The 115,343-nt window shown below is 59.4% G+C and carries 101 protein-coding genes, 2 tRNA genes and 3 pseudogenes (1 of these 106 only partly in view); 51 read left to right on the top strand and 55 right to left on the bottom strand.

Annotation, left to right across the window (positions count from 1 at the left end; translation table 11 throughout):
* A protein-coding gene (locus E1K68_RS02725; RefSeq protein ID WP_212613750.1) for a methyl-accepting chemotaxis protein crosses the window boundary here: on the top strand, positions 1-1,261 show its 3' portion. The gene continues 647 nt to the left of window position 1, outside the view; only the last 1,261 of its 1,908 coding nucleotides appear in the window; the start codon falls outside the window, past its left edge; its stop codon occupies positions 1,259-1,261.
* Positions 1,262-1,374: 113 nt separating this feature from the next.
* Here the strand turns inward: E1K68_RS02725 and E1K68_RS02720 are convergent, their stop codons facing one another.
* The 21 genes and pseudogenes from E1K68_RS02720 to hutC form a co-directional block, all read right to left on the bottom strand.
* Positions 1,375-2,109, bottom strand: a complete 735-nt coding sequence (locus E1K68_RS02720; protein ID WP_003187866.1) for an amino acid ABC transporter ATP-binding protein — start codon at positions 2,107-2,109, stop codon at positions 1,375-1,377.
* Entirely contained in the window at positions 2,102-3,061 is a 960-nt protein-coding gene (locus E1K68_RS02715) for an amino acid ABC transporter permease (RefSeq protein WP_034134699.1), read from the bottom strand. The genes E1K68_RS02720 and E1K68_RS02715 overlap by 8 nt, the downstream gene beginning before the upstream one ends.
* Before the next feature lie 130 nt (positions 3,062-3,191).
* Positions 3,192-3,989, bottom strand: coding sequence for a transporter substrate-binding domain-containing protein (locus E1K68_RS02710; RefSeq protein ID WP_032893985.1), 798 nt, complete (start codon positions 3,987-3,989; stop codon positions 3,192-3,194).
* Positions 3,990-4,208: 219 nt separating this feature from the next.
* Entirely contained in the window at positions 4,209-5,009 is an 801-nt protein-coding gene (locus E1K68_RS02705; RefSeq protein WP_212613749.1) for a transporter substrate-binding domain-containing protein, read from the bottom strand.
* Positions 5,010-5,188: 179 nt separating this feature from the next.
* A pseudogene (gene mdoH, locus E1K68_RS02700) lies at positions 5,189-7,767 on the bottom strand (glucans biosynthesis glucosyltransferase MdoH); the annotation flags it as partial.
* Positions 7,760-9,496, bottom strand: a complete 1,737-nt coding sequence (locus tag E1K68_RS02695) for a glucan biosynthesis protein G (protein ID WP_003187856.1) — start codon at positions 9,494-9,496, stop codon at positions 7,760-7,762. The pseudogene mdoH and the gene E1K68_RS02695, both read right to left, overlap by 8 nt.
* A 266-nt stretch (positions 9,497-9,762) precedes the next feature.
* On the bottom strand, positions 9,763-10,200 hold the full coding sequence (gene dtd, locus E1K68_RS02690; RefSeq protein ID WP_003187854.1) for a D-aminoacyl-tRNA deacylase: 438 nt from the start codon (positions 10,198-10,200) through the stop codon (positions 9,763-9,765).
* Entirely contained in the window at positions 10,197-11,168 is a 972-nt protein-coding gene (gene pip, locus E1K68_RS02685) for a prolyl aminopeptidase (protein WP_014716544.1), read from the bottom strand. The genes dtd and pip overlap by 4 nt, the downstream gene beginning before the upstream one ends.
* A 103-nt stretch (positions 11,169-11,271) precedes the next feature.
* A pseudogene (locus E1K68_RS27665) lies at positions 11,272-11,382 on the bottom strand (alpha/beta hydrolase); the annotation flags it as partial.
* Between the two features lie 274 nt (positions 11,383-11,656).
* Complete coding sequence (gene hutG, locus E1K68_RS02680) at positions 11,657-12,457, bottom strand: N-formylglutamate deformylase (RefSeq protein ID WP_212613748.1); 801 nt, start codon at positions 12,455-12,457, stop codon at positions 11,657-11,659.
* A gap of 12 nt (positions 12,458-12,469) precedes the next feature.
* Positions 12,470-13,675 (bottom strand): imidazolonepropionase, encoded by a 1,206-nt coding sequence (gene hutI / locus E1K68_RS02675; RefSeq protein ID WP_212613747.1) that lies wholly within the window; start codon positions 13,673-13,675, stop codon positions 12,470-12,472.
* A 15-nt stretch (positions 13,676-13,690) separates the two neighbouring features.
* Complete coding sequence (locus E1K68_RS02670; protein WP_003187846.1) at positions 13,691-15,100, bottom strand: amino acid permease; 1,410 nt, start codon at positions 15,098-15,100, stop codon at positions 13,691-13,693.
* Between the two features lie 164 nt (positions 15,101-15,264).
* The gene (gene hutH, locus E1K68_RS02665; protein ID WP_087149707.1) at positions 15,265-16,803 is read right to left on the bottom strand and encodes a histidine ammonia-lyase; all 1,539 of its coding nucleotides are present in this window, start codon (positions 16,801-16,803) and stop codon (positions 15,265-15,267) included.
* A 26-nt stretch (positions 16,804-16,829) separates the two neighbouring features.
* Positions 16,830-18,338 carry a histidine ammonia-lyase gene (gene hutH / locus E1K68_RS02660; RefSeq protein ID WP_003187842.1) on the bottom strand — a complete coding sequence of 503 codons (1,509 nt, stop codon included), beginning with the start codon at positions 18,336-18,338 and terminating at the stop codon, positions 16,830-16,832.
* A gap of 152 nt (positions 18,339-18,490) precedes the next feature.
* Positions 18,491-19,315 carry a glycine betaine/L-proline ABC transporter ATP-binding protein gene (locus tag E1K68_RS02655; RefSeq protein ID WP_003187840.1) on the bottom strand — a complete coding sequence of 275 codons (825 nt, stop codon included), beginning with the start codon at positions 19,313-19,315 and terminating at the stop codon, positions 18,491-18,493.
* Entirely contained in the window at positions 19,312-20,163 is an 852-nt protein-coding gene (locus E1K68_RS02650; RefSeq protein ID WP_003187838.1) for a proline/glycine betaine ABC transporter permease, read from the bottom strand. Before E1K68_RS02650 ends, E1K68_RS02655 begins: the two co-directional genes overlap by 4 nt.
* Before the next feature lie 71 nt (positions 20,164-20,234).
* Positions 20,235-21,200, bottom strand: coding sequence for an ABC transporter substrate-binding protein (locus E1K68_RS02645; protein ID WP_120247900.1), 966 nt, complete (start codon positions 21,198-21,200; stop codon positions 20,235-20,237).
* 69 nt (positions 21,201-21,269) lie between these two features.
* A complete protein-coding gene (locus E1K68_RS02640) occupies positions 21,270-22,715 on the bottom strand; it encodes a cytosine permease (RefSeq protein WP_003187834.1) in 1,446 nt (481 codons plus the stop codon).
* A 148-nt stretch (positions 22,716-22,863) separates the two neighbouring features.
* Positions 22,864-24,534 (bottom strand): urocanate hydratase, encoded by a 1,671-nt coding sequence (gene hutU, locus E1K68_RS02635; RefSeq protein WP_003187833.1) that lies wholly within the window; start codon positions 24,532-24,534, stop codon positions 22,864-22,866.
* A 342-nt stretch (positions 24,535-24,876) separates the two neighbouring features.
* Complete coding sequence (locus E1K68_RS02630; protein WP_057709568.1) at positions 24,877-25,437, bottom strand: HutD family protein; 561 nt, start codon at positions 25,435-25,437, stop codon at positions 24,877-24,879.
* Entirely contained in the window at positions 25,434-26,213 is a 780-nt protein-coding gene (hutC, locus tag E1K68_RS02625) for a histidine utilization repressor (protein WP_153474487.1), read from the bottom strand. The genes E1K68_RS02630 and hutC overlap by 4 nt, the downstream gene beginning before the upstream one ends.
* 78 nt (positions 26,214-26,291) lie before the next feature.
* Between hutC and E1K68_RS02620 the strand changes: the two genes are divergently transcribed.
* Entirely contained in the window at positions 26,292-27,656 is a 1,365-nt protein-coding gene (locus E1K68_RS02620) for a formimidoylglutamate deiminase (protein WP_057709567.1), read from the top strand.
* A 126-nt stretch (positions 27,657-27,782) separates the two neighbouring features.
* Here the strand turns inward: E1K68_RS02620 and E1K68_RS02615 are convergent, their stop codons facing one another.
* Complete coding sequence (locus tag E1K68_RS02615; RefSeq protein ID WP_003187825.1) at positions 27,783-28,352, bottom strand: lipocalin family protein; 570 nt, start codon at positions 28,350-28,352, stop codon at positions 27,783-27,785.
* Positions 28,353-28,382: 30 nt separating this feature from the next.
* Positions 28,383-28,637 carry a hypothetical protein gene (locus tag E1K68_RS02610; protein WP_003187823.1) on the bottom strand — a complete coding sequence of 85 codons (255 nt, stop codon included), beginning with the start codon at positions 28,635-28,637 and terminating at the stop codon, positions 28,383-28,385.
* 220 nt (positions 28,638-28,857) lie between these two features.
* Here E1K68_RS02610 and E1K68_RS02605 point away from each other — a divergent pair, with 220 nt between their 5' ends.
* Positions 28,858-29,130 (top strand): type II toxin-antitoxin system Phd/YefM family antitoxin, encoded by a 273-nt coding sequence (locus E1K68_RS02605; protein ID WP_003171142.1) that lies wholly within the window; start codon positions 28,858-28,860, stop codon positions 29,128-29,130.
* Positions 29,127-29,450 carry a type II toxin-antitoxin system RelE/ParE family toxin gene (locus E1K68_RS02600; RefSeq protein WP_003187821.1) on the top strand — a complete coding sequence of 108 codons (324 nt, stop codon included), beginning with the start codon at positions 29,127-29,129 and terminating at the stop codon, positions 29,448-29,450. The genes E1K68_RS02605 and E1K68_RS02600 overlap by 4 nt, the downstream gene beginning before the upstream one ends.
* A gap of 57 nt (positions 29,451-29,507) precedes the next feature.
* On the opposite strand, the gene E1K68_RS02595 is transcribed toward E1K68_RS02600, so the two are convergent.
* Both E1K68_RS02595 and E1K68_RS02590 read right to left on the bottom strand, forming a co-directional pair.
* Positions 29,508-30,518 (bottom strand): class 1 fructose-bisphosphatase, encoded by a 1,011-nt coding sequence (locus tag E1K68_RS02595; protein ID WP_003187818.1) that lies wholly within the window; start codon positions 30,516-30,518, stop codon positions 29,508-29,510.
* Between the two features lie 233 nt (positions 30,519-30,751).
* On the bottom strand, positions 30,752-33,202 hold the full coding sequence (locus tag E1K68_RS02590; protein WP_003187817.1) for a glycogen/starch/alpha-glucan phosphorylase: 2,451 nt from the start codon (positions 33,200-33,202) through the stop codon (positions 30,752-30,754).
* Between the two features lie 237 nt (positions 33,203-33,439).
* Here E1K68_RS02590 and E1K68_RS02585 point away from each other — a divergent pair, with 237 nt between their 5' ends.
* On the top strand, positions 33,440-33,874 hold the full coding sequence (locus E1K68_RS02585) for a YkgJ family cysteine cluster protein (RefSeq protein WP_003187815.1): 435 nt from the start codon (positions 33,440-33,442) through the stop codon (positions 33,872-33,874).
* A gap of 197 nt (positions 33,875-34,071) precedes the next feature.
* Here E1K68_RS02585 and typA read toward each other — a convergent pair whose 3' ends face one another.
* Positions 34,072-35,892 (bottom strand): translational GTPase TypA, encoded by a 1,821-nt coding sequence (typA, locus tag E1K68_RS02580; protein WP_003187814.1) that lies wholly within the window; start codon positions 35,890-35,892, stop codon positions 34,072-34,074.
* 139 nt (positions 35,893-36,031) lie between these two features.
* Positions 36,032-37,486 (bottom strand): tRNA uracil 4-sulfurtransferase ThiI, encoded by a 1,455-nt coding sequence (gene thiI / locus E1K68_RS02575; protein ID WP_034134693.1) that lies wholly within the window; start codon positions 37,484-37,486, stop codon positions 36,032-36,034.
* 335 nt (positions 37,487-37,821) lie between these two features.
* Here thiI and glnA point away from each other — a divergent pair, with 335 nt between their 5' ends.
* The 4 genes from glnA to ntrC all read left to right on the top strand — a co-directional run bounded on the left by glnA (position 37,822) and on the right by ntrC (position 42,851).
* Positions 37,822-39,228 carry a type I glutamate--ammonia ligase gene (gene glnA, locus E1K68_RS02570; protein ID WP_003187811.1) on the top strand — a complete coding sequence of 469 codons (1,407 nt, stop codon included), beginning with the start codon at positions 37,822-37,824 and terminating at the stop codon, positions 39,226-39,228.
* Between the two features lie 204 nt (positions 39,229-39,432).
* Positions 39,433-39,969, top strand: a complete 537-nt coding sequence (locus E1K68_RS02565) for a chorismate mutase (RefSeq protein ID WP_003187810.1) — start codon at positions 39,433-39,435, stop codon at positions 39,967-39,969.
* A 363-nt stretch (positions 39,970-40,332) separates the two neighbouring features.
* Positions 40,333-41,418: a nitrogen regulation protein NR(II) gene (glnL, locus tag E1K68_RS02560; RefSeq protein WP_014716523.1), complete on the top strand. Its 1,086-nt coding sequence runs from the start codon at positions 40,333-40,335 to the stop codon at positions 41,416-41,418.
* Complete coding sequence (gene ntrC, locus E1K68_RS02555; RefSeq protein ID WP_003187806.1) at positions 41,415-42,851, top strand: nitrogen regulation protein NR(I); 1,437 nt, start codon at positions 41,415-41,417, stop codon at positions 42,849-42,851. Before glnL ends, ntrC begins: the two co-directional genes overlap by 4 nt.
* Before the next feature lie 445 nt (positions 42,852-43,296).
* Here ntrC and E1K68_RS02550 read toward each other — a convergent pair whose 3' ends face one another.
* Positions 43,297-43,737 (bottom strand): hypothetical protein, encoded by a 441-nt coding sequence (locus E1K68_RS02550; protein ID WP_003187800.1) that lies wholly within the window; start codon positions 43,735-43,737, stop codon positions 43,297-43,299.
* On the opposite strand from E1K68_RS02550, the gene E1K68_RS02545 reads away from it, so the two are divergent.
* Positions 43,736-44,191, top strand: a complete 456-nt coding sequence (locus tag E1K68_RS02545; RefSeq protein ID WP_003171120.1) for a tRNA (cytidine(34)-2'-O)-methyltransferase — start codon at positions 43,736-43,738, stop codon at positions 44,189-44,191. The genes E1K68_RS02550 and E1K68_RS02545 overlap by 2 nt on opposite strands.
* 172 nt (positions 44,192-44,363) lie before the next feature.
* On the opposite strand, the gene secB is transcribed toward E1K68_RS02545, so the two are convergent.
* Genes secB through E1K68_RS02530 form a run of 3 tightly spaced genes read right to left on the bottom strand, consistent with a single transcriptional unit; the run spans position 44,364 to position 45,555 of the window.
* Positions 44,364-44,843 (bottom strand): protein-export chaperone SecB, encoded by a 480-nt coding sequence (secB, locus tag E1K68_RS02540; protein WP_003187799.1) that lies wholly within the window; start codon positions 44,841-44,843, stop codon positions 44,364-44,366.
* A gap of 42 nt (positions 44,844-44,885) precedes the next feature.
* On the bottom strand, positions 44,886-45,140 hold the full coding sequence (gene grxC, locus E1K68_RS02535; RefSeq protein WP_003187797.1) for a glutaredoxin 3: 255 nt from the start codon (positions 45,138-45,140) through the stop codon (positions 44,886-44,888).
* A gap of 1 nt (position 45,141) precedes the next feature.
* Entirely contained in the window at positions 45,142-45,555 is a 414-nt protein-coding gene (locus E1K68_RS02530) for a rhodanese-like domain-containing protein (protein ID WP_003187796.1), read from the bottom strand.
* A gap of 151 nt (positions 45,556-45,706) precedes the next feature.
* On the opposite strand from E1K68_RS02530, the gene gpmI reads away from it, so the two are divergent.
* From gpmI to E1K68_RS02510, 4 genes are all read left to right on the top strand, one after another.
* Positions 45,707-47,233, top strand: coding sequence for a 2,3-bisphosphoglycerate-independent phosphoglycerate mutase (gpmI, locus tag E1K68_RS02525; protein WP_057709562.1), 1,527 nt, complete (start codon positions 45,707-45,709; stop codon positions 47,231-47,233).
* Between the two features lie 258 nt (positions 47,234-47,491).
* Positions 47,492-48,787: a murein hydrolase activator EnvC gene (locus E1K68_RS02520; protein ID WP_003187792.1), complete on the top strand. Its 1,296-nt coding sequence runs from the start codon at positions 47,492-47,494 to the stop codon at positions 48,785-48,787.
* Between the two features lie 30 nt (positions 48,788-48,817).
* Positions 48,818-50,131: a S41 family peptidase gene (locus E1K68_RS02515; RefSeq protein WP_003187790.1), complete on the top strand. Its 1,314-nt coding sequence runs from the start codon at positions 48,818-48,820 to the stop codon at positions 50,129-50,131.
* A gap of 2 nt (positions 50,132-50,133) precedes the next feature.
* Positions 50,134-50,907, top strand: coding sequence for a divergent polysaccharide deacetylase family protein (locus E1K68_RS02510; RefSeq protein ID WP_003187789.1), 774 nt, complete (start codon positions 50,134-50,136; stop codon positions 50,905-50,907).
* A gap of 137 nt (positions 50,908-51,044) precedes the next feature.
* On the opposite strand, the gene E1K68_RS02505 is transcribed toward E1K68_RS02510, so the two are convergent.
* The 7 genes from E1K68_RS02505 to E1K68_RS02475 all read right to left on the bottom strand — a co-directional run bounded on the left by E1K68_RS02505 (position 51,045) and on the right by E1K68_RS02475 (position 56,881).
* A complete protein-coding gene (locus E1K68_RS02505; RefSeq protein ID WP_169913069.1) occupies positions 51,045-51,800 on the bottom strand; it encodes an ABC transporter substrate-binding protein in 756 nt (251 codons plus the stop codon).
* A 66-nt stretch (positions 51,801-51,866) separates the two neighbouring features.
* Positions 51,867-52,637 (bottom strand): imidazole glycerol phosphate synthase subunit HisF, encoded by a 771-nt coding sequence (hisF, locus tag E1K68_RS02500; protein WP_003187786.1) that lies wholly within the window; start codon positions 52,635-52,637, stop codon positions 51,867-51,869.
* Positions 52,638-52,646: 9 nt separating this feature from the next.
* Entirely contained in the window at positions 52,647-53,384 is a 738-nt protein-coding gene (gene hisA, locus E1K68_RS02495; RefSeq protein ID WP_212613746.1) for a 1-(5-phosphoribosyl)-5-[(5-phosphoribosylamino)methylideneamino]imidazole-4-carboxamide isomerase, read from the bottom strand.
* A 39-nt stretch (positions 53,385-53,423) separates the two neighbouring features.
* Positions 53,424-53,681 carry a DUF2164 domain-containing protein gene (locus E1K68_RS02490; RefSeq protein WP_032894032.1) on the bottom strand — a complete coding sequence of 86 codons (258 nt, stop codon included), beginning with the start codon at positions 53,679-53,681 and terminating at the stop codon, positions 53,424-53,426.
* Entirely contained in the window at positions 53,682-54,320 is a 639-nt protein-coding gene (gene hisH / locus E1K68_RS02485; protein ID WP_003187782.1) for an imidazole glycerol phosphate synthase subunit HisH, read from the bottom strand. It abuts the gene before it with no gap.
* Positions 54,320-54,916 (bottom strand): imidazoleglycerol-phosphate dehydratase HisB, encoded by a 597-nt coding sequence (hisB, locus tag E1K68_RS02480; protein WP_003187781.1) that lies wholly within the window; start codon positions 54,914-54,916, stop codon positions 54,320-54,322. The genes hisH and hisB overlap by 1 nt, the downstream gene beginning before the upstream one ends.
* 303 nt (positions 54,917-55,219) lie before the next feature.
* Complete coding sequence (locus E1K68_RS02475) at positions 55,220-56,881, bottom strand: OFA family MFS transporter (RefSeq protein ID WP_003187780.1); 1,662 nt, start codon at positions 56,879-56,881, stop codon at positions 55,220-55,222.
* A gap of 326 nt (positions 56,882-57,207) precedes the next feature.
* On the opposite strand from E1K68_RS02475, the gene E1K68_RS02470 reads away from it, so the two are divergent.
* The 4 genes from E1K68_RS02470 (at position 57,208) to E1K68_RS02455 (ending at position 60,936) form a co-directional block, all read left to right on the top strand.
* A complete protein-coding gene (locus E1K68_RS02470) occupies positions 57,208-59,424 on the top strand; it encodes an AsmA family protein (RefSeq protein WP_094774382.1) in 2,217 nt (738 codons plus the stop codon).
* Positions 59,421-60,488 carry an A/G-specific adenine glycosylase gene (gene mutY, locus E1K68_RS02465; protein ID WP_192002188.1) on the top strand — a complete coding sequence of 356 codons (1,068 nt, stop codon included), beginning with the start codon at positions 59,421-59,423 and terminating at the stop codon, positions 60,486-60,488. Before E1K68_RS02470 ends, mutY begins: the two co-directional genes overlap by 4 nt.
* Positions 60,485-60,757 carry an oxidative damage protection protein gene (locus tag E1K68_RS02460; RefSeq protein ID WP_017529562.1) on the top strand — a complete coding sequence of 91 codons (273 nt, stop codon included), beginning with the start codon at positions 60,485-60,487 and terminating at the stop codon, positions 60,755-60,757. The genes mutY and E1K68_RS02460 overlap by 4 nt, the downstream gene beginning before the upstream one ends.
* Positions 60,758-60,860: 103 nt before the next feature.
* Positions 60,861-60,936: transfer RNA gene (locus tag E1K68_RS02455), tRNA-Phe, on the top strand.
* A gap of 128 nt (positions 60,937-61,064) precedes the next feature.
* Here the strand turns inward: E1K68_RS02455 and E1K68_RS02450 are convergent.
* From E1K68_RS02450 to E1K68_RS02435, 4 genes are read right to left on the bottom strand one after another with little or no spacing between them, the layout of a single operon-like run.
* Positions 61,065-62,792, bottom strand: a complete 1,728-nt coding sequence (locus E1K68_RS02450; protein WP_212613745.1) for an FAD/NAD(P)-binding protein — start codon at positions 62,790-62,792, stop codon at positions 61,065-61,067.
* Between the two features lie 56 nt (positions 62,793-62,848).
* Positions 62,849-64,507 (bottom strand): CoA-transferase, encoded by a 1,659-nt coding sequence (locus tag E1K68_RS02445; RefSeq protein WP_244858770.1) that lies wholly within the window; start codon positions 64,505-64,507, stop codon positions 62,849-62,851.
* A complete protein-coding gene (locus E1K68_RS02440) occupies positions 64,507-64,890 on the bottom strand; it encodes a cupin domain-containing protein (protein ID WP_032894038.1) in 384 nt (127 codons plus the stop codon). The genes E1K68_RS02445 and E1K68_RS02440 overlap by 1 nt, the downstream gene beginning before the upstream one ends.
* Positions 64,891-64,948: 58 nt before the next feature.
* Entirely contained in the window at positions 64,949-65,845 is an 897-nt protein-coding gene (locus E1K68_RS02435; RefSeq protein ID WP_032894039.1) for an EamA family transporter, read from the bottom strand.
* A gap of 101 nt (positions 65,846-65,946) precedes the next feature.
* Here E1K68_RS02435 and E1K68_RS02430 point away from each other — a divergent pair, with 101 nt between their 5' ends.
* Together E1K68_RS02430 and E1K68_RS02425 are read left to right on the top strand one after the other, a co-directional pair.
* On the top strand, positions 65,947-66,885 hold the full coding sequence (locus E1K68_RS02430) for a LysR family transcriptional regulator (protein ID WP_003187767.1): 939 nt from the start codon (positions 65,947-65,949) through the stop codon (positions 66,883-66,885).
* Between the two features lie 163 nt (positions 66,886-67,048).
* Positions 67,049-67,720 (top strand): hypothetical protein, encoded by a 672-nt coding sequence (locus E1K68_RS02425; protein ID WP_003187766.1) that lies wholly within the window; start codon positions 67,049-67,051, stop codon positions 67,718-67,720.
* A gap of 36 nt (positions 67,721-67,756) precedes the next feature.
* On the opposite strand, the gene E1K68_RS02420 is transcribed toward E1K68_RS02425, so the two are convergent.
* The gene (locus E1K68_RS02420) at positions 67,757-69,364 is read right to left on the bottom strand and encodes a glycosyltransferase family 39 protein (RefSeq protein ID WP_212613744.1); all 1,608 of its coding nucleotides are present in this window, start codon (positions 69,362-69,364) and stop codon (positions 67,757-67,759) included.
* Positions 69,365-69,451: 87 nt separating this feature from the next.
* Positions 69,452-70,417 (bottom strand): arsenic resistance protein, encoded by a 966-nt coding sequence (locus tag E1K68_RS02415; protein ID WP_212613743.1) that lies wholly within the window; start codon positions 70,415-70,417, stop codon positions 69,452-69,454.
* Positions 70,418-70,575: 158 nt separating this feature from the next.
* On the opposite strand from E1K68_RS02415, the gene E1K68_RS02410 reads away from it, so the two are divergent.
* On the top strand, positions 70,576-70,989 hold the full coding sequence (locus tag E1K68_RS02410; RefSeq protein ID WP_169913079.1) for a hypothetical protein: 414 nt from the start codon (positions 70,576-70,578) through the stop codon (positions 70,987-70,989).
* 136 nt (positions 70,990-71,125) lie between these two features.
* Here the strand turns inward: E1K68_RS02410 and gabP are convergent, their stop codons facing one another.
* On the bottom strand, positions 71,126-72,517 hold the full coding sequence (gene gabP / locus E1K68_RS02405; RefSeq protein ID WP_003187762.1) for a GABA permease: 1,392 nt from the start codon (positions 72,515-72,517) through the stop codon (positions 71,126-71,128).
* Between the two features lie 555 nt (positions 72,518-73,072).
* Between gabP and E1K68_RS02400 the strand changes: the two genes are divergently transcribed.
* From E1K68_RS02400 to E1K68_RS02305, 20 genes and pseudogenes are all read left to right on the top strand, one after another.
* Positions 73,073-73,846: an ABC transporter ATP-binding protein gene (locus E1K68_RS02400; protein WP_003187760.1), complete on the top strand. Its 774-nt coding sequence runs from the start codon at positions 73,073-73,075 to the stop codon at positions 73,844-73,846.
* Between the two features lie 13 nt (positions 73,847-73,859).
* A complete protein-coding gene (locus E1K68_RS02395) occupies positions 73,860-74,612 on the top strand; it encodes an ABC transporter substrate-binding protein (RefSeq protein WP_003187758.1) in 753 nt (250 codons plus the stop codon).
* A 74-nt stretch (positions 74,613-74,686) separates the two neighbouring features.
* Complete coding sequence (locus tag E1K68_RS02390; RefSeq protein ID WP_005783890.1) at positions 74,687-75,382, top strand: ABC transporter permease; 696 nt, start codon at positions 74,687-74,689, stop codon at positions 75,380-75,382.
* A 38-nt stretch (positions 75,383-75,420) separates the two neighbouring features.
* A complete protein-coding gene (locus E1K68_RS02385) occupies positions 75,421-76,110 on the top strand; it encodes an ABC transporter permease (protein ID WP_032803763.1) in 690 nt (229 codons plus the stop codon).
* Complete coding sequence (locus E1K68_RS02380) at positions 76,091-77,278, top strand: methyltransferase (RefSeq protein WP_212613742.1); 1,188 nt, start codon at positions 76,091-76,093, stop codon at positions 77,276-77,278. The genes E1K68_RS02385 and E1K68_RS02380 overlap by 20 nt, the downstream gene beginning before the upstream one ends.
* A gap of 488 nt (positions 77,279-77,766) precedes the next feature.
* A tRNA-Thr gene (locus tag E1K68_RS02375) sits at positions 77,767-77,842 on the top strand.
* Between the two features lie 149 nt (positions 77,843-77,991).
* Entirely contained in the window at positions 77,992-78,309 is a 318-nt protein-coding gene (locus tag E1K68_RS02370) for a colicin E3/pyocin S6 family cytotoxin (RefSeq protein WP_338131843.1), read from the top strand.
* Between the two features lie 9 nt (positions 78,310-78,318).
* Positions 78,319-78,630 (top strand): hypothetical protein, encoded by a 312-nt coding sequence (locus E1K68_RS02365; protein WP_003187751.1) that lies wholly within the window; start codon positions 78,319-78,321, stop codon positions 78,628-78,630.
* A gap of 17 nt (positions 78,631-78,647) precedes the next feature.
* Positions 78,648-79,556, top strand: a complete 909-nt coding sequence (locus E1K68_RS02360; RefSeq protein WP_003187750.1) for an ImmA/IrrE family metallo-endopeptidase — start codon at positions 78,648-78,650, stop codon at positions 79,554-79,556.
* Between the two features lie 59 nt (positions 79,557-79,615).
* A pseudogene (locus E1K68_RS02355) lies at positions 79,616-79,798 on the top strand (integrase); the annotation flags it as partial.
* Positions 79,799-80,097: 299 nt separating this feature from the next.
* Positions 80,098-82,470, top strand: coding sequence for a DEAD/DEAH box helicase (locus tag E1K68_RS02350; protein WP_212613741.1), 2,373 nt, complete (start codon positions 80,098-80,100; stop codon positions 82,468-82,470).
* A gap of 574 nt (positions 82,471-83,044) precedes the next feature.
* Positions 83,045-83,965, top strand: coding sequence for a LysR family transcriptional regulator (locus E1K68_RS02345; protein WP_087149706.1), 921 nt, complete (start codon positions 83,045-83,047; stop codon positions 83,963-83,965).
* 287 nt (positions 83,966-84,252) lie between these two features.
* Positions 84,253-85,278: a nucleoid-structuring protein H-NS gene (locus E1K68_RS02340; protein ID WP_003187745.1), complete on the top strand. Its 1,026-nt coding sequence runs from the start codon at positions 84,253-84,255 to the stop codon at positions 85,276-85,278.
* Positions 85,275-86,465: an isocitrate/isopropylmalate dehydrogenase family protein gene (locus tag E1K68_RS02335; protein WP_120247838.1), complete on the top strand. Its 1,191-nt coding sequence runs from the start codon at positions 85,275-85,277 to the stop codon at positions 86,463-86,465. Before E1K68_RS02340 ends, E1K68_RS02335 begins: the two co-directional genes overlap by 4 nt.
* A complete protein-coding gene (locus E1K68_RS02330; protein WP_094774390.1) occupies positions 86,449-87,162 on the top strand; it encodes an RraA family protein in 714 nt (237 codons plus the stop codon). The genes E1K68_RS02335 and E1K68_RS02330 overlap by 17 nt, the downstream gene beginning before the upstream one ends.
* A 104-nt stretch (positions 87,163-87,266) precedes the next feature.
* Positions 87,267-87,722 carry a flavin reductase family protein gene (locus E1K68_RS02325; RefSeq protein WP_223816913.1) on the top strand — a complete coding sequence of 152 codons (456 nt, stop codon included), beginning with the start codon at positions 87,267-87,269 and terminating at the stop codon, positions 87,720-87,722.
* 30 nt (positions 87,723-87,752) lie between these two features.
* Positions 87,753-88,115, top strand: a complete 363-nt coding sequence (locus tag E1K68_RS02320) for a hypothetical protein (RefSeq protein WP_003187739.1) — start codon at positions 87,753-87,755, stop codon at positions 88,113-88,115.
* A 73-nt stretch (positions 88,116-88,188) separates the two neighbouring features.
* Positions 88,189-89,160: a nitronate monooxygenase gene (locus tag E1K68_RS02315; RefSeq protein WP_003187738.1), complete on the top strand. Its 972-nt coding sequence runs from the start codon at positions 88,189-88,191 to the stop codon at positions 89,158-89,160.
* 68 nt (positions 89,161-89,228) lie between these two features.
* The gene (locus E1K68_RS02310) at positions 89,229-90,002 is read left to right on the top strand and encodes a hypothetical protein (protein ID WP_120247837.1); all 774 of its coding nucleotides are present in this window, start codon (positions 89,229-89,231) and stop codon (positions 90,000-90,002) included.
* Positions 89,999-90,868: a DUF6282 family protein gene (locus tag E1K68_RS02305; protein WP_034134675.1), complete on the top strand. Its 870-nt coding sequence runs from the start codon at positions 89,999-90,001 to the stop codon at positions 90,866-90,868. The genes E1K68_RS02310 and E1K68_RS02305 overlap by 4 nt, the downstream gene beginning before the upstream one ends.
* 43 nt (positions 90,869-90,911) lie before the next feature.
* On the opposite strand, the gene E1K68_RS02300 is transcribed toward E1K68_RS02305, so the two are convergent.
* The 4 genes from E1K68_RS02300 to E1K68_RS02285 are packed head-to-tail and all read right to left on the bottom strand — an operon-like array spanning position 90,912 to position 95,893.
* Complete coding sequence (locus E1K68_RS02300) at positions 90,912-92,102, bottom strand: LLM class flavin-dependent oxidoreductase (protein ID WP_003187734.1); 1,191 nt, start codon at positions 92,100-92,102, stop codon at positions 90,912-90,914.
* 17 nt (positions 92,103-92,119) lie between these two features.
* On the bottom strand, positions 92,120-93,358 hold the full coding sequence (locus E1K68_RS02295; RefSeq protein ID WP_240520833.1) for an MFS transporter: 1,239 nt from the start codon (positions 93,356-93,358) through the stop codon (positions 92,120-92,122).
* Positions 93,351-94,325: an LLM class oxidoreductase gene (locus tag E1K68_RS02290; protein WP_236301286.1), complete on the bottom strand. Its 975-nt coding sequence runs from the start codon at positions 94,323-94,325 to the stop codon at positions 93,351-93,353. The genes E1K68_RS02295 and E1K68_RS02290 overlap by 8 nt, the downstream gene beginning before the upstream one ends.
* Before the next feature lie 8 nt (positions 94,326-94,333).
* Complete coding sequence (locus E1K68_RS02285) at positions 94,334-95,893, bottom strand: MFS transporter (protein ID WP_034134673.1); 1,560 nt, start codon at positions 95,891-95,893, stop codon at positions 94,334-94,336.
* Positions 95,894-96,052: 159 nt separating this feature from the next.
* Between E1K68_RS02285 and E1K68_RS02280 the strand changes: the two genes are divergently transcribed.
* On the top strand, positions 96,053-96,952 hold the full coding sequence (locus E1K68_RS02280; protein ID WP_003187729.1) for a LysR substrate-binding domain-containing protein: 900 nt from the start codon (positions 96,053-96,055) through the stop codon (positions 96,950-96,952).
* Between the two features lie 113 nt (positions 96,953-97,065).
* On the opposite strand, the gene E1K68_RS02275 is transcribed toward E1K68_RS02280, so the two are convergent.
* Positions 97,066-98,382, bottom strand: a complete 1,317-nt coding sequence (locus E1K68_RS02275) for an OprD family porin (protein WP_003187728.1) — start codon at positions 98,380-98,382, stop codon at positions 97,066-97,068.
* 408 nt (positions 98,383-98,790) lie between these two features.
* Here E1K68_RS02275 and E1K68_RS02270 point away from each other — a divergent pair, with 408 nt between their 5' ends.
* Positions 98,791-100,866 (top strand): TonB-dependent siderophore receptor, encoded by a 2,076-nt coding sequence (locus tag E1K68_RS02270; protein ID WP_212613740.1) that lies wholly within the window; start codon positions 98,791-98,793, stop codon positions 100,864-100,866.
* Positions 100,867-101,184: 318 nt separating this feature from the next.
* On the opposite strand, the gene E1K68_RS02265 is transcribed toward E1K68_RS02270, so the two are convergent.
* The 3 genes from E1K68_RS02265 to E1K68_RS02255 form a co-directional block, all read right to left on the bottom strand.
* Positions 101,185-101,400 carry a hypothetical protein gene (locus E1K68_RS02265; RefSeq protein WP_014716496.1) on the bottom strand — a complete coding sequence of 72 codons (216 nt, stop codon included), beginning with the start codon at positions 101,398-101,400 and terminating at the stop codon, positions 101,185-101,187.
* Positions 101,401-101,635: 235 nt separating this feature from the next.
* On the bottom strand, positions 101,636-102,742 hold the full coding sequence (gene aguA, locus E1K68_RS02260) for an agmatine deiminase (protein ID WP_120247834.1): 1,107 nt from the start codon (positions 102,740-102,742) through the stop codon (positions 101,636-101,638).
* Between the two features lie 121 nt (positions 102,743-102,863).
* Complete coding sequence (locus tag E1K68_RS02255; protein WP_212613739.1) at positions 102,864-105,773, bottom strand: aminotransferase; 2,910 nt, start codon at positions 105,771-105,773, stop codon at positions 102,864-102,866.
* 151 nt (positions 105,774-105,924) lie between these two features.
* Here E1K68_RS02255 and rfbB point away from each other — a divergent pair, with 151 nt between their 5' ends.
* From rfbB to E1K68_RS02220, 7 genes are read left to right on the top strand one after another with little or no spacing between them, the layout of a single operon-like run.
* On the top strand, positions 105,925-107,007 hold the full coding sequence (gene rfbB / locus E1K68_RS02250) for a dTDP-glucose 4,6-dehydratase (protein ID WP_212613738.1): 1,083 nt from the start codon (positions 105,925-105,927) through the stop codon (positions 107,005-107,007).
* Positions 107,004-107,879, top strand: a complete 876-nt coding sequence (gene rfbA / locus E1K68_RS02245) for a glucose-1-phosphate thymidylyltransferase RfbA (RefSeq protein WP_034134666.1) — start codon at positions 107,004-107,006, stop codon at positions 107,877-107,879. Before rfbB ends, rfbA begins: the two co-directional genes overlap by 4 nt.
* Complete coding sequence (gene rfbC, locus E1K68_RS02240; protein WP_034134665.1) at positions 107,876-108,421, top strand: dTDP-4-dehydrorhamnose 3,5-epimerase; 546 nt, start codon at positions 107,876-107,878, stop codon at positions 108,419-108,421. Before rfbA ends, rfbC begins: the two co-directional genes overlap by 4 nt.
* The gene (gene rfbD / locus E1K68_RS02235; RefSeq protein WP_212613737.1) at positions 108,418-109,287 is read left to right on the top strand and encodes a dTDP-4-dehydrorhamnose reductase; all 870 of its coding nucleotides are present in this window, start codon (positions 108,418-108,420) and stop codon (positions 109,285-109,287) included. Before rfbC ends, rfbD begins: the two co-directional genes overlap by 4 nt.
* 34 nt (positions 109,288-109,321) lie before the next feature.
* Positions 109,322-111,130, top strand: a complete 1,809-nt coding sequence (locus tag E1K68_RS02230) for an ATP-binding protein (protein ID WP_003187712.1) — start codon at positions 109,322-109,324, stop codon at positions 111,128-111,130.
* Positions 111,127-112,512 (top strand): sigma-54 dependent transcriptional regulator, encoded by a 1,386-nt coding sequence (locus E1K68_RS02225; RefSeq protein WP_003187711.1) that lies wholly within the window; start codon positions 111,127-111,129, stop codon positions 112,510-112,512. Before E1K68_RS02230 ends, E1K68_RS02225 begins: the two co-directional genes overlap by 4 nt.
* Positions 112,513-112,538: 26 nt before the next feature.
* Positions 112,539-112,994: a thioesterase domain-containing protein gene (locus E1K68_RS02220; RefSeq protein ID WP_003187710.1), complete on the top strand. Its 456-nt coding sequence runs from the start codon at positions 112,539-112,541 to the stop codon at positions 112,992-112,994.
* 127 nt (positions 112,995-113,121) lie between these two features.
* Here the strand turns inward: E1K68_RS02220 and cysQ are convergent, their stop codons facing one another.
* Together cysQ and nudE are read right to left on the bottom strand one after the other, a co-directional pair.
* On the bottom strand, positions 113,122-113,958 hold the full coding sequence (gene cysQ, locus E1K68_RS02215) for a 3'(2'),5'-bisphosphate nucleotidase CysQ (RefSeq protein ID WP_057709548.1): 837 nt from the start codon (positions 113,956-113,958) through the stop codon (positions 113,122-113,124).
* The gene (gene nudE / locus E1K68_RS02210; protein ID WP_003187708.1) at positions 113,955-114,521 is read right to left on the bottom strand and encodes an ADP compounds hydrolase NudE; all 567 of its coding nucleotides are present in this window, start codon (positions 114,519-114,521) and stop codon (positions 113,955-113,957) included. Before nudE ends, cysQ begins: the two co-directional genes overlap by 4 nt.
* A gap of 87 nt (positions 114,522-114,608) precedes the next feature.
* On the opposite strand from nudE, the gene yrfG reads away from it, so the two are divergent.
* Entirely contained in the window at positions 114,609-115,274 is a 666-nt protein-coding gene (gene yrfG, locus E1K68_RS02205) for a GMP/IMP nucleotidase (RefSeq protein WP_003187706.1), read from the top strand.
* Positions 115,275-115,343 lie beyond the last annotated feature (69 nt).

The following is a 115,343-nucleotide window of genomic DNA, read 5'->3' as shown; positions in this document are numbered from 1 at the left end:
AGCGCTGCCAGTCGACTCGGCACTGCTCAAGACCGACCTGGCCAATTATCGAGAGCAACTGACCAAGCTCAAGGAAGCCCAGCTCAACGTGGAAACCGTGCAAAACCGCTTCGAACAGCAACTCAATAACCTGCGTGAAAGCAGTAACCTGTTGAGCCAGAGCCAGAACGCCAAGCGTAACGACGAGGCGGACCACACCCGTACATTGCTGATCAGTGTGACGGTGGCGGCCCTGGCACTCGGCGCGCTGGCCGCCTGGTGGATTGCCCGGCAGATTGCGGTGCCACTGCGGGAAATCCTCAGCGCTGCCCACCGTGTTGCCGAGGGCGACCTTAGCCATGACATGCCAGTAGACCGTCGCGACGAACTCGGCCAGTTGCAGCAAAGCATCGGGCAAATGACCCGCAACCTGCGTAGCCTGATCAGCAGTATTGGTGACAGCGCCCGGCAGATCGCCGGCGCGGCCACGCAGTTATCCACGGTCACCGAGCAGACCCGCAACGGGCTCAACGAGCAGAAAGATGAAACCGACCAAGTGGCGACGGCAATGAATGAAATGCTCGCCACTGCCCAGGAAGTGGGGCGCCACGCCGAACGCGCCTCGGTGGCAGCCAATGAAGCCGACCAGCAGGCCGGCGCTGGTGAGCAGGTGGTCACCCAGGCCGTGGAGCAGATTGGCAACCTGGCCAGTGAAATGGCGCTGTCGGGCCGTGCGATGCTCGCGCTGCAACAGGAGAGCCAGAAGATTGCCAGTGTGCTGGACGTGATCAAATCCGTGTCTCAGCAGACCAACCTGCTGGCCCTGAACGCCGCCATCGAAGCGGCGCGCGCGGGCACTGCCGGCCAAGGGTTTGCGGTGGTCGCCGACGAAGTGCGCAGCCTGGCCCAACGCACCCAGGAATCGGCGGAGGAGATCGAAGGGCTGATCCTCGGCCTGCATAACGGCACCCAACAGGTGGCGGACATCATGGACAGCAGCCGCAACCTGACCGACAACAGCGTCGCCCTGACCCGCGACGCCGGCGACGCCCTGATCGCCATTGCCCGCACGGTCTCGGTTATCCAGGAAATGAACCCGCAGATCGCCGCCGCGGCGGAACAGCAAAGCGCGGTGGCCGAGGAGATCAATCGCAGTGTGTTGAAGGTGCGGGACGTGTCGGAACAGACCGCCGCCGCCAGCGAGGAAACAGCGGCGGCGAGTGTTCAGTTGACGCGGTTGAGCCTGGATTTGCAGACGCTGGTCGCCAAATTCAAGCTCTGAAACACCACCCCTGTAGGAGCGAGCTTGCTCGCGAAAAACCCAAGGCCGCCGCGTTCATTCAGGGTGCGTGGCGTTATCGTTGACGTTTTTCGCGAGCAAGCTCGCTCCTACAGTCATAGGACCTGGCGCAGGAAGGCTTGGGCGCGGGGGTCTTTTGGCGCATTGAAGAATTCGACCGGGGCGGCGTCTTCCAGCAGTTTGCCGTGGTCGAAAAACAACACCCGGTCTGCCACTTCCCGGGCAAAGCCCATCTCGTGGGTGACGCACACCATGGTCATGCCTTCCAGGGCCAAGGTCTTCATCACGTCCAGCACTTCACCGACCATTTCCGGGTCGAGGGCCGAGGTGGGCTCGTCAAACAGCATCACCTTGGGCTCCATCGCCAGGGCCCGGGCAATGGCGACGCGCTGCTGCTGGCCGCCAGACAGGCGCGATGGAAACTCGTGGGCCTTCTGCGCGATGCCGACCTTTTCCAACAGCGCCAGGGCCTTGGCCTCGCGCTCTGGCTTGCCGCGCTTGCGCACGACCTTTTGCGCCAGGCACAGGTTTTCCAGCACGGTCATGTGGGGGAACAGGTTGAAGTGCTGGAACACCATGCCCACTTCTCGGCGGTAGGCATTCACGTCGGTCTTCGGGTCGGCCAGTTGCAGGCCGTCGATGCTCACCGAACCCGAATCGAATTCCTCCAACCCATTAAGGCAGCGCAGGAAGGTGGACTTGCCGGAGCCCGAGGGGCCGATCACCACCAGCACCTCGCCCTTGGCCACTTGAGTGGTGACATGATCCACCGCGCGCACCACTTGCCCACGGGTATCGAAGACTTTTACCAGATCGCGCACTTCAATCACTTTGGGCGAGCCTCCGCTCAAGCCGGCTGGCCATCTTCGACAGCGGCAGGTTGATCAGCAGGTACAAGCCCGCCACACAGAACAGGATTTCAAATGGCGAGAACGAGGTGGTGATCACCTCGCGGCCGCTCTTGAGCAACTCGGTAATCGCGATCACCGACACCAGGGACGTGTCCTTGACCAGGCTGATAAATTGCCCGGCCAGTGGTGGCAACACGCGCTTGAACGCCTGCGGCAATACCACATGGCGCATCGACTGGCTGGCGCTCAAGCCCAGGGAGCGTGCAGCTTCGTCCTGGCCTCGGGTGATGGACTGCACGCCGGCGCGCACGATTTCTGCCACGTAGGCACCGGTGAACAACGACAGCGCGGCGATCCCGGCGAACTCCCGGGACAGGTTGAGCACCGTGCCGATAAAGAAATAGAAAATGAAGATCTGCACCAGCAGCGGCGTACCGCGCACCAGCTCGACGTAGATCGTCGACAGGTCGCGCAAGGTGGGGTTTTTCGACAGCCGGCACAGCCCGGTCGCCAAGCCAATCGCCAAGCCCAGGATGCCGGACACTACCGACAGCCACAATGTGGTCCACAAGCCCCACATCAACGGCCCCAGTGCCCATTGCCGGGTCACGCCGACCACATCGCCTTCAGCCACATCGTCGCCGCGTGCCACTTGCAGGCTGTTATCGGCAACCGTGAGCTTTTGCTCGACCCCGGCGTCGTTGCGCAGGGTGACTTCGGCCGTATCGCCGTTGCGCACCAGTTCGACCACGGTGGAAATATCCGCGGCGCGCTGGGAGGTCTCGGCTTGATAGGCGAAGTACTGTGGGACGCGGTTCCAGCGCCACTCGTAGGACATCAACGAGGTGGCGTAATACAAGGCACCCGCCAGGCCGACCAGCACGACCACCGTCAGCAGGTGCCAGGGCCATTGGGCTTTTTTCTGTTTCATTTCACTTTCCGCATAGGTGTCGCCTGATAGGCCGCCATCGCGGGCAAGCCCGCTCCCACAGGTTGATGTGTGAATACAGTCAAATGTGGGAGCTGACTTGCCTGCGATACAGGCAACTCGGTGTCAGGCCTTATTCCATGTCCTTGAGCCACTCGGAGCTCTTGAACCACTTGTCATGGATGCGATCGTAGGTGCCGTCGTTACGGATCTGGTGCAGGAAGTTGTTGATGAAGTTGATGCTGTCGTAATCGCCTTTCTTCAAACCGAACGCCAGGGGTTCAAAGGTGAAGGGTTCGTCCAGGAACACCAGCTTGCCGTTACCGACTTTTTTCTCGGCCACCACGTTGTACGGCGCGTCGTAGACGAAGGCGTCAGCCTTGCCGTTGACCACGTCGAGCACGCCTTCCTGCTCGTTGTCGTAGCCGTGGTACTTGGCTTTGGAGATCAGCTTTTTGGCAACCATTTCACCGGTGGTGCCGAGCTTGGAGGTCAGGCGATATTTCTCGTCGTTCAGGTCTTTGTAGGACTTGATGGTGCCTTCCAGCTCCTTGCGGATCAGCAGCGTCTGGCCGACCACGATGAAGGGTTCGCTGAAGTTCAGGCGCAGGTTGCGTTCCTGGGTCAGGGTCATGCCGCTGCCAATCATGTCGAACTTGCCGGTCAGGAAGGCCGGGATGATGCCGTCGTAGCCGGTGGACACCAGCTCCAGCTTGACGCCCATGGACTTGGCCATGGCCTTGAGGATGTCGACTTCGAAACCGATGATTTCACCGCGCTTGTCGGTCATCTCGAACGGCATGTAGGTAGGGTCCATGCCGACTTTCAACGTGCCGCGCTTGACCGCCTCATCAATGGCGCCGGCCTGTGCCACGGTGGCAGCGACCAGCGCGGTGACGCCAAGCATCAGCATCGAAAGATACTTTTTCATCATCAAGACCCCTGAACGATTCTTATAAAGTGGGCGCACGAGAGGGCTGCGCCATTTCGGGGAGCGATCCTAACCCACTCGTTGTCCGCCACAAAGGTTTCACCGGTAAATGTTATCGGTGTGTGTCGGAAAACACTGACAGCGGCCCGGAGAAGCGCAGGCGCAGACGCTTCAGCGCGGCCTCTCGATCAGGGGTTGATGTGTAAGCAGTTATGACGATCAGTCGATCTCGGCGATCCAGGCCGTGTCCCTTAACCACTTGTCATGCAGGCGATCGTAGGTGCCGTCCTGGGCGATCTGGTTGAGGAAGTGGTTGATCCAATTGAGGCTGTCGTAATCACCTTTTTTCAGGCCAAACGCCAAGGGCTCAAAGGTGAAGGGTTGTTCCAGCGCCAACAACGCGCTGTTCTGCGGCCGAGTCATTGCGATCAGGTTGTAGGGGGCATCATGGATAAAAGCATCGGCCTTGCCTTCTAAAACCTGCCGCACGCCTTCTTCCGGGTTGGCCACACTGCTGAGCCGCGCAGATACGAGAAAGCGCTGTGCCGCGGCTTCGCCGGTGGTGCCTTGGGTAGCAACAACGCGGTAACTGGCGTCGTCCAGTTCTTCAATACTGGCGACCAGCCCGCCCAGGCGCGGATGCAGCAACACTGTCTGGCCCACCACGATAAACGAGTCACTGAAGTTGAGCTTGAGGTTGCGCTCTTGAGTGACCGTCATGCCGCTGCCAATCAGATCAAACTTGTTCGCCAATAGCCCTGGCAGTAAGTCTGTGTAGGGCACCGCTACCAATTCAAGTTCTACGCCCAGCGCGCGGCTCATGGCGTGGAGCAAGTCAATTTCAAAGCCGACGATGCGTCCCTGCTTATCGAGCATTTCGAACGGCACGTTATTGGGGGTGGTGCCGACTTTAAGTACGCCACGGCGCACAGCGTTGTCCAGCGCGCCCGCGTAAAGCAGGCCTGCATGTCCCCCCAGGAAAAAGCCCATCAGCAATGCAAAACAATACCTTTTGATCATGAATGCCCCCGTGGCGAGTCCAATGTGGGGGGCGATCCTAACCCAGCCGCAGGCACGGCAATACGCTTCGAACAAAGGTCTTTTGTTTCGAAATAACAAGGAGTTAGGAATAAAAAGGAAGGGGCTAAAAACGCTGTAGGACCAACGTTTGAAACACCCCCGAAGTGAGCCTTCGGGGGTGCCTGAATCAGGCCGGTTGGGCCTGGGGCGACTGTGGTTGCAGGGGCAGCAATGGCGCGTGCGGATCAGCCTTGATCGAGGCACGCCAAGCGCCGAGCCACTCGGCATGGCCTTCGCTCCACACCTGCTCATGCAGGCGAGCCAGGGCCACCGGGTCGCTGAGCAAGGCCAGGCGTTCGCTGTTGTTGAGGCCGGCCGGGCCGACTTTCAACGCGTGGCGAACCCGCTCCATGCGCAGGTACTCGATGGGCTCGGCCTCACGGTGCCGCGAGGTCGCCAAGGCGCAGGCCAGGGCGTTCTGCTGCGGGTCGACCACCGAACGCACAAAGCCGTCATTGAGGGCGTGCCAACGGTTTTCGTGGGTGTACTTCTCGGTCGACAGCAGGGCTTGCGGCGGATTGTATTCCTCAGGAATCAGGAACAGGCTCTCGTCGCGGGACTTGAGGCCCAACTTGACGCGGCTGGAAATCACCGACACCGGGATCGACAGCATCAGCGAACCGACGATAGGCACCAGCCACCACAGGAAGCTTGGGTTCAGCCACACCACCAGCAGCGCCCACAAAAAGCCCAGCACGGTTTGCGGACCGTGGCGCTTGACCGCCTCGCTCCAAGGTGTGGAGTCGTCATCACGTTGCGGCGAGTTCCAGGTAGCGGCCCAGCCGAGGAACGCGGCGAGCACGAAACGGGTGTGGAAGATCATCCGCACCGGCGCCAGCAGCATGGAGAACAACATCTCCAGCAGCATCGACAGGGTCACCTTGAACTTGCCACCGAACTCTTTGGCGCCCTTGGCCCAGATCAAGATGATGCTGAGCAGTTTAGGCAGGAACAACAGCACGATGGTGGTGGAGAAAAGCGCCACCGCCTTGTCCGGGTGCCATTGTGGCCACAGCGGGTACAACTGGCGCGGAGCCATGAAGTACTGCGGTTCCATCAGCGTGTTCACCGCCAGCAAGGCCGTGGACAGCACCAGGAAGAAGAACCACAACGGCGCCGAAAGGTAAGACATCACGCCGGTGAGGAACACCGCACGGTGCACCGGGTGCATGCCTTTAACCAGGAACAGGCGGAAGTTCATCAGGTTACCGTGGCACCAGCGACGGTCACGCTTGAGTTCATCCAGCAGGTTCGGCGGCAGTTCTTCGTAGCTGCCCGGCAGGTCGTAGGCAATCCACACGCCCCAGCCGGCACGGCGCATCAGCGCGGCTTCAACGAAGTCGTGGGAAAGAATCGCACCGGCAAACGCGCCTTTACCGGGCAACGGCGCCAGGGCGCAGTGCTCGATAAACGGCTTCATACGGATAATAGCGTTGTGACCCCAGTAGTGGGATTCACCCAACTGCCAGAAGTGCAGGCCGGCGGTAAACAGTGGGCCGTATACGCGGGTAGCGAACTGCTGCATGCGCGCATACAGGGTGTCCATGCCCGACGCACGCGGCGCGGTCTGGATAATCCCGGCATCCGGCGTGGCTTCCATCAGGCGCACCAGGCTGGTCAGGCACTCGCCGCTCATCACAGAGTCAGCGTCAAGAACGACCATGTACTTGTAGTCACCGCCCCAACGACGGCAGAAGTCGTCGAGGTTGCCGCTCTTGCGCTTAACGCGGCGGCGGCGACGGCGATAGAAGATCTTGCCGAAACCACCGGCTTCGCGGCATACGTCGAGCCAGGCTTGCTGTTCGGCGATGCAGATGTCGGCGTCGTTACTGTCGCTGAGCACGAAGAAATCGAAGCGATCCAGGTCACCGGTCGCGGCCACCGATTCGAACGTTGCACGCAAACCGGCGAATACACGCGGCACGTCTTCGTTACAGATCGGCATCACCAGGGCGGTGCGCGCATCCTTGGGAATCGGCTCGTCACCGGCACTTTTACCGGAGATACGGTATTTATCGTGACCAGTCAGCAGTTCCAGGAAGCCCATGAGCGCAGTCCAGAAACCAGCCGACACCCAGCAGAACAGAATCCCGAACATGATCAGGATGCTGGTTTGCAGTGCGTAAGGCAGTACCTGGGTAGCGGTTTGCAGCAGGGTCTGGTTGCGAATTTCGTCGAAGTCGACCAGCGACCAGCCCTGGTACGGCATGATGCCTTTCATGTACCAGCCGGCCACGATGGTCTGGCCCAGCATCAGCACCAACAGGATGTAACGACGGATCGAGCCCACGGTACGCCAGCGCGCAGCCGGCAGTACCCGCTCGTCTTTCGGTGGCTTGGGCGGGTTGGTGCGACCGGTCATCCGGCGCCAACCGCGCACCAGGATGTTGGTGCGCCAAGGCTCGGGCACCACTTTGGTCCGACGAATCGGCGGCGTGGCCTTCAGGCACACGCGACCGCTGGCATCCAGCGCCAGCATCTCGGCGTCTTGCAGCTCTTCGGCGCTGTTGAGGGTCAAGCGGCGGCCAACCGACGCTTGGGCAGCGTCGGCCGGTGCGTCGAAGGTCTTGGACGACAGACGTTCGTGCAACTCGCTGAAGGACTTGCAGCCCGCCAGCTCGGCGCGCTGCTCAGCCGTCATGGGTAGATGCGCCAGGTACTCGGACAGAGTCTCTGGCTTGACTTGAGAATTACTCATCGGCAGGCAACTGATAGCTCCAGGTTTCGGTCAGGACTTGCTCGGTCTTGATCGGCTCCGGTGTGGCTGGGGCAGCCTCAGGCTGTTTGGCTTCCTTGTCCTTGGCGTCTTTCTTGGCCTGCTTCTCATGCTGCTTGGCCAAGACTTTGTCGGCCTTGAGCACATGGTTGGAAACCGACTCAGGCTCAGGCTGCACGATATCTTGCACCAGCGCCGCACGCATTTCGGTCGGCTTGCTTGCGTCCTTGATCTTCATACGCAGGGTCAGGCGCCAGCCTTTGGTGTGTTCGTTGTAACGCACGCTGTTTTCAACCAGTTCGGCGTTATCACCCACGCTCACCTGGCTACGTACCGGAGCGTCCGGCAGCAGTTTCTTCAGGGACGGGCCCTCGAAGTCCACGAGGTAGGCCACGCTGCCATCGGGCTGACGGATCAGGTTGGATTGCTTCACGTCACCGGTGGAGCGCAGGGTCTGCTTGACCCAGGCACTGTCCGGCGAATGGAAGGCCGCGTCGTCCAATGTCCAGTGCAGGCGGTAGGCCACGTCCAGCGGCTTGCCGACTTCCGGCAGTTCGGCCGGGCTCCAGAAGGCCACGATGTTGTCGTTGGTCTCATCGGCAGTCGGGATCTCGACCAGGTCGACGGAGCCTTTGCCCCAATCGCCTTCAGGTTCGATCCAGGCGCTCGGGCGCTTGTCGTAATTGTCGTCCAGGTCTTCGTAGTGGCTGAAGTTGCGACCACGCTGCAGCAGGCCGAACCCACGCGGGTTCTCGACGCTGAAGTTGCTGACCGATAGGTGTTTAGGGTTGTTCAGTGGACGCCAGATCCACTCGCCATTGCCGGCGTGGATTGACAGGCCGCTGGAATCGTGAAGCTCGCGACGGTAGTTGAGGACCTTGGACGGCTGGTTGGCGCCGAACAGGAACATCGAGGTCAACGGCGCAACGCCCAGTTTGCTGACCTTGTCACGCAGGAACATCTGGGATTTGACGTCCACCACGGTATCGGTGCCAGGGCGCAGGATCAGGCGGTAGGCGCCAGTGGCGCGTGGCGAATCCAGCAGCGCAAAGATCACCAGATGCTTGTCACCCGGTTTTGGACGCTCGATCCAGAACTCGGTGAAACGCGGGAATTCTTCGCCAGACGGCAACGCAGTGTCGATCGCCATGCCACGGGCAGACAGGCCATACACCTGGTCTTTGCCCACGACGCGGAAATAGCTGGCGCCGAGCATGGTCATGATTTCGTCTTGCTTGTCGGCCTTGTTGATCGGGAAAAGCACACGGAAACCGGCGTAACCCAACTGTTCGGTGGCTTTAGGATCAAATTTCACATCGCCGAAATCGAAACGCGTCGGGTCGTACTTGATTTCATGCACGCTGTCGGCGGTGACTTCGTTGATTTTCACCGGGGTGTCGAAATGCATCCCCTGGTGATAGAAGGACAGCTTGAACGGGGTGTTCTGATCGGCCCACTCGGCTTTTTCATTGCGGAAACGAATCTTCTGGTAGTCAGCGAATTTCATTTCGCGGAATTCGTTCGGCAAATTGCTGCGCGGAGCTTCGTATTTCTGCCCGGCCAGCTCTTTCGCCTTGGCCGACACATCATCCAGACTGAACGCCCACAGTTGACCCGCGCCGAACAGGCAAAACAGGGCAGAGCCCGTCACCAGTGCGTTTCGTAACCGTTTGGCAGACAATTTTGGTGCATTACAGGGACTAACAATCACGAGCAACCCTCGCCGAAAACAGATCAAAAAACCAACGGCCAGCTATCTATATGCCAGGTTGGCGAGCAATGTTCCGACTCCCCAAGGGCAAAATGATTCCCCAAAGGCCATCGGACAAGGCTCTACCTAAGTCAAAAATGGACCAAACAACGCTGATCCCCGTAGCGCGCGATTATCTAGTAGCCCGCGAGACAACGCATCAGGGACAGTGAAGTATTTGTAGCGAAACCCTGCGTTTTTAGGCATTAACGTCGCTTTTCATACATTCATGTCTGTAAGAGGAAGGTCACAGGGCCATCATTGACCAAGTGCACCTGCATATCAGCGCCAAAACGCCCTGACGCCACCTTGCCATGCAATTGTTGCGCTTGTAACAACAAGTGATCAAAAAGCGCCGCTCCCAGGGCCGGTGGAGCCGCCGTGGAGAAGCTGGGCCGCAGCCCGCTCTTGGTATCCGCCGCCAAGGTGAACTGCGACACCAGCAGCAAACCGCCGCCGATGTCCTTGAGGGAGAGGTTCATCTTGCCCTCCTCGTCACTGAACACCCGATAGTTAAGCAGCTTGTGCAGCAGTTTGTCGGCGCTTTCGGGCGTATCTGAAGGCTCGACGGCGACCAGCACCAGCAAACCCTGGTCGATTGAGCCTACCACCTCACCCGCAACCTCGACCCGGGCGCCACGCACCCGCTGCAACAGGCCCTTCATGCTTCTTCAGGCGGCAGGTCGAGCAAGCGCCGGGCCATTTCGCCGGTCGCGCGTACCAGCGCGTCAGTGATACCCGGCTCGGATGCCGCATGCCCCGCCTCGCGGATCACCTGCAACTCGCTGTTGGGCCAGGCCTGGTGCAACTCCCAGGCGTTATCCAGCGTGCAGATCATATCGTAGCGGCCATGGATGATGACGCCAGGCAGATGGGCGATCTTGTGCATATCGCGAATCAGCTGGTTGGGTTCCAGGAAGGAGTTGTTGGTGAAGTAATGGCACTCGATACGTGCGATGGACAGGGCGCGCTGCGGCTCGGAAAACCGCTCCACATGTTGTGGGCTCGGGCACAGGCCCAGCATGCGGCCTTCCCAGCCCGACCAGGCTTTGGCCGCGTGCATCTGTGCGATCTGGTCATTGCCGGTCAGCCGCTTGTGATAAGCGGCGATCATGTCGTGGCGCTCCTCCACCGGGATCGGGGCCACGTAGTCCTGCCAGTAATCCGGGAATAGACGGCTCGCGCCCTCCTGGTAGAACCAGCGAATATCCTGGGGCCGGGCGAGGAAGATGCCGCGCACGATCAGGCCGAGCACACGCTCGGGATGGGTTTGCGCGTAGGCCAGGGCCAGGGTCGAGCCCCAGGAGCCGCCGAACAGCACCCACTTGTCGATGCCCAGGTGCTCGCGGATGCGTTCAAGGTCGGCGACCAGGTCCCAAGTGGTGTTGTTCTCCAGGCTCGCCCTTGGCGTGGAGCGGCCGCAGCCACGCTGGTCGAAGGTGACAATATGGTAGAGGTTCGGGTCGAAATAGCAGCGGCTCTGGGCGTCGCAACCGGAACCGGGGCCGCCATGGATGAACACGACAGGCAAGCCTTCGGGGGAGCCACTTTCATCGACATACAGGGTGTGGGTGTCATCGACAGCCAGATCGTGCCGGGCGTAGGGTTTGATCTGCGGGTACCAAGTCTGCATTGCGTGCTCCGTAGGGTGTCGGGTTCATCCCTGGGGGGACGTCTATTATTTTGCCGTCTGGCATCATAAACCCGAATTGTGCAATGAGCATGTCCTTGAGCACTTAGACCTGTGTCAGCAGTTCGCGCCTCAGATAACCGAGCAGATAGTCATACAGCCGATCCACCTCTGGCACTTGGCCGCGAGCCCGCAAACAACCGTGGGCCAGCCTTCTGCTGGATCAGGCGCTTCGGAGCGATAGCACATGCGGTTGTAGGTTTGGCGCAGGCCAGCCAGGGATGAGTCATCGCGGGTAGAAGCTTCGGTCTTGGCGACAGTGTGGGAGCTGGCTTGCCTGCGATGGCGGTGTGTCAGTTGATAAAAGTGTTGCTGAACCACCGTTATCGCAGGCAAGCCAGCTCCCACATTTGGAGCGCATTCTCATGATAGCGCGCGGTCAAGTGTGGGAGCGGGCTTGCTCGCGAAAGCTATTGCAGCAGCAGCAACAATTACCGGTAGTGCTTCTGCCCCCAAGTCAACAGCCCTTCCAGCAACTGCCTCAACACCACCTGCGTCGGCTCGGCCAGATCAGGGCGATAACGGAACGGTTCGAACTCCTCCATATAGGTGTTCTGACACAACTCCAGCTGCACCGCATGGATATCCTGCGCCGGGTTGCCGTAGTGACGGGTGATATGGCCGCCCTTGAAGCGCCCATTCAGCACATGGGTGTATTGCGGATGCTGAGCGCAGATGGCTTCCAGCTGGCTGGCCAGCTGCGGGTCGCACGCAGCGCCGTTGAAAGTACCCAAATTGAAGTCCGGCAATTTGCCGTCAAACAGGTGCGGGATCAACGAGCGGATCGAGTGCGCGTCGAACAGTAACGCATAACCGAATTCGGCCTTGAGGCGCGCCAGTTCTTCTTGCAGTTGGCGATGGTACGGCCCCCAGATTTTTTGCAAGTAGCTGGCCCGCTCTTCGTCGGAGGGCGTTTGCCCTGCACGGAACAACGGCACGCCGTCGAACAGCGTCTCTGGGTACAGGCCGGTAGTAGCGCCGGCATATAGCGGCGTGTTGTCGGAAGGCCGGTTCAGGTCGATGACAAACCGCGAGTACTCCGCTGCCAGGGTGCTGGCGCCCAGCTCTTGGGCAAAGTCATACAACAGGGGGATATGCCAGTCGGTGTCCGGCAGGCTTTGCGCCTCGGGGATCAACCCGTCCTGGACCGCAGGGGTGAGGCGCAGGCCGGCGTGGGGCATGCTGATCAGCAGCGGTACGCGGCCTTGTTTGAACGTCAGAACCTTATCCACAACAGCATCCTCTCAAACAGTGACGTCGACGCCGTGGCGCACGACGCGTTTATCCAGTTCGCCACCCAGCCAGTAGGCCAGGTCGGCGGGGCGGTCGATCTGCCAGGCGACAAAGTCCGCGACCTTGCCCACTTCCAGCGAACCATGGGTATCGCCCAGGCCCAAAGCGGTGGCCGCGTGTTGCGTGGCGCCGGCCAGGGCTTCTTCCGGGGTCATGCGAAACAGGGTGCAGGCCATGTTCAGCATCAGCCGCACCGACAGCGCCGGCGAGGTGCCGGGGTTAAGGTCGCTGGCGATGGCGATCTTCACGCCGTGCTTGCGCAGGGCGTCCATGGGCGGCAACTGGGTTTCACGCAGGAAGTAAAAAGCGCCCGGCAGCAACACGGCGACGGTGCCGGCAGCGGCCATGGCGATAGCGTCTTCTTCGGTCATGAATTCCAGGTGATCGGCCGACAACGCGTGGTAACGCGCCGCCAGGCTGGAGCCGTGCAGCGATGAGAGCTGCTCGGCGTGCAGCTTCACGGGCAAGCCAAGCTGTTGGGCAACCTTGAATACGCGCTCGACCTGTTCGGGGGAAAAGGCCAAGTATTCACAGAAGGCATCCACCGCATCCACCAGCCCTTCTGCTGCCAGCGCCGGCAGCATCTCCTTGCAGATGTGCTCAATGTAGTCGTCGGCACGGTCTTTGTACTCCGGCGGCAACGCGTGGGCGGCCAGGCACGTGGCGCGCACGCTGACCGGCAGCGCTTCACCCAGGCGCCGGGCCACGCGCAACATCTTGCGTTCGCTGGCCAGGTCCAGGCCGTAGCCGGACTTGATCTCCACCGTGGTCACGCCGTCACGCAGCAAACTACGCAGGCGCTTTTCGGCACTCAAGAACAGCTCATCTTCGCTCGCCGCACGGGTTGCGCGCACGGTGCTGGCAATGCCGCCGCCCTTGGCCGCGATCTCGGCGTAGCTGACGCCTTCAAGGCGCTGCTCGAATTCGCCGCTGCGGTTGCCACCAAACACCGTATGGGTGTGGCAATCGATCAGCCCGGGGGTGACCCACGCGCCTTGCAGGTCATGCACCTGGGTGTAATCCGCCGTCGGCGCCTGGCTGCGGGGGCCGACCCACTCGATGAGCGAGCCGGCAGTCACCATGGCGGCATCCTCGATGATCGAGTATTTACCGTTGGCCATGGTTGCGACGTGGCAGTGTTGCCAAAGCGTTTTCATCAACGCCTCCCTAAGTTATCGATGAGACAAGACCGGGTCGTAATCGACCTTGGCCGTTTGCCCGGCGGCAGGCTTGACCCACAGCCAGTAGGCGATGATCAGCAGCACGATCCACACGGCGCCCACCATCAACGCCGCCTGGGTGTCCGGGAAGTAACCGAGTACACCAAACACAAACAGCATGAACACAATGGCCGCTGCCGGCGCATAGGGCCAGAACGGCACCGGGAATTTCAGTTCGGCGACCTGCGCCTTGGTCATGGAGCGGCGCATGGCGACCTGGGTAAACAGGATCATCAGCCAGACCCACACGGTGGCGAAGGTGGCAATCGAGGCGATCAGCAGGAATACGTTTTCCGGGATCAGGTAGTTGAGCACCACGCCGCCGAGCAAGGCCGCGCCCATGACTACAACGGTCATCCACGGCACGCCTTGTTTGGACAATTGCGCGAAGCCCTTGGGCGCCTGCCCTTGTTGAGCCAGGCCGTACATCATGCGGCCGGCGCCGAAGATGTCGCTGTTGATCGCCGACACCGCCGCCGAGATCACCACGATGTTAAGGATAGTCGCCGCCGAGCCAATCCCCAGGTTGCTGAAGATCTGCACGAACGGGCTGCCCTGGCTGCCGATCTGCGGCCACGGGTAGATCGCCATCAACACGAACAGGGTCAGCACGTAGAACAGCAATATACGCAGCGGCACCGCGTTGATCGCCTTGGGGATCACGCGTTGCGGGTCCTTGGCTTCACCGGCGGTGATGCCGATGATTTCGATGCCGCCAAAGGCGAACATCACCACCGCAAACGAGGCAATTAACCCGCCGATGCCGTTAGGCATGAAGCCGCCGTGAGCCCACAGGTTGCTCAGACCGCTGGCCTGGGTTTCGCCTGCCGAGTGAATGCCGAACAGCATGATGCCAAAACCGCCGAGGATCATCGCCACGATGGCGCCGACCTTGAGCAGCGACAGCCAGAACTCCATCTCGCCAAAGACTTTGACGTTGCACAGGTTCAGGCCGCCGATCAAAAACACGATGCCAAGCACCCAGACCCAACGGGCCACTTCGGGAAACCAGAAGCCCATGTAGATGCCGAACGCGGTGACGTCGGCGAGGCAGACGATGATCATTTCAAAGGCGTAGGTCCAACCGAGGATAAACCCGGCCATCGGCCCCAGGTAGGTGCTGGCGTACTGACCGAAGGAGCCGGACACCGGGTTGTGCACAGCCATCTCGCCGAGGGCGCGCATCACCATGAAGACCGCAGCGCCGCCGATCAGGTAGGCCAGCAGCACAGCCGGGCCGGCCATCTGGATGGCGGAGGCAGAGCCATAGAACAACCCGGTGCCGATCGCGGAACCCAGGGCCATGAAGCGAATATGTCGGGCGTTGAGCCCGCGTTTCAAACCTTTTTCTGGCTGGTGCATTTCTCGTCCCTAATTATTCTTATGAGGAGAAGATCGTTCCCACGCTCGGCGTGGGAACTCCGACCTGGACGCTCCGCGTCCGCTTTAAGAGCGGTGACGCAGAGCGTCACAGGATGCATTCCCACGCGGAGCGTGGGAATGATCAGGCACAGACCGAGTCGCGGTCAGAGGCTTGGCAGCAACCTGGCCGGCACCAGCTCATTCAGGCAGCGGCTGGCGAGCAGTTCGCTGGCGGCGTTGATGTCGGGGGCGAAGAAACGGTCCTTGTCATAGAACGCCACTTTGCCGCGCAGGATGCCACGGGCTTTTTCCAGCTTGGGCGAGGTCTTCAGGCCGTCGCGCAGGTCCAGGCCCTGGCACGCCGCGAGCCATTCCACCGCGAGGATGCCCCGGGTGTTCTCGGCCATTTCCCACAGACGCTTGCCCGCAGCCGGGGCCATGGACACGTGGTCTTCCTGGTTGGCCGAGGTCGGCAAGCTGTCGACGCTGTGGGGATGGGCCAGTGCCTTGTTCTCGCTGGCGAGCGCGGCTGCGGTCACCTGGGCGATCATGAAACCGGAGTTCACCCCGCCATTGCCCACCAGAAACGGCGGCAGTTGCGACATGTGCTTGTCCATCATCAACGAGATACGGCGCTCGCTCAGGGAGCCGATTTCGGCAATGGCCAGCGCCATGTTGTCGGCCGCCATGGCCACCGGCTCGGCGTGGAAGTTGCCACCGGAAATCACGTCACCCTCGGCGGCAAAGACCAGCGGGTTATCCGACACTGCGTTGGCTTCTACCACCAGCACCTCGGCGGCCTGGCGCAATTGGGTCAGGCAGGCGCCCATGACCTGTGGCTGGCAACGCAGGGAGTACGGGTCTTGTACCTTGTCGCAGTTCTGGTGCGATTGGGACACCTGGCTGCTCTCACCGAGCAGGTCGCGATAGGCCGCTGCCGAGTCGATCTGGCCACGTTGGCCACGTGCCGCATGAATACGCGCATCGAACGGCGAGCGCGAACCCAGTACCGCTTCCACGGTGAGGCCGCCGCACGCGAGGGCACCGGCGAACAGGTCTTCGCCTTCGAACAGGCCACGCAGGGCGTAGGCCGTGGACACCTGGGTGCCGTTGAGCAGGGCCAGGCCCTCTTTGGCGGCCAGGGTCAGCGGCGTGAGGCCGGCGATTTTCAGTGCCTCGGTGGCTTCCAGCCATTCGCCCTTGTAACGCGCCTTGCCTTCGCCAAGCAGTACCAGGGACATGTGCGCCAGCGGCGCCAGGTCACCGGAGGCGCCGACCGAACCCTTGAGCGGAATGTGCGGGTACACCTCGGCATTAATCAGCGCGATCAGCGCGTCGATCACCTGGCGACGAATCCCGGAGAAGCCACGGCTCAGGCTGTTGACCTTGAGCACCATGACCAGTCGCACCAGCGCATCGCTGATCGGCTCACCGACGCCGGCGGCGTGGGACAGCACCAGGGAACGCTGGAGGTTTTCCAGGTCTTCGCTGGCGATGCGGGTCGAGGCCAACAAGCCAAAACCGGTGTTGATGCCATAGGCGGTGCGGTTCTCGGCGAGAATCTGCTCCACGCAGGCAACGCTGGCTTCGATCTGGGCCGAGGCACTGTCATCCAGGCTGAGGGTTACTGGCTGCTGGTAGATGGCACGCAGTTGGGCGAGGCTCAGTTGGCCTGGAATCAGGTTTAGCGCAGTCACATTCATACTCCTTGTGAATTGTTCTTAGGTGTTCAGTGCAAATTCGGTAATGCAGTGTTTTTAAGCAGCTGGGCAGCGGCGGCAATATCCGGCGCCAGCCAACGGTCCTGTTCATAGGCAGGGACCTCTTCGCGCAGCAGCCGCCAGGCGCGGTCGGTACCGGCGCCGAAGCGCTGGCCCTTGAGAAACTCGAAAGCCTGGGCCGCCAGCAGGTACTCGATGGCAAGAATCTGGGTGACGTTGGCCAGCACCTGGTGCAGCTTGAGCGCAGCGTTGGTGCCCATGCTCAAGTGGTCTTCCTGCAGGCCCGAGGTGACGAAGTTGTCGAGCACGGCAGGTTGCGCCAACTGGCGGTTCTGCCCGCACAAGGACGCGGCGACGTATTGCACGATCATCATTCCGGAATTGACGCCCGGGTTGCTCACCAGAAAGGCTGGCAGGCCGCTGACATGCGGGTTGACCAGACGGTCCAGTCGGCGCTCGGCCACCGAGCCGATCTCGGCCATGGCGATGGCGAGTATGTCGGCCGCCATCGCAACGGACTGCCCGTGGGGGTTGGCCTGGGACACCACACGGTAATTATCCGGCGTGCCCAGCACCAGCGGGTTGTCGGTGGCGCTGTTGAGTTCGGTTTCGATCTGGCGCGTGGCGTGTTCCACCTGGTCGCGGGCCGCGCCGTGAATCTGCGGGATCGAGCGAATGCTCAAGGCGTCCTGGGTGCGAATACCTTTGCTGCTGGCGATCACCTCACTGCCGTCGAGCAGGGCACGCAGGTTGATACCCACTTGCTGCATACCTGGGTGTGGCTTGAGGGCGATGATGGCTTCATCGAAGGCGTCGATCTGGCCGCGCTGGGCTTCGAAGCTCATGGCACCGATCACGTCGGCCCATTGCAGCAAGTGATGCGCATCAGCCAGGGCCAGGCAGCTCAGGCCGGTCATGCACGGCGTGCCATTGACCAGGCACAGGCCGTCCTTGGCGCCGAGTACCACCGGCTGCAAACCTTCAGCCTGCAAGGCGTGTTGCGCCGTGACGATCTGGCCTCGGTAGCTCACATTGCCGACGCCCAGCAGGGCCACGCCGATATGGGCCATGTGGGTCAGGTACCCCACCGAGCCTTGGGACGGCACTTGCGGGGTGATGCCATGGTTGAGCAGCGCCAGCAGTGCGTGCACCACCTGCGGATGCAGGCCGGACTTGCCGTGGCTGTAGTTGATGATCGCCGCGCAAATGATCGCGCGGGTCTGCTCATCGCTGAGCACCGGGCCGACGCCGCAGGCGTGGCTCAGCAATGTGTTGCGCGACAGTTGGCTCAGTTGCTCGGTCTTGAGCGAGACGTTGCACAGCGCGCCCAGGCCGGTGTTCACGCCATAGGCGCGCTCGCCGCTGGTGACGATGCGCTGCACGATGGCTTGGGCATTGTCGATGCGCGCCCAGGCGTGGCCCGACAGTTCGAGCACCGCGCCGTGGCGGGCGACGGCGGTGACGTCCTGCCAGCGCATGGGGGTGTCGGCGATGATGATTTTGGTTGCCTGGGACATCTTTATACCTTCTTCAATTCTTAGGCAGCATTGATCGTTCCCACGCTCTGCGTGGGTACGCCGCCTGGGACGCTCTGCGTCCCCCCAAGTGACGCGGAGCGTCACGAAATGCGTTCCCACGCGGAGCGTGGGAACGATCAACACAGCCCGGATCAGACCACCGCCGCCCGGCGCTGAACAAAGCGGTCCACATACTCATCCGCCGGCGAGTGCAGAATCTCTCGCGGGGTGCCGACCTGGATCAGCTTGCCGTCCTTGAGAATCGCAATGCGGTTGCCGATGCGCACGGCCTCGTCGAGGTCGTGGGTGATGAACACGATGGTCTTGTGCAGGGTCTTTTGCAGCTCCAGCAACTGGTCTTGCATCTCGGCGCGGATCAACGGGTCGAGGGCGCTGAAGGCTTCGTCCATCAGGATGATGTCGGTGTCGGCCGCCAAGGCGCGAGCCAAGCCCACGCGCTGGCGCATGCCGCCGGACAGCTGGTGGGGGTATTTGTTTTCGTAGCCTTTGAGGCCCACGGTTTCGATCCAGTGCAACGCACGTTCGGCGCAGACCTGCTTGGTTTCGCCACGTACTTTGAGGCCGTAGGCAACGTTGTCGAGCACGCTCTTGTGCGGCAGCAGGCCGAAGCTCTGAAACACCATGCTGATCTTGTGCCGACGGAATTGACGCAGGGCTTCCATGTCCAGTTGCAGGATGTCTTCGCCGTCCACCAGGATCGCGCCGCTGGTGGGGTCGATCAGCCGGTTGAAGTGGCGCACCAGGGTGGATTTGCCCGAACCCGACAAGCCCATGATCACGAAGATCTCACCGGTGCCGATGCTCAGGGACAGGTCATTCACACCGACCACGCAACCGGTCTCGGCCAGTACCTGGTCCTTGGTCTTGCCCTGGCCTACCATGGCCAGCGCATCCTGGGCGCGTGCGCCGAAAATCTTGAAGACGTTTTTGACTTCGATTTTGCTGACAGTCGTCATTTGCTCGCCTCATGCCGTGGGCGGCCATAAGCCTGGGTAATGCGGTCGATGACCACTGCGAGAATCACGATCGCCAGCCCGGCTTCAAGGCCGCGGCCGACGTTGAGGGTCTGGATGCCGACGAGCACGTCTTCACCCAAGCCACGGGCACCGATCATCGAGGCGATCACCACCATCGACAGCGCCATCATGGTGGTCTGGTTGATACCGGCCATGATGCTTGGCAGCGCCAGCGGCAATTGCACGCCGAACAGTTGCTGCCAGCGGTTGGCGCCGAAGGCGTTGATGGCTTCCATGACTTCGCCATCGACCTGGCGAATACCCAGGTCTGTGAGGCGAATCAGCGGCGGCGCGGCGTAGATCACCGTGGCGAAAATCGCCGGGACCTTGCCCAGGCCGAACAGCATCAGCACCGGGATCAGGTACACGAAGCTGGGCATGGTTTGCATGATGTCCAGCAACGGCATCAGCACCGAACGCAGGCGGTTACTGCGCGCCGACAGGATGCCCAAGGGGATGCCGATCAACACCGAGATCACCGTGGCCACCATCATCAATGCCAGGGTTTGCATCAGCTTGTCCCACAGGCCAACCGCGCCCACCAGGAACAGCAAGCCGACAATCACTGCGGTGGTCACCACCTTGCGGGTGGCGTGCCAGGCAATACCGCCGACGATGGCCAACATCAGCCACCAGGGCGCCGCGCGCAGCAGGCCTTCCAGGTTGACGATGGCCCACAGCAGCGTGTCGGAGATGTGCCGGAACACATCGCCGTAGTTGGTGACCAGTGCGTCCACCCAACCGTTGACCCAGTCGGCGATGGAAAAGGTAAAACTCTCAGGAAACATATCGTGCTCTCGATCCAGTGGGTTGTGGCCAGCCGCCCGGCCACCCTTGAGGGTAGCCGTGCACCCTTGACCTACAAGGCCGCGTCGATTTTCTTGGCTGCGTCTTCGCTCACCCAGGCGTGCCAGACTTCAGGATGTTCCTTGAGGAAAATTTTCGCCAGTTTCGGCGATTCGATTCGTTCTTTGGCCATGCGGCCCAGGTTCTGGTTCAGCAGGTCGATGGGCAGGTTGACCTTTTCCAGCACGGCCACCAGTTCCGGGGCTTGCTCGTGGAAAGTTTTGGAGAGGCCGACCTTGATGCTCACGCTTTTATCCACGCCGGGCTTTTCTTCCAGCTTGACCAGATCGACCTGGCCCATCAGCGGCGTCGGTGACCAGTAGTAGAACAGAATCGGTTCGCCGCGCTTGTAGCTCGACAGCACCGCCGCATCCAGCGCCGGGCCGGTGCCCGGGCGGAAGTTGGTGTAGGTGCTTTCCAGGCCGTAGCTCTTGAGCATTTCGCTGTTGTCCAGCTCGCAGGTCCAGCCGGCCGGGCAGTTGTAGAAACGGCCCTTGGACGGTTCTTCCTGGTCCTTGAACACCGAGGCGTATTTGGCCAGGTCGGCAATGCTTTTCAGGTCCGGGGCCTTGGGTTCGAGTTTGCGCTTGGCGTCGCCTTCGATCACATAGCGCGGCACGTACCAGCCTTCTACCGCGCCGACCACCGGAGCACCGACGCCGACGACTTTGCCGGCCTTCTCGGCTTTGTTCCAGACCTCGCTGCGACCTACCCACTCCTCGGCGAACACTTGGATGTCGTTGCTGCCCAGGGCGTTTTCCATGGTGATGGAATTGCCTGGCAAGCTGTCGGTTTTGCAGTCGTAGCCTTTTTCCAACACGGTTTGCAGGATGTCGGTGAGCAACATGCCGCTTTCCCAATTCAGGCCCGCGAATTTCACCGGTTTACCCGACTCGCACCAACCGGCTGCCTGGGCGCCGGCACTTGCCAGCACGCCAGCTGCGAACAGAGTAGCCAGCAAGGTCTTATTCATAGTCATTGTTGTGACGCTCCCAATCATGAAATGGATTACGGCAGTCAGTAGGCGTCCTGCCCTGTCCACGTCCCATCAGGCTTGTGCAGCCAGCTCGTTTGTTATGGGTAAAGCGCCCTGCTCTTTTGGCAGGATCAGGTGATCGGGTACCGTGCCGTGCCATTTTTTCGCACACACGTAATACAGGGCCGCCGGCAGTACCAGGCCGATGATCCAGGAGATATCCACATCCCCCAGCGCTGCCACCAGGGGGCCGGTGTAGAACTTGGTGGAGATGAACGGCAACTGCACCAGCACGCCGAATACGTAGACGCTGATGCCCAGCAGGTTCCAACGGCCGTAGCGACCGTTCGGGTCGGCCAGCGCCGGCACGTCATAACGCTCGCGGGTGATGCAGTAGTAATCCACCAGGTTGATCGCGCTCCAGGGCGTAAAGAACGCCAGCAGGAACAGGATGAACGACTTGAATGCACCGAGGAACGAATGCTGGCCAAGCAACGCGATCAGCGTGGCCGTGCCGACGATCATCAGCACAAACACCAGACGCTGCAGACGCGTGACCTCCAGACGCCCACGAAAGCCGCTGATGATGGTGGCGATGCACATGAAGCTGCCGTAGGAGTTGAGCGTCGAGATGGTGACCTTGCCGAACGCGATGCTGAAGTACAGCAACGCAGCGGTAGCCCCCGTGCCGCTCAAGCCAACGATGTACGCCACCTCGTGGCCGGCAAACTGCCCGTTGGACATGGCCGCGGCAAACACGCCGAGGACCATCGCCACTTGGGCACCGATGACCGAACCTGCGCCAGCCGCGAGGAAGGTCTTCACCGATGACGTGTGGCTCGGCAGGTAACGCGAGTAGTCCGCCACGTACGGCCCGAAGGCGATCTGCCAGGAGGCCGCGAGTGACACGGCCAGCAGGAAGCTGCTCCAGCTGAAGTGGCGGATCTGCAGGAGCGCGCCAACGTCGGTCTGGCTCATCAAGCGGCTGAACAGGTACACAAAGGCAACCACGCCAATCAGGCTGGCGACCCGGCCGATGAAGTGGATCACCCTGTAACCCAGCACCGTGACCAGCACGATGACACTGGCGAAGATCAGGATGCCGACGCTGTCGCTGACCCCGAACAACTGGCCCAGCGCCTGGCCCGACAGCACGGTACCGGTGGCGGTGAAGCCCAGGTACATCAAACACACCAGCACAATCGGAATGGCCGCGCCGTAAACGCCGAACTGCACCCGACTGGAAATCATCTGCGGCAGGCCAAGCTTGGGCCCTTGCGCCGCATGCAGCGCCATGACGCCACCGCCGATCAGTTGACCGATGAGCAGGCCGATCAACGACCAGAACACATCACCACCCAGCACCACGGCCAACGCCCCGGTGACAATCGCAGTGATCTGCAGGTTGGCACCCATCCACAGGGTGAATTGACTGAATAGACGACCATGTCTTTCCGCTTCCGGGATGTAGTCGATCGAACGTTTCTCGATCAACGGGGTGGTGTCGTTTGCAGCCATGTTGTTCAACCTCTGATGGATTGTTTTGTACGCATCTTGCTCTTCTGTGGGAGCTGGCTTGCCTGCGATAGCATCACCTCGGTCGTACTTCCAGACCGCGTCGTCTGCATCGCAGGCAAGCCAGCTCCCACAAGTACTGCGCCGGCCGTTACTTGATCATCGGCAGGTTCAGGCCCTGCTCCTTGGCGCAGTCGATAGCGATCTGGTAACCCGCATCGGCATGGCGCATCACCCCGGTCGCCGGGTCGTTGTGCAGCACGCGGGCAATCCGCTCGGCCGCTTCGTCAGTACCGTCGCAGACAATCACCATCCCCGAGTGCTGGGAGAAGCCCATGCCCACGCCACCACCGTGGTGCAGCGAGACCCAGGTGGCGCCGCTCGCGGTGTTGAGCAAGGCGTTGAGCAGTGGCCAATCGGACACAGCGTCGGAGCCGTCCTGCATGGCTTCGGTTTCGCGGTTGGGGCTGGCGACCGAGCCGGAGTCCAGGTGGTCACGGCCGATCACGACCGGCGCGGACAGCGCGCCGCTGCGCACCATTTCGTTGAACGCCAGGCCCAACTTGGCACGCTGGCCCAGGCCGACCCAGCAGATACGTGCCGGCAGGCCCTGGAAGCTGATGCGCTCGCGAGCCATGTCCAGCCAGTTGTGCAGGTGGGCGTCGTCCGGGATCAGTTCTTTGACTTTGGCGTCGGTCTTGTAGATGTCTTGCGGGTCGCCGGACAGCGCCGCCCAACGGAACGGGCCGATGCCACGGCAGAACAGTGGGCGGATGTAGGCCGGTACGAAACCTGGGAAGTCGAACGCGTTTTCCACGCCTTCTTCCTGAGCCATCTGGCGGATATTGTTGCCGTAGTCGAAGGTCGGGATGCCTTGCTTCTGGAATTCGAGCATGGCTTTGACGTGTACGGCCATCGACTGCTTGGCGGCCTTGATCACGGCGGCCGGCTCGGTCTTGGCGCGAGCGCGGTATTCGTCCCAGGTCCAGCCGGCCGGCAGGTAACCGTTGAGTGGGTCGTGGGCGCTGGTCTGGTCGGTGACCATGTCCGGGCGCACGCCACGCTTGACCAGTTCCGGCAGGATCTCTGCGGCGTTGCCCAGCAACGCGATGGAGATGGCTTTGCCTTCCTTGGTGTATTTGGCGATGCGCGCCAGGGCGTCGTCGAGGTCGGTAGCCTGCTCGTCGACGTAGCGGCTGTTCAGGCGGAAGTCGATGCTGACTTGCTGGCACTCGATGTTCAGCGAGCAGGCGCCGGCCAGGGTCGCGGCCAAAGGCTGCGCGCCGCCCATGCCGCCGAGGCCGGCGGTGAGTACCCAACGGCCGGTCAGGTCGCTGTTGTAGTGCTGGCGGCCGGCTTCGACGAAGGTTTCGTAGGTGCCTTGGACAATGCCTTGGCTGCCGATGTAGATCCAGCTGCCGGCGGTCATCTGGCCGTACATGGCCAGGCCCTTGGCATCCAGTTCGTTGAAATGCTCCCAACTGGCCCAGTGCGGCACCAGGTTGGAGTTGGCAATCAGCACGCGCGGGGCGTTGCTGTGGGTCTTGAACACGCCGACCGGCTTACCGGATTGCACCAGCAGGGTTTCGTCGTCGTTCAAGTTAGTGAGGCTCTCGACGATCTGGTCGTAGCACTCCCAGTTGCGCGCCGCACGGCCGATACCGCCGTACACCACCAGTTCCTTGGGGTTCTCGGCCACTTGCGGGTCGAGGTTGTTCATCAGCATGCGCAGCGGCGCTTCGGTCAGCCAGCTTTTGGCGGTGAGCTTGTTACCGCGGGCGGCGCGGATTTCGACGTCACGGTATTTTGTAGGCTTGGTCACAGCTAGGACTCCTCGGCGATCGATGCGCGGACACTGATGGTGCGAGGTCTTACGCACACATCTTTACTTGTATGTACAAGCATATGCAATCGAGCGGCCAACTTTTGAAATGAGCCTTGCAGATTTTTTTCCAAGGCGCGCGCAAGCCTTGATAATCAAGGCTTGGAGGCTTGATGAAATTTCTTACGGAGGCGTTTTACAGCAAAGAGGATTTGTCACGACAGCGTGGCTTTGCGTCACGCTGGGGCGTTCGGTAACAAATTGGTGCGCGGAGTGGAAACAGATTTTGTGAACAATGCAAAAAAACAAATGTGGGAGCTGGCTTGCCTGCTCCCACAGTTTTTAACCGCGTGCGGTCAGTTCGATGATGCAGCAGCGGCCAGTGACGCCGATATCCAGCAGGCCCGTGTTACCGTCCACCTGCAGGCAATCATGGTGGCCGAGCTTCTCGCCCAGCACCTTCACTTCATCCGCCACGCTGAACACCAGCACCGTCTGCGCGGTGCTGAAAAACTGCTGCACGCCATCCACCCACTGCAAGCGTGCATGGTAACGCTGTGGCGAGTAGATCAGGTTGAAGTCGCGAATCGGCCCCGTGATCAAGCGGCATGACACCTGGCTTTCGCCCTTGAACGCGAACGGCTGTAGCGGTAACAACCCACGTTGTTCCTCACCGTCCACGGTCAGCACCATGCCGGCGCCTTTGATCACGGTGATCACGCGCTGGTAACCGGCGAAGGTGGAAAACCCACCCGATTCGGCAATGTCGGCAATCGACAAACGCCAGCCAAATCCATCCAGGCCGGTGCCCGCATCGCGGGCGATTTCTTCCGTGCTACCACCGCCGTTCTTCCACGGCATGCGCACGTAGTCGGCGGCGCGCCAGACTTTCACAGTACTCATTTGCTGAAACGTCCTTCGAGGCTGTGACGGGAACCGGGGTGGATCAACCGCGCCGCAGTCACCGGCTGGCGACCCGACCAGGTGCGTCGGCGAATCAACAGGCACGGCTCGCTCGGCTCGATCTGCAACAACTTGCACTCGGCGGCATCGGCGAGGATCGCCTCAACCACATGCTCGCCCTCAGTCAACGGCGCCACCTGGTTCAAATAGGCATAAGGGGTTTGCTGGGTGAAGTCCTGTTGCAGGTATTGCGGCGCGACCAGGGCGTTGACGAATCGGTCTTCTATTTGCACAGGAATGTCGTTCTCGTAATGCACGATCAACGAGTGGAACACGCGCCCGCCTTCACGCATTTCCAAGGCAACGGCGCGCTCGGAACCGGCGGCCTCTTCGCCCAGGGTGATCACTTGGCAAGTGTGCCGATGCCCGCGGGAGGCGATTTCATCGGCGATGTTGTGCACTTCAAACAGGGCCGACTGGCTTTTGGGCTCAGCCACGAACGTACCGACGCCTTGCATGCGCACCAGCAAACCTTCGGCGGTCAGCTCGCGCAGGGCACGGTTGATGGTCATGCGGCTGAAGCCCAACTGGCTGACCAACTCGCTTTCCGACGGCACGCGGTAATGGGGCGGCCAGTTGCCGTTGAGGATCTGCTGGCTGATCATCTGTTTGACGCGGGCATACAAGGGCGCCGGACTTTCGTCCATGTGGGCAGCCAGCGAAGAGTTGGCGGGCGGAGTCGGCACAGGGAATCCTTGCGGGGGAAAAAGATGCATAGATTGCCGGAGTTTACCGAGCAGGCAAACGTCTGTATATGTATATACAAATAAACACACGACCGGGGTGCCTTGATCATGTCCGCTTTCTTTGCCGAACGCGCACTGCTGCCTAATGGATGGGCCAACGATGTACGTCTTGAAGTCAGCGCCGATGGCCTGCTGACAAAGGTTGAGCCCAATGCCAGTGCAGAAGGCGCCGAACGGCTCAGGGGCCCGGTGTTGGCGGGCATGCCGAACCTGCACTCCCATGCCTTCCAGCGCGCCATGGCAGGCTTGGCCGAAGTGGCCGGCAACCCCAATGACAGTTTCTGGACCTGGCGCGATTTGATGTACCGCATGGTCGGCAAGATCAACCCCGAGCAGTTACAGGTCATCGCCCGTCAGCTGTATATCGAAATGCTCAAGGCCGGCTACACCTCGGTGGCCGAGTTTCATTATGTGCATCACGATCTCAGCGGCCAGCCCTACGCCGACCGTACGGAGCTGTCCCGCCAGATCAGCCACGCTGCCGCCAGCAGCGGGATCGGCCTGACCTTGCTGCCGGTGCTCTACACCCACGCAGGCTTTGGTGGCCAAGCGCCGAATGAAGGCCAGCGACGATTTATCAACAGCACTGAAAACTACCTGGACCTGCAAGCCCGCTTGCAGCCCATTCTGGCGGCACAACCAGCGCAGCAACTGGGCCTGTGCTTCCATTCCCTGCGCGCCGTCACCCCCGAACAAATCCATACCGTGCTGGCCGCCAGTGACAAGGCCTGCCCGGTGCATATCCACATCGCTGAACAGCAAAAGGAAGTCGACGACTGCCTGGCCTGGAGCGGCAAGCGCCCGTTGCAGTGGCTGTATGACAATGTCGAGGTGGATGAGCGCTGGTGCCTGGTGCATGCCACCCATGCCGATGCCGATGAAGTCACCCGCATGGCCAACAGCCGAGCGATTGCCGGTTTGTGCCTGACCACCGAAGCCAACCTGGGCGATGGGATTTTTCCGGCGGTAGACTTCCTCGCCCAGGGCGGCCGCATGGGCATCGGCTCCGACAGCCATGTATCACTGAGCGTGGTGGAAGAATTGCGTTGGCTGGAATACGGCCAGCGCCTGCGTGATCAGCGGCGTAATCGGCTGTACCGCAGTGATCAACCGATGGTGGGTCGCACGCTGTTCGATGCTGCGCTGGACGGTGGTGCTCAAGCGCTGGGCCAGCCGATTGGTCAACTGCAAGTGGGCAAGCGTGCGGATTGGATTGTGCTGGACGGTAGCGATCCGTACTTGGCGACGGCCAGTGAGGATGGGATTCTCAACCGCTGGCTATTTGCCGGTGGGGATCGGCAAGTGCGCGATGTACTGGTCAATGGCAAGTGGGTGGTGCGAGATGGACGTCATGCTGGCGAAGAAGACAGCCGCCGGGCATTCACCCAGGTCCTGAAGGACTTGCTGAACTAACAGCCAATCCATAACAACTATGGGAGCTGGCTTGCCTGCGATAGCATCAACCCGGTGCAACTGATGCACCGAGGTGCCTGTATCGAAGGCAAGCCAGCTCCCACATTGGATTGAGGGTACTCAGGATTACTGAGAGGACTTTGCCATCTGCTTGTCCGATGTACGCCAGATCAGCCGCGTGGTGTCGTACCCTTGCTGTCGCGCCCTGCTCAGCAGGTCTTCGCGGGTTTCGGCACTCACCGTTGGCGTGCGCGACAGGATCCACATATAGCGACGGCTCGGGCTGCCGACGATGGCGGTCTTGTAGTCATCGCTGACATACAGCACCCAGTAGTCGCCCTTGGCAACGCCCGGCAACAGTGACGTAAACCAGTTATTGAATTCCACCCACAGCTTGTCGGTCTTGCCTGGCACCTGCGGCGTCGCCGTGCCTTTGGCCTCTTGCCACTTCCATTCAGGTGTCAGGCAGCGGTTGAACACCGACATGTCACCATCAGGCAGCAAGGTATAGCGGGCTTCGGATTGCGCACAGTTGCGCTGGAAGTACATCGGCAACCGGGCCAACTCATACCAGGTGCCCTGGTAACGCTTGAGGTTGACGTTGCTCGCCGTCTTGGGTTGCAGATCATCGCCAGAATGGCTGGCACAGCCCGCCAAAAACAGGCTGGCGCAAAGGAACAAAACAAAACGCATCATTCTTCTTCTCCCGCAGGCTCGCGCCCCGGTTTACTTCAGGCCTTGCCCGGAAAACATCAGAACTTTGTCACCGGCGTACTGCACGCTGATAAAGCTGTTTTTATCGCCCCAGGTGCAGCTGGACATGCCCAGTGCGCCGGAACAATCGGTTGGCTTGCCCAGCAACGACTCCACCTCGGCCTTGGCCATGCCGGCTGAGAGCTTTTGGTAGTTTTCTTGGGTGACCTTGCTGCAAGCGGCTAAGAGCACGCAAAAAGCCAGCAGGGCGAGACGGCGTATAGACATGGAAAAGCTCCTGGAGAGACAAAGCAGCTGGGGTATCTGCCAGAAGCTTAGAAGGGAAAAGGGGTGTCTGGTTCCCGATGGGGGGTGCTATTTATTTTTTATGTGAACTGCCCCCTGGAACCGTGTTTTCGAATGGAAAATCACGGCCTTTCATCAGTTGCTGTCTGCCAAAGACCAAATTAAGACTAAAATCAGTCCCATCTCGAACCAGGGCCAAACCATGAAATTTTCTTCGCAGATAAAGCCGATCAGCTACTTGAAAAGTCATACCGCCGAGATCGTCAAAACACTCACTGAAAGCCGCGAACCCCTGGTCATCACCCAAAATGGCGAAGCGAAGCTGGTGGTGATGGATGTGAAGAGTTTTGAGGAACAGGCAGAAACCATGGCCTTGTTAAAGCTATTGGCCTTGGGCAACCGGCAGATTGAGTTGGGGCAGTTTCAAGACATGGAGGACGTGTTCGCCGAGCTGGACAAGGACGACGCTCAATGACATTCAAGGTTGTGATTCTTCACTCGGCAAAACGCGACCTTAAAGACATCAAGTCATACCTCATCCGGCAGTTCTCGACATCGACTTGGCAGCAGTCCTACGACGCGATGAAACAGGCCATACGGCTGCTTGAGTCTCAACCCTATGCTGGCTCGATACCGCAAGAGATCGAGAAGTTGAATCTCAGCCAATATCGACAGGTTGTCTGTGGCATGAATCGGATCATCTACGAAATTCGAGACCCGATCATTTACGTCCACATCATCGCCGACACTCGGAAAAGCCTGCAGGCGTTGCTGCTGAAAAACCTTATTCAATAAAAACAAAAGCCCCGAAGCGCTAAGCGCATTTCGGGGCTTTTTTGTTACCGCAAGATTTTACTTCTTGTGATAAGCCGTTACACGCTCAACTTCTTCCTTCGAACCCAGGAACACCGCCACACGCTGGTGCAGGCCTTCTGGCTGGATGTCGAGGATGCGCTGGTGGCCGTCGGTGGACGCACCGCCTGCCTGCTCAACCAGGAACGACATCGGGTTGGCTTCGTACATCAGACGCAGCTTGCCCGGCTTGGACGGCTCGCGGCTGTCGCGTGGGTACATGAACAAGCCACCACGGGTCAGGATGCGGTGTACGTCGGCAACCATCGCGGCCACCCAGCGCATGTTGAAGTTCTTCTTCAACGGGCCTTCTTCGCCTTCCATCAGCTCGTTGACGTAGCGCTTCACCGGTTCTTCCCAGTGGCGCTGATTGGACATGTTGATGGCAAATTCCTGGGTAGAAGCAGGAATCGAAATGTCTTCGTGGGTGAGTACGAAGCTGCCCATTTCACGGTCCAGCGTGAAGCCTTTGACGCCATCGCCCAGAGTCAGCACCAGCATGGTCTGTGGGCCGTAGATCGCGTAGCCGGCAGCAACCTGCTCAGTGCCTGGCTGCAGGAAGGCCTTTTCGTTCAGGGCTTCGTTCTGGCTCAGGTATTCGTTCGGGCAACGCAATACCGAGAAGATGGTGCCGACCGGTGCGTTGATATCGATGTTGGACGAACCGTCCAGTGGGTCGAATACCAAGAGGTATGCGCCCTTCGGGTATTTGCCTGGGATCTGGTAGGCATTGTCCATTTCTTCGGACGCCATGCCGGCCAGGTGACCGCCCCATTCGTTGGCTTCGAGCAGGATTTCATTGGACAGCACGTCCAGTTTCTTCTGCACTTCGCCCTGCACGTTTTCAGTGCCCATGCTGCCCAGGACACCGCCCAGTGCGCCTTTGGAAACGGCGTGGCTGATTTCCTTGCAAGCACGCGCCACCACTTCGATAAGGAAGCGCAGATCGGCAGGCGTGTTGTTGCTGCGGGTCTGCTCGATCAAATAGCGACTCAAGGTAACGCGGGACATGGACGGCTCCGGAGAATGGGGGGCTAAAAACCCGCGCAGTTTAGCGCGAGTCGGGGCTGATTTCCTCTAATCAGAGGATTTAACGCCAATAGAGTTCACGCAACGGAGCAACGACACCTCTGTAGGAGCGAGCTTGCTCGCGAAAAACTCATACGCGCCGCGCTCATTCAGGAAGCAAGCGTTATCGTTGAGGTTCTTCGCGAGCAAGCTCGCTCCTACAGTGGCATCAGGGGTCAGTCGAGGGCTTTCCAGATCTCGGTGGCGTACTCCCTGATGGTCCGGTCAGAGCTGAACCAGCCCATGCGCGCCGTGTTGAGCACCGCCGAGCGCCACCAGGCCTTGGAGTCGTGCCAATGCGCCTCGACCCGTGCCTGGGCGTCCCAGTAGGCGTCAAAGTCGGCACACACCAGGAAGCGGTCGTAGTCGACCAGCCCATCGATCAGGCCCACATAACGCCCCGGGTCATCCGGCGAGAACACCCCGCCACGGATGGCTTGCAGCACGTCGTTCAAACGATGGGACGCGGCGATGTCCGGCCCGGCGCTGAACTCGCCGGCGTGTTTGCGAGCTTCCACCTGCTGGGCACTGAGGCCAAAGATAAACATGTGCTCGGCGCCGACACGCTCGTGCATCTCCACATTGGCGCCGTCCATGGTGCCGATGGTCAGCGCACCGTTGAGGCCGAACTTCATGTTGCTGGTGCCGGAAGCTTCGAAGCCGGCGGTGGAAATCTGCTCCGACAAATCCGCTGCCGGAATGATGCTTTCCGCCAGGCTGACGTTGTAGTTGGGCAGGAACACCACCTTGAGCAGACCGCGCACGGTCGGGTCGTTGTTGACCGTGCGGGCGATGTCGTTGGTCAGCTTGATGATCAGCTTGGCTTGGTGGTAGCTGGCCGCCGCCTTGCCGGCAAAGATCTTGACCCGAGGCACCCAGTCGATGCCCGGCTCGGCACGGATCGCCTGGTACAGCGCTACGGTGTGCAGCAGGTTGAGCAGTTGGCGCTTGTATTCGTGAATACGCTTGACCTGCACGTCGAACATCGCCGCCGGGTTGATCGCGATGCCCAGGCGCTCATGGATGATCTGCGCCAGGGCGCGCTTGCTGTGCAGGCGCTGCTCAGCAAATGCTTTGCGAAAGGCCGGTTTCTCGGCAAAGGGTTCCAACTCGATCAGGCGCTGTTCGGGCTGATCGAGAATGCCCGGGCCCAAGGCTTCCACTAGCATATCGGTCAGCTTGGGGTTGGCCTGGTACAGCCAGCGGCGGAAGGTAATGCCGTTGGTTTTGTTGTTGATGCGTTCGGGGTAGAGCTTGTGCAGTTCGGAGAACACCGTGCTGCGCATTAGCTGGGTATGCAAACCGGACACGCCGTTGACGCTATGGGAACCCAGGAACGCCAGGTTGCCCATGCGCACGCGGCGGCCGTTGTCTTCTTCGATCAGCGACACAGCGCGCAAAACATCAAAGTCGTGGATGCCTTTGGCACGCAGCGAGTCAATGTGCTGGGCGTTGATCAGGTAGATGATCTGCATGTGCCGCGGCAGCATGCGCTCCATCAAACCTACCGGCCAGGTTTCCAGCGCTTCGGGCAGCAGGGTGTGGTTGGTATACGAAAGGGTCTCGACGGTGACATCCCACGCGGCTTCCCAGGGAATGTCATGCAGGTCGACCAGCTGGCGCATCAACTCGGCCACGGCGATGGACGGGTGGGTGTCGTTGAGTTGGATGGCGGCGTGCTCGCCCAGGCTCAGTACCGAACCGTGCATGTTTTTGTGGCGACGCAACAAGTCCTGCAGGGACGCGGAAACGAAGAAATATTCCTGGCGCAGGCGCAGTTCCTGCCCTGCTTCGGTGCTGTCGGCCGGGTAAAGCACGCGGGAGATGCTTTCGGCACGGGCCACTTCGGCGACAGCGCCCAAATGGTCACCGGCGTTGAAGCGCTCCAGGTGCAGGTCTTCTACGGCGCGCGCACGCCAAAGGCGCAGGGTGTTGACGCTGGCGCCGCGCCAACCGACGACCGGCGTGTCATAGGCCACGGCGCGCACGGTTTCGTTGGGCGACCATACCTGGATCATCTTGCCGGAGGCGTCCGCCACGGTTTCGACACTGCCGCCAAAGCCAATCGGGTAAATCACCTCGGCGCGTTCGAATTCCCAAGGGTTACCGAAATCCAGCCAGCGCTCGGTCTGTTCCTGCTGCCAACCGTCGACAATCGCTTGGCGGAACAAGCCGTGTTCATAACGGATGCCATAGCCGTGGCCAGCAATGCCGAGGGTCGACATGCTTTCCATAAAGCACGCCGCCAGACGGCCCAGGCCACCATTGCCGAGCGCCGCGTCGGGCTCCAGCAGGCGGATGCGCTCCAGGTCGACGCCCAGTTCCGACAGCGCTTCGCGCGCGATCTCCAGCACACCCAGGTTGCTCAGGCTGTCATAGAGCAGACGGCCGATGAGAAATTCCAGGGACAGGTAATAAACGCGCTTCTGGCCTTTGCGATAAATACGCCGCGTGTGGTCCATCCAGTGGTCGACCATCTGGTCGCGCGCGGCCAGGGCAATGGCTTCGAACCAGTCATGGTCGAAGGCGTGATCCGGGTCCTTGCCCACCGCGTAGGTGAGTTTGGTCAAGACAGCATCGCGGAATGCGGCTACCTCTGCTTCTCGTGCAAGCGGTTCCTGAGACATCGGTGCGACCTCGGGCGAGATTGAAGGAGTTGCTAGAGCCTAGTCGGTCTGACAGACGGTAGACGTGCTGGTTCGGCAGTTTTTTAACTCATTGGCCTGTGGCTGAATTTGATGCAGGGGTCGTGCCCGATCAGGCCCTGGCCAAACCTTTGAGCTGAAACCTGCAAAATATTGTTCAAAAAACCACCAATCCCGGTATGATCGCGCGCCCGGATAACGCCCCACCTTGGAACCTTGATGAAGCCTCAACTGATCGCCGCCGCGGAACTCGACCGTCTAGAGACCTGGCAGAAATACTCCGCCCATATGTGCGGCGGCTGCGTGTCCAGCTGCTGCACGCTGCCGGTGGAGGTGAAGATCAAGGACCTGATCCGCATTGGCATCGTCGATGAGTTCGAGCGCGGCGATCCGCCGAAGAACATCGCCAAGCGTTTGCAGAAAGAAGGCATCGTCGAGCGCTACAACAACAAGTCCGAAATTTTCACCTTGCAGCGCATGAGCAACAACGACTGCCTGTACCTGGATCGTAAGACGCGCTTTTGCACTATTTATGACAAGCGCCCGGATACCTGCCGCAATCACCCGAAAATCGGGCCGCGGCCAGGGTATTGCGCGTACAAGCCCAAGGAAGTGGTGCGCGAGACCAACTTCAAGACCCTCGACAAGTTCTAAGTTTTTGATCGTTCCCACGCTCTGCGTGGGAATGCAGCTGTGGACGCTCTGCGTCCGCTCTTGAAAGCAGGACGCGGAGCGTCCCACGCGGCGTTCCCACGCGGAGCGTGGGAACGATCACAACACACAGACTGCAGGCATAAAAAAACGCCCCCGGCCTTTCGACCGGGGGCGTTTTTCATTCAGCCTGAGTTAACTCAGTTCTTGGCTTTCTTGGCAGCGCGGGTACGCTCGCCTTCGTCCAGGATCTTCTTACGCAGGCGGATCGACTTAGGCGTGACTTCGCACAGCTCGTCGTCCTGGATGAATTCCAGGGCCTGTTCCAGGGTGAAGCGAACAGGTGGAACCAGAGCGATGGTTTCGTCTTTGCCCGAAGCACGCATGTTGTCGAGCTTCTTGCCTTTGGTTGGGTTGACGCCCATGTCGTTGTCACGGCTGTTCAGACCAACGATCTGGCCGTTGTAGATCTCTTGACCGTGTTCAACGAACAGCTTGCCACGCGCCTGGAGAGTTTCCAGGGAGTAGGTCAGCGCCTTGCCGGTTTCTACCGATACCAGAACACCGTTCTGACGGCCGGACATGTCGCCGGACTTCATGGTGTCGTAGCGATCGAAGATCGAGGTCAGGATGCCAGCACCGTTGGTCAGGGTCAGGAACTGGTTACGGAAACCGATCAGACCACGAGCAGGGATGTTGTATTCCAGACGTACACGGCCTTTGCCATCCGGCACCATGTTGGTCAGGTCGCCCTTACGCAGGCCCATCTCTTCCATGACCTTGCCCTGGGATTCTTCAGGGGTGTCGATGGTGACGTTTTCGAACGGTTCCTGCTTCACGCCGTCAACCTGACGGATGATCACTTCAGGACGACCAACACCCATTTCGAAGCCTTCGCGACGCATGGTTTCGATCAGTACCGAGAGGTGCAGCTCACCACGGCCGGAAACCTTGAACTTGTCAGCCGAGTCGCCTTCTTCAACGCGCAGAGCAACGTTGTACAGCAGCTCCTTGTCCAGACGTTCCTTGATGTTACGGGAGGTCACGAACTTGCCTTCTTTACCGCAGAAAGGCGAGTCGTTTACCTGGAAGGTCATGGAAACGGTTGGCTCGTCAACGGTCAGAGGCTTCATCGCCTCGACGTTGTCCGGCTGGCACAGGGTGTCGGAGATGAACAGCGAGTCCATACCGCTCACGCATACGATGTCGCCAGCGAAAGCTTCTTCAACGTCTACACGGTGCAGACCGTGGTGACCCATCAGCTTCAGGATACGACCGTTACGCTTCTTGCCGTCAGCGCCGATAGCGACAACCGGGGTGTTCGGCTTGACGCTACCACGAGCGATACGGCCAACGCCGATAACACCCAGGAAGCTGTTGTAGTCCAGTGCCGAGATTTGCATCTGGAACGGGCCTTCACGGTCGACTTTCGGTGCTGGTACGTTGTCGACGATCGACTGGTACAGCGGAGTCATGTCTTCAGCCATGTCGGTGTGGTCAAGACCAGCAATACCGTTCAGGGCGGAGGCGTAGATGACTTGGAAGTCCAGCTGTTCTTCGGTAGCACCCAGGTTGTCGAACAGGTCGAAGATCTGGTCCAGAACCCAGTCCGGACGCGCGCCTGGACGGTCAACCTTGTTGATGCACACGATCGGACGCAGGCCGGCTTCGAAAGCCTTCTTGGTCACGAAACGGGTTTGCGGCATAGGGCCGTCTTGAGCGTCAACCAGCAGCAGAACGGAGTCAACCATCGACATTACGCGTTCTACTTCGCCGCCGAAGTCGGCGTGGCCCGGGGTATCCACGATGTTGATGTGGTAGCCGTTCCAGTTGATAGCGGTGTTTTTAGCCAGGATGGTAATACCGCGCTCTTTTTCCTGGTCGTTGGAGTCCATCACGCGCTCGTCGTTGAGCTCGTTGCGCTCCAGGGTGCCGGATTGACGCAGGAGTTTGTCTACCAGGGTGGTTTTACCATGGTCAACGTGAGCAATGATGGCGATGTTACGTAGATTTTCGATCACTTGTGTATCTCGATCAGAGGATTCGGTGTGCTGACAGGTCGTGGCAGCGATTAACAGTAGAGTCAGGCCTTGCCGTTACAGCTTGACGGCAGAGTCGGGGGGCCGGTGACGCAGGCCACAGGCAAACAGCCCCGGGCTCTTAGCTCGGTCGATAAACGCGCACATTGGCATGCCCCTCACTGAGCAAATGGTGGGCATGCAGGCGACTCATCACGCCTTTGTCGCAATACAACAGGTACTGACGGCTGTTATCCAGTTCCTTGAAACGCGCGTTCAGTGCGTAGAACGGCAGCGCTTGCACGTCGATGCCAGCGATTTCCAGCGGCTCATCTTCGGCGGCATCCGGGTGACGGATGTCGATGACGATCTGGCCGGCCAGGGCTTCGCTGACTTCTTCGATCTGCACATCCTGGCCCAATTCGTCGATCACTCGATCGATTGGCACCAGCTTGGCGTTCTCGAGCGCACGCTCCAGAATCGCCATGTCGAATTCTTTTTCTTCATGCTCCACGCGGTGACGCTTGGCGTGGGTCTTGGGGTTCACCGAAATGACCCCGCAGTACTCAGGCATATGCTTGGCAAAGTCGGCGGTGCCGATTTGCTCTGCCAGGTCGATGATGTCCTGCTTGTGGCTGGCGATCAGCGGGCGTAGCACCAGCTTCTCGGTCACGCAGTCAATGATCGACAGGTTCGGCAGCGTCTGGCTGGAGACCTGAGAAATCGCTTCGCCGGTCACCAGGGCGTCGATCTGCAATTGATCGGCGATTCGGGACGCAGCGCGCAACATCATACGCTTCAATACTACGCCCATATGACTGTTATCGACTTTGCCGAGAATTTCGCCCAGCACTTCCTCGAACGGTACGCTTACAAATAGCACGCGTTGGGAGCTGCCGTATTTCTTCCAGATAAAGTGCGCGACTTCCATCACGCCCAATTCATGTGCACGCCCGCCCAGGTTAAAGAAGCAGAAATGGCTCATCAGGCCGCGGCGCATGATCTGGTAGGCCGCCACCGTGGAATCGAAACCGCCGGACATCAATACCAGGGTCTGTTCCAGGGCACCCAGCGGGTAGCCGCCGATGCTGTTGTGCTGGCTGTGGATCACAAACAACCGTTGGTCGCGAATTTCCATGCGCACTTCAATTTGCGGCGCTTTGAGGGAAATTCCAGCGGCGCCGCACTCACGACGCAGCTTGCTGCCAACGTATTTCTCGACGTCCATGGAGCTGAACGGGTGCTTGCCGGCACGCTTGCAACGCACCGAAAAAATCTTGCCTTCAAGCGCACTGCCGTAGTGCTGCTTGCACTTTTCGGTGATGTCGTCGAAGTCGCCCAGCGGGTACTCATCCACCTGCAGGAAATGCGCGATGCCCGGCATGCAGCTCAGGCGCTCGGTCATGTCCTTCAAGGCTTTGGCGTCGGTAATGCGGGTTTCCAGCTCGAGGTTGTCCCACACGCCGTTCACCACCACAGCCGGGTCCAGGTCACGGAGCACGGCACGGATGTTCTTGGCCAACTGACGGATGAAACGCGTCCGTACCGGTCGGCTTTTGATGGTGATCTCGGGGAAGACTTTAACGATTAATTTCATGGAAACAGCGCGCGCCGGGCCTGCTGAAAAAGGGGGGCGCGGATTATAGCGGAAATCGCTCAAGGTTTAACCAGTTAATATGCATTGCACATGCAATGCACCAAAACGGGTCATTTACCCAAATAAACGCTACATTGCAGTGCGCGATTTATGCCGTTTTTGCCGATTGCACCGTTATAGGGGCCATTTTGAGGCAAAACGGCCATGTTGGCGCACTGGCATGCAATTTGCTCTCTTGTGAGGCAGGTTGCCTTGGCGGAGTATCCGCGCCGGCATCACCCAAATTCTAAGGGCTAACTCCACTACCCCAAGCCCGAAGCCACCCGGAGGACACCATGTCGAAGTCGGTTCAACTCATCAAAGATCATGACGTTAAATGGATTGATCTGCGCTTCACGGACACAAAAGGCACTCAGCACCACGTGACCATGCCGGCTCGCGATGCGCTGGAAGATGACTTCTTCGAAGTCGGCAAGATGTTCGACGGTTCCTCCATCGCCGGCTGGAAAGGCATCGAAGCCTCCGACATGATCCTGCTGCCAGACGACAGCACCGCCGTACTCGACCCGTTCACCGAAGAGCCAACCCTGATCCTGGTGTGCGACATCATCGAGCCTTCGACCATGCAAGGCTATGACCGCGACCCACGCGCCATCGCCCACCGTGCCGAGGAATACCTGAAGTCCACCGGTATCGGCGACACCGCATTCTTCGGCCCTGAGCCAGAGTTCTTCATCTTCGACTCGGTGAAGTTCAAATCCGACATCTCCGGCTCCATGTTCAAGATTTTCTCCGAGCAAGGCTCGTGGATGTCCGACCAGGACGTGGAAGGCGGTAACAAAGGCCACCGTCCAGGCGTGAAAGGCGGCTACTTCCCAGTACCACCGTTCGACTTCGACCACGAAATCCGTACCTCCATGTGCAACGCACTGGAAGAAATGGGCCAGACCGTTGAAGTTCACCACCACGAAGTGGCGACTGCCGGCCAGAACGAAATCGGCGTGAAATTCAACACGCTGGTGAAGAAGGCTGACGAAGTTCAAACCCTGAAATACTGCGTGCACAACGTTGCCGATGCCTATGGCCGCACCGCTACCTTCATGCCTAAGCCGCTGTACGGCGATAACGGCTCGGGCATGCACGTTCACGTATCGATTTCCAAAGACGGCAAGAACACCTTCGCTGGCGAAGGCTATGCCGGCCTGTCCGATACCGCCCTGTACTTCATCGGCGGCATCATCAAGCACGGCAAAGCGCTGAACGGCTTCACCAACCCGTCGACCAACTCCTACAAGCGTCTGGTCCCAGGTTTTGAAGCGCCGGTGATGCTGGCCTACTCGGCACGCAACCGCTCCGCCTCGATCCGTATTCCTTACGTCAACAGCCCTAAAGGCCGTCGTATCGAAGCGCGCTTCCCAGACCCGGCTGCCAACCCTTACCTGGCCTTCGCCGCCCTGATGATGGCCGGCCTGGACGGTATCCAGAACAAGATCCACCCTGGCGACGCCGCCGACAAAAACTTGTACGACCTGCCGCCTGAAGAGGCCAAAGAGATCCCACAAGTGTGCGGCAGCCTGAAAGAAGCCCTGGAAGAGCTGGACAAGGGCCGTGCGTTCCTGACCAAAGGCGGCGTTTTCAGCGACGACTTCATCGACGCTTACATCGCCCTGAAAAGCGAAGAAGAAATCAAAGTACGTACCTTCGTACACCCACTGGAATACGAGCTGTACTACAGCTGCTGATCCGGTAGCGCTGCTTAAGGTAGCGTGATGAAAAAGGCCTCCTTCGGGAGGTCTTTTTTTTGCCTGGGCGTTACGCTACGCCAGCTCTGCAAACCCAATCAACGTGTGGGAGCTGGCTTGCCTGCGATGGCGCACTGCCGGCCACCTGCTGTATCACTGACACACCGCCATCGCGGGCAAGCCCGCTCCCACAGGAGATCACCTTTGAGATATCGACTTGTATTTGCCCTGCTGTTCATCAGTGCCAGTGCGAGCGCTGCGCCGCCTACGCTCGAACCCTTGCTCAACAGCATCGCCGAACGCCTGGAGATTGCCGACCAGGTGGCGCTGAGCAAATGGGACAGCCACAAGCCCGTGGAGGACAAGAAGCGCGAACAAGAGGTGATCGCCAGCGTTACGGCCCAGGCATCTGGTTACAAGCTGGACCCGGCCGCTGCTGAGCAGTTTTTCGCCGCGCAGATCGAAGCCAATAAACTGGTGCAATACACCCACCTGTCCGACTGGCAGTTCCAAGGCAAAGCCCCCGACGATCCACGCCCGGACCTGGTCCAGCAGATCCGCCCGCGATTGGACGAGCTGCAAAAAAGGCTGTTGCAGCAGTTGGCCGACTTCACTCCACAGCGCACCGACCCGCAGTGCCCGCAATGGCTGGCCGAGGCCGTGCACGAACCGCTGAATGATCCGCTGCGCCAACTGGCGATGATCCGCGCCACCGCCGAGCTTTGCATCTATAAAGGTTAAAAGGACTGCAAATCCAATTAAAAATGTGGGAGCTGGCTTGACTGCGATAACGGTGTTGAATGCACCACAGCTATCGCAAGCAAGCCAGCTCCCACACTGACTGCGATTTGCCTTCAAGCTTCAGTTGCTGAACAACCTTCACAAAACCGCACTATATTGGTGCGATAGCCTGCACCCTTCTCAAGTGCCCAGCCCATTTTGGTTCGAAACTTCCCGTTCAAGCTGGCAGAACGCCACAGTTTCGCGCCTAAACCCCTTATTTCAGGGGGTTAGCGCTTCTTTTCGGAGCCTTGGTTTGGTTTTTGCATTTTCCTTGTATCAGCGTGTGCCTCAAGCCCGCGCCTTGCTCCAAAAGAGGTCCCGATGACCATCAGCGATGCACTGCACCGTTTGTTACTCGACAACCTGACCACCGCGACCATCCTGCTCAATGCCGACCTGCGTCTTGAGTACATGAACCCGGCGGCGGAGATGCTCCTGGCCATCAGCGGCCAGCGCAGCCATGGGCAGTTCATCAGCGAATTGTTCACCGAGTCGGCCGAAGCCTTGAGCTCGTTGCGCCAGGCCGTGGAGCAGGCTCATCCGTTTACCAAGCGCGAAGCGATGCTCACCGCACTCACTGGGCAGACGTTGACCGTCGACTACGCGGTGACCCCGATCCTGAGCAATGGCGCGACCCTGCTGCTGCTCGAAGTCCACCCCCGCGACCGCCTGCTGCGCATCACCAAGGAGGAAGCGCAGCTGTCCAAGCAGGAAACCAGCAAGATGCTGGTGCGCGGCCTCGCCCATGAGATCAAGAACCCGCTGGGCGGTATTCGCGGCGCGGCACAGTTGTTGTCCCGCGAGCTGCCAGACGAGCACCTCAAGGACTACACCAACGTCATCATCGAAGAAGCCGACCGCCTGCGTAACCTGGTGGACCGCATGCTGGGCTCCAACAAGCTGCCGTCCCTGGCGATGACCAACGTGCATGAAGTGCTTGAGCGCGTCTGCCAACTGGTCGAGGCCGAAAGCCAAGGCTGCATCACCTTGGTGCGCGACTACGACCCAAGCATTCCCGACGTGTTGATCGACCGCGAACAGATGATCCAGGCGGTGCTCAACATCGTGCGCAACGCCATGCAGGCCATCAGCAGCCAGAACGAGCTGCGCCTGGGCCGCATCAGCCTGCGCACCCGCGCCCTGCGCCAGTTCACCATTGGCCATGTGCGCCATCGCCTGGTGACCAAGGTCGAGATCATCGACAACGGCCCCGGCATTCCTGCAGAGCTGCAGGAAACCATCTTCTTTCCCATGGTCAGCGGCCGCCCGGACGGTACCGGGCTGGGCCTGGCCATTACCCAGAACATCATCAGCCAGCACCAGGGCCTGATCGAATGTGAGAGCCACCCCGGCCACACCACGTTCTCGATCTTCCTGCCATTGGAACAAGGAGCCCCCACGACATGAGCCGTAGTGAAACTGTCTGGATCGTCGACGACGACCGTTCTATCCGCTGGGTCCTCGAAAAAGCCTTGCAACAAGAAGGCATGACCACCCAGAGCTTCGACAGCGCCGATGGGGTGATGAGCCGCCTGGCACGCCAGCAGCCGGATGTGATCATTTCCGATATTCGCATGCCTGGGGCCAGTGGCCTGGACTTGCTGGCGCGCATTCGCGAGCAGCATCCGCGCTTGCCGGTGATCATCATGACCGCCCACTCGGACCTGGACAGCGCTGTCGCGTCTTATCAGGGCGGCGCCTTTGAATACCTGCCCAAGCCATTCGACGTGGATGAGGCGGTGGCGCTGGTCAAGCGCGCCAACCAGCACGCCCAGGAACAACAGAACCAGGAAGCCCCGCCAACCCTGACCCGCACCCCGGAAATCATCGGGGAAGCACCGGCGATGCAGGAAGTGTTTCGCGCCATCGGGCGCTTGAGCCATTCCAACATCACCGTACTGATCAACGGCGAATCGGGGACCGGTAAAGAGCTGGTGGCCCATGCGCTGCACCGCCACAGCCCACGGGCGGCCTCGCCGTTTATCGCACTGAACATGGCGGCGATTCCCAAGGATTTGATGGAGTCCGAGCTGTTCGGCCATGAAAAAGGCGCATTCACCGGCGCGGCTAACCTGCGTCGCGGACGCTTTGAACAGGCGGACGGCGGCACGCTGTTCCTCGATGAGATCGGCGACATGCCGGCCGATACCCAGACTCGCTTGCTGCGCGTGCTGGCTGACGGTGAGTTCTACCGTGTGGGCGGGCATACGCCGGTCAAGGTGGATGTGCGCATCATCGCGGCCACCCACCAGAACCTGGAAACCCTGGTGCATGCGGGTAAATTCCGTGAGGACTTGTTCCACCGCCTCAACGTGATCCGCATCCACATCCCGCGCATGTCGGACCGTCGCGAAGACATCCCCACCCTCGCCCGCCACTTCCTCAGCCGCGCCGCCCTGGAGCTGGCTGTGGAACCCAAGCTGCTCAAAAGCGAGACCGAGGAATACCTCAAGAACCTGCCGTGGCCCGGCAACGTTCGCCAGCTGGAGAACACCTGCCGCTGGATCACCGTGATGGCCTCCGGGCGAGAAGTACACATCAGCGACCTGCCGCCGGAGCTGCTGAGCCTGCCGCAGGACTCGGCACCCGTGACCAACTGGGAACAGGCGCTGCGCCAATGGGCCGACCAGGCCTTGGCACGCGGCCAGTCGAACCTGCTGGACAGCGCCGTGCCGGCGTTCGAGCGGATCATGATCGAGACTGCGTTGAAACACACTGCCGGCCGCCGCCGCGATGCCGCCGTGCTGCTGGGCTGGGGGCGTAATACCCTGACGCGCAAGATCAAGGAATTGGGGATGAAGGTGGATGGTGGGGATGATGATGAGGGTGATGAGGCCTGAACCCCAAGACCGCTGAAAGCCCAGTGTGGGAGCCGGGCTTGCCCGCGATGGCGGTGTGCCCGTCACCCGATATAGGGCTGACACACCGCTATCGCAGGCAAGCCAGCTCCCACATTTGTTTTGTGCAATGCCAGCAGACTGTGCACCGCTTCAATGCACGATGAACCGCCATTGAGCACAGACCCGAAACCTCACAGAGCGCTTTCGCTGCGAAGTTCATAACCGTAGAAACAACCAAAGCCCCGTATTCCGGGGCTTTGCGCTTTTTGGCATTTTTTTCAAGCCGCAAACGCAAGTTTTGGCACGCCCCCTGCAATAACCCTTGTACTACCCAGTTTCGGGGACCTTGGTACAGGCAGGCCGAGAATCCCCTCTTTAACACCGAAGCCTCAGGCTTCACCCCGTTTTGGGAGCCCTGGTACAGGCAGGCCGGGAACTCCCTCTTTTATTGCTCTTGGAGATGGATCTCCAGCCGCCAGCGGCCATCAACCTCTGCACCGCTCCACTCCCCACGCAACGGCCGGGCCGCTACCAGGTTCAGCAGCAAGCCAGCATCGGTCTTGCGTATGCGCCAATTCACGTCCTTGGCATTGACCTTGAGCTGCCCGCTGGCAGCCTTGCCCTGGGCGTCAAACAGCAGCGCCACGGTGCCGTCGATATGCTCGCCGTGCAGCTTGGGTTCGTTGTTGAACCACACCACCAAGCCATCCGCCGCAGGTTCTACCTGTTGCAGTTCAAGCGGTTCGGGGGTGGTCAAGCGGCCGATCATCAAGCCAATCATCAAGCCGACAATCGCCAATGACCCCAACACCCTCGGCAATAGCTTCGGTCTCGGGTCGTCTTCGGGGGTAGAATGCAGCGCATCTTTGCCTTCGGAGCCGTGCATGTTTCACGTCATCCTTTTTCAACCAGAAATTCCGCCGAATACCGGCAACGTTATCAGGCTGTGCGCCAACAGTGGCTGCCACCTGCATTTGATCGAGCCTTTAGGCTTTGACATGGACGACAAGCGCCTGCGCCGTGCCGGGCTGGACTACCACGAGTACGCCACCCTCAAGCGCCATGCCGACCTCGCCAGTTGCCTGGAGAGCCTGGGCCACCCACGGCTGTTCGCGTTCACCACCAAGGGCTCGCGGCCGTTTCATGATGCCAGCTTTGCCGAGGGCGACGCGTTTCTGTTCGGCCCGGAGAGCCGAGGCCTGCCGGCCGAGGTGCTTGACGCGTTGCCCGATGGCCATCGCCTGCGCTTGCCGATGCGTGAAGGCTGCCGCAGCCTGAACCTGTCCAACACCGTGGCCGTCGCCGTCTATGAAGGCTGGCGCCAACTGGGCTTCAAGTAACCCCCATTCTCCCTGTAGGAGCGAGCTTGCTCGCGAAAAACCAACAGGCAATGTGGGCTACCTGATAGCGCTGCGTCATCGTTGACGCTCTTCGCGAGCAAGCTCGCTCCTACAGGCGTGAGCAGTACATAAAAAAAGCGCCTGTGATGGCGCTTTTTTATACATCGAAGGCTTACTGAACCGTTGGCGCGCCTTCCTGTTGCATGCGCTGCAGCTCTTGGGCGTACAGGGCATCGAAGTTCACCGGCGCCAGCATCAGTGCCGGGAACGAGCCACGGGTGACCAGGCTGTCCAGGGTCTCACGGGCATACGGGAACAGGATGTTCGGGCAGAACGCGCCCAGGGTGTGGCTCATGGACGCTTCGTCCAGGCCCTGGATCAGGAAGATACCGGCCTGTTGCACTTCAGCGATGAAAGCGACTTCTTCACCATTCTTGACGGTGACCGACAGGGTCAGCACCACTTCGTGGAAGTCACCTTCCAGGGATTTCTGACGAGTGTTCAGGTCCAGCGCAACGCTTGGGGTCCACTCCTGACGGAAGATGGCCGGGCTTTTTGGCGCTTCGAACGACAGGTCACGCACGTAGATCCGCTGCAGCGAGAACTGTGGGCCTTGGTCTTGCGCTGCTTCGGTGTTCTGTTGATCAGTCATCGCAGATCCTTCTTTATCTTGGGGTTCTTAAGGGTTTAGGAGTCAGACGGACAGCAGCGCATCAAGTTTACCGGCGCGCTCCAGGGCAAACAGGTCGTCGCAACCACCGATGTGCCGGGTGCCGATCCAGATCTGCGGGACCGACGTGCGGCCGGCTTTCTGGGCCATTTCGGCGCGCACCTGGGGCTTGCCATCGACCTTGATCTCTTCGAAGGCAACGCCCTTTTTCTCAAGCAAGGCCTTGGCCCGCATGCAGTAAGGGCACCAATCGCTGGAATACACGACAACCTGGCTCATATCACTTCACCAACGGCAGGTTATCGCCACGCCAGCTGCTGATACCACCCGACAGCTTGGCAGCGGTGAAGCCGGTCTTGAGCATCTCGCGGGCGTGGGTGCCCGAGTGCTGGCCTTGGGCGTCGACCAGGATAATGGTCTTGGCCTTGTATTTTTCCAGCTCGGCCAAGCGCGCGATCAGCTTGTCCTGAGGAATGTTCAGGGCGCCAACGATATGGCCGGCGGCATAATCCTTGGCCGGGCGAATATCGACGACGACGGCCTCATCCTTGTTGACCAGCGCGGTCAGCTCCGACGTGCTCAGGCTGCGACCACCGCGGCTCAGTTCATGAGCGATCAGCAGCGCCAGCAGGATGACGAAGGCGCCCACAAGCAGGTAGTGGGCAGTGGCAAATGCAATCAGGTGATCAACCATCAAGGAGGTTCCAGGGCGTTAAAATGGCGGTAAGTATACACAGCCGCCAGGGGGGGCCAACCCCCGTAAAGCGGTGACGTGGTTGGAACTTCGCTTTAAACTGCCACTCCCTTTTCAATTGTCTTCCTTTATTAACGCCGCGAGAGGATCTATGACTACCACGCCTAAACCTTTGGTCCTGATAATTCTCGATGGCTTCGGACACAGTGAAAGCCACCACGACAACGCGGTTTACTCGGCCAACAAGCCAGTACTGGACCGTCTGACCGCCACCGTGCCTAACGGCCTGATCTCAGGTTCCGGCATGGACGTGGGCTTGCCGGACGGCCAGATGGGCAACTCGGAAGTCGGCCACATGAACCTCGGCGCCGGACGAGTGGTGTACCAGGACTTCACCCGAGTCACCAAAGCGATCCGCGATGGCGAGTTCTTCGAGAACCCGACCATCTGCGCGGCGGTTGATAAAGCCGTTGCCGCCGGCAAGGCCGTACACTTCATGGGCCTGTTGTCGGACGGCGGTGTACACAGCCACCAGGATCACCTGGTCGCTATGGCCGAACTGGCGTTCAAGCGCGGCGCTGACAAAATCTACCTGCACGCCTTCCTCGACGGCCGCGACACGCCGCCCAAAAGCGCGCAATCCTCTATCGAACTGCTGGACGCCACCTTCGCCGCTCTGGGCAAGGGCCGTATCGCCAGCCTGGTGGGCCGCTACTTCGCCATGGACCGCGACAACCGTTGGGACCGAGTCTCTCAAGCCTACAACCTGATCGTCGACGGCCAGGCCGAATTCAACGCAGCCACCGCCCAGGAAGGTCTGGAAGCAGCCTACGCCCGTGGCGAGAGCGATGAGTTCGTCAAGGCCACCACCATCGGCGAGCCGGTGAAGGTCGAAGACGGCGACGCCGTGGTGTTCATGAACTTCCGCGCCGACCGTGCCCGTGAGCTGAGCCATGTGTTTGTCGATGAAGGCTTCAAGGACTTCGAACGCGCGCGCCAGCCGAAGGTCGAGTTCGTCATGCTCACCCAATACGCCGCCAACATCCCGGCCCCTTCGGCGTTCGCGCCGGGCAGCCTGGAGAACGTGCTGGGCGACTACCTGGCCAAGAACGGCAAGACCCAGCTGCGCATCGCCGAAACCGAGAAATACGCCCACGTGACGTTCTTCTTCTCCGGTGGCCGCGAAGAGCCGTTCCCCGGCGAAGAGCGCATTCTGATCCCGTCACCAAAAGTCGCCACCTATGACCTGCAGCCGGAAATGAGCGCGCCGGAAGTCACCGACAAGATCGTCGATGCCATTGATAACCAGCGTTATGACGTGATCGTGGTCAACTACGCCAACGGCGACATGGTTGGCCACAGCGGCAACCTGGAAGCGGCGGTCAAGGCAGTTGAATGCCTGGACTTGTGCGTTGGCCGCATTGTCGACGCGCTGGATAAAGTCGGCGGCGAAGCGCTGATCACCGCCGACCACGGCAACTGCGAGCAGATGTCCGACGAATCCACCGGCCAGGCGCACACCGCGCACACCACCGAGCCGGTACCGTTCATCTATGTTGGCAAACGTGATTTCAAAGTGCGTGAAGGTGGCGTGCTGGCGGATGTGGCGCCGACCATGCTGAAACTGATGGGGCTGGAGCAGCCGAAGGAGATGACCGGCACCTCGATCCTGGTCTGATCCAAAGTACGCCACAAAACAGTGTGGGAGCGGGCTTGCCCGCGATAGCGGCTAATCAGTCGACATCTATGTCGCTGACCCACCGCAATCGCGGGCAAGCCCGCTCCCACATTGGTTTGTGGCGCTTTGAGAGATATCTTTTTGCCATACCAGCACCACTCGGCACCTATCTTGCCCACCAGCCCCAATTGGGCGTTTTTTTTGCAGCGCTTGGCGGGCATACTAGGCCGTCCTTTTCCCCTGGTGTCGCCCGCCTCTATGCTTCGCGCCTTGATAACCCTTGCTCTTGTCTGCCTGCTCCAACCGGCGTTTGCCGATGAGCGCGCACAAACCCAACAACAGTTGGACGCTACGCGTCAGGACATTACCGAGCTGAAAAAGCTGCTCGGCAAGCTCCAGGAAGAAAAATCCGGGGTGCAGAAAGACCTGCGCGGCACGGAAACCGAAATGGGCAAGCTGGAGAAGCAGGTCCAGGAGCTGCAAAAAGAACTAAAGAAGAGCGAGTCGGAACTGGAGCGACTCGACGCTGAGAAAAAAAAACTCCAGAGCGCGCGCGTTGAACAGCAACGCCTGATCGCGATCCAGGCCCGTGCCGCGTACCAGAGCGGCCGCCAGGAGTACCTCAAGCTGCTGCTCAACCAGCAGAATCCGGAAAAATTCGCCCGTACCCTCACCTATTACGATTACCTGAGCCAGGCGCGCCTGGCGCAATTGAAGGGGTTTAACGAAACCCTGCGCCAATTGGCCAATGTCGAACAGGAAATCGCCGACCAGCAATCCCAGCTGCTCGACCAGAAAACCGCCCTGGACACCCAGCGCGACCAGCTCGATAAAGTACGCAAGGAACGCCAGCAGGCCCTGGCCAAGCTCAACAGCGACGTAAAAGCCCGCGACGCCAAACTCCAGGCCCGCGAGCAGGACCAGGCCGACCTGGCCAAAGTCCTCAAGACCATCGAAGAAACCCTGGCCCGCCAGGCACGCGAGGCCGAAGAAGCGCGGCAAAAAGCGCTGATCGCCCAGCAGGAAGCCGAAAAAAAGCGTCAGCGTGAGGCTGAACTGGCTGCCACCACCGACGCTCCGGCCCCGCGCAAACCCGCGCGCGCAGCCCCTGGCCCGCTGGTTTCCAGCAGTGGCGAGTCGTTCGGCGGCCCTTTTGCTTCAGCGCGCGGCAAACTTCCATGGCCGGTTGATGGTCGATTACTGGCACGCTTTGGGGAAACTCGTGGCGATGACACCCGCGCCAAGTGGGATGGCGTGATGATCAGCGCCTCTGCCGGCAGCCAGGTCCACGCCGTGCATGGTGGCCGCGTGGTGTTTGCCGATTGGTTGCGGGGCGCCGGCTTGCTGGTGATTCTTGACCACGGTAATGGCTATTTGAGCCTTTACGGCCACAATCAGACATTACTCAAGTCGGCAGGTGATGTTGTAAAAGCCGGTGAATCCATCTCCACTGTCGGTAACAGTGGTGGCCAGGACACCCCGGCGCTGTACTTCGCTATTCGTCAGCAGGGCCGCCCGAGCGACCCTGCACAATGGTGCCGGTCCCAAGGATAGGGTCGCATCTACATTAGGAGTTCGTTCGACATGCTGCATTTGTCCCGCCTCACTTCGCTGGCCCTGACGATCGCCCTGGTGATCGGCGCGCCTCTGGCTTTTGCCGACCAGGCCGCACCGGCTGCACCCGCCACGGCTGCGACGACCAAGGCGCCATTGCCGCTGGACGAGCTGCGTACCTTTGCCGAGGTCATGGACCGGATCAAGGCAGCGTATGTCGAACCCGTAGACGACAAGGCCCTGCTGGAAAATGCCATCAAGGGCATGCTCAGCAACCTCGACCCGCACTCCGCCTACCTGGGCCCGGAAGATTTCGCCGAGTTGCAGGAAAGCACCAGCGGTGAGTTCGGCGGCCTTGGCATCGAAGTGGGCTCCGAAGACGGCCAGATCAAAGTGGTCTCGCCTATCGACGACACCCCGGCGTCCAAGGCCGGTATCCAGGCCGGCGACCTGATCGTGAAGATCAACGGCCAGCCAACCCGCGGCCAGACCATGACCGAAGCCGTCGACAAGATGCGCGGCAAGCTCGGCCAGAAGATCACCCTGACCCTGGTACGCGACGGCGGCAACCCGTTTGACGTGACCCTGGCCCGCGCGACCATCACGGTCAAGAGCGTGAAAAGCCAGCTGCTGGAGTCGGGCTACGGTTATATCCGTATCACCCAGTTCCAGGTCAAGACCGGCGACGAAGTGGCCAAGGCCCTGGCCAAGCTGCGCAAAGACAACGGCAAGAAGCTCAACGGCATCGTGCTTGACCTGCGCAACAACCCAGGCGGCGTGTTGCAGTCGGCGGTCGAGGTGGTCGACCACTTCGTCACCAAGGGCCTGATCGTCTACACCAAGGGCCGTATCGCCAACTCAGAGTTGCGCTTCTCGGCCACCGGCAACGACCTCAGCGAGAACGTGCCACTGGCGGTATTGATCAACGGTGGCAGCGCCTCGGCTTCGGAAATCGTCGCCGGTGCCCTGCAAGACCTCAAGCGCGGCGTGCTGATGGGCACCACCAGCTTCGGCAAAGGCTCGGTGCAGACCGTATTGCCGCTGAACAACGAGCGTGCGCTGAAGATCACCACGGCGCTGTACTACACGCCCAACGGCCGCTCGATCCAGGCCCAGGGCATCGTGCCGGACATCGAAGTACGCCGCGCCAAGATCACCAACGAGATCGACGGCGAATACTACAAAGAGGCCGACCTGCAAGGTCACCTGGGCAATGGCAACGGCGGTGCCGACCAGCCAACCGGCAGCCGCGCCAAGGCCAAGCCGATGCCGCAGGACGATGACTACCAACTGGCCCAGGCACTCAGCCTGCTCAAGGGCTTGAGCATCACCCGCAGCCGTTGATCATGCGCCTTGCCCTGATCCTCGCTGTGCTGTGCAGCCTGGCAGGGGTCGCTCAAGCGGCCCCTGCCGGCGAACCGCACAAAGCCTACCTGACACTGATCATCGACGACCTGGGGCAAAACCTGCCTCGGGATCGCCGCGTGCTCGCGCTACCCGGCCCGGTGACCGCCGCCATCATGCCGGACACGCCCCACGCCGCCGAATTCGCCCGTGAGGCCCATAAGGCTGGCAAGATCGTGATCCTGCACATGCCCATGGACCCGGCCACCGGCCCATTCGCCTGGCACCCTGAGCTGTCGATCGAAGAACTGGGCAAGCGCCTGGACGCCGCGTTCGACGCAGTGCCCTACACCGCCGGCATCAACAACCACATGGGCAGCCGCATGACCGCACAACCGGCGGCGATGGCTTGGCTGATGGGTGAGTTGCAACGGCGCCACAAGTTCTTCGTCGACAGCCGCACCAGCGCGCAGACCGTTGCCGCCGCCGAGGCGCAGAAGATCGGTTTGGCCCATGTGTCGCGGGATGTATTTCTCGACGACGAACGCACCGAAGCGGCGATTACCACGCAGTTGCAAACCGCGATCAAACTGGCGCACAAGCAGGGCTCGGCGGTGATGATCGGGCACCCTTACCCGCAGACCCTGGCGGTGCTGGAGCGCGAATTGCCCAAGCTCAAGGCGCAAGGCGTGGAGTGGATCGATATCAAATTGATGATCAGCGTGCGCAGTAACCGGGCGATGGCCGGGCATGGCAAGAACGGCATCTACCGTTAAAGGAAGATTACAAAGATCCACTGTGGGAGCGGGCTTGCCCGCGATGGCGGAGTGTCAGTCACACAGATATTGGCTGACGCATTGCTATCGCGGGCAACCCCGCTCCCACATTTTTGATCGTGTTCATCCTGCCAACTTCAGAGGTAACGCGCCATGATTTCGTCTATACGGCCGCTCTTGCGTAACTCATCCAATGCAGCCTGGAGCCTGGCCACCACCTCATCCGGCACGTCCTTGTTCAACGCCAGGTAAAGCTGCGCACTGTTGAAGCGCAATACTGTCTTGAGCCCGTTCACCCCCACTTGCCGCGCCAGGTAACGTCCTGCAGGATCGCCAGTGGCCCACAGGTCGATCTGGCCCTCCATGAGCTTTTGCGCATTGTCCTGGTCACGCAAGGCAACAATCGGCTTGAGCCCCTGCTTGTCCAGGCTTTCGGCAATGGCGTCGCCTTTGTAGGCGCCGATCCTGTAGCGGCGCGCCTGCTCAAGGTTTTCCAGTTGGATCTTGCTGTCGGCCTTGGCCAATAGCACCCAATCGTCCGGGCCGATGGGGCCGACCCATTTGAACAAGGCTTCACGGTCTGGCAACCGCGCCATCACAAACACGCCGTAACCCGGCTTTTCCAGGGCGAGTTTGTAGATTCGCTCCCAAGGGAAACGCAGGGTCAGGTTGTAGGAAATGCCGGCACGTTTGAAGGTTTCGCGCATGATGTCTACGGCGATGCCTTCGATGTTCTCGTCCTTTGCGAAGTTCTTGCCGTTTTTCGCCATGTTGTAGGGCGGGAAATTTTCTGTCAGCAACACCAGGGAGGCGTCAGACGGTTGTTCGGCGTGTGCCGTAGCCACCATGAGCATGGAGGAACTGGCGAGGGCGAGCAGCAGGTGTTTGAACATGAAGGCTACCGGAATCCATGGCAAGCGCAGAGAGTGCCGCGAGCCTGCCATGGTGTCCAGCAGCGTTTAGCGCACGACGATACCGCGTGCGGCCATATAGGCCTTGGCCTCGGGCACGGTGTATTCGCCAAAGTGGAAAATACTCGCCGCCAGCACCGCGCTGGCGTGGCCTTCCAGTACACCATCGGCCAGGTGTTGCAGGTTGCCGACGCCACCCGATGCGATCACCGGAATGCCCAGGGCATCGCTGATGGCGCGGGTAACGCCCAGGTCGAAGCCGTTTTTCATGCCGTCCTGGTCCATGCTGGTCAGCAGGATTTCACCGGCGCCCAGGCCTTCCATCTTCATCGCCCACTCCACCGCGTCCAGCCCGGTAGGCTTGCGCCCGCCGTGGGTGAAGATCTCCCAGCGCGGGGTTTCGCCCGGGCCGGATACCTTCTTGGCGTCGATAGCCACCACGATGCATTGCGAGCCGAAGTGCTGCGCGGCTTCGCCGACAAACTCGGGGTTGAATACGGCGGCGGTGTTGATCGAGACCTTGTCTGCACCGGCATTGAGCAGGTTGCGGATGTCTTGCACGGTGCGCACGCCACCGCCCACGGTCAGTGGGATAAACACCTGGCTGGCCATGCGCTCGACGGTATGCAGCGTGGTGTCGCGGCCATCGACGCTGGCAGTGATGTCGAGAAAGGTAATCTCGTCGGCACCTTGCTCATCGTAGCGACGGGCGATTTCCACCGGGTCGCCGGCATCACGGATGTTCTCGAACTTGACGCCCTTGACCACGCGACCGTTGTCGACGTCCAGGCAAGGGATGATGCGTTTGGCCAGCGCCATGGTCAGTCCTCAGCCGTTGTAGGCGTCGCAGTAAGCCTGAGCTTCGGCGACGTCCAGAGTGCCTTCATAGATCGCACGGCCGGTGATGGCGCCGATAATGCCGGGAGCCTTGGCGTCCAGTAGCGACTTGATGTCACCCAGGTTATGAATGCCGCCGGAAGCGATCACCGGAATCTTGGTGGCCGCTGCCAGGGCTGCGGTGAAGGGTACGTTGCAGCCCTGCATCATGCCGTCTTTGGCGATGTCGGTATAAACAATGGCAGACACGCCGTCGGCTTCGAACTGCTTGGCCAGGTCGATCACCTGCACTGTGCTGATTTCAGCCCAGCCGTCGGTAGCGACGAAGCCATCTTTGGCATCCAGGCCTACGATCACTTTGCCCGGGAAAGCGCGGCAGGCTTCGGCGACGAAGGCTGGATCTTTCACGGCCTTGGTGCCGATGATCACGTAGCTCACGCCCGCTTTGACGTAGTGCTCGATGGTTTCCAGGGAGCGGATACCGCCGCCGATCTGGATCGGCAGGTTCGGGTAGCGCTTGGCGATGGCAGTAACCACCTCGCCGTTGACCGGCTGGCCTTCGAAGGCGCCGTTCAGGTCCACCAGATGCAGACGACGGCAGCCCCCTTCTACCCATTTGGCAGCCACGCTCACCGGGTCATCGGAGAACACGGTGGAATCTTCCATGCGGCCTTGGCGCAGGCGTACACAAGCGCCGTCCTTGAGATCGATAGCGGGGATAATCAGCATCTGGCAAACCTTATTCGATATTCAGCAATGCTTGGGAAATCAGGGTTTCTCAAGCGACCACAAGTCGCTTTCGATGCTTTCGAACCTTTCTTTAAGGAGCGTCTGCGTGTCGAAAATCGCCCTGTTGTAATAATGCGGCGCCACTTCGGTGGTAAACAGCTCAAGAATCTCGGCGACCTCGAACGAGCCCAGCTTGAGCTCGAAGCGGTCCTCCATGAATCGCTTGATCTTGTCAGTAGCCTCACGCTCCTGCTCGGGCGCGAGGTTCAAGATCGGCGGCTTCGGTTTCCTGGCCATTTACCAGCGACCATCCCACGCGGCGAAGTTCTGCAGCAATTGCAGGCCATGGGTATGGCTCTTCTCCGGGTGAAACTGCACGGCAAAGCGCGAACCATCGGCCAGCGCGGCGGCAAAGTCGACGCCGTAATGCCCGCCACCCACCACCTGGCGCGGGTTACCGGCGGCGATGTAGTAGCTGTGCACGAAGTAGAAACGCGCCATGTCCGGGATGTCGTGCCACAGCGGGTGGTCGACGGTGCGGCGCACTTCGTTCCAGCCCATGTGCGGGACTTTGAGGTGCTCGCCCTCTTCATGCAGGTCTTTGCCGAAGAACTTCACCTGGCCCGGAAACAGGCCGATGCAGTCGACTCCGCCGTTCTCTTCACTGCTGTCGAGCAAGGCTTGCATGCCCACGCAGATGCCGAGGAACGGGCGGTCCTGGCTGACTTCGCGCACCAGGCTGTCAAAACCCAGGCGGCGGATCTCGGCCATGCAATCGCGAATCGCGCCAACACCGGGGAACACCACGCGGTCGGCTTCGCGAATCACGTTGGCATCGCTGGTGATCAGCACCTTGCCGGCACCTACATGCTCAAGGGCCTTGGCCACCGAGTGCAGGTTACCCATGCCGTAATCGATAACCGCGACCGTCTGCATTACAGGACGCCCTTGGTCGACGGCATTTGCCCGCCCATGCGCTCATCGACTTCCACAGCCATGCGCAGTGCGCGGCCGAAAGCCTTGAACACGGTTTCGATCTGGTGGTGAGTGTTGGTGCCGCGCAGGTTGTCGATGTGCAGGCTGACCAGTGCGTGGTTAACGAAACCTTGGAAGAATTCCTGGAACAGGTCGACGTCAAAGCCACGGCCCACGTTCGCGCGGGTGTAAGGCACGTGCATCTGCAAACCCGGGCGACCGGAGAAGTCGATGACCACGCGGGACAGCGCTTCGTCCAGCGGGACATAGGCATGGCCGTAGCGACGGATGCCTTTTTTGTCGCCGATGGCCTTGGCAAACGCCTGGCCGAGGGTGATGCCCACGTCTTCCACCATGTGGTGGTCGTCGATGTGCAGGTCGCCTTTGCCGACGATATCCAGGTCGATCAGCCCGTGACGGGCGATCTGGTCCAGCATGTGCTCAAGAAAAGGGACACCGATATCAAATCGGGCCTTTCCGGTGCCATCCAGGTTGATCGAGGCTTTGATCTGGGTTTCCAGAGTGTCGCGCTCGACAGATGCCTTACGTTCGGCCATCACCAGCTCCGCAAAATCATTGGGCGAAAAAGGCAGCCATTATAGGGGCGCGGGCGCTAAACAGAAACAACGAAGGGGATAAGACTGACGAGTTAATCTCGGCGCCCCAGCATGGTGCGCGCGATCATTCCCACGCTCCGCGTGGGAATGCCGCCAGGAACGCTCCGCGTTCCGATCACACCGCAGGGCCCAAGCCCTGCGCAGAGGGTGACGCAGAGCGTCACGGGATGCATTCCCACGCGGGAGCGTGGGAACGATCAGCGCGGGAGCGTGGGAACGATCAGCCAACGATCAGCCACGGTATCAGTGGAACAGTACTGCGGTCTTCTGCAGGGTCACCCACACACCCCACGCCAACGGAATACCTACCACCAGCCACGCGGCAATCGCCAGCGGCTTGCTGGCGGCGGAGGCCTTCCACTCCAGCACGGTGCTCGCATCAGCACCTTTGTCATGGCCCAGCGCCTGTTCGGCGGCCAGTTCGGCATCGGTCATGAAGTACTTGTCGGCCACCGGGCGCACCAGCAGGTTGCAGATAAAGCCCAGCACCAGCAGGCCGGCGAGGATGTACAAGGTGATGTCGTAGGCCGCGGCGCGTTCAACGCCGATGCTCAACTGGTATTCACGCAGGTAGTTCACCAGCACCGGGCCCAGTACGCCCGCCGCAGCCCAGGCGGTCAGCAGGCGACCGTGGATCGCGCCGACCATCTGGGTCCCGAACAAGTCGGCCAAGTAAGCCGGGACCGTGGCAAAACCACCGCCGTACATCGACAGGATGATGCAGAACGCGGCCACAAACAGCGCCACGTTGCCCAGATGCCCCAGGTTCGGGATCAGCGCATACAGGGCAAAGCCCAGGGCGAAGAACACGAAGTAGGTGTTTTTACGCCCCAGGTAGTCAGAGAACGAGGCCCAGAAGAACCGACCACCGATGTTGAACAAGCTCAACAGGCCGGTAAAACCAGCGGCAATGGCTGCAATGGAGGCCAGTTGACCAGCATCCAGTTGACCAAATGGCACATCAACACCCAGCAACTTGCCGCCGAACACTTCCTGCAGCAGCGGCGAGGCCATGCCCAGGATGCCGATACCGGCCGACACGTTCAGGCACAGCACCAGCCATACCAGGCGGAATTGCGGGGTTTTCCACGCGACATTCACATGCACGTGACGGTGAGTGATCATCGCATTGCTGGCTTTCTTCGCTGGCGCGGTCCAGCCCTCAGGCTTCCAGCCGGTCGGGGGTACGCGATACAGCAGTGCGCCACCGATCATGAACACGAAGTAAATCGCCGCCATGACCACAAAGCTCTGCCATACACCGACGCTGGTCGGTGAAGAGAAATGGCCCATCAGCGCCGCGGCCAAAGGTGCACCCACCATCGCGCCGCCGCCAAAGCCCATGATCGCCATGCCGGTGGCCATGCCACGCTTGTCCGGGAACCACTTGATCAAGGTCGAAACGGGCGAGATATAGCCCAGGCCCAGGCCAATACCGCCAATGACCCCGGAGCCGATCCACATCAGCCAGATCTGGTGGGTATAGATACCCAAAGCCGAGATCAGCAGGCCACCACACCAGCACAGCGCGGAGACTACACCGGCCTTACGCGGCCCGGCGTGTTCCAGCCAGCCACCCCAGATCGCTGCGGAGCAGCCCAGGAAGATGAAGAACAGGGTGTAGATCCAGCCCAGCATGGAGATGGGCCAGTCGCATTGGGACGAGAAGACTTGAGCGATAAAGCCCATGTCCGGTGCGCAAGCCACTGGCGCGGTGATGCCCAGCGCCTTGGACAACGGCAGCCAGAACACCGAGAAACCGTAGGCCATGCCGATGCACAGGTGGATGGCCAGGGCGGCCGGTGGAACCAGCCAGCGGTTGAAGCCCGGCTTGGCGATGATGCGCTCCTTGGACAGGAACGCAGGCTGTGCGGCGTCAGTGCCGGCCACAGTGCTAGTGCTCATTGGTGTTTCCCCCAGTTATTGGTATGCGTCCGTCAGGCGCTCTCTCCCTCGGCCTTGCACGCAAAGCGTGGCCGTTTTGTTGAGTGGAACTCCCTTTTAGGCGCGACGTTAAGTCGCAGAAGGCGGACGAACGTGCAGAGATTAGCACCAGTGGATGACAGAAAAATCAAACTGCCACTACCTTTTTTGGATTATCTGTATTTTTCTGACGTCAAAATCCTATTTCCGCGCCCATGGATACAATGTAACGATCCGTGAACTGACGCGGGCCGTCGGGCGTTATACTCTGCGGCTACATTTTGAAATCGACATACAAGGACTCGCCCATGAAAGCGTTCGGCAAAATCCTGGGTCTGGTACTTCTCGGGCTGTTGCTGATCATTGTGGCGCTCGGCTTTGCCCTGACCCACCTTTTCGATCCCAACGACTACAAAGAAGAAATTCGCCAGATAGCCCGCGACAAGGCCCACATCGAGCTGACGCTCAATGGCGATATCGGCTGGAGCCTGTTCCCCTGGCTGGGCCTGGAGCTTCACGAAGCCAGCGTCGCGACCCTGACCGCACCGACTCAACCGTTTGCCGACTTGCAGATGCTCGGCCTGTCAGTGCGCGTACTGCCGCTGCTGCGCCGCGAAGTGCAGATGAGCGATGTGCGTGTCGAAGGCCTGAACCTGCGCCTGAACCGCGATAAGCAGGGCCATGGCAACTGGGAAGACATCGGCAAGAACCTGCCCGACGAAACCACAGGCACCCCCGCTCCCGCGCCGGTCGAACCCGTGGCTGAAACCAAGCCGGAAAAACCGCCGCAACCGATCCGCCTGGATATCGACAGCCTGACCATCAACAATGCCCGCGTCGAATACACCGATGAACAGACCGGCAAGCAGCTTAGTGCCGAGAGCATCCAGCTGAGTGCCGGTGCTATCCACGAAGGCGCCAGCATCCCGCTGAAACTCACGGCCTTCCTGGGCAGCAACCAGCCGCTGATGCGGGTCAAGACTGAGCTGAACGGCAACTTGCGCATCCAGCGTGCGCTCAAGCGTTATCAGTTCGAAGACATGCGCTTGAGTGGCGAGGCCACTGGTGAGCCGTTGCAGGGCAAGACGGTGAGTTTCTCCACCCAGGGCCAATTGCTGGTGGACCTGGCGGCCAACGTCGCCGAATGGACCAACCTGAAACTGGCGGCCAACCAACTGCGCGCCTTGGGCGAACTGAAGGCCAATGACCTGGACAAGACCCCGCAGATCAGCGGCGCCCTGTCGGTCGCCCAGTTTGACCTGGCCAAGTTTCTTGAGAGCATCGGCCACCCACTGCCTGCCATGGCCCCAGGCAGCCTGAGCAAGGTCGAGCTGGTGAGCCGCCTCAAGGGCACGCCCACCAGCGTCGCCCTGGAAGACCTGAACCTGAAGCTCGATGGCAGCACCTTCACCGGCCGCGTCGCCGTGGATGATTTCGCCAAGCAGTCACTGCGTGTGCAGCTCAAGGGCGATACTTTCAATGCCGACAATTACCTGCCGGCCAAATCCGAAGCTGCCAAAGGTGCAACCGCCGCACGCCAGGCCGAAGTACAGAGCAGCGAAGCCGGCGCCATGGCGGCAGGCGGCAACACGCCATTGCCGGAGGCGCCGACCAAAGGTGCCTGGAGCAACGACAAACTGCTGCCGCTGACGCGCCTGCGCAGCCTGGACGTGAATGCAGACCTGGCCTTTGGCGAGCTGACCCTGAGCCAACTGCCCATTCAGAACGCGGTGCTCAAAGCTTCCGGCATCGACGGGCAACTCAAGCTCGACACTCTCAGCGGCGGTCTCTACAACGGCACGTTCCAGGCTAACGGCACACTTGACGTACGCCAGGACACACCCGTGCTGGCCCTGCAAAGCCACATCAAGCAGGTGCCTGTTGAACGCATCCTGCAGGCCCAAGGGAAAACCCCGCCGGTCAAAGGCCAGCTCACCCTCGACAGCAACCTCAGCGGCCGCGGCAATAGCCAGAAAGCCCTGATCGAGAGCCTCAACGGTACCGCCAGCCTCGTGATCAACAACGGCGTGTTGCTCAATGCCAACATCGAGCAGCAGCTGTGTACCGGAATCGCCCTGCTCAACCGCAAGACCCTGAGCACCACCCCAGGCGGCAAGGACACGCCCTTCCAGGAACTGCGCGGCAACCTCACGTTCCGTAACGGCGTGGCCAGCAACCCCGACCTGAAAGTGCGTATCCCGGGCCTCACGCTCAACGGCAACGGTGATGTGGATTTGCGCGTGCTGGGCATGGACTACCGCGTGGGCATCATCGTCGAAGGCGACAAGCGCGACATGCCGGACCCGGCCTGCCAGGTCGGCGCCAACTTCCAGGGCATTGAAGTGCCGCTGCGCTGCCGTGGCCCGCTTGAGCTGGGCGCCAAGGCCTGCCGCCTGGACAAGGACGGCCTGGGCCAGGTCGCCCTCAAGGCGGCCGGCAATCGCCTTAACGAGAAGCTGGAAGAGAAGCTCGACAAGGTTAACCCCAAGCTCAAAGACGCATTGAAAGGCCTGTTCAACCGATGAGAAACGAGCAGTTTTCACAAGCGGTGCTGGACTGGTACGACCGCCATGGCCGCCACGACCTGCCCTGGCAGCAGGGCATCACCCCTTACCGGGTGTGGGTGTCGGAGATCATGCTGCAACAGACCCAGGTCAGCACCGTGCTCAACTACTTCGACCGGTTCATGGCCTCCTTGCCGACGGTCGAAGCCCTGGCCGCCGCGCCGGAAGATGAAGTGCTGCACCTGTGGACGGGCCTGGGCTACTACACCCGGGCGCGCAACCTGCAAAAGACCGCGAAGATCGTGGTGGCCGAACACGGCGGCGAATTCCCCCGCGACGTGGAGAAGCTCACCGAGTTGCCGGGTATCGGCCTGTCCACTGCTGGCGCGATTGCCAGCCTGAGCATGGGCCTACGCGCGCCGATCCTCGACGGCAACGTCAAACGCGTGCTGGCGCGCTTTACCGCCCAAGAGGGCTACCCTGGCGAACCCAAGGTGGCCAAGCAGCTGTGGGCCACCGCAGAGCGCTTCACGCCCTTTGAACGCGTCAACGCCTACACCCAGGCCATGATGGACATGGGCGCCACCCTGTGCACCCGCAGCAAACCGAGTTGCCTGTTGTGTCCGCTGGAAAAAGGCTGCGAAGCCCACATGCTCGGGCTGGAGACGCGCTATCCGATCCCCAAGCCGCGCAAGACCATCCCGCAAAAGCGCACGCTGATGCCGATGCTGGCCAACGCCGAAGGCGCCATCCTGCTTTACCGTCGCCCGTCTACGGGCTTGTGGGGCGGCTTGTGGAGCTTGCCGGAGCTGGACGACCTGCAAGACCTGGATCACCTCGCCAACCAGCACGCGCTGGCGCTGGGCAAGCATCAGGAACTGCCAGGGCTGGTCCACACCTTCAGCCACTTCCAGCTGGCCATCGAACCCTGGCTGGTCCAGGTTGAGGAATCCGCCCATCACGTGGCCGAGGCCGACTGGCTCTGGTATAACCTCGCCACCCCGCCGCGCCTGGGCCTTGCCGCCCCGGTGAAAAAACTGCTGAAGCGCGCGGCCGATGTATTGAACGCAGGAGTTTCGTCATGACCCGCACCGTTATGTGCCGCAAGTACAAAGAAGAACTGCCAGCCCTGGAACGCCCTCCGTACCCAGGTGCCAAGGGCCAGGACATCTACGACCACGTCTCCGCCAAAGCCTGGGGCGACTGGTTGAAACACCAGACCCTGCTGATCAACGAAAAGCGCCTGAACATGATGAATGCCGAAGACCGTAAATACCTGGCCGGCGAAATGGACAAGTTCTTTTCCGGCGAGGAATACGCCCAGGCTGAAGGCTACGTCCCACCTGCTCAATAATTGATCAAAAACCGGGGTTGGCACGTAAGCGACGGTAATAATTAAATATTTTTTGAAAACTTGCTTGACGACCCCCTGAAAAACCCGTTTAATGCGCCCCGTTGCCCAGATAGCTCAGTCGGTAGAGCAGGGGATTGAAAATCCCCGTGTCGGCGGTTCGATTCCGTCTCTGGGCACCAAAATACCGAAAAACCCCAAGGAAGCAGTTCCTTGGGGTTTTTTATTGCCTGCGATTCAACCGGCTTCAGGTCCCGAAGCCGAAACGATCTGCGCGGGCCTGATTTAAATGGCCAAGCTCAAAGCGCCCTCAGACCAGCTGAGTCGTCGGCGACGCCAGTTCCCCTCGCACGGGTACCCCAAGCACGCTTGCGTTCCCCTGAGCAGCCTTCAGGCCGTAGCGTCTACTCTGCCTGGTGCTCGCCGAAGCGGAGGCCGTGCGACCTCTTCGAGTGACAGAGCGACGACGAGGTACTCGCGCCGAAGGCAACGCCGTGTGAGAGATGCTGCCTGACAATACGCTGAGCGCATCTTCAACCTGACGCCGGGCCAACCTGACATTGACGTCCATCGCATTCGTCCAGAAGTACGTGCCGGTGGCCAGGCTGCCAAGTACCGAGACATGCGGCCAGGCCTCACCGGCTGCACCCACCAACCTTCCTGTCTCGAAGTCCAGCTCAAAGCCGCCGAACTCATTGGGCTTGGCCAGCTTGCGACGGAGCAGATTCACCACGAGCGGCACGTCAGAGTGTTCCACCTGAACGGAGTACCCGGTGGCGTTGATGACATACTCACTCTCGATGACGGTACGGAATGCACTGCGACGGTCGTCAATGCGCGTCTCAAAGACCTTTGAAGCCTCGTTGTAAGTGACCTGGCTGACGCCGCCGAGCACCAGTATGCGGTCAGCCTTCAGCAACGCCTGCAACTTATGGGCGTTTTTGACCGGCACCGAGACGCGGTAAGAAGACCAGAGACTGCCGAATGTCGTCTGGAATACCTGCTTGTCGTCGCGGGACAGACGGTGCCAGACGTAGTCGATAATGGAGTTGGTCGAGTAAATGACCGACTGCCACAGGCGCTCGGCATTGTCTGCCTGCATGATCTCGGACGTTATGTAGTCCAACACACCGGCGCCCGAATTCAAGATGCGCTTCAAGTCCAAGGCGTCACCGGTAACCTCCTCGATCTCACGCAGCAACATCGTAAAAACGTCATGCAGCTTGAGCTGACCACCATTTACATCACAGAAGTTATCGATGTGGGCTCGGGTCAGATGCGTCAGTGTATGAGGCCGATTAAAGGTGCCGCGCACACTGGGCAGGCGGCCGGTGCGCGATGCCATGACAATTTTCCCCTGGTGCCCGGCTTCCGTCAGTGAGAGCACCGTGTCAATGGCCGACAGCCCGGTCCCTAGCACACACACCGATGCGTTGGCCGGTATGTTGCGTACCATGTCCCGTGTCGGGTATGGGGTGCGCACGAAGCCAGCCACATCATTGAGCTGAGTAAACCGCGTGGATGGCAGGTTTCCCATGCTGAGCACAACCCGATCCGCCACGTAAGCCACGCCGCTCTCGGTATCAATGCAAGGGCGCTGGTCAGACAGTGAGATCAAGTCTGTGACGGTTGAGGTCACTGCGGTGACCTTAATGCCATGGGCGCGGGCCACGGCCATCGTCTGCTCATACTGATGTGCCAGGTATCTGCCGAACAGGCTGCGCGGCAGGAAGGCGTGATCGTCGATGACTGTTTGTGGAAAATCTACCGCCTGATCTGCGCCATGCTGTTCCAGCCAGCGAATAAAATGCCGCTTGTCGCCTGCTACCGCAGACATGGCGTCGGCTCGCGTGTTGAGCAAGTTGCACTCAAAGTCGTCCTGGTACGCATAACCCGGCCCAGGTGTTTTCTGTGACTCAAAGATCAGCACATCCAAATGATGACTCAGCCCCTGACGAACAGCTTCATCAATGAGTTGCGTAAAATATGCAACGCCGACAGAACCACCGCCCACTATGGCAATTGTTATTTTTTTCATGGTGTTTTCCAAAACGCGTAGTGCGAAGAATGAAGAGCCATCAATGAAATGATGAGTTAGTCACGCGAACGCCAGTACTTGTCCGTGACAGAGAGCGGCTGATGGAGAAAAATCGACGCGGGCATCAACTCCACGTGGTCAGCCACGATGATATCGGCCGTACTGCGAGCCAGAATATCGCGCTCGATGTCGATACCCGGCGCAACTTCCTTGAGTATCAAGCGGCCGTCCTTCAATACGAGCACAGCCCGTTCGGTGATGAACAGAATCGGGCAGTTGCGCGATTGGGCATGTGCGGCATTGAAGCTCATGTGCTCAACGGCCTGGATAAACTTGGTGATATCCCCTTCACGCTCAATGCTTAACTGCCCGGATTCAAACCCCAGCTCCAGACCACCGGCCGTGAAGGTTCCACAAAACACTACGCGCTTGGCGCTTTGCGAAATGTTGATAAAACCACCGACACCGTTGAGCCGCCCGCCGAATCGACTGATGTTGACATTGCCACCGCTGTCGGCCTGACCAAACCCGAGGAAAGCCAGATCGATACCGCCACCGTCATAGAAGTCGAACTGGCTGGCTTGATCGAGGATCGCTTGAGGGTTGCTCGAGGCGCCGAATGACAGCCCGCGCGCAGGCGTCCCACCGATAACCCCTGACTCGACAGTAAGCACATGGGCGGAGCAGCGCTCCTCGCTCGCCACCCTTGCAATGAACTCTGGGGTGCCAATACCCAGGTTAACGATCGGCGCGTTGTACCGGGCTATTTCATACAGGGCTCGGCGCGCGACGATTTTTTTGGCGCACAGCGGTAACGGCGTGACGGCGGTATCAGAGCGTGACCGCCCGGTATAGGTGTTGTTTCTGACCTCACCGTAGGTTTGCCAATGCGTGTCTGGCGTGGATAAAACCAGATAATCCACAAAGATCCCCGGAATACGGATGGTCTGAGGATCAAGCGAGTTACGGTCGACCAATTCCATCACTTGCACGATGACGATACCGCCGCAATTGTGAACGGCCTGCGCCTGGGCGAGGCTGTCCTGAAAGTTGGCTTCGTCCTCCATGCTGATATTGCCGTCGACATCTGCTCGGCTTCCGCGCAAAAAGGCGACATTGATGGGCATCGACGGATAGAAAAGTTCTTCACGCCCCCCAACGTTTACCACTGAGATCAGCTCTTCAGTCGTAGCCGGGCCGACTTTGCCCCCCTCCTGCCTGGGGTCGATGAAGGTGTGCAAGCCGATCCCTGAGAGCACCCCACTTTTGCCCCCGGCGATTGAGCGGAACAAGTGGCTTATCACGCCCTGAGGCCAGTTGTGCGCTTGGATTTCACCACGCAGTGCCATCTGGCCTATCGACGGCGCAAGCGCCCAGTAGCCTCCGATCACCTTTTTCAGCAGGCCTTTGACAGCCAATTGATTGAGCCCACGGCTGGCCTTGTCACCCTGCCCGGCCGCAAAAACCAGGGTCAGGTCAGATGGCTGTGCGGTAGCGGCAAAGCGCGCCGCCAGTGCTTCGGTGAGCAAGTCAGGGTGCCCGCAACTGCCGAACCCCCCAGTGGTAATCGTGCAGTTATCGGGTACCAGGGCGGCCGCCTGGCTGGCGGTAATGACGCGCTTTGGCTCCATTACGTAATCACTGCCGAACGAGGCCGCTGCGAGCGCAGCTCCCGGGGCCGCCTGGACGTTGAAGCCGCTATTGAGGGCGCCCATCATGCCTGCGCCTGCGCCAGGGAAACGGTCTGCACGGGCTTTTCCCACACCACCAGGAAGGTGCAGCCCTCATCGCTCCACAGCGCATGCTCACTGTCAGGCGGGCAGACTTCAAGCGTGCCGGCTGGGTGTGCACCGGCATCGTTATGCAGCACGCCATCGAGCACGAAAATCAGTTCGTAGCCAGGATGAAGGTGGCGTTGGGTACGGGCACCCGGCTGATAACGTACCAGGGCCGCTGATGGGCCATCCACTTCCGGGCCTTGGTACAAATGCACGATGTCGGTCTTGGTTCGGCCATTGGCGGTATAAGGCACCCACGGCAAGGCTTCTTTGCTGCGTACTGCGTTGAGTACATCTTTAAGGATTTGTCCGGTATGCATGATACTTCCTTGTTCGCTGGATAAAGAGGCGTTAGATAGGGGGGGTTAAACGTTGAGTTCACTTCTTGACATGGGTGCACGCATAAACAGCCAGTGCGGTAATCGCAAAACCCACTGCGTTAATTGCACTGAACGATTCACCGAGGAATACAAAGCCCATTAAGGCTGTGACTGCGGGAATAAGATGGAACAGGCCTGCTACTTTGCTCGCCTCACCTTTGCGCATGAGAATGTAGAGGATGCTGATAGCGCCAATAGAGTTGACCAGTGACAACCAGCCGGACGCGAAGATCATCGTTGGGGTCCACTGAACCGCGAGGTTTTCAAAGTGGTCGGCGAGAAAGAACATCACGAAAGAGGCCGTGGCCAACTGAATAAAACCGCCGGTGCGCAAGTCCATGCCGGTGCAGTATTTTTTCTGATACAGGCTGCCGGCCGTGATGCCAACCAGTGCCAGCACTACGCACAAGTAACCTGTCAGGCTCGCCGTTGCACTTACACCCAGCTGTTCATAGACCACCAGGGCCACACCGAACAATCCGCCCACCAAGCCGAGCCACTCAACACGACTGACCTTTTCGTTAAGAAACCGGGTGGCGCCCAACGCGGTAAACACCGGCATCGTACCGACAATCAGCGCGGCCACAGCAGCCGACACGCCCAGATCCAGCCCCATGTACAAGCCAGCAAACTGAAGCGCCTGGATCAGGATACCCACCACCACCAGATGGCCGAACTGAGCGCGGGATTTCGGCCACGGTGCTTTAGTCGCAAGCGCCACGCCCAGCAGGATCAGCGCGGCACTGGCAAAGCGAATGAAGATCAGGGTGTAGGGCCCGACAAAGGGGAGTGCCACTTTGCCAACGACATAACCGGAACTCCACATGACGATGAAGAGCAAAGGCAGTAGAGTGGCGGGCAGGGCAATATTGAAACTTCTGGTCAGGGCTTTCATGAATCCTCCAAGGTTTAACCGCTAGAGAATTCAAAGTATTTAACCCACCCGCTGCGCACAATACGGCCAAAAAGAACAAGCCTGTGTCCTCTGGAGAAACAATGGAATCTTTCTCAGATAATATTTCGGATGTCTTTGTTTTCGTTAAAGTTGTCGAACTGAAAAGTTTCTCCAAAGCGGCCCGTTTCTTCGGTTCGACCACCTCAACCGTCAGCAAACAAATGCGCAGGCTTGAGGAAACGCTCGGGGCCAAGTTGTTAAACCGCACCACGCGAAGCCTCGCGCTCACAGAAGCGGGAGAACTTGCCTATCAGCACGGTGTTCGGATTACCGAGGAAACCAGCGCATTACTCAACTCTGTCGAAAGCCTGCAATCAGCACCCCGAGGCCACCTTCGGGTCACCACATCGGTTGCCTTTGGCAATCTCCACTTGAGCAACCTGGTTGGGCAATTCCTCAACGCCTACCCCGATATCAGCGTCACGCTCTCTTTGAGCGACCGCTATGTGGATATTGTCGAAGAGGGGTTCGATATTGCGATACGTCTGACCAGTACGCCCGTTGACAGTTTTATAGCCCGACGCTTAGCCAAACTCGACTACGTGTTATGTGCAACACCCGGTTATTTAAGCAGCCACTCCCCCATCGCCACTCTCGGTGATTTGGCCGCACATAACTGCTTGATCAATGGCCTGGCGCGGGAAGCATCCTGGCGTTTTCTTCGCGACGGCGAAGTGACCGAAGTGCGCGTATCAGGGCGTTTCTGTGTCAACAGCAGTGAGTCTGTGAGGCAGGCCGTGATGGAAGGTGTGGGCATAGGCTTGCTGCCCACGTTCTCCATCGCCGACGATTTGCGCAAGGGCAGCCTTAGCGTGATTTTGCCCAAGTACATTGCAGAGGGTACGTTCGGCGACAGCATTCATGCGATTTTCTTGCCGAGCAAGTTTGCCGTACCCAAGTTGCGGGTCTTTGTGGACTTCCTGATCGAGAAATTCGAAGACGGTGGTGGATGGTTGCCAGCCCCGCAGAAGGCTGAATAACCACGGGTGCCATGACGATCAAGACCGCTGCCCTGTATCCTTAGTGGCCTAGTGCCTGCGATTGGCAGAGGGAAGCCATCAGGCTTTTATCATCCGTGCTGGTTATTTTTCTCTGGGTTCAATCGTTCAGCCTTTACCCAAATCTCAGTTGTAAGGTTTTTTCATGACCCGCTTCTTGCTTTGCACCCTATTAATACTGACCGCCCTGCTCAGTGGGTGTGCCACGCAGTTGGACGTAGCAATCAACGCAACGCCTGATCCCGACTACCACTTTGACCGCCAGGCAACCGTGCTGGTGACCTCCACTGGCGGCAGTGATGAAAACTCGCTCAATGCCCGCTACTACCTGCGCGACATGGTTCGCGCCATGCAGGACCAGGGCTTTCGCAACGTCTATACCGACACCACACTGCCCAAGAACCATGCACCGATCAAAATGACCGTCACCCTGGATGTCGACAGCAAGCAGGTGACGTATCGCTACACCGCCACCGAATACGGGCAAGTGGCAAACAGCACCACCACCCAATGCAAGAAGAACAAGAAAAAGACCGACCAACTGACCTGCACCAGCACCCCAAACACTTCCTACGGCCCGGTAGGGACCTCGGAGCGCACCGGCTACACCACGCTCACCACCTTCCGGGTCACCGCTCGCGATGAAGCGAGCAGGCGTGCGGTCTACCTGCTACGGGCGTCGTCCTATAACGACGACTGCCAAGCCGCCAAGGTAGAAGCCTTTCTGGTACAGCAGGGTTTGCAGAACCTGAATTTCCAGGACCGTGTGCAGCGCAATTACACGGTCACGATGCCTGAAAGCTTCCGTTGCAAGTAATCAGCTGCTCGGCAGGCCCTTGGCTCAAGGGCCTCCTTACTTGAGCAAAAACACCATCAACGGGTTGTCATTCAAGCGCCCTTGATAGCTCGGTGCCAGGTGCTCCACCGGCGACCCCTTCAACAGCGCAGTCTCCTTGCGCGACACAATCACCCAGGAAGGCCGGGGCAGCACCGCCAGCTTCTCAAGCTCGCGACGCCCGACAAACAGCGGCTGTTCATCGTGATCCAGGTTCATCATGTAGCGCACAGCCCAGGTATCTCGCGCCAGGTCGACAAACACCAAAGGGCCCGGCTGCGCCTCACGCAACGCCTCCACCTGGCTGACAAACCGCCGAGTATCGAATTGCAGGTCCTTGGCCGGCTCTATCACCGTCACCAGCAACAGCCATTGCGCCACCAGCGCGATCAGACTGAGCCACACCAACCGCCATGCTCGCCGCCAGGCAATCAACGCCGCGATTTGCAGCACCACCAACGCGCCGATCATCAACGGCAAGGAAATCTGCGGCCAGTAGCCCTGCTTGTGCCAGGCGTGTCGGCACACAAACAACACCACCACGCATAACGTTGGCAGCGCCGCGACCAGCCACTCGTAGCCACGGCGCACGCGCACCAGCCAGCCTTGCGCATGCAGTAGCCCAAAGGCTGCGACCGCCGCGAACATCGGCACCATCGGCAAAATGTAATAAGCGCGCTTGAAGTGCGGTACCGACAGGCCGAGCAGAATCATCAAGCCGCAGCCCCCCAACCGCACCAGCAATTGCAGGTGCTCATTGGCCCAGCGTTCGGGCCAGCGATGGCGCAACGCAACCAGGGTCGCAAATGCCAGCGGCACCACCGGAAAGTAGCGGTACAAGCTCAGTTGGAAATAGAAGTAGAACGGCTCACCAGACTCATCCAGACGCCCGCCGACTTGCATCTTGAAGACTTCATCGGCGAACGCATCGCCGCCACTGAACCGCGCAAGCTTCATCAGTAGCCACCAGCACGCAGCGAGTAACACCAAGCCGACAACGCCGTGGATCAGCACCTGCCGGACACGCTCCCCAGGCTTGCCCAGCGCCCAATAAACACACACCACAGCGCAGACCTCAATCAACCCCAGTGGCCCACGTATCGCGAAACCCAGGACGAACAACGGGAACACCGCCAGTTGCCGCAGCCGTGACCCAAGGTGTTCGCCGGTGTGCAGCAGGTAGAAACTGGCCACGCATAACAACGCGACCATCTGGTCCAGGCACACCGAGCGCGACTTTTCGAGCAACTGGGCGGTGAGCAGAGTCAGTAACACCGTCAGCAGCGCCCAGGCACGGCTGTAGGGCGCCAGCAGGCGGTACATCAGCGCAATCACCCCCGCCGATGCGAGCGCCGTGGGCAGCACGTTTGCCAAGTGGTTCGGCGCGTCAAACAAGCGGGCAAATAAATAACTGAAGAAAGTCGCGGTGCCGGGGTAATCCGCGTAAGGCTGGCCGTAGGTGGTGGGGAAAAGACTCGCGCCATGGCGATACATTTCCTGCATGAACAGCGCCCAACGCCCGTCAAAACCCTGGGGCTGCTGATCCCAGATGCCCACTGTGAATAACAAGAGAGCGACCAGGAAAATACCCAGTGACTCCAGGCGAAAACGGTTGCGGTGATCCATCGGGTGACCTGTCAGGTGGGAAGCGCTGGCGTATGGTGCCGAACGCGCCCCTGAATGGCGCCTGAACAGACCTGAACATTCACGCAGTTACCGGCTGGTGGGCCACACCACTGCCGGGATCAGGCGAACGTAGAGCAATTCGGCAACCAGTTCGATCAGGGTCTGCAGGATCACCACCGTTGCGGCCAAGCCGCGCACATCCTCCGGCAGCGCCAGCGCCAATGGCAAAACCACCAGCGAGTTACGGGTCGACGCACTGAAGGTCACCGCCCGCGCCGTCAACGCCGGCAGTGCGAACAGCCGTGCGGCCACAATGCCCATCAGCGGCGCCAGCAATACAAAGGCCACGTAGACCGGAATGACTGGCAGTAACACATTGATATCCCGCACCACTGCCGTGATGTGCGAAGCCAGCACTACAAACAACACCAAGGCCATCGCTGGCACCGGCAACCAGGCCCAGGCGCTGTTCCAAAGGCTAATGGCGCTCGACCGCCGCGCGAAAGCGCTGGTCACAACCGCCAGAAGCATCGGCACCACAATCAGCCCCACGAACGCCTCGACAAAAGGCCCTGCAGCCACCACCACGGAGGATTGCTCGCCCAACATCAGCCCCAGGTAGACCGGCAACAACAGCAGTTGCAGCAACAGCAGCAGCGGTGTTGCCGCCAGCATCGACCGCGAGTCGCCCTTGCCGATATGGGTAAACACCACCACATAGTCGATACAGGGCGTCAGCAACACCAGCAGAGCGCCCACCAGCAATGCCGGGCGCTCCACCAGGCCGCGGGTCAACCCCCACACCAGCACAGGCACCAGGATGAAATTGGCCAGAAGCAAGGCCGCCATGAAGCGCTTGTTGCCCAAGCCTTGGCGCAGCTCAAGAAAGGGGATCTGCAAAAACATCGCATACATCAGCACGGCGATAGCAGGTGTCACCCAAAGGCTGAGGCCCTGCGCCGACAAGGGCCAGAGCAGGCCAAACGTGACGGCCACAAATACGGCAACGAAGTAGATCGGGACCTGATGGTGTTCCAGGGTGTCGCGGGTCATGGGCGGGCTCTGGTGGGTCATTAGACTGTCAGCCTAAGTACCCGCGCAGAGAAGGTCGAGCACTACAGCAGTCACTGCCGCCCGAGAAACCCTTGGGATTTACCCCAACCTGCGCTTCAATACACCCTCTAGACCCAAACCCCAAGGACGTCGAGCCCATGGCCTCGCCAAACAAGCAGCAAAAACGCGCCCACCGGGCAAAAGCCAAGGCCAAGCAAAACCGCACCCAGCGCGCCGTGGCGCCCAAGCCAGATGCTTTCGCGGGCGACGACAGCCGCATCGACCTTGAGTCGGTGGATTTGACTGAGCTGTTCGTCCAAATGCGTGCCGCCGGCGAGATCAGCCAGCAGGCGCTGTGTGCGGTATTCCTGGCGCACCCGTTGCTGGCGCTGGTGCTGGAGCAGGAAGGCGAAGAGGAAGCGACCGACTTTATCCTGGCGGCGCTGATCGAGTATCGGCAGTGGGCGACGGACAGCGATGATGAGGCCGCCGCGCTGGCGTGGATTGAGTCGCCGCAGTTCCAGGCCGATTACGTGGCGGCGTCCCAGGCCCTGGCCAACGCCCCCGACTGACACAAAATAAAAATGTGGGAGCGGGCTTGCCCGCGATGGCGGAGTGTCAGGCGACGAATACATCGACTGGCAGTCCGTCATCGCGGGCAACCCCGGCTCCCACATTGTTTTGTGGCGCCCTATTCACCGTATCTCGTCAGTTAAGCGCCGCAGCCCCCACTCTTTGAGCCTTGCGACGGCTAGCCACTACCAACCCCGCCAATACCACCAGCAAGCTCAGAACCCCGGTGGCGATGATCTCGACCCGGTGCGCTTCCTGGAACAGCATGATGGTCAACGTACCGACGATAAACACCATTACCGCGTACGTCAGGCCTGGGAACAGCCACATCTTGAAGACGATCTTCTCGCCCGCCGCCGTACGCTTCTGGCGCATGCGCAGCTGCGACACGGCAATCACCAGGTACACCAACAACGCGATGGCGCCAGAGCTGGCCAGCAGGAATTCGAACACCGCCGCCGGGGCGACGTAGTTAGCGAATACCGCCAGGAACGCAGCACCGGTAGACAGCAACACCGCCCAGTAAGGCGTGCCGCTCTTGTTGGTACGCTTGGCCACGGCCGGTGCGTCACCTCGACGGCCCAGGGAGAACAGCATGCGCGAGGCGGTGTACAGCGCCGAGTTGAGGCAGCTGGTCACGGCAACCAGCACCACCAGGTCGACAATCAGCTTGGCGTTCGGAATGCCCATGCGTTCCAGCACGGTCTGGTAGGAACCTACGGCCGCCAGGGTCGGATCGTTCCAAGGCACCAGGGACACCACGATGAAGATCGACAACAGGTAGAACAAGCCAATCCGCCAGATCACCGAATTGGTGGCCTTGGTGATTTGCTGGCCCGGGTTCTTCGATTCGGCGGCGGCGATGGTGACAATCTCGGTGCCCATGAACGAGAACATGGTGGTCAGGATCGCCGCCAATACCGCGCCCATGCCGTTGGGCATGAAACCTTGGGTATCGAACAGGTGCGAAACGCCGCTGACCTGGCTGGTGGGCAAGAAGCCGAAGATCGCGGCCAGGCCGAGGATCACAAAGCCGACGATGGCCACGACTTTGATCAACGCGAACCAGAACTCGAATTCACCGTAGTTTTTCACGCTGAACAGGTTGGTTGCGGTGAGCAACAAGGTAATCACCAGGGTGAACACCCAGATCGCCACGTCGGGGAACCAGGCGTGCAGGATGGTCGCCGCCGCGTTGGCTTCCAGCGGAATCACCAGCACCCAGAACCACCAGTACAGCCAGCCGATGGTGAAACCGGCCCAGTGGCCGATGGCCCGGTCGGCATAGGTAGAGAACGAACCGGTATCGGGTGACGCAACGGCCATCTCGGCCAGCATGCGCATCACCAAGACCACCAGCGTGCCGGCGGCTGCATAGGCCAACAGTACAGCCGGGCCGGCAGCAGCGATCGCATGGCCGGAGCCGACAAACAAACCGGCGCCGATGACACCGGCAATCGACAGCATGGTGACGTGACGCGGTTTGAGCCCCTGTTCGAGGTCATTGGAGCTTTGCGTACTACTCATTGACACACCTTTGCGAGGAATTGCGAAAACGGTTCGCCCGGCTTGCAGCCTTTCTCGTGAAAATAATCCAACAGGGCGTTCTTTATTTTTTACGCAAGATTTGCGCCAAAATATTTCATAGCCACAGTTGACGGGGGCTGTAGGACAATTCGCAACCTATCGCAAGTCATTGAGAACAATGGCATTCCGCTATAGCGTTACCGTGCGACCCACATTCACGACGTACCGACGCACCAAAAACACACACAAAAAGTACGTGACGCCCCATAAGCGGGCTGATATGGACCGTTTGCCCGGTTAACCCTTCCAACACCCGGCCAAAGCTGGCACCATCGCGCCCTTTTTTACGCGAAGCCTGTGGATCTTTCCGGGTCAAACGTCTGTAGGTTGTTGATGGCGCGACACACTGCTGCGCCGATGCGACACCCTGCCGCAGACCATCGGTTAACCGTCCGCAGCGCTGTTGGCTGTCATCCAAACGCTATGCTAGCTTGGCGCCTCGCCAGGAAGGCGGCCCAACAGCGAAGATCGCAACGAACACAATGAGGACCGCACATGGCCCAGGCCACGCCCGCGCTTGAAATCCGCAACTTGCATAAACGCTATGGTGAGCTTGAGGTACTCAAAGGTATCTCGCTGACCGCTCGCGACGGCGATGTGATCTCGATCCTGGGTTCCTCAGGTTCCGGCAAGTCCACCTTCCTGCGTTGCATCAACCTGCTGGAAAACCCGCACCAGGGCCAGATCCTGGTGGCCGGCGAAGAACTCAAGCTCAAGGCCGCGAAAAACGGCGAGCTGATGGCCGCCGACGGCAAGCAGATCAACCGTCTGCGCAGCGAAATCGGTTTTGTGTTTCAAAACTTTAACCTCTGGCCGCACATGAGCATCCTCGACAACATCATCGAGGCCCCTCGGCGCGTACTCGGCCAAAGCAAGGCTGAAGCAATAGAAGTGGCCGAGGCCTTGCTGGCCAAGGTCGGTATTGCCGACAAGCGTCACGCCTACCCCGCGCAACTCTCTGGCGGCCAACAACAACGCGCGGCGATTGCGCGTACCTTGGCGATGCAGCCTAAAGTCATTCTGTTCGACGAGCCGACTTCTGCGCTTGACCCGGAAATGGTCCAGGAAGTACTTAATGTGATCCGCGCACTGGCCGAAGAAGGCCGCACCATGCTGCTGGTCACCCACGAAATGGGCTTTGCTCGTCAGGTATCCAGCGAAGTGGTGTTTTTGCACCAGGGCCTGGTCGAAGAGCAAGGATCGCCACAGCAGGTGTTTGAAAACCCGCTTTCGGCGCGCTGCAAACAATTCATGTCCAGCAACCGCTAACGGAGCAACATGCATGCAGAACTATAAAAAATTCCTTCTGGCCGCGGCCGTCTCGATGGCGTTCAGCGCCACGGCCATGGCAGAAACCTTGAAGATGGGGATCGAAGCGGCTTACCCGCCGTTCAACAATAAAGACGCCAGCGGCAATGTCGTCGGCTTCGACAAGGACATCGGCGACGCCCTGTGCGCCAAGATGAAAGTCGAGAAGTGCGAAGTGTATGTGTCCGACTGGGACGGCATCATCCCGGCCCTGAACGCCAAGAAGTTCGACTTCCTGGTGTCCTCGCTGTCGATCACCGACGAGCGCAAGCAGGCGGTTGACTTCACCGACCCGTACTACTCGAACAAGCTGCAGTTCATTGCGCCCAAAGCCACGGCAGACTTCAAGACCGACGCCGCTTACCTGAAAGGCAAGGTGATCGGTGCACAGCGCGCAACGCTGGCTGGTACCTACCTGGAAGACAAGCTGCCGGACACCGAAGCCAAGCTCTACGACACTCAGGAAAACGCCTACCTCGACCTGACCTCCGGTCGCCTAGACGGCATCCTGGCTGACAAGTACGTGCAGTACGAATGGCTCAAGAGCAAAGACGGTTCGGCCTATGAATTCAAAGGCGACCCGGTAGTAGAAAGCGACAAGATCGGTATCGCCGTACGCAAGGGCGACCCATTGCGCGAGCGCCTGAACAAAGCCCTGGCAGAGATCAAGGCAGACGGCACCTACAAGAAGATCAACGACAAGTACTTCCCGTTCAGCATCGAATGATCTGAACGACCTGCCCGACGCGCTCCTGTGAGCGCGTCGGCTTTTAGCAATGCCTGCCGCGATATGAAAACACCATGAATTTCGATCTCTACGGATTCGGCCCGGCCCTCGCCGCCGGCGCGCTGATGACCGTCAAACTGGCGCTCACGGCCCTGTGCCTGGGGCTGGTGCTCGGCCTTGCCGGCGCCTTGGCCAAGACTTCGCCATACAAGCCGCTGCAATGGCTGGGCGGTGCGTATTCGACCATCGTTCGCGGTATTCCCGAATTACTGTGGGTGCTGCTGATTTACTTCGGCACCGTCAACCTGATGCGCGCCCTGGGTGAGTTTTTTGGCAACCCCGACCTGTCGCTGAGTGCCTTCGCCGCCGGCGTCATCGCCCTGGGCCTGTGCTTCGGCGCCTACGCAACGGAAGTGTTTCGCGGCGCGATTCTCGCCATTCCCAAGGGCCACCGCGAAGCCGGCGTGGCGTTGGGGCTGTCGAAGTTTCGGATTTTCACCCGGCTGATCATGCCGCAGATGTGGCGTATCGCCCTGCCGGGCCTGGGCAACCTGTTCATGATCCTGATGAAAGACACCGCACTGGTGTCGGTGATCGGCCTGGAAGAAATCATGCGCCACGCGCAAATCGGCGTGACCGTGACCAAGCAGCCATTCACTTTCTTCATGGTCGCGGCGTTCATGTACCTGGGCCTGACCGTACTGGCGATGACCAGCATGCACTTCCTGGAAAAACGCGCCGCCCGCGGCTTTGCAAGGAGCACCCAATGAGCGGCGACTACAGCTGGTTATCGCACTTTGACCTGGGCCTGAACTGGGCCGTGATCATCAAGTGGCTGCCGAAGTTGGCCCAGGGCGCCACACTGACCCTGGAGCTGGTGGCAATCGCCGTGATCGCCGGCCTGCTGCTGGCGATCCCACTCGGCATCGCCCGCTCTTCGCGCCGCTGGTACGTGAGCGCCCTGCCCTACGGCTACATTTTCTTCTTTCGTGGCACGCCGCTGCTGGTGCAGTTGTTCCTGGTGTATTACGGCTTGGCGCAGTTCGACGCCGTGCGCAACAGCTTCATGTGGCCGTACCTGCGAGACCCGTTCTGGTGCGCCACCGCCACCATGACCCTGCACACCGCCGCCTATATTGCCGAGATCCTGCGCGGTGCGATCCAGGCCATTCCGCCTGGCGAAATCGAAGCGGCGCGCGCCCTGGGCATGTCCAAGCCCAAGACGCTGTTCTACATCATCCTGCCCCGCGCCTCGCGCATCGGCCTGCCGGCCTACAGCAACGAAGTGATCCTGATGCTCAAGGCCAGCGCCCTGGCCAGCACCGTGACTCTGCTGGAACTGACCGGCATGGCGCGCACCATCATTGCCCGCACCTACCTGCCGGTCGAGATCTTCTTCGCCGCCGGGCTGTTCTACCTGCTGATGGCCTACGTACTGGTACGCGGCTTCAAACTGCTGGAAAAATGGCTGCGCGTCGATGCATGCCAAGGACGTTGAGGCACGCTTCCAGGCACTGGATGCATTCCTGACCGAACACCAAGGGCTGTGGCGACCACGGCCCTTTACCCAGCTGCAGTTGCCCTGGGAAACCGTGCACCCAGCCTTATCCCAATGGCTGCGCCAGCGCTCGCTGGCCGAGGCCGAAGCCAGTCACAACCACCCCCACGACCTGCCCGCGCCCGCGCCTTTTCCACAACTGGCCGCTGACGCGCTGCGCCTCGGCACTGTGGATAAGTTGCCCACACACGCCCTTGAACCCGCTCGCCATCGCCTGAATGTCGACGTGCCCGGGCGCAAATGGCAACAGATCGAAGCCTTCGGCGCCGCGCTGACCTTTTCCCAAACGCCCGCCCACTGGCTGGACTGGTGCGCCGGCAAAGGCCACCTAGGCCGTCGCCTGCTGCAACCCGGCCAACATCTGACCTGCCTGGAATACGACCCCGCCCTGATCGCCTCCGGCCAAGCCTTGAGTGATCGCCACGGCCTGCCCGCAACCCATCATCTGCAAGACGTAATGGCGGATGTCGCGATCCAGCCCGAACACACACCCGTCGCCCTGCACGCCTGCGGCGACCTGCACGTGCGCCTGCTGCAACTGGCCAGCGCCGCCGGCTGCAAACAACTGGCATTAGCGCCCTGCTGCTACAACCGCATCACCGCCGACAGTTATCAGGCCCTTTCCGCCGCCGGGCGCGCCTCATTGCTACAGCTGTCGATTGATGACCTGGGCCTGCCCCTGAGCGAAACCGTCACCGCCGGCAACCGCGTACGCCAACAACGAGACACCTCCATGGCCCGGCGCTTGGGCTTTGACCAACTGCAACGGCAACTGCGGGGCTGCGACGACTACCTGCCAACACCCTCCCTGCCCGCCAGTTGGCTGAACAAACCCTTTGCCGACTATTGCCAGGAATTGGCAAGCCTCAAAGGCTTATCCACAGGCGAACAGGATTGGCCGGCACTTGAGGCCCACGGCTGGCAGCGCCTGGCCGAGGTGCGCAACCTGGAAATCGTGAGAGGCTTGTTTCGACGCCCATTGGAACTGTGGTTGGTGCTGGATCGGGCACTGTTTATGGTGGAACAGGGCTACAACGTCGAGGTCGGCAGCTTCTGCGAATCGTCGTTGACCCCGCGCAACTTGATGGTGCTGGCCGAGCGCCAATAAAGGGCAAAAAATCCTACACACGACCTGTGGATAACTCTGTTGATGAATTCTTTACAGAGGCCGTAGATACCGGCCCTTCACGCCAAAAGCCAATCTGGTCATTTTTTGTTCACAAAATAAAGTGCACACAAAACAGGCAGTTGCAGCGTGTTGAGAACTGCTGCACAAAATGGCTGTTTCGTGACAGCTGTTACCAACCGATTGTGCATAAGCATCTGGTGCCAGGCGCATAACGGGCGCTTTATGCGGGCTGTTTTGGCGTGTTCGGCAAGGGGGTAAAGCTCGTTGGACATCTGGTTAGGAGGGGGTCTGGAACCTATTGGTCTTGATCTGCTGCGCGAGCTGGAGCCGAACTTTGCGTGTGCTTTTCAACCTGTGAAGACACGGGGGAAACGCGCTAATCGCGAGAAACCTTCGATTTTGCAAAAATAGTCAGAATTCAGGGGTTTACAGAACCTTTCCAATCGCTATAATCGTCGCCCTAACACGCCGGTATAGCTCAGTTGGTAGAGCAACTGACTTGTAATCAGTAGGTCCCGGGTTCGACTCCTGGTGCCGGCACCATACAAGGTTCCAGAGAAAGCTTTCAAAATCTCTGGAACCCGCGAAAAACCCGCCTTCTGGCGGGTTTTTTCGTTTTGGCGTTTCGCCTGCCCCCCCTGACCTGCAGCTTGCGATTTCTTGAAACGAATCCGCGCTCCAGCCTGCCGCCCATGCCAATCCAGCTACGGTATAGTCCCGCCCCTCCTTGGCGAAGATGCCAAGACCAGTTTTCAGGATTAAGGGAACGTCGGATGGGCGGCAAACCGAGGCCTGATCCTTCTATTGTCAGCGGTTTCAGAGTCGCGTATGTAGAGGGTGGCCGTAAGTATTACTTTGATGCCGTAGAGCAACGTTACTACTCATGGGATTCGCTTCACGGCGAGTTTGAAGTCTTCGACCGACGTGGCTTTCACCTGGGTTCGGTCTGCCCTGAAACCGGGCTTGCTTTGAAACCTGCCGTCCGCGGACGAAGGATCAAACCGAACTGAGAGGTTCATATGAATTTTGTAGAGCTTTGCCTTAAAGGCGATGTGCTGGAAGAAGAGATCGACCAATTCGTCGAGGACTGGCACGAGGGTCGTCAAGGTGCCGACATGCAATTGCATGAATATCTGGGCATGAAGTGGGAAGAGTACCAACTGTGGTCAACCACCCCGTCGGTCTTACCTTTTGTATTGACTGCCCACAAGTACGGCACCTCTCTTAAGGACCAACTCGATCAAGACAAATTTGCGATTGCTGCGCGCGCGCGATCGGTCGCTGAAGCGACCAAAGTCGAAGCCTGGCTACGTAGCGTGGGCAAGATCTAGTGACCCCAGAAGAGAAAATGGCCAGTCGCGTCCTGGCCATCCGCAAGCTGACACCGCCGTACGATCTAGAGCAGCTAGCCTCTACCTATGGGGAGCTTGAGTACCTTGAACTGCCGTTCGGCGTGGACGGAATCACCATTGGCATTGGTGCTGCTACCAAGCCTCGCATCCTGATCAACTCGAGTGCTCCTGCTACCCGTCGAAAATTTACACTGGCCCATGAAATCGGGCACGTAGTTATCCCATGGCATACAGGCACAATCGTCTCCCACTTGGAGAACCGCGAAGTTGATGCTGCCTACAACCAAATGGAGACCGAAGCCAATCGCTTCGCCGCAGAGCTGTTGATGCCATCTGAATGGCTGCGTGAAACATTCAAAGCCGCCTCCAGTGTGGAGCAGTACTTGCGCTCAGTCCTTACCCTCGCCGGGGCATCCAAAGAAGCAACATTCAATAAAATATTGCGCCCGCTTATTCAGCCAGTGATTTGCGTGCAAGTGGACAGCGCATCCAGAGTTCTCAGCAGTCGAAGATCCCAAACGGCACCGTATCCTCCAGAACGAAATGCCGAAGTCGGCAGCGAAACCTTTCAGACAGACTGCCGTTTCGAAAGCTTTGAAATAGACGGCCAGTTTTACATGACCTGGACCTTCATCGGCCGCGACATACGGGAAGTAGACACAAGGCCGTGGCGGGAAGTCTTCACCCACATCCTGAATGACACTGGCATGCAGGGATATTTGCAGAATATGAACGGCATTCTCGCTGCTGCTTATGGCAAAAACAAAGCGCTCGACGAGGCAGAAATCTGCGGAGCCGTCATCCGAGCATTCAAAAAATATGAAATGTACGATGTGGTCACCAAGCACCATTTGTTTGAACAGTTTGTGATCAAACGGGTGAGGGAACTGAAGCTGCGGGGTTGAGTGATCAGATAGGTTTGGGAAAGATCAGGGGAAGCGCTGTCGTTGACAGCAAGCCAGGTAGGTACGCCGAACAGGTCTCGCCCGACGGCAGCAGCAACCTGCTGGCACCGAACGAAATCTACCTCGTCTTCCAAAGGCAGATCGTCCGATCCGCCCGAGATATCCTCCATACGCACAACCTCAAAGGCTTCCACGAACTGCGTGCGGCTTATGCGTGCGAACGCTATGAGCAGATCACCCAACCACCACATGAACTCAAACTCGAAATCGACGCGCTACTACTACCTGCTGACCACAAGCCTGATCACTCTGCGCCTAGGAAAATCCTGGAATTTTCAACGTTAGCCGAATGCCAGCAACTGCGCGCTCTGTATCCCTAACTGGCAGATTGATCCAGCCAACAATTTGATTGGGATTAGGGCGGACCTCTTGAGCCCCTGAACCTAACCTCTGTTGTTTGATAACCTCTATGTTTTACTGATGGACCGAGGGTTGTAGCTCTAGGCTACAGGCTTCACCTGAGACGTAGAGGCTGAAGGCGGTGATAGACACTAGTCTGGTGGCGAAGCTAAAGGCTGAGAATGCAAGATTGGTAGCCTTGCTGGATGCTCATGGCATCGAATGGCGCCCGCCTGCTGAGCCAGTCAAGATAGCGATTGTCCAAGCAGAACAATCACAGCAACTCGATACTGATGGAAAGCTTGCCCTATTCCGAAGCTTGTTTCGTGGTAGGACGGACGTTTATCCCATCCGCTGGGAAAGCAAGGCAGGCAAATCAGGATACGCACCCGCTTGCGCAAACGAATGGAGGCCTGGCGTTTGTGAGAAGCCCCGAATTAAATGTGGCGACTGCGGTAACCGCCAGCTGCTTCCGCTGACCGATGAGGTGGTCTATCGCCATCTGGCGGGCGAAGTGGTCGTTGGTATCTACCCCCTACTCTTTGATGACACTTGTTATTTTTTGGCGGTCGACTTCGATGAGGCCGAATGGCGTGATGATTCCAAGGCTTTTGCGCAGTCATGTCATGAGCTGAACGTGCCGATGGCGCTGGAAATATCGCGCTCAGGCCAAGGAGCTCATGCCTGGGTTTTCTTTGAGCGTAATGTTCCTGCCTGCGATGCGCGCCGCCTCGGTGCCGCAATCATCAGTCATGCCTGTGAGCGCACCCGGCAGTTGGCGCTCAGCTCCTATGATCGACTGTTTCCAAACCAGGACTATATGCCCAAAGGCGGCTTTGGAAATCTCATCGCGCTCCCTTTACAAAAGCGGGCTAGGGCCCAAAACAATAGCGTTTTTGTAGACGATTCGCTTGAGCCTCATCCTGATCAATGGGCCTTCCTGGCATCGATTCAGCGCATGAGTCCAGAAGATATCCAGCCCGTTATTATCCAGGCGATGGGTAATCTGGACCCTTTAGGGGTCGCCTATGTCGATGACGAAGGTGATGCAGAACCTTGGAAAAATCGTGAATCGAGATCACGTAAATTGACATGCCCGTTGCCTGCTGCTGTCAACATCACGCAGGCTAACTTAATTTACTTTGAAAAGTCGGAATTGCCACAGCCATTGGCAAACCAGCTTGTCCGGCTCGCTGCCTTTCAAAATCCTGAGTTCTACAAAGCTCAGGCAATGCGCATGTCAGTGTGGAACAAGCCAAGGATTATCGGTTGTGCCCAGAACTTCCCCAAACATATTGCGTTACCACGTGGCTGTTTGGATGCTGCGCTGGAGCTTTTAGAGGAAAACGGGGTTACCCCTATTCTTAAAGACGAACGCTTCGCGGGCGACCCCATCGACGTGAGCTTTCTCGGGACCCTGCGTTCTGACCAAGAAGCTGCTATCAGCGCAATGCTAAGTCATGACACCGGTATCCTCTGCGCACCGACAGCTTTCGGTAAAACGGTGAGTGCCGCTGCGTTGATTGCCGCACGTGGCATTAACACGTTGGTGCTTGTGCATCGGACGGAACTGTTAAGGCAGTGGCAAGAGCGCTTGCAGGCGTTCTTGGGAGTCGGGAATGGTGTCGTTGGTACTCTTGGGGGCGGAAAAGCGAAGCTTACAGGCATCATCGACATTGCCGTCATGCAGTCGCTATCGCGAAAAGGCGAGATCAGCGATCAGGTAAAAAACTACGGCCAGATCATCGTTGATGAGTGTCATCACCTATCAGCAGTGTCATTCGAGGCACTACTAAGGAGCGCGACCGCACGGTACGTATTGGGACTCACAGCAACCCCAGTGCGCCGAGATGGACAGCAGCCCATTATTTTTATGCAATGCGGACCGATCCGACATTCTGCTGCTCGACCAGCGAGTGCGCCCCATGACCTCTCTGTCGTGCCTCGATTGCTGCCCAAACCAATAGTGGTCCCCGACAGCTTTGGGATTCAGGACGTTTTTCGGCGTCTAGCCGACGACTCTGAGCGGACAGCCAAAATCGTCTCGGAGATTGAGCTGGCGTACAACGAGGGTAGAAAAATTCTAGTGCTAACGGAGCGGACGGAACATGTAGATGCCCTTGAATTAGAATTGAAGCAGCGCGTGCATAACCTTTTCACGCTTCATGGGCGAGTGCCTAAGAAACAGCGAATTTCCCGTATGCATGAGCTTGAGTCCCTTCCCCCTGATGCTCCACGAGTGCTTTTGGCAACAGGAAAACTAGTAGGTGAAGGCTTCGATCATCCGCCGTTGGACACGCTGGTGCTGGCAATGCCCATCTCATGGAAGGGAATCCTTCAGCAATATGCGGGGCGGTTGCATCGATCACATGCCGATAAGGCCGACGTGCGAGTGATCGACTTCGTTGACGAGGGTAATGTCGCGCTGATGAGGATGTGGGATAAGCGCCAGGCGGGTTACAAAGCGATGGGCTACCGCATGGCTGACTCCATGGCCACCATGGACCTACCCTAACTCTACCGTGGTTAACAGTTGACGCATCAACGGCCCAACTCTGATAGACGAATGACCGGCCGCTGTGGGGGCAACTCCGGCCCTTCGCCGTTAGTCACGTCAAGCAAGAAGAGGACCCTGAGGTAGTTTTAGAGGTAGAATCGCACAGGCCTTCGAGTATTAATTAGCTAATTCAATAACTTATAAAATCGTTCGATTCCTGGTGCCACCATATCTAGAAGCCCCGCAATGCGGGGCTTTGTGGTTTCTGCGGTTTGGAAATTAAGCACTACACTTCAGCGCACCCCGATGACGCGGTAACCTCCTATCGCCGCTCCACATCTGCCAATTGCATCGCCCTCTCCCTACCAAAAAAACACAACGCGAGTCACCAAAATATCGGACAGTTTTGTCCTTTGTGATCTGACATTTGCGACGCACATAGACCCTGCGCAAACACATAACATCGATGCGATTCAGTTTCCACATTGGATCCAATAGGACTTATCCAGCATTGAGCCTGCCTGGATAATTACTACGCCGTCGGTTGTGCCCGACATTTTTTACCGTTGCTATTGATATAAGGAAATATTAAATGAATATAGCATCCAGGAATAGAATCGCGTCGAATGCAGAGCCAGCTATATCCTGTCAAACAGCACATTTAAACTGGGAAGACCTCCGTTACTTCGTGGCGTTCTCCCAAGTGAACTCCTTGAGTGGAGCGGCGCGTGTCTTGGGCGTCGAGCATGCTACTGTGTCTCGACGTATCGCGGCGCTTGAAAAATCACTCAGTGTAAAATTAGTTGATCGTAGAAAGCGCCTGTACGAACTTACAACGGTCGGGCGCAAACTCGCAGACCTGGGAAAACAGATCGAGACTCAAACGGAGGCGATTGAACGTCTGGCTGTCGCAGCCGCGCAAACCCAGCAAGTTGTCGAGGTGACGGTCAGCGCCCCGCCTTCCGTTACCTCCGAGAAACTGATCCCCAACCTAGGACGTTTCCGGTCAACGCATCCGAACATAGTTTTGCGTCTTCTAGGCGATAGCCAGTATTCGTCTCTGTCCAAGTGCCAGACACATCTGTGCATTCGCTTCGCCAAGCCTCGCCAAATTGGCATTGTCGCGCGGCGGATAGGTTCGGCCTCCTTTTCATTCTATGGCGCCAAGACCTATCTCCAAGACCGCTCCCCCGAGCAATATGAGTTCATCGGCTACGAAGCCGAAGCCATGACACTTCCTCAAAATGACTGGCTAAAAAAAATTGTCGGGGATCGTCCATGCGTCCTCAAAGCGAAAACGGTCGAGCTGCAGGTCCGGGCAGCCGAGGCCGGCGTGGGCATTGCGCTGCTGCCCAGCTTCGCAGTGCAACATAGCTCACAGCTTTGCCGGCTTGAGCTTGCAGACCCGTTGATGGTGGACGTCTGGCTAGGCGTGCACGAAGACTTCCGTGCGATCCCCTCAATCCAGGCCGCCATGAATTACGTTGAGGCCTGCTTCTACGACAATGATTAAAGGCAACAAGCTGATCAAGCGCCCTGTGTCAGTCGGCGTTGATCCAGTATGGGAAAAAATTCACAGGCACCGGTGATTAACGCACGTTTACAAAACTACACGTATTGACGAGGATCAATACCGAACACCTCAACAGGTGCTTGCAAGACCGAACTGCAATGAGTTTCGGCTGGCTCTATATACCCAACGAAGGTCACCCCCTACAAAAAAAATAAAGGGGGGATTAACTATCTTCGGTCAAATGTGTGCCCACCTCTTAACTGCCATCAACCGCAGGAGAAATTATCATGGGGAAAGTAAAAGTTGTGGACGTCACGCTGCGTGACGGAGGATATCGCAATAATTTCAACTTCACGGACGAACAGGCCCTGGTAATAACATCAAGCTTGGCAGAGGCCGGGATTAATGTATGTGAGGTTGGTTATTGCAGGGGGTCGTTCGCGCCCAAAGTTGAGCATGGACTGACGAGCAATATAAATGCTGATTTTATTGAGCGCGTTCGCCAGGCTGGCGGTGGCCGAATCGAGCTTGCGGTGATGGTCCACCCTAAAAACGTGGGTAACGAGGATTTCGCCATGCTCAAGGAGCAGGGCGTCTCGATGATCCGAGTTTGCTTACGCCGAGAGCAGTTGACCGAAGGGCTTGCCACTCTTTCACTCGCTCGCGATTACGGTTTCAGCGTTAGTGCCAATGTCACCCATGTGACGGCACAAACGCTCAGTGCCGTCATTGACACCTCGGTGCGCGCTGAGGGCGCTGGCGCAGACATCATCTGTTTCGCAGACTCTAATGGGCACATGCTCCCAAGCGATGTTGATCGACTGATCAGTCGTCTCTCCAACCGACTGGCAGTGCCATTGGGTTTCCACGCCCATAACAATCTTTCAATGGCTCTGGCTAACGCAGCCGCTGCCATCGAATCGGGCGCCGAGTACATCGACACGTCCATATGCGGGATGGGGAAAGGGGCCGGCAACTTGCACTTGAGCATGCTCGTCGCCTATCTCGAGCGCATTGGCACTAATCATGGATTTGACCTCGTCAAGGTTCTTGAACTTTCGAACCTGACCGCGGCGTCTATCCCATTCAACAACATCCCAAGCCCTCTGCTGGACATCATTATGGGGGCGTATAACTTCCCGTTCGACAGTACAAAACGCATGCGAGAAACCGTCGAGCGCTTTCAACTGACGTCCGAGTATCGTGCTCTTGAAATCATGCATCAACAGGATCAGGTCGCACGCCTTGCACCCAGAGCCATCGCGAATGTTTACGGTCGCGACACCATGACCGCACAGGAGATAGCTGGATGAGCGACTACCTGACACGCAAGCGTATTTGTGTGCTTCCCGGTGACGGTATTGGCATCGAAGTCATGGAGGCCGCACTGCCAGTCCTTAAGGCCTTGAACCTGCCGTTCGATCTCGAGTTCGGGGACATCGGTTGGGAATGCTGGAAGCGGGAGGGCAATACCGTTCCGGATGAAACCTGGGAAAAGATCAATCAGTGCGACGCCACCTTGTTAGGCGCCATCACTAGCAAACCCCTTGCCGAAACAGAAGCAGAGCTGCCCCCTCATCTTCAGGGGCAGAACCGCCGCTATGTAAGCCCGGTGATCCAGCTAAGGCAAAACCTGGATCTTTACGCAAACGTGCGGCCGGTCACTGACATCACGGGCGAAAATCGATTCCGTTTTGTCGTCATCCGGGAAAACACTGAAGGGCTGTACGCCGGTCTGGATTATGGACGGATACCTGATCAATTCCTGCCCTTGCTGCAAGAGCGGGAAGCATTGGGCGCGCCATGGCGTCGTGAAGGGCAGGAGGACGCGACCATTTCCGTGCGCCTACAAACGCGCAGCGGGCTTGAGCGCATCTTCGAATACGCATTTGACTATGCGTCCCGGCATGGATTCGACCGGGTCACCTTCGTAGACAAACCCATGGTACTTCGTCACAGCAGCGCTTTCACTCGAGGTGTATTTGAAAGTGTCGCCAAGGGATACCCCGGCATTGAGGGCGTAATCGAGAACGTGGACGCAGTAGCGCTTTGGATGGTGCAACGCCCGGAGCGTTTCTCCGTTGTAGTGGCTGAGAATATGTTCGGCGATATCCTTTCTGATCTCGGCGCAGGCGTCATGGGTGGCCTGGGTTTCGCCCCGAGTGGGAACTTCGGAAAGCTGGGCGCATATTTCGAGCCGGTCCACGGCAGCGCTCCGGCCCATGCAGGGCTCAACAAAGCCAATCCCAGCGCGATGTTCATGACCATCGCTCTGATGCTCGAGCATCTGGGTTATCCGCAGGAAGCACAATACGTGACGGCGGCGGTCAGCCGGGTGGCGCGTTCAAGCGTGCGCACCTATGACATGGGGGGGTCGCACTCCACCGCGCAGGTTGGCGAAGCCATTATTGGAGAATGCGTTTCCATGGCCGCGCTGAACTGGGCCCAACCTTGCGTTCCAACCTCACCCCTGGGAGCAACACATGCCCAAGCTCTTTGAATCGGTCCAACTCTCTCAAGCATTGCTGGACGAATGCGAACAATTGGATACCGCGTCACTGTCCGATGCCCTGGACAGCCTTGGCGTTTCTGGCGGCCTTCTGGGCATCACCACCCAAGTTCCTGGTAGTCGCTGCGTGGGCATTGCTTTTACCGTGCAGTATGAGCCGGTCGGAGATTCTCATGGGTTCAAAAATGCGGCCAATTATATTGATCAGGTCCCGCCTGGAGCCGTGATCGTCAGCTCCAATGCGGGGCGCCAAGACTGCACGGTATGGGGCGATATCATGACGCACTTCGCCGTGGCCAGAGGCATAAAAGGCACTGTAATTGATGGAGTGGCCAGGGACATCGATACCGTCGTCAAGCTGGGGTATCCCCTGTTCAGCCGCGGACGGTTCATGCAGTCCGCAAAAAACCGGACTCAGCTCAAAGCGGTGCAGGTCTCGCTTGAGATCGGTGGCGTCACCGTCAATCCTGGAGACCTGCTGGTCTGCGATGGCAGCGGCTGCCTTGTCATTGCGCAGCATATAGCGGCCGAAGTTATTCGCCGTGCGCGTGCCGTAGAACACACCGAACGCCAGATTATCGGAGCGATAACCGCGGGGGCGTCATTAGAGGAGGCTCGCAAGACCTACCGCTACGACCAGCCTTGGTTGGGTGCTGCTCAGAAGGTAGAAGCGGAGTTATCCCAATGAGCCTTTCGCATGAGCTATCCGCCAGCGCCAGGGTCTTGAGCGCGCCGTTGAAACCGCACTGCTTCACAGACAAGGGTTCAGTCACTCAAGAGTTCAAGAAAGCGATGCGTCGCCTGACCTCCACGGTCACTCTTATTGCGACTGAACATGAGGGCGCACCTTTTGGGATGGCTGCAACCGCCGTAACGTCGGTGTGTACAGACCCTTCCTCCATCCTTGTCTGCATTAATCACGGGGCAAGCATGTACAGGCCTCTGATTGGTCATGGAAGGTTTTCGGTGAACTTGCTTCGGGTTGGCCAAGAGGACTTGGTGAAGGTTTTTGGTGGCGCAGTCACCGGCCCTGCCCGGTTCGAGACAGCCGACTGGCAACACTCCAACGGCCTACCGTATCTGCCCAGTGCCCAGGCTTCTCTTTTCTGCACCGTTGCCCAACGCATGAGCCATGGAACCCACGAAATAATCATCGGTCACGTCGACGACCTTGTCGTGGCGCAAGACATCACTCCACTGCTCTGGCAGGACGGGAAACCCACAGGTTCCATACCTGTAATGCCTTGAACACGCGTTTTTCACTATTGGAAGATAATCATGAAAATGGAATTGTTTGATCCTCAATCTGTTTCCGATGACACCGCGATTTATCTCGTGAATGTGGTGCATGTTGAAGAAGGCGCGCAGGACCTCGCGGTGGAAATACTGGAGGACACGGTCAACTATGTTGCGCGAACGTACAGTGCCTTTCAGTGGAGCCGTTTGATGAAGAGCACAGACGGCAAGACGGTCATCAACCAGGCTCAGTGGAGCGATCGTGGGCAGTTCGAATCGCTTTTCATCGACGAAGAGTTTTTATCACGTTATTCGCGCTTGAAAGAAACCGGTACCTGGGAATATCACTTGTACACCGTCGCCACCTACATCACCCCTGCCACCGCCCGCGAAACTGTCGGCTAACTGCAATCGCATGCGCAGCGCTTGGCGCTGCGCAATACCCAAGCCTATTCAATATTCGATCAAGGAAGAAGTTATGGCCGCAATCCGTTCAGCATTGACAACCTTCTTGGGCATCCAGCACCCACTGGTCCTCGCACCGATGGGAGGTGCATCAGGAGGACACCTGGCAGCCGCCGTTTCAAACGCAGGGGGGCTAGGCCTGGTGGGAGCAAGCTACGGAGATCCTGACTGGATGGTTCAACAGTTGTCGCTCATGCAGGATTTGAACAAGCCCTGGGGCGTCGGGCTGGTCATGTTCACGGTGGCGAAACGTTTCGAGCTACTGCATTTGGCACTGGAGTTCGGCCCGCAGGTTGTAGCGCTGTCCTTTGGTGACGCTCGTCCATTTATCGAGCCCATTCATCAAGCGAACGCCAAAGTCATCGTGCAAGTACATGACGTTGACCAGGCGTTATACGCTCTCGACGCCGGTGCCGATGCATTGATCGTGCAGGGTGCAGAAGCTGGGGGGCACAGCTTGCGCAGATCCTCCATGCCTTTGTTCCCGGCAGTTCGCGATGCCGTGGGCGAGAGCGTAATCCTGATCGGAACAGGTGGGATAGCTGATGGCCGAGGAATGGCCGCCGCCATGGCACTCGGAATGGACGGGGTAATGATGGGAACGCGATTCCTGGCCTGCGACGAAGCGCTTCCCTCTGAGCGTGTGAAAAACAGGCTGCTCCACGCCGTCGCAAGCGACACCGTCAGAACTCGCATCTTTGATGATGTGCGCGGAATATCTTGGCCCGCAGAGTACAGCGGTCGGGCGATCGCGAACCAGTTTTCCGAGTCGTGGGTTGGTAACGAGCAGGCGTTCTCGCTGGCCCTTGATGAGTTGCGGCCCCAGTACGAACGGGCACTGGCAACAGACGACGTAGGGACTAAAGCGATCTGGGCAGGCGAGGTGGCCGATCTGATCAAGGACGTACAGCCGGCGCGCTCGATAGTCGAGGCCACCCTCAAGGGCTATGCCGATACTGTCGCCAAGCTGGGACGCACCCTCTAAACGGACTCACGGGGCACAACCGGCCTGCTTGTAAAAGTAGGCTTTGTTATTTCTGCAGGAGCGAAACAATGAACCAGGACGTGCAATTCAAAGTGTATGGGCAAGGAAAACAGTGCGTTTTTGTACTTTCCCCCGTCATGCCCACATGGGACGAGGGCGCCTTTATCGCGCCGCTGACAGGTCATTTTCTCAGCGCAGGCTATCGGGTGGTGGTGTTTGATTCGCTCTCGATACCCGTTGCCTGCGATGAGACGCTGAACACTTTCAGTGAGCGTTGGGCTGAGTTGCTGCAACCCTGGGGCATACCCGACGTGCTTGTCGGTGTCGCCTTGGGCGGCGCGCTGGCGCTGGAACTGGTGCGTACCTCCTCGCTTGCGTCAACGGCGGCTCTGTTGCTGCTCTCTTCCCCAGCCAAAGCCGACGCTATATTGGATGCCAGGCTTGGAAGAATGGCGGAACTTGCACAGCTTGGCCACGTTGAAGAGGCCAAGCGTCTGCTGGATGCACTCGTCCTACCCGAAGGCAAACACCCCCAGCAAAGTCCAGAAACCCAAAACAGTGTTCATCTTGAAATACAGGGGCAGCGCCTCTCAGGTGGTTTTGGGTTGTTAGCCGGTATCGATCTCAGTCACAGTCTACTGGCATACCAAGGAAGGGTTCTGAGCGTTTTTGGCGAGCGCTCCCAACTTGTCAACCAACCGCACGTGGTACGCACCTCTGGACCCCACCAACGCACACTGTGCATAAGAGCGGGAGGCATGCGGCCGTTGGCTGACGATCTCGATTCGGTTGTGAACGCTATCGACACTTTTCTTATACCTCGCTCGGAACACGCGGCATGAACGCGCTCAAAGACACCAGCCATTCCCTGAACTTTATCGACCTGCACTACCACGCGAACCCGGACGCGTTCGTTCGCCGCCATGGCGCAATAGATGCCGGAAAACTGTACGCAGCGGCCAACGGCCGGGTGGTATTGAAAAACCACTTGGGCTGCACTGCCGCGCAGGCCTGGGAAGCGCGCTCACAGGGTTTCCCTGTCAGTGGTTCCTTGGTTTTGAATGAGATTGCAGGCGGTGTGGACTTCAGGGTGGTGGAGCGTAGCCTGTGCATGCGCGGCGACGAACCGGGACGCTTCATTGTGCACTTCCCGACGGTGACAGGACGAAAGCACACCAGTACCCTCGCGCGAAATGTCAGCCATCCATTGTTGGTAAGTAAACCCATCAAGCCTCTGCGCGTCACAACAGACGCCGGGCGCTTGACGCCCCAGGCCCTGGACATACTCAAGATGGCGTGTGATTACCCCCTGGTCATTTCTACCGGCCACGCTGACGCTCGCGAGGTACGTGCTCTGGTAGATGAATCGGTTCGATTGGGCGTGCCGCGCCTGATGCTCAACCAGCCGGCCAATCCATTGACTGATTTGAAGGCTGCCGAGCTTTTGGAGATCGCCACGGCTCCTAACGTATTCATTGAGCAGACCGCCCTCACCTATCTTTTAGGCTATCAACAAGAAGACGACTTTCGCGAGGTGCTATCGACCGTCCCCAATGTTGTCTACAGCTCAGATTTGGGCCAAACGAGCCAGATGGACGTCAACGACTGGCTCGAACAAAGCCAGCGGTGGTTTGACACGTTTGAGCTGGATAACGCTCGCCGCGTGCAAGTGACCCTTGCCAATCCGCAGAAAATGTTGGAGCTCTAAAGGGGAGTTGGGCCCCCAGGTGCATTCGCCTGGGGGCCAGCGATCACACCATTTCCACAGCTTCGCGCGCCTCGTTGAGCACGGGCGATGCATCACTGAGGAACGGCTCGCGCAAACCTGCCGCTTCCATGAGCGGTTGAACGCCCGCTACGAAGTCCTTGATGCCTTGGTGGTAGTCCAACCAGGTGAGAGCGATGCCATCAATGCCCCAGTCTGAATATTTCTTGAAGAGCTCTACAATCTGTTCTGGCGTGCCCACTAACGGTACGCCGGCAAAACCGGCCTTGAAGTGGAAACGGAACCGAACCGCATCCTCGGGAGTGAAAATCCCGGTCTGAATGCCCAACTCGGTCGTGATGATGTCACATCCTTCATCGTCGCCCATTTGGTTGGCGTAATAATCCAGGTACGCCTCAGCTTCTTCCTGAGTGTCTTTTTGAACAACGTAGCCATAGCACCAGATCTTGAGGTCTCTGCCGAACTCATTTTTGGCCAGATCCTTGTAGGACGCGATCTGTTCACGCACCGCCGCTTCGCCATCCAAATGCTTGATGATCAAGAACGCCGCATCACAATGTTCTGCACAAAACCTTTTTCCACGTGGGGAGCCGCCAGCGTTGATAAGGTAAGGCTTGTTGAGTGGCTGTGGCTGAGAGATCGCGTCGCAGATCGTGAAGTACTCACCTTTGAAATCAAAAGGCGTCTGCTGCTGCCAGGCGTTCTGCGCGATGTGCAACCATTCCTCAGCGTAGTCATATCGCTTGTCGTGTTCCATCATGTGACCGCTGAACATCCTCATCTCAGCGCCGTACCAGCCACACAAAATATTCAGGCCAAATCGTCCGCCGCTGATGTGGTCAATCGTAACCGCCTGTTTGGCGGCAAACAGAGGGTGCACAGTGGGTAAGTGCGAGGTGGTGAACACTGCGATCTGATCGGTCAATGCGGCAATGCCCGCCGCCCAAGTGTAAGTTTCGTAACACACGCCACCGGTGTTGTTGGCACCACCAAATCCTTTCCAACGGCCTACCGGAATGAACGCTTCAAACCCTGCCCGGTCCGCGTCTTTTGCAATTTCCAGATTGCCCGCCCAGTCATCCCCGCGAATCCGCTCGGGCGCATTCGTCACCGTACAGCCGCCCTCGGTGTTCGTAGAAAATACCCCTAGTTGCATCTTGTTACGACTGACACGCATTGGATTAGGTTTTACAGGGGTGGACTTTGTCGTGCGCATGATGACCTCCCAGGTCGTCAGTAGTGGTGAACTTCTTGCTTATTTCTCGCAACAAACCAGGCGGCGAGCAGGGCACAGCTAGCGAGCAGACCCGCCAGCGTATAAGCGCCGAAGGCCAAGTCAGTTCGATCGATCAGGAAACCTGTTGCTACAGGCAGCAGACCTGCAGGGACATAGCCCCCCATATTGAGCAATGCGTTAGCCTGCGCTCGCTTGTTGTCCGATATCCTTAACGCGATTAACGTCAATCCTCCCAACTGCCCCAGCCCCTGACCCGCACCCGCTAGCAAGGCGGCGATAATCAGGACGACGGGAGAGGAAATTGCTATCGCAGTGCAGATACCCAGCATCGAGAAGAAGGTCGCAGTGGCACTGAAATAGAAGATATGTTCCACAGTGCGTCGGCGCAGCGCCATCTGGACGACGAAAGCCGAGATGAACATTAGAAACGCAGTGGCTCCTGCCATCAGCGGCGTCTTGATGTTAAGCAGACTTGCCAATAGCGATGGCCCTAACGACAAGACAAATGAGGTCGCTGTAATGCCAGGACCGAACAGCGCGATTCCTAACAGTATGTGAAGGCGATGATGTCGCTCGACCGAAGGGAACCTCCATTTCGCATGGCCTCGTGGCAGGGCCTTATTGGCTTCGTCTGGCATCGTCCAGGCGATCAGGAAAGCGAGTGCAAGTATCCCTAGCTCCAAGGTAAACACCTTTTCGATCGGCTGACTTGCAAACGTGGCAAAGCTGCCAGCCAGCAAGGGCCCGAGACCTGCTCCCAGCACCATTGACATCGAGGCCACTAGCGAAGATAACCTTCGCCGCGGTAGACCTCCTTGATCCACCACACTTGCCATCCCCGCCGAGACAATGATCCCTACGGCAATACCTGTAAGCAGCCTTGCGAACAGCAAACTCTCCACCGATTCGGCGGACTTGAATAACCATGCAGCCGACATCGCGCAGACCAGGCCCGGCAGGAGTACCACCCTGCGCCCGTAGCGGTCAGAGACTTGCCCGGCAACCAGCAAACTGAGCAATAGCCCCAGAATATAGGCCGCGAATATTAACGTGAGGGTCGAAGATGCAAACCCGAGTTGCCCCTGCCACACGACATAGAGCGGGGTCGCGGTATTGGACAGAATAAACACCGACACCACCATCCAACCTGCCAGCCACATACGTAGCGGACTGCGTGGGACAACCATGCTTTGATTCAACAAGTCCTGAGCTGACGGCGCGTTTTGTTCAGACAAGGTTTGCTCCCTGGGCTGGAAAATGCGGCAGCACATATTCTGCTAGCTCCTGTAAGACATCTTTGGCAGGGCGACGTAACGGCTTCAGGTTCAATGCGACATGTGAAACACCTTGCGCTTGTTGTCGCTCCCACAAATCAATAAGCGCATTGCGTCCGGTGCTTATGCCTCGCCCCACCTTCAACGGAGCGTCGGGATTTTCTTCCAGATTGAAGAATGTCGCATAACCATATGGCTTGAACGTTCCTGGCGCAGAACAAGACCTCCACTGCTCAATCAAATTGGGCAGGCTGCCAAAGTCACTCTGGTGCCAGAGCCATCCATCCATATTCGACGCCAACCACTTCATGTCTTGACCACAACGGCCAACGGCAAGCATCGGCATTGCCGTAGACCAGGGCTTTGGAAGCAAATCCAGGGTGCCGTCGAGCCTGCCATAGTGGCAAAACTCGTACGTGGGAAACGCCTGTTGGGTCGCTATACGCAGCACTTCGCAACCCTCCCTGAAACGCTCTGCACGATTGTCGAACTCCCGGCTGAACGCTGGGTATTCGCTGGGCCGATCACCCGTTGAGAGCCCGAGCAGAAAGCGCCCCTGCAGTAACACATCAAGGGTCGCGGCTTGCTTGGCAACCATCAAGGGATCGCGCAACGTCAACACCACGCCGGCAGTGCCGATGCAGATACGTTGAGTAACCACGCCTAAGTGAGCGGCGTACACCAGCGGATCGAACATCTGCCCCGCGTCCCCGAACTCCGGGTCCAGCAAGGGCACGTCGCGCAGCCATATCGCGGAGAAACCCGCGATGTCGGCTTGGCGCGCCAGATCGACATGATCCTGCATGGTGGGTGCCATGCGATCGGGATACCCTTCCAGCGGCGCGATCAGCCCAAACGTAAGATGGCCAGGCGCAAACACACGTGAAAACGCAGGGTGAGTTCGATTGGAATCGTCGCTCGTTTGCATCTGGCCAATCATTCGCCGTCACCCACGATCACCGGGCGGACTGCTTCCGCCGGTTGATGATCATGCGCGCTGACTCGACCCAGTGTTGCGTACACAGCAATGGCCGTCAGCACGCTACCAGCCCCAAGGATGAACAGCAGGTGCCGAAACCCTTTCGCATACTCGAGGCGCAACAGCTCCGACTGCCCTGGCAGCTGATTACCTGCGCTGTGCAGATCGCCGAGCGCTGCCCGGCTGGAGGCTCCCATAATCTGATCCACAGCAAAATGGGTAGCGGCGTCGAACAGCCCCCATTGAATAAACGTCGCCAGCAACGCACCAGCGATGGCGATCGCTATTCCGTCGGCGGACACACGAACAGCGTTGAAAATGCCAGTCGCCATTCCCGCACGTTCTTTCTCCACCACGCTGACGGCCATCCCATCCATCAACCCCCAAGGCAGGCCAATGCCGATACCGATCAGCGCCATGGGCATCACTGCATTGCTGGCGCCGCTATCCAGCACAACACCCAGCCAGAACAGCCCGGCAGCCACCAACACCAGCCCGACTGCCGAGAGCATCCCTGAGGTGTAGTGACGCGCGAGCTGGGCCGCTAGAAACGGTACAAACAACAACGGTGCAGCCAACGCAATCATCATTTTTCCGGTTTGCAGGGCACTGAGTCCATCGACCCCGATAAATCGTGCCGGCAGCATGATAATGAGCACGACAAAAAAGAACGCCGGGCTGGCTGCAAGAATCTGCACGCCTACGAATTTGGCTTGTTTGAACAATGAAAGGTCGAGCATCGGGCTACTGACACGACGCTCAATCGCCACGAAGATCATGAACAGAATGATCGCGCCAGCGACACAGCCCAACACGATGGGACTGGCCCAACCATCCTCTGGCGCGAGAAGGACGCCATAGGTAAACAACGTCAATGCGGCCGTAAAGCTCAGAGCTCCCGGCCAATCCATACCGTTGTTAGCCGGATCTTTAGAGTCCGTCGCACTCACGCACACGAGCACGAAGCCCGCGATGCCTATCAATGCAGTAGCATGGAACGTCCACTTCCAACCTGCCGAATCGACTAATACTCCCGCGGCCAGCGGGCCGAAGGCTAGCCCAATGCCGAACGTCGTACCGAGCAGACTGAATACTTTGGTGCGCTCTGCGCCGTGGAACACCTGGGCCAATGACGACATGGCGCCAGCGAACGCCGCTGCTCCGCCCAACCCCTGCACAAGGCGCAGGATGTCGATCTGCAAAACAGTCGAAGAAAAGGGAATAGCGACGGTAGACAACACGAAGATGACCAGGCCAATCAGCCATACCCGCTTGCGTCCATAGATATCCGTCAGGCTCCCCGCCGCCATCATGGCGCTGCCATAAGTAAGGATATAAGCGTTGACCACCCAACTGAGCTCTACAGCAGATCCACCCATGGCAGCACTGATGGAAGAGAGCACTACGGCTGGCCCGGTAAAGCAAAGCGGAATGAGTACGCCTGTGAGGCAAGCTGCGAAAAGCTGCAGCCACTTCAATAACGGGGGAGCCGTCTGAGCGCTGTGTGTTGAGTTCATCTGAATGGTTCCTTCATTGATATGCGCAGGTGTCGGTCCTTCGCGCACAGTTGTCTGCGGTGATCGGCCCATCCAAAGGTTAGGGCTTGCGTCTCCAAACAAAAACAGGCCTATAATCCGAACATATCGGACTCTTGTGTCCGCAGTGAGGGCCATCCGTTGGAGTCGCTTGGCAGCATTTCATTATTTGTATTGGTGGCTGAGACTCGAAGCTTTACCCAGGCAGGGAAACGATTGGGCATCTCTTCGTCGGGCGTCGGTAAAAGTATCGGTCGGCTGGAGGACAGGCTCGGGGTACGTCTTTTCCAGCGCAACACGCGAAGCATCGCCCTGACGCTGGAAGGCTCACTGTTTCTTGAACGCTGTCGACGAATACTTTCAGAGCTTGAAGCTGCAGAAATGGAGCTGAGCAACGCACGTGAAAAACCGAGGGGCAAATTGCGAATCAGCCTGCCTCTCGTCAGCGGCCTCGTCATGCCGGCAATCATTCAGTTCATGCGCACCTACCCGGAAATAGAACTCGACATCGACTTTTCTGATCGCATGGTCGACGTTATCGAGGAAGGTTTTGACGCCGTGTTACGCACAGGCGAGCCCACTGATTCGCGGCTGATTTCTAAACGGCTGGGGGGCTTCCAGCTGCAGATTGTGGCGTCTGCAGCCTATCTCGCAGCGTATGGAGTACCCAAACGCCCAGCGGATCTGGCCATGCATTCATGCCTGCTGCACAAGTTTCCTTCGACGGGAAAAGTGGAACCTTGGCCTTTACGCGTTGCGGCTGGAGAGCCGGATTTCGAGCTGCCTCAAACAATGGTGTGCAACACGACTGAAGTGATTGTCGATGTGGCTCGTTCAGGTTTGGGCGTTGCCTGCCTGCCTGATTTCATGACGACCCAATCCATCAAGAACGGCGAATTGGTGCAAGTGCTGACGGACTATACGGTTCATACCGGAGTCTTTCGGCTTGTATGGCCTTCCAGCAAACACCTTTCACTGAGGCTGCGAGTCTTCATAGACTTTATGCACAGTCAGCTATTTAACAGCGCCTTGAACGAATAATAAGCGGGTGGCGTATGTGCACCTCCAGGTCACCCGCTTAGCCGGCGCGCAATAAAAAACCCCGAACCAGTCGGGGTTTTTATTGCCTGGCATCAGGCACGACATTCGATCAATTAGAAAACGTTGATCGGGTAGTCGGCGAACAGACGGATTTCGTTACCGCCTGTGTTGTAGTTGCTGGCGTTGTTGGAAACGCGCAACCACGAGGCGCGAGCACGTAGGCTCAGGTCTTTGGCTGGGCCGCTCTGTACCACGTACTTGAACTGGTTCCAGATTTCACGCTCGGTGCCATCGCCACGGCCAGTGCCGTCGTCGATGTTGGTGCCGCGCACGTAGGCAATGTTGTAGGTCAGGCCCGGTACGCCGAAGGTGGCGAAGTCGATGCCATAACCTGCTTGCCAGGAGCGCTCGTCCTTGCCGTTGAAGTCGGACCAGTAGGAGTTGGCCAGCAAGATCGTATTGCCGCCGTCGCCAATGCCGCCAGCGTTGCGGTAGCCACCGTACAGGTAGCCGGTGTCACCGGTGCTGCGCTGGTGAGCGAGGGTGAAGCTGTGCGCGCCAACGGCCCAAGTAGCGCCCAGGCTCCAGATCTTGTTGTCGCGAGCGTCCGCATCACCTTGGTTTTCCAGGGCGAAGCTGCGGTCCAGCTTGGTTTTGTAGCCGTTGAAGTCAAACGTCAGCGACTGCTTCTCTGGCAGGGCCAGCACGTAGTTGACGTTGACGTACTGCTTCTTCAGCACGTCCTGCATGTCGGAGGCGTACAGGGCAGCCGACAGGCTTTCGGTGAATTTGTAGCTACCACCAATGTAGTCGATGCTTTTCAGGCGGCCGCTGTCGGTGCCTTCCATGCTCTTGCGCGCTTCTTTGGTGAAATGACCCGCGTCCAGTTGCAGACCGGCGATCTCTTTAGAGACGATCGAAGTACCGGTGTAGGTTTCCGACAACAGGCGAGAGTTGTCGTACTGCAGCACAGGCACAGCCGGGAACTGATCACCGTACTTGAGTACAGTGTTGGAAACGCGGAACTTCACGGCAGCGCCGCCTTTGGCCAGGTCGTGTGGTGCCGAGCCTGGGTTTCGCTGGCCGTTGTCATCAACAGTGCCGTTGCCCTGCTTGAAGAAGTCGATGCCGCCGGCGCCAGCGCGACCTTTACCACCGTCCAGGCGGATAGCGTATTGGCCAATCACATCCACACCCACACCCACGGTGCCTTGGGTGAAGCCGGACTCGAACTTGCCGATGAAGCCTTGGCCCCATTCAGCCTTGTCCTTCTCGCCATTTTTTTTGTCACGGCTGATGTAGGCGTTACGTGCTGCGATGTTCAGGTGGCTGTCTTCAACAAACCCCTTGGATTGCTCCTGGTCGTTTGCCATTGCTGTCGATGCGCTCAAAATCCCCAGAGCGATCAGACTCATCCGTTGCTTCAACATTTTCTTATATTCCTTATTACGGGTTGAGTACGCGCTGTGACACCAGGCTCCTATTGCTTTTTCTGGTGTCGACTTTGCCGGCAAAAAGAAGGCCCGCGGACGACTGAACTGCCGCGGGCCTTTTTTTATTGGATTAGTCATGGTGGTTAGCCACAGGCGTTGGGCGCAATCCTATGCGGGCGTTGAACTATGTGTCAATTTCGTGAATCGTCTGTATTTAGGCGATATTCGTCTAAGCGGCGAGCGAAGGCGCGGGGATGAAAGCCTGAAAAGCGCCTAGAAACCCCCTCGAAACACATTAAGTAACAAATCCTACAGGGTAGGCATTAGGGAATAGATAACGCGCGCAAATGCAAAGCATTACCATTCGCGCACAATTTTCCTGCCACGTCATTTGGATACACTCCCATGCCTGCCCCTCGCCTGACGCCCCTCTCCCTTGGGCTCTCTGTTCTGCTGTCTGCCGGTTTTGCCGGTGCGGCCACAGTCTTGCCTGAAACCTCGATCAGTGTGGAAGCAGACGAAGACGACCCACGGGTCAAGGAAACCAGCACCGCCACACGTACCGCGACGGCCGTTCGCTATGTGCCCCAGGCGATCGACTCAGTCAAAACCGAAAGCCTGCGCTCCTATGGCACCAACGACCTGGGCCAGGCCTTGAGCGGTATCCCCAACGTCAGCAGCGGCGCCGATACACGCTTTGACAGCCTGCGCATACGCGGCTTCGACGCCAGCAATGACTTCTATCTGGATGGCATTCGCGACGACAGCCAGTACGTGCGCGACCTGCATAACATCGAGCGTATCGAAGTGCTCAAGGGTCCGGCCGCCGTGCTTTACGGGCGAGGCGGCCAGGGCGGGATCGTCAACCGGGTGAGCAAAATGCCCACCCCAGGGCAAAAGTCCAGTATCGAAGCCCAAGGCGGCAGCAACGATTTGCGCAGCCTGTATGCCGACCTGAGCACCGACCCCACCGACAACATCAGCCTGCGCCTGAACATGGGCAACCAGGACAACAACAGCTTTCGCGATGGCGTCAGCGGCAACCGCCAGTTGTTCGCGCCATCGATGAGCTGGCAGCTCACTCCAGAGCTGAACTGGCTGGTGCAATACGAATACAGCCGCTACAACCGCACCCCAGACCGTGGCATTCCGGGCGTCAACGGGCGCCCGGCGGATGTGAGCCGCAGCACCACTTACTTTGATCACGGCGATTACATCGACGATAAGTCCCAGTCCCTGCGTTCCAAACTCGCCTACGAGCTCAATGCCGACTGGCAACTGCGCCATACCCTCGGCGTGTTCAAGCTCGACAGTGATTTCGACAATACCTACCAGACCGGTTACGAGCCGAAAACCAACAGCGTCACCCGCCAACACTGGCAGCAGGACCTGACCACCCGCAACGTGTTCAACAACCTGGAGCTGGAAGGCGGTTTCGACACCTTTGGCCTGGAGCACCGCTTGCTCACCGGCATTGAGCTGGGCAGCCAGCGCCGCGATCCGAAGCTGTACTCCGCTCGGGATGGCAGGACAGTGCCGAGCCTGGACCTCAACCAGCCTAATCGCCGCCTGAGCCACACCGGCAGCATGCGACTGTCGAGTAACAACCACACTGAAGTCGAAAGCCGCGCCCTGTATGTGCAGGACCAACTGCGCTTGAACGACCAGTGGCAACTGCTGGGCGGGCTGCGTTACGACCGTTTCGAAGTGGACACCACCAACAAGCTGCTCGACATCCAACAGAACGTGAAAAGCCACAGCACCAGCCCGCGGGTCGGCCTGGTGTGGACGCCCCTGGAACACCACTCGTTCTATGCTTCGTGGAGCAAGACCTTCACACCAGCTGGCGGCGGCCTGATCGGCATCACGCCGAACGCCACCGGCAACGCCAACGACCTGAGCCCGGAGCTGACCAAGCAAAAGGAAATCGGCGTGAAGAGCGACTGGTTCGACGAACGCCTGAGCACCACCCTGGCCGTGTACGAACTGGAACTCTACAACCGCCGCACCAGCGACCCGCTGGACCGCACCATTACGCTGCTCACCGGCGAGCAACGCTCACGCGGCGTGGAGCTGACCGCCACCGGCAAGATCGTCGACAACTGGTATGTGCGCGGCGGCGTGGGCCTGCAGGACGCCAAGGTCGAGAAGGACAACAATGGCTTTGAAGGCAAACGAATCAGCGACGTGGCCAAGCGCAACGCCAGCCTGTTCATCACCTGGAAACCGCAGATGGGCTGGTACGCGGAAACCGGTTTGACCCTGGTGGGTGATCGATATGCCGACAACCTCAACACTGTGGTGTTGCCGGGTTATGGCCGCTGGGACGCGCTGGCCGGGTTCCGTCAGAAAGAATGGGACGTGCGGGCAGCACTGAACAATATCGCCGACAAAAACTACTACGCCTCGGCGACCAGTGCGGCGCAGATTCAACCGGGTGAGCCGCGAAGTCTGGTGGTTACCGGTACCTACAGCTTCTGACAAAGCCTCATGTGAAACAAAGCCAGCCCCCACACTGGTTAGGCATTGCCCACAACATCAGCGCCTGGCGCAGATCCCTGTGGGAGCGGGCTTGCCCGCGAAAGCGGTGTGCCAGTCACTGGATGTTTAACTGAACCACCGCCATCGCAGGCAAGCCAGCTCCCACACTGGTTAGGTAGTGCCCACAACATCAGCGCCTGGCGCAGATCCCTGTGGGAGCGGGCTTGCCCGCGAAAGCGGTGTGCCAGTCACTGAATGTTTAACTGAACCACCGCCATCGCAGGCAAGCCAACTCCCACAGTTGGTTTCAGGTGTTCTTTAGTTGCTCATTACCTCGCACAACGCCTGCACTTCATCCTCCGTGAACAACCCCAACGGGTAGCGCTCACTCATCACACTGCGCAAGTCAGACGCTTGCCTGGCCTGTCGCGAGCCGTTCGCCTTCAACCAAAGGGCCAACGCATGGATGGCGTCACCGTCGACCCGCAAAGGGTGGAACGTACGCGTGTTCATCAGGTGGACATCGGCATTCATTTCAGCGCTCTCTCCTGCTGCGTGAGCGGCTAACTTACTCAAGGTTTGTGACAGAACTGCGCGGTCATCCCCCTTGGGCCACTGTAACCACAGCGATACAAGAGCTATGCCAATGTGCCCTGTTCATTGGCATACAGGCATGAAAAAGCCCGCGACCGGGCTGGGTCGCGGGCTTGCGGGGAGCACCGCAAGGGCGCAGTGCTCCTACGCCATCAAGGCGCTGTTACAACTGCACTCACTTTCGCTGCGGGGCGGGCTGCTGTTGGGTCAGGCAATGGATATTGCCCCCGCCCAGTAACAGTTCGCGACCCGGCACCATCACCACTTCATGCTGTGGGAACAGATTCTGCAGGATTTGCTTGGCCTGGTCGTCCAACGGGTCATCGAAGCTCGGCGCGATGATGCCGCCGTTGACGATCAGGAAGTTGACGTAGGAACCGGCCAACCGCACGGTCGGATTACGCTCCTGGCTGCCATCAACCAAATCTACCCCGGCGCATTCCTCCTCAGTGGCATACAGCGGACCCGGGATCGGCATTTTATGCACGATGAACGAGCGACCCTGGGCATCGGTGCTGCTTTGCAGCACATCCATGGCTGCGTGGCAGCGTGGGTAGTTCGGGTCTTGCGGGTCGTCGGTCCAGGCCAACAGCACTTCGCCCGGACGCACGTAGCAGCAGAAGTTATCCACATGGCCGTCGGTTTCGTCGTTGAACAGGCCGTCCGGCAACCAGATGATCTTATCCACAGCTAGGTTATCGCTGAGCACCGCCTCAATGGCCGCACGATCAAGGTGCGGGTTGCGGTTGCGGTTCAACAGGCACTCTTCGGTGGTGATCAGTGTGCCTTCGCCGTCGACATGAATCGAACCGCCTTCAAGCACAAAGCCTTCAGTGCGGTAACGCGGTGCGCGCTCCATCTCGAGGATCTTGCCTCCCACCTGGGAATCGCGGTTCCACGGCGAATACAGGCCGCCGTCAAAACCACCCCAGGCGTTGAAGTCCCAGTTCACACCCCGTACTTCACCACTGCCGTTGATCACGAAAGTCGGGCCGGTGTCGCGAACCCAGGCGTCGTCATTGGACATTTCCACCACGCGGATATTGGGCACGTCCAGGCGGGCACGGGCGTTTTCGTACTGGCCGGCGGAAACCGCGACGGTCACCGGCTCAAACCGCGCGATGGCCTTGGCCACCGCCACATGGGCCGCCTGCGCAGGCTTGCCGCCCAGGCGCCAGTTGTCTGGGCGCTCGGGCCAGATCATCCAGGTCTGAGTCTGGGGCGCCCATTCGGCAGGCATGTGAAAGCCATCGGCGCGAGGTGTGCTGTGCAAGGTGGTCATGGCGATCAGGGCTCCGAATGGGGTGAAGGGCAACTTTATAATGGATAAAAATCGGCTTTAACAGCCTAAAAATACGATAGGTGCTCAGTTCTGCAACAAATAGCCGATAACCATCGATAAATCACAGTTGCTCATCCAGCACTTTCGACAACATGTCGACAAAGAAATCCACGCTGCGCCGGGAAGTGACCATCGGCGGCTTGATCTTGAGGATATTCAGGTAATCCCCCGTAGGCTGCATGAAAATCCCCAACTCACGCAGACGATCACACAACAAGGCGGTTTCTGCCGTCGCAGGTTCGAGGGTATGGCGATCACGCACCAGTTCAAGGCCCAGATAGAATCCCGAACCGTGTACTGCACCGACGAGTGAGTGGCGGTCGATCAATTTCTCCAGTCGTGCCTTGAAATGCCCGCCTACCACTTGGGCGTTTTCCCACAGTTTTTCCTCCTCCATCACGTCCAGCACTGCCATGCCGATCCGGCAGCTGACCGGGCTGCCTCCGGATGACGAGAAGAAGTAACCCTCGGCCTCCAGTGCCTCGGCAATTTCTCGACGGGTGATCACCGCGCCCAACGGCTGGCCGTTGCCCATGCCTTTGGCCATGGTGATGATGTCGGGCACCACACCCTGCTGTTCAAACCCCCAGAAGAAATGCCCCATGCGGCCGTAACCCACCTGCACTTCGTCGGCGATGCACACGCCACCCTGGGCACGGACCAAGCCATATACCTGTTGCAGGTAACCCGCTGGCAGGGAGATGCCGCCGGCATTGCCGTACACCGGCTCGCAGATGAACCCGGCCAATTGACGCTGGCTCGCGGCGATTTTCGCCAGGTTATGCTCAACACTTCGTACATAGTCCGGCGCGCTGTCCGGCCCGCGGAATTCACCGCGGTAAGTATTGGGCGCGGTCACCGGGTGTACCCAATCCGGGCGGCTGCTCAAGGCCTGGGGGTTATCGGCAATCGAGGTGGACACGGCATCCGCCGCCACCGACCAGCCGTGGTAGGCCTCCAGCACGCTGAGCATGTCGCGCCCGCCGCTGTAGGCCCAGGCCAAACGAATCGCCAGGTCATTGGCCTCCGTGCCGCTGTTGACCAGGAACACCCGGTCCATGCCCTGTGGCGCCAACGCCAGCAGGCGCTCGGAGAACTCGGCAATTGCCGCATAGTGAAAGCGCGAGTTGGTGTTGAGCAACGACCATTGCCGTGCCGCCACTTCAGCCATGCGCGGGTGGCCATGCCCCAGCACGGCCACGTTGTTGAGCATGTCGAGGTAGGATCGGCCCTGCATATCAATCAGGTGGTTGCGCCAGCCGCGCTCGATACGCGGCGGGTCGGCGTAGTAGTGCTTCTGGGAGCGGGCAAAGCTGGCATCCCGCCGGGCCAGCAGGGCCTCTGGGTCCAGTTCCGGCTCAGCATCACAGGCCAGGCCCAACAGCGCCGCGGGTGACGGGCACAACGCCTGCCATGCCAACGCCCGGGAAGGTGTGCAGAACAGCGGTGGCTCAAGGTCGGCGCGGCATAACTGCACGGTCAACGGCCCATGAACCTCGCCCAGCACCTGCCCTTTCACCAGCGTTGCACCGGCCTTGAGTGATGTTCGAACACCCCACAGGCGCAGGTTCAGCCCACTGCCGTGCAAGCACAGCAAGCCGTCGGTATCTTCGCGCAGTGTTCCTGCGAAAGGCGCTTCCAGTACGGTGCCGTGGGGCAGATGCAGTTCGACATGCAGGGGGAAGGTCTCCGGCTCTACCGCGCTGTCGGGCCGGGAGCGCGACAAGCGGTATTGCCCATAACGACTGGCCGCCAGCCCATGCACCGTCGCCGCTTCATCCAGCAAGCGCCGATCTATGCCGGGAGTTTCCCAATTGCCTGCCTCGAAATGCGGGCTGAGTACGCCCAGGTCGATCAGGGCGAACTCGCGACCCACCAAACCTGGCAATAAAGGCGCGAAGTCGTGGTTGGCGACGGACGGTAATGTTTCGCCGACGCTGCGCAGAATCGCCGCTTGCATCAGCTCAAAGGACACCGACGTGGCGATATCGAAAATTTCCCACTCGTGCTCGGCGTTTTTCTTTAGATAAGTGTTATCCGGGTCCAGGCGTTGCTGCTGCTCACTGCTGAGCACCAACACTGCCGCGCGAGCGACGATCAACGGCCACAGCACCTCTAACTCTTCGCGCTGCAAGGGCGTGACCGCGTGGCAGGCCTGGATCGCCGGCAAGAGGGCAAACGGATCACCGTCGGCATGGTGCAAAAGCGCCGCGCAGGTCACCGACAGGTCGGCAATTCGCCAGGTACGCACCAGATCGCCAAAATCGATCACGCCTTGTATACGCCAGTGCCGCTGGGCATCACGCTGCCACACCACGTTGTCATCGGTGATATCCATGTGCACCGCCTGCCACGGCAGGTGTGCCGCCAACGGCTGGACATGCGCTTCGACCTGCCTGGCCACCTGCTCCAAAGCAGCACGCTGCGGCAGGTCGGGCAAGGTTGCCAGCAGGTGGTTGATCAATGCCTGCGCGTGGCGCGGGTCCCATTGCAGGGTGCGCTCCAGGCCAGGGTGTTCGAAACCTGCCAGCGCGTTGCTCATTTGCCCGCACAGCTCACCAAAGCCTTCGATCACGGTGCGGCTCAGGTGGGGCAAATGCGTCAGGGGTTGGCCGTCGATATAGTCCAACAGCCGCAGGTGCAGGGTTTGGTCATCGACGTTGACCGTCAGCAACTCTTCACCTTCTACGGTCTGGATAACCTTGGGCACGCGCAGGCCGGGATGCGTGCCCAGGCTGTTGAGGGCCGCGTGCTGGGCCTGGAGTTCAACCGCGGCGTAGTCACCCCGGCAGACTTTCAGAACGAAACGGCCCTGCGTGCTGTCAATTCTGTAGTTGAGGTCTTGTTGACTGCCCAATGAGCGTAATTTGCCCGTCAATCCATAGTGTCGATCGAGCAGGCATGCGGCCTGTTCGGGGGTGACTTGTGGGCAAGGCAAGCTGGCACGGTGGGTCAACGTGGCTAACGACATTGTGACGACCTTTGTTTTTTCAGGCGTCTATATCGCCATTGTTCTGTGGCGTTAATCAACCCCTTCTACTCACGGTGCTTGCGCCGGCCCGATTCACAACTCAAGCTATGCTACTTTCGCCCAGTGTCCGTCTAAGGAAAAGGCCCTCGACATGCGCATTCTCATCACCGGCGGTGCCGGATTTATTGGCTCGGCCCTGATCCGGCACTTGATTCAACACACTGAGCATGAAGTGCTCAACCTGGACAAGCTGACTTACGCCGGCAACCTCGAGTCGCTGGCCAGCATCGCGTCCAACAGCCGCTATGAGTTTGTCCAGGCCGATATCATCGACCAGGCCACCGTCAGCGGCGTACTCGCACGCTTCGAACCTGATGCGATCATGCACTTGGCGGCCGAGTCCCATGTGGACCGCTCCATTGACGGTCCGTCGGATTTTATCCAGACCAACATCGTTGGCACCTACAGCCTGTTGGAAGCCACGCGCGCCTATTGGCAGAAGCTGGCAGAGCCGGCAAAAAGCGCGTTCCGTTTCCACCACATCTCCACTGACGAGGTGTATGGCGACCTGCACGGCGTGGACGACCTCTTCACCGAGACCACGCCGTACGCACCGAGCTCGCCGTATTCCGCGAGCAAGGCAGCGTCTGACCACCTGGTACGCGCCTGGCAGCGCACCTATGGCATGCCAGTGCTGTTGACCAACTGCTCGAACAATTACGGGCCGTTCCACTTTCCTGAAAAATTGATCCCGCTGGTGATTCTCAACGCCCTGGCGGGCAAGCCACTGCCGGTGTATGGCGATGGTCTGCAGGTGCGTGACTGGCTGTTCGTCGAGGATCACGCCCGTGCACTGCTCAAAGTGGTGACCACTGGGGTTGTGGGCGAGACCTACAATATCGGCGGCCACAACGAACAGAAAAACATCGACGTGGTACGTGGCATTTGCGCCCTGCTGGAAGAACTGGCGCCACAACGCCCAGCCGGCGTGGAGAAATTCACCGACCTGATCACCTTCGTCAAGGATCGCCCAGGCCACGACCAACGCTACGCCATCGACGCCAGCAAGATCGAACGCGAACTGGGCTGGGTCCCGGAAGAAACCTTCGAGACCGGCCTGCGCAAAACCGTGCAGTGGTACCTCGATAACCTGGAATGGTGCCGCAGGGTCCAAGACGGTAGTTATCAAGGTGAACGACTGGGCAATACTGACGTGAAGGATTTGATCGCATGATGAAGGGAATTGTATTGGCCGGCGGTTCCGGCACGCGTTTGCACCCCATTACCCTGGGCGTGTCCAAACAGTTGTTGCCGGTGTATGACAAGCCGATGATTTACTACCCGATCTCGGTACTGATGCTGGCCGGGATCAAGGATATTCTGGTGATCTCCACGCCAGTGGACTTGCCGCAATACCAGAACCTGCTGGGCGATGGCAGCCAGTTCGGCGTGCGCTTCACCTACGCGCAGCAGCCTTCGCCGGACGGCCTGGCCCAGGCATTTATCATCGGCGAAGAGTTCATTGGCGATGACCCTGTGTGCTTGATCCTGGGGGACAACATCTTCCACGGCCAGCATTTCGGCGAGCAACTGCGCACCGCCGCCGAACGTCCTTCGGGCGCCACGGTGTTCGGCTACTGGGTCAAAGACCCTGAGCGCTTCGGTGTGATTGACTTCGATAGCGAAGGCCGCGCCCTGTCCATCGAAGAAAAACCGGCTAAACCCAAGTCCCACTACGCGGTGACCGGCCTGTACTTCTACGACAACGACGTGATCAAGATCGCCAAGGCGGTCAAGCCGTCGCCACGCGGCGAGTTGGAGATCACCGACGTCAACAATGCCTACCTCCAGCGTGGCGATCTACACGTTGAACGCTTCGGTCGTGGTTTCGCCTGGCTCGACACCGGCACCCATGACAGCCTGTTGGAAGCCTCGACCTACGTTCAGACCATCGAGCACCGCCAAGGCTTGAAAGTGGCCTGCCTGGAAGAAATCGCCTACGAAAACGGCTGGATCGATCGTGACTATCTGCTGGAGCGCGCCAAGTACTTTGGCAAGACCGGCTATGGCCAATACCTCTACTCGCTTGCCGGAGAGACCCAGTGAATGTAGTTGAAACCACACTACCCGGCGTACTCATCCTCGAGCCAAAGGTATTCGGCGACGAACGCGGTTTCTTCTACGAAAGTTTCAATGCGCGCGCTTTTGAAGCGGCCACCGGGCTCAAGCGTAATTTCGTGCAGGACAATCACTCACGCTCGCAAAAAGGCGTGCTGCGAGGTTTGCACTATCAGCTTGAACACACTCAAGGCAAGCTGGTACGTGTCACCTACGGTGAAGTGTTGGACGTAGCGGTCGACATCCGTCGCAGCTCACCCAACTTTGGCCAGTGGGTGGGTGTCCGCCTGTCGGCACAGAACCATCGCCAACTCTGGGTGCCGGAAGGCTTCGCCCATGGTTTCGTGGTATTGAGTGAGTACGCAGAATTCCTGTACAAAACCACCGACTACTACCAGCCAAGCGCCGAGCGCAGCATTCTCTGGAATGACCCGACGCTGGCTATCGACTGGGAGCTGGCCGAACCGCCGCAACTCTCCGCCAAGGATCAGGTCGGTAAACTGCTGATGGACGCTGACTTGTTCCCATGAAAATCCTCATCACCGGCCAACACGGCCAAGTCTCCCAGGAGCTGCAGGCGCGGCTCCAGAGCCTGGGCGAACTTATCGTCCTGGGCCGCGACCAGCTTGACCTGGCAGACGCAGACCTTATCCGCCAACAAGTGCGCGCCCATCGCCCTGGCCTGATCATCAACGCGGCGGCCCACACCGCCGTCGATCTGGCCGAGAGCGAACCGGACGCTGCGTTTGCCATCAATGCCATCGCCCCCAGCATCCTCGCCGAGGAAGCCAAGGCGCTGGGTATCCCGCTGATCCATTACTCGACCGACTACGTGTTCGACGGCAGCAAACCTGCCGCCTACACCGAAGACGACACGCCCAACCCATTGGGTGTCTACGGCCAGAGCAAGCTGGCGGGTGAGCAGGCGATTGCGGCTGTAGGTGGCCAGTACCTGATCTTGCGTACCAGTTGGGTCTATTCGAGCCATGGCAAGAATTTCCTGCTGACCATGCAGCGCCTGCTGCAGGAAAAACCGCAGATGCGCATCGTGGCCGACCAGATCGGTGCGCCGACCTGGGCCGGGACTATCGCCAACAGCACCCGTGTGCTGATCGAGCAGTGGCAGGCCGGTAAGGCAGGGGATTGGGGCGTTTACCACCTCACTGCCCAGGGTGAAACCTCGTGGTTCGGTTTTGCCGAGGCGATTGGCGAGCAACTGCGCGCCGAAGGCAAGGCCTGCGCCGAGCTGGAACCGATCCCTTCCAGCGCCTACCCGACCCCCGCCAAGCGCCCGCTGAACTCGCGCCTGGACTGCACGCGCCTGCAACAGCAATGGCACGTCAGCCAGCCACAGTGGCAGGACGCATTGCACGAGTGTCTTGCACAGCAGCACTAGGCATAATGCGCCTGTACCCACAGGCGCGACTTCCATGACCCCACCTCTTGCGCGAAGACCCCGCTGGCGCAGCCTAGCCCTGCTGGCTCTGTGCCTGGCGCCGCTGTTGTGGCCGCTGGAGCATTTGGCCGAGCGCTATTACCGCAGCGAGCTGGCCGGGCAAAACCGCCAGACCCTCGACCTCTACGTCGCCAACTTGTTGGGCACCCTGCATCGCTACGAAATACTGCCGCAAATCCTCGGTGACTTGCCGGCCCTGCGCACCGCATTGGACGCGCCCCACGTCAGCACCCACCTGGTCAGTGCCAACCAGTTGCTCAAGGACGTCGCCGCCCAGGCCGGGGTAGAGGTGATGTATTTGATGGACACCACCGGCAAGACCCTCGCCGCGTCCAACTGGGACAAACAAGACAGCTTTGTCGGGCGCAACTTCTCCTTCCGTCCGTATTTCAGCGAGGCCATGGCAGGGCGCCTGGGGCGCTTCTTCGGCCTGGGCACCACCTCGGCCAAGCGCGGCTACTTCTTCGCTGCCGCGGTACGTGACGGCGACACCATCATTGGCGTGCTGGTGGTGAAGGTCGACCTGGACCACACCGAAAGCCTCTGGGGCAATACCCCGGAACAACTGTTGGTCACCGACCATAACGGCGTGGTGATCCTCACCTCACGCCCGCAATGGCGATTCCGCGCCACTCGGCCACTGACTGCCGAAGAACGCGAGGCCATCGTTGCCATCCAGCCCTACCCCACCCGCGACCCGCAGCCGCTGAGCCTCAGCAGCAGCGCCTGGCTGCGCCAATCCACGGCCATCGCCGAGACCGGCTGGAACGTGGAAATCCTCGCGCCGCGCTCGCTGATCAACCGTCCGGTGCGCACGGTCGTCGCCGTAGGCGGCGCCACGTTGTTGGTGCTGATGCTGTTGCTGGGGTTGCTGATGCAGCGCCGCCGGCACTACCTGGAACGCATCGCCTTCGAAGCCAAGGCCCGCCGCGAGTTGGAGATGCGCGTGGCCGAGCGTACCAGCGACCTGGAGGGCCTGAACCGGCGCCTGAAACAGGAAGTGCTGGAGCGCGAGCATGCCCAGCAAGAACTGGTGCGCGCCCAGGACGACTTGGTCCAGGCCGGTAAACTCTCGGCGCTGGGCACCATGTCGGCGAGTATCAGCCATGAATTGAATCAGCCACTGGCGGCGATTCGCAGCTATGCCGAAAACGCCGAAATCCTGCTCGACCATGAGCGCACCAACGACGCCCGCGGCAACCTCAAGCTGATCAGCGAATTGACCGGGCGCATGGCCTCGATCATCGCCCACCTGCGCGCATTCGCCCGCCGCGACCGGCATGCGCCGGAGAGCGTGGCTTTGCAACCGGCGCTCGACGACGCCCTGGCATTGCTGGCCAAGCGTCGGCGTTCGATGGAGGTGGAGTTGATCCGCGACCTGCCAGAGGCGACCTTGTGGGTGCAGGCAGGTGAAACTCGCCTGCGCCAGGTGCTGGGTAACTTGCTGGCCAATGCTCTGGACGCCCTCACCGAAAAAGGCCCGCCACGCAAACTGTGGCTGAGTGCCGAAACCACGCCCCAAGGCGTCAACTTGTATATTCGCGACAACGGCCCGGGCTTTTGCATGGAAGCCCTGGGCCGCGCCAGCGAGCCTTTCTACACCACCAAGACGCGCACCCAAGGCCTGGGCCTGGGCCTGGCGATCTGCGACACCCTGATGCGCGCCTTTGGCGGCGAACTGTCGTTTGCCAACCACAAGGAAGGCGGCGCGCTGTTAACCTTGAAATTGCGTGCCGGCTCGCCGGGCGTCAGTCTGCAACCGTCCGAGGACCGCAGTGTATGAGTATCGACAACTCGATTCAGGTGGTATTGATCGACGACGATCCACACCTGCGTCAGGCCCTGTGCCAGACCCTGGACCTGGCCGGCCTGAAAGTCCTGCCCCTGGGCGAAGCCAACGGGCTCACCACACGCCTGTCCCGCGACTGGCCGGGCGTGGTGGTCAGCGACATCCGCATGCCCGGCATGGACGGCCTGGAGCTGTTGACCGAATTGCACGGCCAGGACCCCGACCTGCCGGTGCTGCTGATCACCGGCCACGGCGACGTACCCCTGGCGGTGCAGGCCATGCGTGCCGGTGCCTATGACTTCCTGGAAAAACCCTTCGCCAGTGACGCGCTGCTCGACAGCGTGCGTCGTGCCCTGGCCCTGCGCCGGCTGGTACTGGACAACCGCAGCCTGCGCCTGGCCCTCAGCGACCGCCAGCAACTGAGCACGCGCCTGGTAGGGCACTCGCCACAGATGTTGCGCCTGCGCGAGCAAATCGGTGCGCTGGCCGCAACCAAGGCCGATGTGCTGATCCTCGGCGAAACCGGGGCGGGCAAGGAGGTCGTCGCCCGCGCCCTGCACGACCTCTCAAGCCGACGCAGCGGCCCGTTTGTGGCGATCAACGCCGGGGCCCTGGCGGAATCGGTGGTGGAAAGCGAACTGTTCGGCCATGAACCCGGCGCGTTTACCGGCGCGCAGAAGCGCCGCATCGGCAAGTTCGAGTTTGCCAATGGCGGCACGCTGTTTCTGGATGAAATTGAAAGCATGAGCCTGGATGTACAGGTCAAGTTGCTGCGTCTTTTACAGGAGCGCGTAGTGGAACGCCTGGGTGGCAATCAGCTGATCCCGCTGGATATCCGCATTATCGCCGCCACCAAGGAAGACCTGCGCCAGGCCGCTGACCAGGGCCGTTTCCGTGCCGACTTGTATTACCGCCTCAATGTGGCGCCGCTGCGCATCCCACCGCTACGTGAACGGGGTGAAGATGCGCTGATGCTGTTCCAGCACTTCGCCGACGAGGCCAGCAGCCGTCACGGCCTGCCCTTGCACGAACTGCAACCGGGCCAGCGCGCGCTGTTGCTGCGCCACAGCTGGCCGGGCAATGTGCGGGAATTGCAAAACGCCGCGGAGCGTTTCGCCCTCGGCCTGGAGCTGGCCCTGGACAACACCCAGGACCATCCCGCCGCCGGCGTGCTGACCTCCACGCCAGGAGGCCTGAGCGAGCAAGTCGAACAGTTCGAAAAAAGCCTGATCGCCGCCGAACTGACCCGCCCCCACAGCTCCGTGCGCAGCCTCGCCGAAGCCTTGGGCGTGCCGCGCAAAACCTTGCATGACAAACTGCGCAAACACGGCCTGAACTTCGCCGACAGTGCCAGCCAGAGCGCCGACGACGAATGACATCGTCCACCCACGAAGAGGCCGCAATGAGCCGCGACAGCCGTTACCTGGAATCCATCCTTCACCATGACATCCCACTCACCCGGGAAATGGGCCTCAGGGTGCTCGACTGGCAACACGACCAACTGCAACTGCACCTGCCGTTGCAAGCCAATATCAACCACAAGAGCACCATGTTCGGCGGCAGCCTCTACTGCGGCGCCGTGCTGGCAGGTTGGGGTTGGCTGCACCTGAAGCTGCGTGAAGCCGGGATTGAGGACGGGCACATCGTGATTCAGGAAGGGCAGATCAGCTACCCACTGCCGGTGACCCAGGACGCGACAGCCATTTGCGCGGCGCCGCAGGAGAAGGTGTGGAAGCGCTTTGTGGCGACCTATCAGCGCTATGGGCGGGCGCGGTTGGCGCTGGAGACGTGGATTGTGAATGAAGGCAGTGAAGAGCATGCCGTCGTCTTTACCGGCCAGTACGTGCTGCATCGCTAGCAGCCACTCCATAAAGCTAATGTGGGAGCTGGCTTGCCTGCGATAGAGGTGGATCAGCCAATACCTGTACGACTGACACTCCGCCATCGCGGGCAAGCCCGCTCCCACATTTTGCTCTGCAGTGATCTTAAGATCTGGCCAGGGTCAACAGCCGATCACGCCAGGCGGCCTTGGCTGGCAATGCCAGAAAGAACGGGTTCAGCAACGACTCCCGCGCCGGGTAGCTGAACGGCTTGCCATTCAACTCCAACACTTCGCCCCCCGCCCCTTCCAATACACCCTGGGCCGCTGCGGTATCCCACTGCGACGTCGGCGCCAGGCGCGGATAACAATCGGCACTGCCCTCGGCTAATAAACAAAACTTCAACGAACTGCCGATATTCGCCAATTTCAACTCACCCAAACCCTCGCTCAAACCCTCCAGCAAGCGCTCCTGCTCAGGGCTGGTATGACGACGGCTGGCCACCACGGTAAAGGCTTCGCCCGCAGCCCTGGTCTGGCGCACTTGAATCTGCTTGGGCGCGGCATTGACGTCCGACCGCCAAGCCCCCAGGCCCGCGCCGCCGAAGTAGCAACGGCCAGTGGTCGGTATCGACACCACGCCGAACACCACACGGCCCTGTTCGATCAATGCAATATTGACGGTGAATTCTTCACTGCCGGAAATGAATTCCTTGGTGCCATCCAGGGGATCCACCAACCACCAGCGCTGCCAGCCGGCACGCACACGCTGATCGATATCGGCGTCCTCTTCAGACAACACTGGAATACTTGGGTCCAGCGCGGTGAGGCCTGCGAGAATCAGATGGTGGGCAGCCAGGTCGGCAGCCGTCACGGGTGAATCGTCCGCCTTGGAGGTCACGGCTACATCGGCACGCCAGTACGGCAGGATAGCTTCACCGGCCTGGCGCGCCAGCTCAATGACCGGGGCGATAAACGGATGGCCTAAAAACAGTTCGCTCATGCGTTGAACGCTCCACGCTGGGTCAACAGGTCTCTGACCAGATACAGCGCCGCCAGGGCGCGACCTTCGCTGAATTGCTCGTTTTGCGCCAACGCCGACAGCTCACGCAGGTTGACCCGGTCTACCCGCATCGGCTCGGGCTCATCACCTTCAAGGCACTCTTCATAAAGATCGGTAGCCAACACCACCTGGATTTTCTGGCTCATATAACCTGGCGACAATGACAGCTCGGTGATGTGTTCCAACTGCCGTGCGCCATAGCCGGCCTCTTCCTTGAGTTCGCGGTCTGCGGCTGCAAGCACGTCCTCGCCGGGCTCGATCAGGCCTTTGGGTAATGACAATTCATATTCGTCAGTGCCGCCGCAGTATTCTTCCACCAGCAATGCATGATCTTCATCGATCATCGCTACAATCATCACGGCGCCGTAGCCCGTGCCACGCCCGACAAGACGCTCGTAGGTGCGCTCAACGCCATTGGAAAAGCGCAATTGCACTTCCTCCACGCGGAACAAACGGCTACTGGCAACTATTTCGCGGGCGAGGACAGTGGGTTTCTGGCGCATAAACGGCTCCTTGGCGTGATCGGGTTACTATACCGTGGCTTTTCCGATTGTCTGTGTCGGATATCTTTACTTACATGAGACCCCACCATGCCCTCTCTGCCCTGGCACGCCATCGACACCGTCCTGCTGGACATGGACGGCACCCTGCTCGACCTGCATTACGACAACCACTTCTGGATGGAGCACCTGCCCCAGCGCTACGCCGAGCTGCACGGTGTGAGCCAGGCCATGGCCGAGATGGAGCTGCAACCGCTGTTTGAGCGTAACGCCGGACAGTTGCAATGGTATTGCCTGGATTTCTGGAGCACCGAACTCAAGATTCCGGTGCGCGAACTCAAACTGGAAACCGCCCACCTGATCGCCCTGCGCCCGGATGCCGATACGTTCCTGGCGGCGATCAAACAGGCCGGCAAGCGCGTGATCATGATCACCAACGCTCATCGTGATTCGCTGTCATTGAAGTTGGAACGCATTGAACTGGCGCCGTATTTCGAGCGATTGATCAGCTCTCACGACTACGGTTTTCCCAAGGAGAACCCGCAATTCTGGCAAGCCTTGCAAGCGGATATCCAGTTTGATCCGGCCCGTAGCCTGTTTATAGATGACACTTTGCCGATCCTGCGCAGCGCTCGGGATTTCGGTGTCGGTCATTTGCTGGCAGTGAAGGAGCCTGATAGCAAGAAAGGACCAAAGGACACCGCAGAATTTGCAGCCGTCGGGGATTATCGAGAACTTATTACCGGGCTTATGTAGGAGCGAGCTTGCTCGCGAAAAACGTCAACGATAACGCGTGCTTCCTGGATAAACGCGGTGCCTGTGAGT

Source organism: Pseudomonas sp. B2021 (genome assembly GCF_018135665.1).
Taxonomy (GTDB): Bacteria; Pseudomonadota; Gammaproteobacteria; order Pseudomonadales; family Pseudomonadaceae; genus Aquipseudomonas; species Aquipseudomonas lactis.
This window is presented reverse-complemented; position numbering and strand designations above follow the sequence as displayed.

Excerpts from the sequence above, each read along its gene's own strand:
- E1K68_RS02440 (WP_032894038.1), bottom strand. The coding sequence starts at position 64,890 with ATGCATACCGGACAAATCCTTAAAGATGTACTCAACGCAGTACGCAGC.
- E1K68_RS02505 (WP_169913069.1), bottom strand. The coding sequence starts at position 51,800 with ATGTTCAAACACCTGCTGCTCGCCCTCGCCAGTTCCTCCATGCTCATG.
- E1K68_RS02425 (WP_003187766.1), top strand. The coding sequence starts at position 67,049 with ATGACCCGCTTCTTGCTTTGCACCCTATTAATACTGACCGCCCTGCTC.
- E1K68_RS02305 (WP_034134675.1), top strand. The coding sequence starts at position 89,999 with ATGAACGCGCTCAAAGACACCAGCCATTCCCTGAACTTTATCGACCTG.
- E1K68_RS02300 (WP_003187734.1), bottom strand. The coding sequence starts at position 92,102 with ATGCGCACGACAAAGTCCACCCCTGTAAAACCTAATCCAATGCGTGTC.
- E1K68_RS02515 (WP_003187790.1), top strand. The coding sequence starts at position 48,818 with ATGCTGCATTTGTCCCGCCTCACTTCGCTGGCCCTGACGATCGCCCTG.
- E1K68_RS02255 (WP_212613739.1), bottom strand. The coding sequence starts at position 105,773 with ATGTCGTTAGCCACGTTGACCCACCGTGCCAGCTTGCCTTGCCCACAA.
- gabP (WP_003187762.1), bottom strand. The coding sequence starts at position 72,517 with ATGAGTAGTACGCAAAGCTCCAATGACCTCGAACAGGGGCTCAAACCG.
- E1K68_RS02415 (WP_212613743.1), bottom strand. The coding sequence starts at position 70,417 with ATGACCCGCGACACCCTGGAACACCATCAGGTCCCGATCTACTTCGTT.
- E1K68_RS02275 (WP_003187728.1), bottom strand. The coding sequence starts at position 98,382 with ATGTTGAAGCAACGGATGAGTCTGATCGCTCTGGGGATTTTGAGCGCA.
- E1K68_RS02420 (WP_212613744.1), bottom strand. The coding sequence starts at position 69,364 with ATGGATCACCGCAACCGTTTTCGCCTGGAGTCACTGGGTATTTTCCTG.
- E1K68_RS02600 (WP_003187821.1), top strand. The coding sequence starts at position 29,127 with ATGACATTCAAGGTTGTGATTCTTCACTCGGCAAAACGCGACCTTAAA.
- ntrC (WP_003187806.1), top strand. The coding sequence starts at position 41,415 with ATGAGCCGTAGTGAAACTGTCTGGATCGTCGACGACGACCGTTCTATC.
- cysQ (WP_057709548.1), bottom strand. The coding sequence starts at position 113,958 with ATGAGCGAACTGTTTTTAGGCCATCCGTTTATCGCCCCGGTCATTGAG.
- E1K68_RS02230 (WP_003187712.1), top strand. The coding sequence starts at position 109,322 with ATGACCCCACCTCTTGCGCGAAGACCCCGCTGGCGCAGCCTAGCCCTG.
- E1K68_RS02370 (WP_338131843.1), top strand. The coding sequence starts at position 77,992 with ATGCCAATCCAGCTACGGTATAGTCCCGCCCCTCCTTGGCGAAGATGC.
- E1K68_RS02325 (WP_223816913.1), top strand. The coding sequence starts at position 87,267 with ATGCGTCGCCTGACCTCCACGGTCACTCTTATTGCGACTGAACATGAG.
- E1K68_RS02430 (WP_003187767.1), top strand. The coding sequence starts at position 65,947 with ATGGAATCTTTCTCAGATAATATTTCGGATGTCTTTGTTTTCGTTAAA.
- E1K68_RS02615 (WP_003187825.1), bottom strand. The coding sequence starts at position 28,352 with ATGATGCGTTTTGTTTTGTTCCTTTGCGCCAGCCTGTTTTTGGCGGGC.
- E1K68_RS02530 (WP_003187796.1), bottom strand. The coding sequence starts at position 45,555 with ATGGTTGATCACCTGATTGCATTTGCCACTGCCCACTACCTGCTTGTG.
- E1K68_RS02410 (WP_169913079.1), top strand. The coding sequence starts at position 70,576 with ATGGCCTCGCCAAACAAGCAGCAAAAACGCGCCCACCGGGCAAAAGCC.
- E1K68_RS02475 (WP_003187780.1), bottom strand. The coding sequence starts at position 56,881 with ATGAGCACTAGCACTGTGGCCGGCACTGACGCCGCACAGCCTGCGTTC.
- E1K68_RS02550 (WP_003187800.1), bottom strand. The coding sequence starts at position 43,737 with ATGCACGGCTCCGAAGGCAAAGATGCGCTGCATTCTACCCCCGAAGAC.
- E1K68_RS02435 (WP_032894039.1), bottom strand. The coding sequence starts at position 65,845 with ATGAAAGCCCTGACCAGAAGTTTCAATATTGCCCTGCCCGCCACTCTA.
- hisB (WP_003187781.1), bottom strand. The coding sequence starts at position 54,916 with ATGGCCGAACGTAAGGCATCTGTCGAGCGCGACACTCTGGAAACCCAG.
- yrfG (WP_003187706.1), top strand. The coding sequence starts at position 114,609 with ATGCCCTCTCTGCCCTGGCACGCCATCGACACCGTCCTGCTGGACATG.
- E1K68_RS02620 (WP_057709567.1), top strand. The coding sequence starts at position 26,292 with ATGTCCGCTTTCTTTGCCGAACGCGCACTGCTGCCTAATGGATGGGCC.
- hutI (WP_212613747.1), bottom strand. The coding sequence starts at position 13,675 with ATGAAAACGCTTTGGCAACACTGCCACGTCGCAACCATGGCCAACGGT.
- E1K68_RS02290 (WP_236301286.1), bottom strand. The coding sequence starts at position 94,325 with ATGCAAACGAGCGACGATTCCAATCGAACTCACCCTGCGTTTTCACGT.
- E1K68_RS02605 (WP_003171142.1), top strand. The coding sequence starts at position 28,858 with ATGAAATTTTCTTCGCAGATAAAGCCGATCAGCTACTTGAAAAGTCAT.
- E1K68_RS02715 (WP_034134699.1), bottom strand. The coding sequence starts at position 3,061 with ATGAAACAGAAAAAAGCCCAATGGCCCTGGCACCTGCTGACGGTGGTC.
- E1K68_RS02705 (WP_212613749.1), bottom strand. The coding sequence starts at position 5,009 with ATGATCAAAAGGTATTGTTTTGCATTGCTGATGGGCTTTTTCCTGGGG.
- glnA (WP_003187811.1), top strand. The coding sequence starts at position 37,822 with ATGTCGAAGTCGGTTCAACTCATCAAAGATCATGACGTTAAATGGATT.
- E1K68_RS02630 (WP_057709568.1), bottom strand. The coding sequence starts at position 25,437 with ATGAGTACTGTGAAAGTCTGGCGCGCCGCCGACTACGTGCGCATGCCG.
- E1K68_RS02330 (WP_094774390.1), top strand. The coding sequence starts at position 86,449 with ATGCCCAAGCTCTTTGAATCGGTCCAACTCTCTCAAGCATTGCTGGAC.
- rfbB (WP_212613738.1), top strand. The coding sequence starts at position 105,925 with ATGCGCATTCTCATCACCGGCGGTGCCGGATTTATTGGCTCGGCCCTG.
- E1K68_RS02470 (WP_094774382.1), top strand. The coding sequence starts at position 57,208 with ATGAAAGCGTTCGGCAAAATCCTGGGTCTGGTACTTCTCGGGCTGTTG.
- E1K68_RS02520 (WP_003187792.1), top strand. The coding sequence starts at position 47,492 with ATGCTTCGCGCCTTGATAACCCTTGCTCTTGTCTGCCTGCTCCAACCG.
- hisA (WP_212613746.1), bottom strand. The coding sequence starts at position 53,384 with ATGCTGATTATCCCCGCTATCGATCTCAAGGACGGCGCTTGTGTACGC.
- E1K68_RS02320 (WP_003187739.1), top strand. The coding sequence starts at position 87,753 with ATGAAAATGGAATTGTTTGATCCTCAATCTGTTTCCGATGACACCGCG.
- E1K68_RS02650 (WP_003187838.1), bottom strand. The coding sequence starts at position 20,163 with ATGTTTCCTGAGAGTTTTACCTTTTCCATCGCCGACTGGGTCAACGGT.
- E1K68_RS02395 (WP_003187758.1), top strand. The coding sequence starts at position 73,860 with ATGCAGAACTATAAAAAATTCCTTCTGGCCGCGGCCGTCTCGATGGCG.
- E1K68_RS02225 (WP_003187711.1), top strand. The coding sequence starts at position 111,127 with ATGAGTATCGACAACTCGATTCAGGTGGTATTGATCGACGACGATCCA.
- gpmI (WP_057709562.1), top strand. The coding sequence starts at position 45,707 with ATGACTACCACGCCTAAACCTTTGGTCCTGATAATTCTCGATGGCTTC.
- thiI (WP_034134693.1), bottom strand. The coding sequence starts at position 37,486 with ATGAAATTAATCGTTAAAGTCTTCCCCGAGATCACCATCAAAAGCCGA.
- E1K68_RS02360 (WP_003187750.1), top strand. The coding sequence starts at position 78,648 with ATGGCCAGTCGCGTCCTGGCCATCCGCAAGCTGACACCGCCGTACGAT.
- E1K68_RS02380 (WP_212613742.1), top strand. The coding sequence starts at position 76,091 with ATGCATGCCAAGGACGTTGAGGCACGCTTCCAGGCACTGGATGCATTC.
- E1K68_RS02510 (WP_003187789.1), top strand. The coding sequence starts at position 50,134 with ATGCGCCTTGCCCTGATCCTCGCTGTGCTGTGCAGCCTGGCAGGGGTC.
- aguA (WP_120247834.1), bottom strand. The coding sequence starts at position 102,742 with ATGACCACCTTGCACAGCACACCTCGCGCCGATGGCTTTCACATGCCT.
- glnL (WP_014716523.1), top strand. The coding sequence starts at position 40,333 with ATGACCATCAGCGATGCACTGCACCGTTTGTTACTCGACAACCTGACC.
- E1K68_RS02640 (WP_003187834.1), bottom strand. The coding sequence starts at position 22,715 with ATGGCTGCAAACGACACCACCCCGTTGATCGAGAAACGTTCGATCGAC.
- E1K68_RS02490 (WP_032894032.1), bottom strand. The coding sequence starts at position 53,681 with ATGGCCAGGAAACCGAAGCCGCCGATCTTGAACCTCGCGCCCGAGCAG.
- E1K68_RS02585 (WP_003187815.1), top strand. The coding sequence starts at position 33,440 with ATGAAGCCTCAACTGATCGCCGCCGCGGAACTCGACCGTCTAGAGACC.
- E1K68_RS02445 (WP_244858770.1), bottom strand. The coding sequence starts at position 64,507 with ATGGGCGCCCTCAATAGCGGCTTCAACGTCCAGGCGGCCCCGGGAGCT.
- E1K68_RS02460 (WP_017529562.1), top strand. The coding sequence starts at position 60,485 with ATGACCCGCACCGTTATGTGCCGCAAGTACAAAGAAGAACTGCCAGCC.
- E1K68_RS02670 (WP_003187846.1), bottom strand. The coding sequence starts at position 15,100 with ATGCACCAGCCAGAAAAAGGTTTGAAACGCGGGCTCAACGCCCGACAT.
- E1K68_RS02310 (WP_120247837.1), top strand. The coding sequence starts at position 89,229 with ATGAACCAGGACGTGCAATTCAAAGTGTATGGGCAAGGAAAACAGTGC.
- E1K68_RS02610 (WP_003187823.1), bottom strand. The coding sequence starts at position 28,637 with ATGTCTATACGCCGTCTCGCCCTGCTGGCTTTTTGCGTGCTCTTAGCC.
- E1K68_RS02315 (WP_003187738.1), top strand. The coding sequence starts at position 88,189 with ATGGCCGCAATCCGTTCAGCATTGACAACCTTCTTGGGCATCCAGCAC.
- E1K68_RS02285 (WP_034134673.1), bottom strand. The coding sequence starts at position 95,893 with ATGAACTCAACACACAGCGCTCAGACGGCTCCCCCGTTATTGAAGTGG.
- hutH (WP_003187842.1), bottom strand. The coding sequence starts at position 18,338 with ATGTCCCAGGCAACCAAAATCATCATCGCCGACACCCCCATGCGCTGG.
- E1K68_RS02710 (WP_032893985.1), bottom strand. The coding sequence starts at position 3,989 with ATGAAAAAGTATCTTTCGATGCTGATGCTTGGCGTCACCGCGCTGGTC.
- E1K68_RS02450 (WP_212613745.1), bottom strand. The coding sequence starts at position 62,792 with ATGAAAAAAATAACAATTGCCATAGTGGGCGGTGGTTCTGTCGGCGTT.
- grxC (WP_003187797.1), bottom strand. The coding sequence starts at position 45,140 with ATGAGCCAGGTTGTCGTGTATTCCAGCGATTGGTGCCCTTACTGCATG.
- hutH (WP_087149707.1), bottom strand. The coding sequence starts at position 16,803 with ATGAATGTGACTGCGCTAAACCTGATTCCAGGCCAACTGAGCCTCGCC.
- rfbD (WP_212613737.1), top strand. The coding sequence starts at position 108,418 with ATGAAAATCCTCATCACCGGCCAACACGGCCAAGTCTCCCAGGAGCTG.
- rfbA (WP_034134666.1), top strand. The coding sequence starts at position 107,004 with ATGATGAAGGGAATTGTATTGGCCGGCGGTTCCGGCACGCGTTTGCAC.
- E1K68_RS02340 (WP_003187745.1), top strand. The coding sequence starts at position 84,253 with ATGGGGAAAGTAAAAGTTGTGGACGTCACGCTGCGTGACGGAGGATAT.
- E1K68_RS02655 (WP_003187840.1), bottom strand. The coding sequence starts at position 19,315 with ATGACGACTGTCAGCAAAATCGAAGTCAAAAACGTCTTCAAGATTTTC.
- E1K68_RS02595 (WP_003187818.1), bottom strand. The coding sequence starts at position 30,518 with ATGTCCCGCGTTACCTTGAGTCGCTATTTGATCGAGCAGACCCGCAGC.
- E1K68_RS02265 (WP_014716496.1), bottom strand. The coding sequence starts at position 101,400 with ATGAATGCCGATGTCCACCTGATGAACACGCGTACGTTCCACCCTTTG.
- hisF (WP_003187786.1), bottom strand. The coding sequence starts at position 52,637 with ATGGCGCTGGCCAAACGCATCATCCCTTGCCTGGACGTCGACAACGGT.
- E1K68_RS02365 (WP_003187751.1), top strand. The coding sequence starts at position 78,319 with ATGAATTTTGTAGAGCTTTGCCTTAAAGGCGATGTGCTGGAAGAAGAG.
- pip (WP_014716544.1), bottom strand. The coding sequence starts at position 11,168 with ATGCAGACTTGGTACCCGCAGATCAAACCCTACGCCCGGCACGATCTG.
- hutC (WP_153474487.1), bottom strand. The coding sequence starts at position 26,213 with ATGCATCTTTTTCCCCCGCAAGGATTCCCTGTGCCGACTCCGCCCGCC.
- secB (WP_003187799.1), bottom strand. The coding sequence starts at position 44,843 with ATGACTGATCAACAGAACACCGAAGCAGCGCAAGACCAAGGCCCACAG.
- E1K68_RS02345 (WP_087149706.1), top strand. The coding sequence starts at position 83,045 with ATGAATATAGCATCCAGGAATAGAATCGCGTCGAATGCAGAGCCAGCT.
- E1K68_RS02400 (WP_003187760.1), top strand. The coding sequence starts at position 73,073 with ATGGCCCAGGCCACGCCCGCGCTTGAAATCCGCAACTTGCATAAACGC.
- E1K68_RS02335 (WP_120247838.1), top strand. The coding sequence starts at position 85,275 with ATGAGCGACTACCTGACACGCAAGCGTATTTGTGTGCTTCCCGGTGAC.
- nudE (WP_003187708.1), bottom strand. The coding sequence starts at position 114,521 with ATGCGCCAGAAACCCACTGTCCTCGCCCGCGAAATAGTTGCCAGTAGC.
- E1K68_RS02270 (WP_212613740.1), top strand. The coding sequence starts at position 98,791 with ATGCCTGCCCCTCGCCTGACGCCCCTCTCCCTTGGGCTCTCTGTTCTG.
- E1K68_RS02220 (WP_003187710.1), top strand. The coding sequence starts at position 112,539 with ATGAGCCGCGACAGCCGTTACCTGGAATCCATCCTTCACCATGACATC.
- mutY (WP_192002188.1), top strand. The coding sequence starts at position 59,421 with ATGAGAAACGAGCAGTTTTCACAAGCGGTGCTGGACTGGTACGACCGC.
- E1K68_RS02545 (WP_003171120.1), top strand. The coding sequence starts at position 43,736 with ATGTTTCACGTCATCCTTTTTCAACCAGAAATTCCGCCGAATACCGGC.
- E1K68_RS02590 (WP_003187817.1), bottom strand. The coding sequence starts at position 33,202 with ATGTCTCAGGAACCGCTTGCACGAGAAGCAGAGGTAGCCGCATTCCGC.
- E1K68_RS02645 (WP_120247900.1), bottom strand. The coding sequence starts at position 21,200 with ATGACTATGAATAAGACCTTGCTGGCTACTCTGTTCGCAGCTGGCGTG.
- dtd (WP_003187854.1), bottom strand. The coding sequence starts at position 10,200 with ATGAAGGGCCTGTTGCAGCGGGTGCGTGGCGCCCGGGTCGAGGTTGCG.
- hisH (WP_003187782.1), bottom strand. The coding sequence starts at position 54,320 with ATGCAGACGGTCGCGGTTATCGATTACGGCATGGGTAACCTGCACTCG.
- E1K68_RS02390 (WP_005783890.1), top strand. The coding sequence starts at position 74,687 with ATGAATTTCGATCTCTACGGATTCGGCCCGGCCCTCGCCGCCGGCGCG.